Origin of the sequence: Lampropedia aestuarii, from assembly GCF_004803635.1 — a bacterium.
In the GTDB taxonomy this organism is placed as follows: Bacteria; Pseudomonadota; Gammaproteobacteria; order Burkholderiales; family Burkholderiaceae_C; genus Lampropedia; species Lampropedia aestuarii.
Genome location: NZ_SSWX01000009.1, coordinates 57,672 through 173,014, shown reverse-complemented (window position 1 = coordinate 173,014; position 115,343 = coordinate 57,672). Strand labels below are relative to the sequence as shown.

94 protein-coding genes and 1 tRNA gene (2 of these 95 cut by a window edge) are annotated in these 115,343 nt (G+C 57.5%); 39 read left to right on the top strand and 56 right to left on the bottom strand.

All coding sequences use genetic code 11. The annotated features are described in order from the left end of the window. From rpoC to E8K88_RS08850, 8 genes are all read right to left on the bottom strand, one after another. Positions 1–3,425: the 5' portion of a DNA-directed RNA polymerase subunit beta' gene (gene rpoC / locus E8K88_RS08885; RefSeq protein WP_136406297.1), read on the bottom strand. It extends 781 nt beyond the left edge of the window; 3,425 of the gene's 4,206 nt are visible here — the first part of the coding sequence; its start codon is at positions 3,423–3,425; the stop codon falls past the left edge of the window. Positions 3,426–3,446: 21 nt separating this feature from the next. Next, a complete protein-coding gene (gene rpoB, locus E8K88_RS08880; RefSeq protein ID WP_136406296.1) occupies positions 3,447–7,565 on the bottom strand; it encodes a DNA-directed RNA polymerase subunit beta in 4,119 nt (1,372 codons plus the stop codon). A gap of 306 nt (positions 7,566–7,871) precedes the next feature. Next, entirely contained in the window at positions 7,872–8,243 is a 372-nt protein-coding gene (rplL, locus tag E8K88_RS08875) for a 50S ribosomal protein L7/L12 (protein WP_136406295.1), read from the bottom strand. 84 nt (positions 8,244–8,327) lie between these two features. Beyond that, positions 8,328–8,852: a 50S ribosomal protein L10 gene (gene rplJ / locus E8K88_RS08870; RefSeq protein WP_136406294.1), complete on the bottom strand. Its 525-nt coding sequence runs from the start codon at positions 8,850–8,852 to the stop codon at positions 8,328–8,330. Positions 8,853–9,116: 264 nt separating this feature from the next. Then, complete coding sequence (gene rplA / locus E8K88_RS08865; protein WP_136406293.1) at positions 9,117–9,815, bottom strand: 50S ribosomal protein L1; 699 nt, start codon at positions 9,813–9,815, stop codon at positions 9,117–9,119. A gap of 1 nt (position 9,816) precedes the next feature. After that, on the bottom strand, positions 9,817–10,248 hold the full coding sequence (gene rplK / locus E8K88_RS08860; RefSeq protein WP_136406319.1) for a 50S ribosomal protein L11: 432 nt from the start codon (positions 10,246–10,248) through the stop codon (positions 9,817–9,819). A 407-nt stretch (positions 10,249–10,655) separates the two neighbouring features. Then, complete coding sequence (locus E8K88_RS08855) at positions 10,656–12,164, bottom strand: class I adenylate-forming enzyme family protein (protein ID WP_136406292.1); 1,509 nt, start codon at positions 12,162–12,164, stop codon at positions 10,656–10,658. Between the two features lie 125 nt (positions 12,165–12,289). Further along, the gene (locus E8K88_RS08850) at positions 12,290–13,933 is read right to left on the bottom strand and encodes an acyl-CoA dehydrogenase family protein (protein ID WP_136406291.1); all 1,644 of its coding nucleotides are present in this window, start codon (positions 13,931–13,933) and stop codon (positions 12,290–12,292) included. Positions 13,934–14,475: 542 nt separating this feature from the next. Between E8K88_RS08850 and E8K88_RS08845 the strand changes: the two genes are divergently transcribed. Next, complete coding sequence (locus tag E8K88_RS08845; RefSeq protein ID WP_136406290.1) at positions 14,476–15,741, top strand: ABC transporter substrate-binding protein; 1,266 nt, start codon at positions 14,476–14,478, stop codon at positions 15,739–15,741. Positions 15,742–15,891: 150 nt separating this feature from the next. Here E8K88_RS08845 and E8K88_RS08840 read toward each other — a convergent pair whose 3' ends face one another. The 4 genes from E8K88_RS08840 to yjgA are packed head-to-tail and all read right to left on the bottom strand — an operon-like array spanning position 15,892 to position 18,182. Beyond that, on the bottom strand, positions 15,892–16,350 hold the full coding sequence (locus E8K88_RS08840) for a hypothetical protein (protein ID WP_136406289.1): 459 nt from the start codon (positions 16,348–16,350) through the stop codon (positions 15,892–15,894). Between the two features lie 33 nt (positions 16,351–16,383). Further along, entirely contained in the window at positions 16,384–17,022 is a 639-nt protein-coding gene (locus tag E8K88_RS08835; RefSeq protein WP_136406288.1) for a TetR/AcrR family transcriptional regulator, read from the bottom strand. 15 nt (positions 17,023–17,037) lie between these two features. After that, positions 17,038–17,508, bottom strand: coding sequence for an HD domain-containing protein (locus tag E8K88_RS08830; RefSeq protein WP_240754423.1), 471 nt, complete (start codon positions 17,506–17,508; stop codon positions 17,038–17,040). Between the two features lie 5 nt (positions 17,509–17,513). Continuing rightward, a complete protein-coding gene (yjgA, locus tag E8K88_RS08825) occupies positions 17,514–18,182 on the bottom strand; it encodes a ribosome biogenesis factor YjgA (protein WP_136406287.1) in 669 nt (222 codons plus the stop codon). 80 nt (positions 18,183–18,262) lie between these two features. Between yjgA and pmbA the strand changes: the two genes are divergently transcribed. After that, complete coding sequence (pmbA, locus tag E8K88_RS08820; protein WP_136406286.1) at positions 18,263–19,693, top strand: metalloprotease PmbA; 1,431 nt, start codon at positions 18,263–18,265, stop codon at positions 19,691–19,693. Between the two features lie 157 nt (positions 19,694–19,850). Here the strand turns inward: pmbA and E8K88_RS08815 are convergent, their stop codons facing one another. From E8K88_RS08815 to E8K88_RS08790, 6 genes are all read right to left on the bottom strand, one after another. Beyond that, the gene (locus E8K88_RS08815; protein WP_240754422.1) at positions 19,851–20,207 is read right to left on the bottom strand and encodes a cupin domain-containing protein; all 357 of its coding nucleotides are present in this window, start codon (positions 20,205–20,207) and stop codon (positions 19,851–19,853) included. Between the two features lie 28 nt (positions 20,208–20,235). Then, positions 20,236–21,519, bottom strand: coding sequence for an NAD(P)/FAD-dependent oxidoreductase (locus E8K88_RS08810; RefSeq protein ID WP_240754421.1), 1,284 nt, complete (start codon positions 21,517–21,519; stop codon positions 20,236–20,238). Positions 21,520–21,610: 91 nt separating this feature from the next. Continuing rightward, positions 21,611–22,897 carry an NAD(P)/FAD-dependent oxidoreductase gene (locus tag E8K88_RS08805; RefSeq protein ID WP_136406283.1) on the bottom strand — a complete coding sequence of 429 codons (1,287 nt, stop codon included), beginning with the start codon at positions 22,895–22,897 and terminating at the stop codon, positions 21,611–21,613. 8 nt (positions 22,898–22,905) lie between these two features. Beyond that, positions 22,906–23,640: an amino acid ABC transporter ATP-binding protein gene (locus tag E8K88_RS08800; protein ID WP_136406282.1), complete on the bottom strand. Its 735-nt coding sequence runs from the start codon at positions 23,638–23,640 to the stop codon at positions 22,906–22,908. Further along, positions 23,637–24,296 carry an amino acid ABC transporter permease gene (locus tag E8K88_RS08795; protein ID WP_136406281.1) on the bottom strand — a complete coding sequence of 220 codons (660 nt, stop codon included), beginning with the start codon at positions 24,294–24,296 and terminating at the stop codon, positions 23,637–23,639. The genes E8K88_RS08800 and E8K88_RS08795 overlap by 4 nt, the downstream gene beginning before the upstream one ends. A gap of 170 nt (positions 24,297–24,466) precedes the next feature. Beyond that, the gene (locus E8K88_RS08790) at positions 24,467–25,228 is read right to left on the bottom strand and encodes a substrate-binding periplasmic protein (protein WP_136406280.1); all 762 of its coding nucleotides are present in this window, start codon (positions 25,226–25,228) and stop codon (positions 24,467–24,469) included. A 309-nt stretch (positions 25,229–25,537) separates the two neighbouring features. Between E8K88_RS08790 and E8K88_RS08785 the strand changes: the two genes are divergently transcribed. Beyond that, the gene (locus E8K88_RS08785) at positions 25,538–26,386 is read left to right on the top strand and encodes an IclR family transcriptional regulator (protein WP_136406279.1); all 849 of its coding nucleotides are present in this window, start codon (positions 25,538–25,540) and stop codon (positions 26,384–26,386) included. Between the two features lie 31 nt (positions 26,387–26,417). Here the strand turns inward: E8K88_RS08785 and E8K88_RS08780 are convergent, their stop codons facing one another. The 3 genes from E8K88_RS08780 to E8K88_RS08770 are packed head-to-tail and all read right to left on the bottom strand — an operon-like array spanning position 26,418 to position 31,269. Then, positions 26,418–27,983: an efflux transporter outer membrane subunit gene (locus tag E8K88_RS08780; protein ID WP_136406278.1), complete on the bottom strand. Its 1,566-nt coding sequence runs from the start codon at positions 27,981–27,983 to the stop codon at positions 26,418–26,420. 41 nt (positions 27,984–28,024) lie between these two features. After that, a complete protein-coding gene (locus E8K88_RS08775; RefSeq protein ID WP_205880052.1) occupies positions 28,025–30,052 on the bottom strand; it encodes a MacB family efflux pump subunit in 2,028 nt (675 codons plus the stop codon). 11 nt (positions 30,053–30,063) lie between these two features. Further along, positions 30,064–31,269, bottom strand: coding sequence for an efflux RND transporter periplasmic adaptor subunit (locus E8K88_RS08770; protein ID WP_136406277.1), 1,206 nt, complete (start codon positions 31,267–31,269; stop codon positions 30,064–30,066). 520 nt (positions 31,270–31,789) lie between these two features. On the opposite strand from E8K88_RS08770, the gene E8K88_RS08765 reads away from it, so the two are divergent. The 3 genes from E8K88_RS08765 (at position 31,790) to tam (ending at position 33,867) form a co-directional block, all read left to right on the top strand. After that, positions 31,790–32,296, top strand: coding sequence for a universal stress protein (locus tag E8K88_RS08765; RefSeq protein ID WP_136406276.1), 507 nt, complete (start codon positions 31,790–31,792; stop codon positions 32,294–32,296). 269 nt (positions 32,297–32,565) lie between these two features. Next, the gene (locus tag E8K88_RS08760) at positions 32,566–32,991 is read left to right on the top strand and encodes a hotdog fold thioesterase (RefSeq protein ID WP_136406275.1); all 426 of its coding nucleotides are present in this window, start codon (positions 32,566–32,568) and stop codon (positions 32,989–32,991) included. 114 nt (positions 32,992–33,105) lie between these two features. Continuing rightward, positions 33,106–33,867: a trans-aconitate 2-methyltransferase gene (tam, locus tag E8K88_RS08755; RefSeq protein WP_136406274.1), complete on the top strand. Its 762-nt coding sequence runs from the start codon at positions 33,106–33,108 to the stop codon at positions 33,865–33,867. Positions 33,868–33,885: 18 nt separating this feature from the next. Here tam and ybiB read toward each other — a convergent pair whose 3' ends face one another. From ybiB to E8K88_RS08740, 3 genes are all read right to left on the bottom strand, one after another. Beyond that, positions 33,886–34,821, bottom strand: a complete 936-nt coding sequence (gene ybiB / locus E8K88_RS08750; RefSeq protein WP_136406273.1) for a DNA-binding protein YbiB — start codon at positions 34,819–34,821, stop codon at positions 33,886–33,888. A gap of 116 nt (positions 34,822–34,937) precedes the next feature. Further along, positions 34,938–36,272: an MFS transporter gene (locus E8K88_RS08745; protein ID WP_136406272.1), complete on the bottom strand. Its 1,335-nt coding sequence runs from the start codon at positions 36,270–36,272 to the stop codon at positions 34,938–34,940. 268 nt (positions 36,273–36,540) lie between these two features. Continuing rightward, on the bottom strand, positions 36,541–38,022 hold the full coding sequence (locus tag E8K88_RS08740; RefSeq protein WP_136406271.1) for a DEAD/DEAH box helicase: 1,482 nt from the start codon (positions 38,020–38,022) through the stop codon (positions 36,541–36,543). 370 nt (positions 38,023–38,392) lie between these two features. Between E8K88_RS08740 and E8K88_RS08735 the strand changes: the two genes are divergently transcribed. The 3 genes from E8K88_RS08735 (at position 38,393) to E8K88_RS08725 (ending at position 41,881) form a co-directional block, all read left to right on the top strand. Continuing rightward, complete coding sequence (locus E8K88_RS08735) at positions 38,393–39,922, top strand: DHA2 family efflux MFS transporter permease subunit (RefSeq protein ID WP_136406270.1); 1,530 nt, start codon at positions 38,393–38,395, stop codon at positions 39,920–39,922. Positions 39,923–40,054: 132 nt separating this feature from the next. Then, on the top strand, positions 40,055–40,822 hold the full coding sequence (locus tag E8K88_RS08730) for a class II glutamine amidotransferase (protein ID WP_136406316.1): 768 nt from the start codon (positions 40,055–40,057) through the stop codon (positions 40,820–40,822). Positions 40,823–40,903: 81 nt separating this feature from the next. Next, positions 40,904–41,881 (top strand): LysR substrate-binding domain-containing protein, encoded by a 978-nt coding sequence (locus E8K88_RS08725; RefSeq protein WP_136406269.1) that lies wholly within the window; start codon positions 40,904–40,906, stop codon positions 41,879–41,881. 16 nt (positions 41,882–41,897) lie between these two features. Here the strand turns inward: E8K88_RS08725 and E8K88_RS08720 are convergent, their stop codons facing one another. The 7 genes from E8K88_RS08720 to E8K88_RS08690 form a co-directional block, all read right to left on the bottom strand. Continuing rightward, positions 41,898–42,476 carry a cob(I)yrinic acid a,c-diamide adenosyltransferase gene (locus tag E8K88_RS08720; protein ID WP_136406268.1) on the bottom strand — a complete coding sequence of 193 codons (579 nt, stop codon included), beginning with the start codon at positions 42,474–42,476 and terminating at the stop codon, positions 41,898–41,900. A gap of 75 nt (positions 42,477–42,551) precedes the next feature. Then, a complete protein-coding gene (locus E8K88_RS08715; protein ID WP_136406267.1) occupies positions 42,552–44,342 on the bottom strand; it encodes an acyl-CoA dehydrogenase C-terminal domain-containing protein in 1,791 nt (596 codons plus the stop codon). 134 nt (positions 44,343–44,476) lie between these two features. Next, entirely contained in the window at positions 44,477–45,409 is a 933-nt protein-coding gene (locus E8K88_RS08710; RefSeq protein WP_136406266.1) for an electron transfer flavoprotein subunit alpha/FixB family protein, read from the bottom strand. Positions 45,410–45,429: 20 nt separating this feature from the next. After that, positions 45,430–46,182, bottom strand: coding sequence for an electron transfer flavoprotein subunit beta/FixA family protein (locus E8K88_RS08705; protein ID WP_136406265.1), 753 nt, complete (start codon positions 46,180–46,182; stop codon positions 45,430–45,432). A gap of 220 nt (positions 46,183–46,402) precedes the next feature. After that, positions 46,403–47,821, bottom strand: coding sequence for a mechanosensitive ion channel family protein (locus tag E8K88_RS08700; protein WP_136406264.1), 1,419 nt, complete (start codon positions 47,819–47,821; stop codon positions 46,403–46,405). A 127-nt stretch (positions 47,822–47,948) separates the two neighbouring features. Next, positions 47,949–48,725 carry an enoyl-CoA hydratase gene (locus E8K88_RS08695; RefSeq protein ID WP_136406263.1) on the bottom strand — a complete coding sequence of 259 codons (777 nt, stop codon included), beginning with the start codon at positions 48,723–48,725 and terminating at the stop codon, positions 47,949–47,951. A gap of 49 nt (positions 48,726–48,774) precedes the next feature. Then, positions 48,775–49,728, bottom strand: a complete 954-nt coding sequence (locus E8K88_RS08690) for a histone deacetylase family protein (RefSeq protein WP_136406262.1) — start codon at positions 49,726–49,728, stop codon at positions 48,775–48,777. Between the two features lie 136 nt (positions 49,729–49,864). Here E8K88_RS08690 and E8K88_RS08685 point away from each other — a divergent pair, with 136 nt between their 5' ends. The 4 genes from E8K88_RS08685 to mltB are packed head-to-tail and all read left to right on the top strand — an operon-like array spanning position 49,865 to position 55,141. Then, the gene (locus E8K88_RS08685) at positions 49,865–50,785 is read left to right on the top strand and encodes an AAA family ATPase (RefSeq protein WP_136406261.1); all 921 of its coding nucleotides are present in this window, start codon (positions 49,865–49,867) and stop codon (positions 50,783–50,785) included. A gap of 14 nt (positions 50,786–50,799) precedes the next feature. Then, entirely contained in the window at positions 50,800–51,807 is a 1,008-nt protein-coding gene (locus tag E8K88_RS08680) for a DUF58 domain-containing protein (RefSeq protein ID WP_136406260.1), read from the top strand. An 8-nt stretch (positions 51,808–51,815) separates the two neighbouring features. Then, on the top strand, positions 51,816–53,888 hold the full coding sequence (locus tag E8K88_RS08675) for a transglutaminase TgpA family protein (RefSeq protein ID WP_168797286.1): 2,073 nt from the start codon (positions 51,816–51,818) through the stop codon (positions 53,886–53,888). Further along, a complete protein-coding gene (gene mltB / locus E8K88_RS08670) occupies positions 53,885–55,141 on the top strand; it encodes a lytic murein transglycosylase B (protein ID WP_136406258.1) in 1,257 nt (418 codons plus the stop codon). Before E8K88_RS08675 ends, mltB begins: the two co-directional genes overlap by 4 nt. 56 nt (positions 55,142–55,197) lie before the next feature. Here the strand turns inward: mltB and E8K88_RS08665 are convergent, their stop codons facing one another. Further along, positions 55,198–56,529 (bottom strand): branched-chain amino acid ABC transporter substrate-binding protein, encoded by a 1,332-nt coding sequence (locus E8K88_RS08665; RefSeq protein ID WP_136406257.1) that lies wholly within the window; start codon positions 56,527–56,529, stop codon positions 55,198–55,200. Positions 56,530–57,050: 521 nt separating this feature from the next. Between E8K88_RS08665 and E8K88_RS08660 the strand changes: the two genes are divergently transcribed. Beyond that, positions 57,051–57,809, top strand: coding sequence for a sulfite exporter TauE/SafE family protein (locus E8K88_RS08660; protein ID WP_136406256.1), 759 nt, complete (start codon positions 57,051–57,053; stop codon positions 57,807–57,809). Between the two features lie 199 nt (positions 57,810–58,008). On the opposite strand, the gene secA is transcribed toward E8K88_RS08660, so the two are convergent. From secA to E8K88_RS08625, 6 genes are all read right to left on the bottom strand, one after another. Continuing rightward, a complete protein-coding gene (gene secA, locus E8K88_RS08655) occupies positions 58,009–60,735 on the bottom strand; it encodes a preprotein translocase subunit SecA (protein WP_136406255.1) in 2,727 nt (908 codons plus the stop codon). Positions 60,736–61,304: 569 nt separating this feature from the next. Then, complete coding sequence (locus E8K88_RS08650) at positions 61,305–62,270, bottom strand: M23 family metallopeptidase (protein WP_136406254.1); 966 nt, start codon at positions 62,268–62,270, stop codon at positions 61,305–61,307. A 760-nt stretch (positions 62,271–63,030) separates the two neighbouring features. Next, positions 63,031–63,987, bottom strand: a complete 957-nt coding sequence (locus E8K88_RS08640; RefSeq protein WP_168797285.1) for a site-specific integrase — start codon at positions 63,985–63,987, stop codon at positions 63,031–63,033. Between the two features lie 144 nt (positions 63,988–64,131). Next, positions 64,132–64,207, bottom strand: a tRNA-Thr gene (locus E8K88_RS08635). A 45-nt stretch (positions 64,208–64,252) separates the two neighbouring features. Next, a complete protein-coding gene (gene ylqF, locus E8K88_RS08630) occupies positions 64,253–65,206 on the bottom strand; it encodes a ribosome biogenesis GTPase YlqF (protein WP_136406252.1) in 954 nt (317 codons plus the stop codon). 392 nt (positions 65,207–65,598) lie between these two features. Then, complete coding sequence (locus E8K88_RS08625; RefSeq protein ID WP_136406251.1) at positions 65,599–66,519, bottom strand: SDR family NAD(P)-dependent oxidoreductase; 921 nt, start codon at positions 66,517–66,519, stop codon at positions 65,599–65,601. Between the two features lie 130 nt (positions 66,520–66,649). On the opposite strand from E8K88_RS08625, the gene E8K88_RS08620 reads away from it, so the two are divergent. Further along, complete coding sequence (locus E8K88_RS08620) at positions 66,650–67,573, top strand: NUDIX hydrolase (protein WP_136406250.1); 924 nt, start codon at positions 66,650–66,652, stop codon at positions 67,571–67,573. Positions 67,574–67,662: 89 nt separating this feature from the next. Here E8K88_RS08620 and E8K88_RS08615 read toward each other — a convergent pair whose 3' ends face one another. Both E8K88_RS08615 and E8K88_RS08610 read right to left on the bottom strand, forming a co-directional pair. Further along, entirely contained in the window at positions 67,663–68,487 is an 825-nt protein-coding gene (locus E8K88_RS08615) for a crotonase/enoyl-CoA hydratase family protein (RefSeq protein WP_136406249.1), read from the bottom strand. 371 nt (positions 68,488–68,858) lie between these two features. Then, the gene (locus E8K88_RS08610) at positions 68,859–70,289 is read right to left on the bottom strand and encodes an aminotransferase-like domain-containing protein (protein ID WP_205880051.1); all 1,431 of its coding nucleotides are present in this window, start codon (positions 70,287–70,289) and stop codon (positions 68,859–68,861) included. 190 nt (positions 70,290–70,479) lie between these two features. Here E8K88_RS08610 and pdxS point away from each other — a divergent pair, with 190 nt between their 5' ends. The 4 genes from pdxS (at position 70,480) to E8K88_RS08590 (ending at position 74,558) form a co-directional block, all read left to right on the top strand. Next, positions 70,480–71,430, top strand: a complete 951-nt coding sequence (gene pdxS, locus E8K88_RS08605) for a pyridoxal 5'-phosphate synthase lyase subunit PdxS (RefSeq protein ID WP_136406248.1) — start codon at positions 70,480–70,482, stop codon at positions 71,428–71,430. A gap of 1 nt (position 71,431) precedes the next feature. Beyond that, positions 71,432–72,016 (top strand): pyridoxal 5'-phosphate synthase glutaminase subunit PdxT, encoded by a 585-nt coding sequence (gene pdxT, locus E8K88_RS08600; RefSeq protein WP_136406247.1) that lies wholly within the window; start codon positions 71,432–71,434, stop codon positions 72,014–72,016. Positions 72,017–72,547: 531 nt separating this feature from the next. Beyond that, the gene (locus E8K88_RS08595) at positions 72,548–74,065 is read left to right on the top strand and encodes an acetyl-CoA hydrolase/transferase family protein (protein WP_136406246.1); all 1,518 of its coding nucleotides are present in this window, start codon (positions 72,548–72,550) and stop codon (positions 74,063–74,065) included. 10 nt (positions 74,066–74,075) lie between these two features. Continuing rightward, entirely contained in the window at positions 74,076–74,558 is a 483-nt protein-coding gene (locus E8K88_RS08590) for a DUF6882 domain-containing protein (RefSeq protein WP_240754418.1), read from the top strand. A 47-nt stretch (positions 74,559–74,605) separates the two neighbouring features. Here E8K88_RS08590 and E8K88_RS08585 read toward each other — a convergent pair whose 3' ends face one another. Next, on the bottom strand, positions 74,606–75,793 hold the full coding sequence (locus tag E8K88_RS08585; protein ID WP_136406245.1) for a vWA domain-containing protein: 1,188 nt from the start codon (positions 75,791–75,793) through the stop codon (positions 74,606–74,608). Between the two features lie 89 nt (positions 75,794–75,882). Between E8K88_RS08585 and E8K88_RS08580 the strand changes: the two genes are divergently transcribed. Continuing rightward, positions 75,883–76,470, top strand: a complete 588-nt coding sequence (locus E8K88_RS08580) for a hypothetical protein (protein ID WP_136406244.1) — start codon at positions 75,883–75,885, stop codon at positions 76,468–76,470. A 39-nt stretch (positions 76,471–76,509) separates the two neighbouring features. Here the strand turns inward: E8K88_RS08580 and E8K88_RS08575 are convergent, their stop codons facing one another. The 7 genes from E8K88_RS08575 to E8K88_RS08545 form a co-directional block, all read right to left on the bottom strand. Further along, a complete protein-coding gene (locus E8K88_RS08575; RefSeq protein WP_136406243.1) occupies positions 76,510–77,112 on the bottom strand; it encodes a GNAT family N-acetyltransferase in 603 nt (200 codons plus the stop codon). Between the two features lie 3 nt (positions 77,113–77,115). Beyond that, on the bottom strand, positions 77,116–77,595 hold the full coding sequence (locus E8K88_RS08570; RefSeq protein ID WP_136406242.1) for a hypothetical protein: 480 nt from the start codon (positions 77,593–77,595) through the stop codon (positions 77,116–77,118). 71 nt (positions 77,596–77,666) lie between these two features. After that, positions 77,667–78,509, bottom strand: coding sequence for an AAA family ATPase (locus E8K88_RS08565; RefSeq protein ID WP_136406241.1), 843 nt, complete (start codon positions 78,507–78,509; stop codon positions 77,667–77,669). A 236-nt stretch (positions 78,510–78,745) separates the two neighbouring features. After that, a complete protein-coding gene (gene serS / locus E8K88_RS08560) occupies positions 78,746–80,053 on the bottom strand; it encodes a serine--tRNA ligase (protein WP_136406240.1) in 1,308 nt (435 codons plus the stop codon). A gap of 363 nt (positions 80,054–80,416) precedes the next feature. After that, on the bottom strand, positions 80,417–80,899 hold the full coding sequence (locus E8K88_RS08555) for a hypothetical protein (RefSeq protein ID WP_136406239.1): 483 nt from the start codon (positions 80,897–80,899) through the stop codon (positions 80,417–80,419). 435 nt (positions 80,900–81,334) lie between these two features. Further along, positions 81,335–82,642, bottom strand: a complete 1,308-nt coding sequence (locus E8K88_RS08550) for a replication-associated recombination protein A (protein ID WP_136406238.1) — start codon at positions 82,640–82,642, stop codon at positions 81,335–81,337. A 24-nt stretch (positions 82,643–82,666) separates the two neighbouring features. Then, positions 82,667–83,608 (bottom strand): 2-hydroxyacid dehydrogenase, encoded by a 942-nt coding sequence (locus tag E8K88_RS08545; RefSeq protein ID WP_136406312.1) that lies wholly within the window; start codon positions 83,606–83,608, stop codon positions 82,667–82,669. Between the two features lie 164 nt (positions 83,609–83,772). Here E8K88_RS08545 and E8K88_RS08540 point away from each other — a divergent pair, with 164 nt between their 5' ends. Then, positions 83,773–84,993 (top strand): MFS transporter, encoded by a 1,221-nt coding sequence (locus E8K88_RS08540; RefSeq protein WP_136406237.1) that lies wholly within the window; start codon positions 83,773–83,775, stop codon positions 84,991–84,993. A 204-nt stretch (positions 84,994–85,197) separates the two neighbouring features. Here the strand turns inward: E8K88_RS08540 and E8K88_RS08535 are convergent, their stop codons facing one another. Continuing rightward, positions 85,198–85,647 (bottom strand): OsmC family protein, encoded by a 450-nt coding sequence (locus E8K88_RS08535; protein ID WP_136406236.1) that lies wholly within the window; start codon positions 85,645–85,647, stop codon positions 85,198–85,200. Positions 85,648–86,091: 444 nt separating this feature from the next. Here E8K88_RS08535 and ilvA point away from each other — a divergent pair, with 444 nt between their 5' ends. Then, positions 86,092–87,660 carry a threonine ammonia-lyase, biosynthetic gene (gene ilvA, locus E8K88_RS08530; RefSeq protein ID WP_136406235.1) on the top strand — a complete coding sequence of 523 codons (1,569 nt, stop codon included), beginning with the start codon at positions 86,092–86,094 and terminating at the stop codon, positions 87,658–87,660. A 405-nt stretch (positions 87,661–88,065) separates the two neighbouring features. Continuing rightward, entirely contained in the window at positions 88,066–90,147 is a 2,082-nt protein-coding gene (locus tag E8K88_RS08525; protein ID WP_136406234.1) for an acetoacetate--CoA ligase, read from the top strand. Between the two features lie 39 nt (positions 90,148–90,186). Here the strand turns inward: E8K88_RS08525 and E8K88_RS18010 are convergent, their stop codons facing one another. Further along, positions 90,187–90,363: an MFS transporter gene (locus tag E8K88_RS18010; protein ID WP_168797284.1), complete on the bottom strand. Its 177-nt coding sequence runs from the start codon at positions 90,361–90,363 to the stop codon at positions 90,187–90,189. Between the two features lie 410 nt (positions 90,364–90,773). On the opposite strand from E8K88_RS18010, the gene E8K88_RS08520 reads away from it, so the two are divergent. The 3 genes from E8K88_RS08520 (at position 90,774) to E8K88_RS08510 (ending at position 93,699) form a co-directional block, all read left to right on the top strand. Then, positions 90,774–91,193: a DUF1622 domain-containing protein gene (locus E8K88_RS08520; RefSeq protein WP_136406233.1), complete on the top strand. Its 420-nt coding sequence runs from the start codon at positions 90,774–90,776 to the stop codon at positions 91,191–91,193. A gap of 135 nt (positions 91,194–91,328) precedes the next feature. Next, a complete protein-coding gene (locus tag E8K88_RS08515; RefSeq protein WP_136406232.1) occupies positions 91,329–93,215 on the top strand; it encodes an ATP-binding cassette domain-containing protein in 1,887 nt (628 codons plus the stop codon). After that, positions 93,187–93,699 carry a GNAT family N-acetyltransferase gene (locus E8K88_RS08510; RefSeq protein WP_205880050.1) on the top strand — a complete coding sequence of 171 codons (513 nt, stop codon included), beginning with the start codon at positions 93,187–93,189 and terminating at the stop codon, positions 93,697–93,699. The genes E8K88_RS08515 and E8K88_RS08510 overlap by 29 nt, the downstream gene beginning before the upstream one ends. A 26-nt stretch (positions 93,700–93,725) precedes the next feature. On the opposite strand, the gene hemN is transcribed toward E8K88_RS08510, so the two are convergent. Further along, complete coding sequence (hemN, locus tag E8K88_RS08505; RefSeq protein WP_136406310.1) at positions 93,726–95,198, bottom strand: oxygen-independent coproporphyrinogen III oxidase; 1,473 nt, start codon at positions 95,196–95,198, stop codon at positions 93,726–93,728. 457 nt (positions 95,199–95,655) lie between these two features. Between hemN and E8K88_RS08500 the strand changes: the two genes are divergently transcribed. From E8K88_RS08500 to E8K88_RS08490, 3 genes are all read left to right on the top strand, one after another. Then, entirely contained in the window at positions 95,656–96,309 is a 654-nt protein-coding gene (locus E8K88_RS08500) for a helix-turn-helix domain-containing protein (RefSeq protein WP_240754415.1), read from the top strand. 658 nt (positions 96,310–96,967) lie between these two features. After that, the gene (locus E8K88_RS08495; protein ID WP_420813566.1) at positions 96,968–97,582 is read left to right on the top strand and encodes a flavin reductase family protein; all 615 of its coding nucleotides are present in this window, start codon (positions 96,968–96,970) and stop codon (positions 97,580–97,582) included. Positions 97,583–97,614: 32 nt separating this feature from the next. Then, complete coding sequence (locus E8K88_RS08490; RefSeq protein ID WP_136406230.1) at positions 97,615–97,977, top strand: hypothetical protein; 363 nt, start codon at positions 97,615–97,617, stop codon at positions 97,975–97,977. A 1,134-nt stretch (positions 97,978–99,111) separates the two neighbouring features. Here E8K88_RS08490 and gstA read toward each other — a convergent pair. From gstA to E8K88_RS08475, 3 genes are all read right to left on the bottom strand, one after another. Then, positions 99,112–99,720, bottom strand: a complete 609-nt coding sequence (gstA, locus tag E8K88_RS08485; RefSeq protein ID WP_136406229.1) for a glutathione transferase GstA — start codon at positions 99,718–99,720, stop codon at positions 99,112–99,114. 202 nt (positions 99,721–99,922) lie between these two features. Further along, entirely contained in the window at positions 99,923–100,942 is a 1,020-nt protein-coding gene (locus E8K88_RS08480) for a Bug family tripartite tricarboxylate transporter substrate binding protein (RefSeq protein WP_136406228.1), read from the bottom strand. Positions 100,943–101,038: 96 nt separating this feature from the next. Next, positions 101,039–102,187: an FAD-dependent monooxygenase gene (locus tag E8K88_RS08475; protein WP_136406227.1), complete on the bottom strand. Its 1,149-nt coding sequence runs from the start codon at positions 102,185–102,187 to the stop codon at positions 101,039–101,041. Between the two features lie 312 nt (positions 102,188–102,499). On the opposite strand from E8K88_RS08475, the gene E8K88_RS08470 reads away from it, so the two are divergent. Continuing rightward, positions 102,500–103,477 (top strand): AraC family transcriptional regulator, encoded by a 978-nt coding sequence (locus E8K88_RS08470; RefSeq protein ID WP_136406226.1) that lies wholly within the window; start codon positions 102,500–102,502, stop codon positions 103,475–103,477. Between the two features lie 70 nt (positions 103,478–103,547). Here E8K88_RS08470 and E8K88_RS08465 read toward each other — a convergent pair whose 3' ends face one another. Both E8K88_RS08465 and E8K88_RS08460 read right to left on the bottom strand, forming a co-directional pair. After that, entirely contained in the window at positions 103,548–104,537 is a 990-nt protein-coding gene (locus E8K88_RS08465; RefSeq protein ID WP_240754414.1) for a Bug family tripartite tricarboxylate transporter substrate binding protein, read from the bottom strand. An 89-nt stretch (positions 104,538–104,626) separates the two neighbouring features. Then, positions 104,627–105,259 carry an RraA family protein gene (locus E8K88_RS08460; RefSeq protein WP_136406225.1) on the bottom strand — a complete coding sequence of 211 codons (633 nt, stop codon included), beginning with the start codon at positions 105,257–105,259 and terminating at the stop codon, positions 104,627–104,629. Between the two features lie 131 nt (positions 105,260–105,390). Between E8K88_RS08460 and E8K88_RS08455 the strand changes: the two genes are divergently transcribed. The 9 genes from E8K88_RS08455 to E8K88_RS08415 form a co-directional block, all read left to right on the top strand. Next, positions 105,391–106,332 (top strand): LysR family transcriptional regulator, encoded by a 942-nt coding sequence (locus E8K88_RS08455; protein WP_136406224.1) that lies wholly within the window; start codon positions 105,391–105,393, stop codon positions 106,330–106,332. Positions 106,333–106,737: 405 nt separating this feature from the next. Beyond that, positions 106,738–108,735, top strand: a complete 1,998-nt coding sequence (mnmG, locus tag E8K88_RS08450) for a tRNA uridine-5-carboxymethylaminomethyl(34) synthesis enzyme MnmG (protein ID WP_136406223.1) — start codon at positions 106,738–106,740, stop codon at positions 108,733–108,735. Beyond that, a complete protein-coding gene (gene rsmG, locus E8K88_RS08445) occupies positions 108,735–109,403 on the top strand; it encodes a 16S rRNA (guanine(527)-N(7))-methyltransferase RsmG (protein ID WP_136406222.1) in 669 nt (222 codons plus the stop codon). Before mnmG ends, rsmG begins: the two co-directional genes overlap by 1 nt. A gap of 80 nt (positions 109,404–109,483) precedes the next feature. Next, entirely contained in the window at positions 109,484–110,323 is an 840-nt protein-coding gene (locus tag E8K88_RS08440; protein WP_136406221.1) for a ParA family protein, read from the top strand. A gap of 16 nt (positions 110,324–110,339) precedes the next feature. After that, on the top strand, positions 110,340–110,906 hold the full coding sequence (locus tag E8K88_RS08435; RefSeq protein ID WP_136406220.1) for an RBBP9/YdeN family alpha/beta hydrolase: 567 nt from the start codon (positions 110,340–110,342) through the stop codon (positions 110,904–110,906). A 14-nt stretch (positions 110,907–110,920) separates the two neighbouring features. Continuing rightward, a complete protein-coding gene (locus E8K88_RS08430) occupies positions 110,921–111,868 on the top strand; it encodes a ParB/RepB/Spo0J family partition protein (protein WP_136406219.1) in 948 nt (315 codons plus the stop codon). A 664-nt stretch (positions 111,869–112,532) separates the two neighbouring features. After that, on the top strand, positions 112,533–113,573 hold the full coding sequence (locus tag E8K88_RS08425) for an AraC family transcriptional regulator (RefSeq protein ID WP_136406218.1): 1,041 nt from the start codon (positions 112,533–112,535) through the stop codon (positions 113,571–113,573). Between the two features lie 275 nt (positions 113,574–113,848). After that, positions 113,849–114,898: an MBL fold metallo-hydrolase gene (locus E8K88_RS08420; RefSeq protein WP_168797283.1), complete on the top strand. Its 1,050-nt coding sequence runs from the start codon at positions 113,849–113,851 to the stop codon at positions 114,896–114,898. 246 nt (positions 114,899–115,144) lie between these two features. Continuing rightward, positions 115,145–115,343, top strand: the 5' portion of a protein-coding gene (locus E8K88_RS08415; protein ID WP_136406217.1) for a hypothetical protein. It continues 56 nt past the right edge of the window; 199 of the gene's 255 nt are visible here — the first part of the coding sequence; it begins with the start codon at positions 115,145–115,147; its stop codon lies beyond the right edge, outside the window.

The following is a 115,343-nucleotide window of genomic DNA, read 5'->3' as shown; positions in this document are numbered from 1 at the left end:
TCGGCCACACGTGGCAGACCACCGGTAATGTCGCGGGTCTTCTGACCTTCGATTGGGATACGCGCCAGCACCTCGCCTGGGCCCACATCCTGACCGTCACGCACTTGCACCAAAGCGCCGATCTGGAAGCCGATCGCCACAGCGTGGTCGGTACCAGGAATCTTCACCTCTTGGCCATTGGCATCAATCAGCTTGACCAACGGACGCACGACTTTGTTGGAGCCACGGCGCTTAGGATCGATCACCACCAGCGTGGACAAACCGGTCACCTCGTCGACCTGTTTGGCCACAGTCAGGCCTTCTTCGACGCCCTCGAACTTCACCTGACCGGCGAATTCGGTAATGATTGGGCGGGTCAGCGGGTCCCAGTTGGCCAAAATCGTGCCGGCTTTGATCTGCTGGTCTGCCTTGACAGACAAGATCGCACCGTATGGCACTTTATGGCGCTCACGCTCACGTCCGTGCTCGTCCTGGATGATGATTTCACCCGAACGTGCAATCACCACCAGCTCGCCTTTGGAGTTGGTCACGTAACGCATCGTGGCATTGAAGCCAATGATACCGTTGGAGCGCGCTTCGACGCTGGAGGCAATCGCCGCACGGTTCACCGCACCACCGATGTGGAAGGTACGCATCGTCAGCTGGGTACCTGGCTCACCGATGGACTGGGCAGCGATCACACCAACGGCTTCGCCGAGGTTGATCACACCACCACGGCCCAAGTCGCGGCCATAGCATTTCGCGCACAGACCAAAACGGGTGTCGCAGGTCAGCGCAGTACGCACTTTGACCTCGTCCACGCCAGCCGCTTCGATTTCATCGAGCTGGTCTTCTTCCAGCAAGGTGCCCGCTGGCAGCAGCATGGCGCGGGTTTCCGGATGCAGAATTTCTTCGGCAGCCGTACGGCCCAAGATGCGGTCGCGCAGCGATTCAATCACTTCACCGCCTTCAACCACAGCGCGCATATAGGTGCCGTTGGCTGTGCCGCAATCTTCTTCGATGATCACCAGATCTTGGGTCACATCCACCAGACGACGTGTCAGGTAACCCGAGTTCGCAGTTTTCAACGCCGTATCCGCCAGACCTTTACGGGCACCGTGGGTGGAGATGAAGTACTGCAACACGTTCAGGCCTTCACGGAAGTTCGCCGTAATTGGCGTCTCAATGATGGAGCCATCAGGTTTAGCCATCAGACCACGCATACCTGCGAGCTGACGAATCTGCGCCGCAGAACCACGGGCGCCGGAGTCGGCCATCATGTAAATCGCGTTGAACGATTCCTGATCGACTTCTTGGCCATGGCGGTCAACGGTTTTTTCCTTGGCCAGCTGTTGCATCATGACCTTGGAGACTTCGTCACCGGCCTTGCCCCAGATGTCCACGACCTTGTTGTAGCGCTCACCGGCTGTGACCAGACCGGAGGTGTATTGCTGCTCGATCTCTTTGACTTCATTCTCAGCACGGGCCACGATTTCGTACTTTTGCGGAGGCACCAGCATGTCTTCGATAGCAATCGAAATACCGGAGTGCGTCGCCAAACGGAAACCGTTTTGCAGCAGTTTGTCTGCAAAAATCACCGTGTCTTTCAAGCCGCATTTGCGGAAAGACGTGTTGATCAGCTTGGAAATTTCTTTCTTCTTCAAGGCGCGGTTGATCACATCAAACGGCAGGCCTTTTGGCAGAATTTCCGACAGCAGCGCACGGCCCACGGTGGTCTCACGCAGCTTGGTGTTCGCTTCCATCTCGCCTGTGGCTTTGTTTTTGATCCACTCAGTCAAACGCACATTGACTTTGGCGTTGAGCTCAACAACACCGGCGTCCAACGCACGAATCACTTCGTTGACGTTGGCAAACACCATGCCTTCGCCCTTGCCGTTGATCTTCTCACGGGTGGCGTGGTAGAGACCCAGCACCACGTCTTGTGACGGCACAATCGATGGCTCACCAGAGGCAGGGAACAAGATGTTGTTCGAAGCCAGCATCAGAACGCGTGCTTCCATCTGCGCTTCCACAGACAGCGGCACGTGCACAGCCATTTGGTCACCGTCGAAGTCGGCGTTAAAGGCCGCGCAAACGAGTGGGTGCAACTGAATGGCTTTGCCTTCGATCAGAATTGGCTCAAACGCTTGAATACCCAAGCGGTGCAGCGTAGGCGCACGGTTGAGCATCACTGGATGTTCGCGGATCACTTCTTCCAAGATGTCCCACACCACCGGTGTGCCCATCTCGACTTCTTTCTTGGCCGCTTTGATGGTCGTGGCGATACCGCGCTGCTCGAGCTGCGCGAAGATGAAGGGCTTGAACAACTCCAAGGCCATCAGCTTAGGCAGACCGCACTGGTGCAGCTTGAGGTAAGGACCCACGGTAATCACGGAACGACCTGAGTAGTCAACGCGCTTACCCAGCAAGTTCTGACGGAAACGACCGCCCTTGCCTTTGATCATGTCAGCCAGCGATTTCAGTGCGCGCTTGTTGGCACCAGTCATCGCTTTGCCGCGGCGGCCGTTGTCCAGCAGCGAGTCGACCGACTCTTGCAACATGCGTTTTTCGTTGCGTGCAATGATTTCCGGGGCTTTGAGCTCCAGCAAGCGGCGCAGACGGTTGTTGCGGTTGATGACGCGGCGGTACAAGTCGTTCAGGTCAGAGGTCGCAAAACGGCCGCCGTCCAGTGGCACCAAAGGACGCAGGTCCGGTGGCAGCACAGGCAGCACTTCAAGCACCATCCAGCCTGGCTTGATACCAGACTTTTTGAACGACTCCAGCACTTTGAGGCGCTTGGAGTTTTTCTTGACCTTCAGCTCGGAGCCGGTCATGTCGCCACGCAGGCGCTCAATTTCGGCGTCGATGTCGATGCCATCGAGCAGCTCTTTGATGCCTTCGGCGCCCATGCGCGCATCGAACTCGTCGCCGTACTCTTCACGTTTGGCGTCGTATTCGTCTTCGCTCATGATGCTGAATTTCTTCAGCGGTGTCATGCCAGGCTCAGTCACCACGTAGGCTTCAAAGTACAGCACGCGCTCGATGTCACGCAGCGTCATATCGAGCACCATGCCCAAGCGCGACGGCAGCGATTTCAGGAACCAGATGTGGGCGCAAGGCGCAGCCAGATCAATGTGGCCCATGCGCTCGCGACGCACTTTGGTTTGGGTGACTTCAACGCCGCACTTCTCGCAGATCACACCGCGGTGTTTGAGGCGTTTGTACTTGCCGCACAAGCACTCGTAGTCTTTGATCGGGCCAAAAATCTTGGCACAAAACAGACCATCGCGCTCAGGCTTGAACGTGCGGTAGTTGATGGTCTCTGGCTTTTTGACTTCACCAAAAGACCATGAGCGAATTTTCTCTGGCGAAGCCAGCCCGATCTTGATCGCATCAAAGTGATCATCGGGGGTAAATTGCTTGAACAGGTCGAGTAAGGATTGCATTGCGTTAACTCCTTGTCCCTATTAGTTGCGCTCGAGCTCGATATCGAGGCCCAGAGAACGGATTTCCTTGACCAACACGTTGAACGACTCCGGCATACCGGCCTCGATCGCGTGCTCGCCCTTCACAATGGACTCGTACACTTTGGTACGGCCAACCACGTCATCGGACTTGACTGTCAGCATTTCCTGCAGCACGTAAGACGCGCCGTAAGCTTCCAGTGCCCACACCTCCATCTCACCGAAACGCTGACCACCAAACTGGGCTTTACCACCCAGCGGTTGCTGCGTGACCAGCGAGTAAGGACCGGTCGAGCGAGCGTGCATCTTGTCGTCCACCAAGTGGTGCAGTTTCAAGAAGTGCATGTAGCCAATCGTTGTTGGACGCTCAAAACGCTCACCAGTGCGGCCGTCGTACAAGTACGCTTGGGTGCGCGACTCGGTCAAGCCTTTGGCTTTGGCGATGTCATCCGGGAAGGCCAATTGCAGCATATTCTGGATGTCCGCTTCATCGGCACCGTCAAACACCGGCGTTGCGAACGGTACGCCACGCTTGAGGTTTTTCGCCATATCGATGATTTCATCATCGCTGAACGAGTCCAGATCTTCCTTATGTCCTGCCTGGTTGTACACCTTGGCCAAGAACTCACGGATTTCCTTGACTTGCTTGTCTTTCTCAATTTCAAGCAAAGCGGCAATGCGCTCGCCCAAACCTTTGGCAGCCCAGCCCAAATGCACTTCCAGCACCTGACCCACGTTCATACGCGATGGCACACCCAGCGGGTTCAAGACGATGTCGGCGGTTGTGCCGTCAGCCAGGTAAGGCATATCTTCGATCGGCGTGATCTTGGAGACCACACCCTTGTTACCGTGGCGACCAGCCATCTTGTCACCAGGCTGCAAGCGGCGCTTGACTGCCAGGTAAACCTTGACCATCTTCAACACGCCTGGTGGCAACTCGTCGCCTTGGGTCAGCTTACGGCGTTTTTCTTCAAACGACAAGTCAAAGCTGTGGCGGGTGGCTTCGATCGAGTTTTTGATCGACTCCAGCTGCGCAGCAACGGTCTCGTCAGCAGGACGAATGTCGAACCAGTGGTATTTCTCCACGGACTCCATGTACGCTGCTTCCAACTTGCTGCCACGGGCCAGTTTTTGCGGGCCACCATTGGCAACTTGGCCAATCAACAGCTTGCGCACACGGTCAAACGCATCGGCTTCCACAATGCGCAGCTGGTCATTCAGGTCCAGGCGGTAGCGCTTGAGCTCGTCTTCAATGATTTGCTGAGCACGCTTGTCACGGTCAATGCCTTCGCGGGTGAAAACTTGCACGTCAATCACGGTGCCAGTAGAGCCCTGGTCAACACGCAGCGAAGTGTCTTTCACGTCAGAGGCTTTTTCACCGAAGATGGCGCGCAGCAGTTTTTCTTCTGGCGTCAGCGTGGTTTCGCCTTTTGGCGTGACCTTGCCCACCAGCACGTCACCGGGTTGCACTTCTGCACCCACGTAGATGATGCCGGAGTCATCCAAACGGTTGAGCTGCTGCTCAGACAGGTTCGGAATATCGCGTGTGATCTCTTCAGAGCCCAGCTTGGTATCACGGGCCATCACCACCAGCTCTTCAATGTGGATGCTGGTGTAACGGTCTTCTGACACGACACGCTCAGAGAGCATCACCGAGTCTTCGAAGTTGTAGCCGTTCCATGGCATGAACGCGATCAGCATGTTCTGACCCAGCGCCAATTCACCCAGGTCGGTCGAGCCGCCGTCAGCGATCACATCGCCTTTGGCCAGCACATCGCCTTTGGAGACGATCGGACGCTGGTGGATATTGGTGTTCTGGTTGGAACGCTGGTACTTGATCAGGTTGTAGATGTCCACACCCACTTCACCGGCAATCGCTTCGGCGTCATTGGCGCGAATCACAACACGGGTCGCATCCACATAGTCCACCACACCGCCACGTTTGGCAGTGACCACGGTGCCGGAGTCAACCGCTGCCACACGCTCAATGCCAGTACCGACGAACGGTTTTTCTGGACGCAGCACTGGCACAGCTTGACGGGACATGTTGGCGCCCATCAACGCACGGTTCGCATCATCGTGCTCAAGGAATGGCACAAGCGACGCCGCTACAGAGACGATCTGCGCTGGCGACACGTCCATGTATTGCACACGGTTTGGGTTCACCAGAATCGAGTCGCCTTTTTCACGGGCAGACACCAGGTCCCCCACCAAACGGCCTTCGTTATCCAGCTCAGCGTTGGCCTGCGCGATCACGTAATCGCCTTCTTTGATCGCCGACAGGTAGTCGATGTCCAAAGTCACTTTGCCATCGACCACGCGGCGGTAAGGCGTCTCAATGAAGCCGTACTCGTTCAGGCGCGCATACAAAGCCAGGGAGTTGATCAAACCAATGTTTGGACCTTCAGGCGTTTCAATTGGGCAAACGCGACCGTAGTGGGTCACGTGCACGTCACGCACTTCAAAGCCAGCACGCTCACGTGTCAAACCACCTGGGCCAAGGGCCGATACACGGCGCTTGTGGGTGATCTCAGACAGCGGGTTGGTCTGGTCCATGAACTGCGACAACTGCGACGCGCCAAAGAACTCTTTCAGAGCAGCAGAAATCGGCTTGGAGTTGATCAAGTCGTGTGGCATCAAAGGCTCTTGCTCGGCAGTGCCCAGACGCTCTTTCACGGCTTTCTCAATACGAGCCAAACCAGTGCGGTATTGGTTTTCAGCCAATTCGCCCACGCCACGCACGCGGCGGTTACCCAAGTGGTCAATATCGTCCACATCGCCAATGCCGTTGCGCAGATCCACCAGGATCTTGACCACGGAGAGGATGTCTTCGTTGGAGAGCACCATCTCGCCTTTGGCGTCTGGGTTGCCCACTTTGGCGTTGAACTTCATGCGGCCCACGCGCGACAAATCGTAGGTGTCCGGGTTGAAGAACAAACGGAAGAACAAGGCCTGCACCGCTTCTTCAGTTGGTGGCTCACCAGGGCGCATCATGCGGTAGATGGCTACGCGAGCGGCAAACTCATCGGCAGTCTCGTCAGTACGCAGTGTCTGAGAGATGTACGCGCCTTTGTTCAACTCATTGGTGTAAATGCATGGCAGCGCTTTGACACCAGCGGTACGCAGCTTTTTGAGCAAGGCTTCGGTGACTTCTTCGTTGACCTTGGCAATGATCTCGCCAGTATCTGGATCAACGATGTTCTTGGCCACCACGCGGCCAATCAGGAAGTCTTCAGGCACCGAAATTTCTTTCAGACCAGCTTGCTCCAACTCGCGGATATGGCGGGCTGTAACGCGTTTTTCTTTGGCCACAATCACGTTGCCTTTGGCATCGGTGATGTCAAAACGCGAGATTTCGCCCTTCAGACGGTCCGCTACCAGCTCCATGCGAGCGCCGCTGTCCATCAAGGTGAAATTGTCGTTGTCAAAGAAGTTGGCCAGAATCGCTTCTGGTGTCAGGCCAATGGCTTTGAGCAAAATCGTCACTGGCATCTTGCGGCGACGGTCAACGCGGAAGTACAGCAGGTCTTTCGGGTCGAATTCAAAATCGAGCCATGAACCGCGGTAAGGAATCACACGTGCCGAGAACAGCAGCTTGCCCGAGCTGTGGGTCTTGCCCTTGTCGTGCTCAAAGAACACGCCAGGCGAGCGGTGCAGCTGAGACACGATCACGCGCTCAGTGCCGTTGATGATGAATGAGCCTTTGTCAGTCATCAAGGGCACTTCGCCCATGTAGACTTCTTGCTCTTTGACTTCCTTGACGACCTTGTTTTGGGCCGTGGAAGAGTCACGATCATAGATAATCAGCTGCAAGCGTGCACGCACGGCAGAAGCGAAAGTCAAACCACGTGTTTGGCACTCCCGCACATCGAATGCAGGTTTAGCCAAGTTGTATTCAACAAACTTCATTTCCACAAAGCCGTTGTGCGAGACAATCGGGAATGCGGAGTTAAACGCTGCCTGCAGGCCCTCATCAAGGCGCTTTTTAGGGGCAACTTCTGCTTGCAAGAATGCGGTGTATGCATCTTTTTGCATCTGCAGCAGATAGGGAATAGTCAAAACGCTATCGCGGCGGCTAAAGCTCTTGCGGATGCGTTTGCGTTCGGTAAAGGAATAAGCCATGAGATCTCCGGTCTGAAGGTTTCAGGGGGATTCTTCGACGGTACACTTTCAGACGCAGCCTGGCTGTCGATGTTCTCGATCAGTCAGAGCGTGGCGTCTCAAGTCTTGGCGGTTGGCCACTACCAACCATGGCTGACGGCGGTGCGTTGCACACCACCCGACCAAGGTGCTTTGCCGTGTCGTGAATTCAGAAAGCACACAAAAACACTACCGCAGCATTGTTTTTGTCTACGCTCTAAAGCCATCAAACCACAAAAGCCAGGTGCTTTTTTGAGCACCTGGCTTACTCGCTTATAGCAGAAGTGATTACTTCAATTCTGCTTTAGCGCCAGCTTCTTCCAGCTTCTTCAAAGCAGCTTCAGCGTCAGCCTTAGGCAGAGCTTCTTTCACTGTTTTTGGAGCGCCGTCAACCAGCTCTTTGGCTTCTTTCAAGCCCAGGCCAGTGATTTCGCGAACTGCTTTAATCACGGAGACTTTGTTAGCGCCGGCTTCTTTCAGAACCACGTCAAAGTCTGTTTTCTCTTCAGCAGCAGCAGCAGTAGCGCCGCCAGCAGCAGGAGCGGCCATAGCGGCAGCGCTCACGCCAAACTTCTCTTCGATTGCTTTAACCAAGTCGTTCAGTTCCAGAACAGTCATGCTATCCAGAGCTGTCAGGAATGCGTCTTTATCGAATGCCATTTTGAATATCCTCTAGCAAAAATTTCAGTTTTATCGTTTGTCAATGCGCCTGGTGGGCCACTCGGCCTTGGCGGCATCAACGAATTAAGCCGGCTGCGCTTCTTCGGCTGGGGCTTCTGCACCAGCGCCACGTTGCTCTGCCAATGCAGCCAATACACGCGCTGTGCGCGAGATAGGCGATTGCATCAGACCCAACAACTGAGCCAACAGCACTTCTTTAGATGGGATGCTTGCCAATTGTTTGACAGCGTCTACATCCAGAGCTTTGCCTTCGTAAGCGCCACCACGGATCACCAGCTTGTCATTGGTTTTAGCAAACTCAGCAACCACTTTGGCCGCTGCAATTGCGTCTTCCGAAAAGCTATAGATCAGTGGACCAGTCAACTGCTCAGACACCACTTCAAATGCGGTCCCAGCCACGGCACGACGTACCAGGGTGTTTTTCAACACGCTCAGGGTAACGTTTTGCTCGCGGGCCTTGACGCGCAGTCGTGTCAAATCAGCCACCGTGATACCACGGTATTCCGCCACCACCATTGTCTGGGATTTAGCGGCAAGGTCGGTCACTTCTGCAATGACCGCCTCTTTTTCACTGCGATTCAGACTCAAGGTCCTCTCCTTTCAATGCAACAAAGTTGTGTTGACACACCACTCGCTGCGCCCAGTTAAGCGACCAACTGCCAGAGAATATCGAAACCAATATTTTCCAATCAGTGGGCACCATCTACGCTGGCCCAAACAATATGACTTAAGCAGGAAACTCCTGCACCAGCGGTCTCGGATGACCTGCAGGCATCACCTCTACAGCAACACCTACAGCCCACCTGAACCAGGCGAAGACAAATGCCATCGCCTGGAATTTTTTACCAAACCTTAAGCAGCAGTAATGCTTTGTGCTTCAACACGGACACCAACGCCCATTGTGGAAGACACAGCCACTTTGCGCAGGTACACGCCTTTAGCGCCAGCTGGTTTGGCTTTGTTCAAAGCCTCGATCAAAGCTTGCAAGTTTTGTTGCAGCTTCTCGTTATCAAACGAGCGACGGCCAATCGTGCCATGGATGATACCGGCTTTGTCAACGCGGAACTGAACCTGACCAGCTTTGGCGTTTTTCACAGCCGTTGCCACATCAGGAGTCACCGTGCCGACTTTCGGGTTAGGCATCAGGCCACGTGGGCCCAGGATTTGACCCAAGGCACCCACAACGCGCATTGCATCAGGAGCAGCAATGACCACGTCGTATGGAATGTTGCCGGTTTTGAATTCAGCAGCCAGATCATCCATGCCCACTACGTCAGCACCAGCGGCTTTGGCTTCTTCAGCCTTAGCGCCTTGGGCAAACACAGCCACGCGTGCAGTTTTACCTGTACCGTTAGGCAAAACCACAGCACCACGCACCACTTGGTCAGATTTCTTGGCATCAACGCCCAACTGCACAGCCACGTCGATGGATTCATCAAACTTGGCAGTAGCAGCTTCTTTCACCAAAGCAATAGCATCAGTCCAAGCGTACAGCTTGTTGCTATCGATTTTGCCTACTTGGGCTTTTTGTTTTTTAGTCAACTTGGCCATCTCACACGCCCTCCACAGTCACGCCCATCGAACGGGCAGAGCCGGCGATGATACGAACAGCAGCATCCAGATCGGCTGCATTGAGATCTTCCATTTTGGTCTTGGCGATCTCTTCCAACTGAGCGCGGGTGATCTTGCCGACCTTTTGCTTGTTTGGATTGGCAGAGCCCTTGTCCAGCTTGATCGCTTTTTTGATCAAAACTGTTGCTGGAGGAGTTTTGATAACGAACGTGAAGCTCTTATCAGCGTAAGCCGTAATCACCACTGGCAACGGCAGACCTGGCTCCATGCCTTGTGTCTGCGCGTTAAACGCTTTGGTGAACTCCATGATGTTCAGGCCGCGCTGACCCAGCGCTGGACCGATTGGAGGCGAAGGATTAGCCTTGCCTGCCGGAACTTGCAGCTTGATAAAGCCGACAATTTTCTTTGCCATGTAAAACTCCAATTCGGGTGCAAACGCACTGCGCTCAAAGCAAACACTTGCCTTAAAACTGTGCTCCCCGCCTGATTGAAAAATCGCCAAAAAAGGGCGAACCGCCAATTTTACAGGCTGATTAGTTTTTGTGCAAGGACTTTCTAAGAACGTGTTTATGATCTTTTTGCAGTCGCGCAAAGCACAAAAAAGAGGCAACGCAGTAATGCGCTTTTTTGTGCCTTGCCCTTTGGGTTGGAGCCCAAAGGCACGCTGCTTTGCTAAAAATCCTCGCCGGCCAGCTAGCCCGACTGCGGTTTTTGCCGCGCATTGCATCCTTTTGGGCTTCAACGCGGTCTGCGAAGAGATCGTAAACACATTCTAAAAATTGGACCGATTGGCTCCGCCAGTGGCATCACAGGTGCAACTCAACCGGCCCGCAGCACATGTTTCAACAACTTGCCAGTGGCCGTGCGCGGCAATTGCTGGCTCCACTGCACCTCACGGGGAATTTTGTAGCGCGCCAATTGCGGCGCTAAAAATGCCTTGAGTGTCTCTTCATCCAAGGCGTGCTGTGGCTTGAGCACAATCACCGCCACGACCGTCTCGCCCCATTCGGGATGGGGCTTGCCGATCACCGCCACATCTTGCACCGATGGATGGCTGCCAATCACATCCTCTACTTCTTTGGAGTACACATTCTCACCACCGGTGACAATCATGTCCTTGGCGCGGTCGACAATGAATAAATAGCCCTGCTCATCGATGCGGGCCAAATCGCCGCTGGCGTACCAGCCGTTCGCATCCAAGGCTTTGGCCGTCGCCTCTGCATCGTTGAGGTAGCCCAGCATGATGCCTGGCGAGCGCAGATAGATCTCGCCCACCTGACCAGGCTGGCAGCGGCTGCCATCGCTGTGGCGCAACTCCATCACCACGCCCGGCGTGCCAATGCGGCCAATTGAGCCGGCTTTGGCTTCGGCATCTTCCGGGTACAGTACCGAGCCCAGCGGGCCAGTCTCGGTCATGCCATAAACCTGGATAAAGCGGTCATTGCGGTAGCTGTGCGCCAGTTTGCGCACCATCTCCGCGCCCAGCGGGCCACCGCCATACGCCCATAAGCGAATCGCGCTGAAGTCATAGCCGCTCAGATCCCCCACCACGGCCAGTGGTGCCAAATACGCAATCGGCGCACCAAAGGTGAAGGTGATGCGCTCATTCGAGAGCGTTTGCACGAAAGCCTGCGGCGTGTATTCGCGCAAGAACACCAAGCTGCCCCCCATCAGCAATGTGCCCAGCGCCCAATTGTTGAGCGGCGACGAATGCCAGATCGGCATCGCCACCAAGGTCTTGTCGGTGCGCGACAAACTGGTGCTGGCCGCTGCACTCATCGCCGTTTGCAGCACCGCACTGTGGCTGAGCAAACAGCCCTTGGGTTTACCGGTTGTGCCCGAGGTGTAGAGAATTTCTGCCACCGATTGGCCCGCTAACACCACCTCACCTGGCATGGCCTGTGAAGCTGCGCATTCGGCATCGAAATCGGCCATGCCTGCAGCAGTCGAATCGGTGCTCAGCCACTCACAGGGCGCGCTGCAATGGGCGGCAATGCCCGCTAAGGCGCCATCGACCACACACAGCTTGACGCCCGCATGCGCCAAGATGTATTGCACCTCAGGCCCTTGCAGCTTGTGGTTGATCGGCACCACAGTGGCCCCCAACCGCCACGCGCCAAACAAAGCCAGCATGAAGCCAGCCGTGTTCAAGCACAGCAAACCCACACGGTCGCCTGCGCCAATGCCATGGGCCTGCAAAACCGTGGCAGCACGCCGCCCGCCTTCGGACAGCTCGCAGTAACTCCAATCACGCGCTGCCGTGCGCAAGGCCAGTTTGTCAGGCTGGCAGCGTGCATGTTGCGCCAGCAAAGCCACAAAATCGGTCATGTCTTGTCTCCATCCTTATTGTCTTTAAACCTGTCTATTGCCCGGCAACGGGCAACGGCCCGCCTAGAACATATTCAAAGCAGGCCTGCCAAATCCGCATCACCGCACTGCGGGCTTTGCCGCTCTCAAGCGGCCCACACCTCTTGCAGCAACTGCGCGGCATCGGTGCAGCCCGACTGGGCCCCGACCACCACGCCCCAACCTGCAGCAAAGCGGCTGTGGATAAAGGCCTGAGCCGCCTGCGCACTGGCGTGCTGCAGCATCAGCACAGCTTGCACACACAAAGCCAGTTGCTGGGTGATGCGGCGTGCCTGCACTTCCAGCTCGGCGGGAGCACGGGCAAACGCCGCACGCAGTTGCTGCAGCTGCGCTTGCAGGACCGGCTCGCCCGCTGCGTGCTCGTCCAGATAATCGAGCAGCACAAACAAATCATCGGGGTTGCGCGAGACCGCACGCAGAACATCCAAGCACATCACATTGCCAGAGCCTTCCCAGATCGAGTTGACCGGTGCCTCACGGAACAAACGCCCCATAGGCCCAGTCTCGACATAGCCGTTGCCGCCAAACACCTCCATGGCTTCAGCGGTGATCGCCACAGCGCGCTTGCAGTTCCAAAACTTGGCCACCGGCGTCAGCATGCGCCGCCACGCCACATCCAGCGTGTTCTGGGAGTCAAAGCGGGCGGCCAAGTCCAGCGCCAGCAAAGTCGCCGCTTGCGATTCCAGCGCCATATCAGCCAGCAGTTCTGCCATCAGCGGCTGCTGCACCAGAGGCTTGCCAAAGGCCACGCGGTGGCGGGCGTAATGCAAGGCCTCGGCAAACGCACGGCGTATAAAGCCTGCACTGGACAGCGCATTGTCCAGGCGCGTGAAAGTCGCCATCTCAATGATGGTAGGGATACCTCGCCCTTCTTCTCCCAGCAACACGCCCCAGGCCTTGTCAAACTCCACCTCGCTGCTGGAATTGGAGCGATTGCCCACTTTGTCTTTCAAGCGCTGGATATGGATTGCGTTCTTGCTGCCATCCGGACGCCAGCGTGGCACATAAAAGCACGACGCGCCGCGCTCAGCCGTTTTGGCCAGCACCAAATGCGCATCGCACATCGGCGCCGAAAAAAACCACTTGTGACCGGTGATTTCAAATTCCTCGCCCCAAGGCCCATGCCCAACCGGCACCGCGGCCGTCGTATTGGTGCGCACATCGCTGCCGCCTTGCTTTTCAGTCATGCCCATGCCCAAGGTCATCGAGTGCTTGTGGGCGACAGGAATATCGCGCGGATCATGGCGGGTATCCAGCAGTTTCGGCCACAAAGCCTCCAACAAGGCCTGGTTGCGCTGCAGCACAGGGATCGAGGCTTTGGTCATCGTGCTGGGGCAGGTCGAACCCGCTTCAATCTGCGCATGCATGTACAAGGTCGCGCCATAAGCGGCCCACACGCCCGGCTTGCCCTCATGGACAAACGGCAAATTGGTCATGCCATTGTGTCTGGCGATGCGCATGGCCTCATGCCAGGCGGGATGAAACTTCACATAATCGATGCGTTCACCAGCCGGCGAGTGGGTGTGCAATTCAGGCTTGTACTGGTCGGCATCTTCGGCCATGCGCAAGCTGGCCTCTGAGCCATATTCAGCGCCTTGGCGCAGCAATTCGGCCTCCTGCCAGCCAGCGCCCGCTCGCAGCACGGCACCGCGCAGCACCGGATCGCTGCTAAAGAGGTTGTAGTCGACCAGTTCTGGTACTTGGTTATCGGCGGTGGTTTGGGCTGTCATTGTGTCTCGTTGGCCTTGGAAGAAAGATCAGAAACCTATGCAGGACCCAGGCATTGCTTGCTGCCCATGGCTATTGCCAGACAGAAAGTTGGGCCATGCACCACACAAAAATTCTAGGCGCAAGGCGGTGCAGGGGTGTTCAGCTTTGCAGGCCGCCTCCGCATGCACGCGCGGCTGCGGCGCACAGCGCTCAGCGCTGCCTCGCCAAAAAAACGTAAGGTACTGATTTAGCTAAATATTTAATGCCTTCCCAGACATCCTGCGTGGATCAAGTGACTGCCTAAAGTTGGTGAACCTACCTGCAACCACCACGCACAGCCTGGCAAACCCTGCCGTGCAGCGAGCACAAAGCGCTTTGGCGGGCTCAGTTTGTTCAGGTTTCAACCCCCAGCCAACCGCCACAAAGTGCGACCACACATAAGCAGGGTGTGCTACGCCCGGCCGAGTCAAGCCATGCGCCAGCCAAACCTGAACACCTGACCTGAACACGCTCTCTACACTGTGCTGCGCTTTTCACAACATTCAAACCACTGGAGACAACCATGCCCTTTGCCACCGGCTTTCGCCACAAAGCCATTCAAGCCGCTTGCGCCGCCTTGCTGTGTTGGACCTTGCCTCTTGCCCCCAGCTACGCCACGGAAACCGTGCGCATTGCCACGATGGACATGAGCTCTGGGGGCTTGGCCGGCTTTGGCATTAGCGCCTACAAACATCTGCAATTTCTCACCGAGAAAGCCAACCAAGAACAGTGGGCGGGCGATGTGCGCTTTGAGCTCGTGCCGTTTGATACCAAGATGTCACCGCAAGAGGCGCTGTCACTGCTGGGCCAGGTGCAGTCCAGCCAGATTCGCTACGTCATCCAAGGCGCCAGCTCCAGCTCGGTCGGGTTGGCCTTGCAAGAGGCGATTGAGCGCTACAACCGGCGCAATCCAGGCAAGGAAATCGTCTACCTGAACTACGCCGCTGCCGCACCTGCGATGACCAATGACAAATGCAGCTACTGGCACTTTCGCACCGACGCCCATGTCGATATGAAGATCAAGGCGATGATGCAGCACCTGGCCAATGACAGCAGCGTCAAGCGCGTCTACCTGTTCAACCCCAATTACGCCTATGGCCAGGAATCGGCCCGCGCGGCACGCCAGTTTCTCAGTGCGTTGCGCCCGGATATCGAGATTGTCGGTGATGACTACCATGCCACTGGCCAGGTCAAAGACTTTGCACCCTACATCAGCAAAATCATGCAGTCCAACGCCGATGCGCTGGTCACCGTGTCGTTTGGCAACGACCTGGCACTGATGGTCAAAGCCGCCAACGACTTGGGCATGAACAAAACCCGCATCATGAGCTTATCAGGCAACAGCCCAGGCATGGCCCGCTCGTTTGGCAGCCAGGCCGAAGGCAAGGTGCTGCTGGCAGGTGTCTCGAATATGAACAGCAACCAGTATGGCGCGACTGACCTGGCCAGCGCCTACCAAACCCGCATGCAAGAAGACTTCTTCTTTGGCGCAGCGGAAGCAGCGGTACGCCTGCTCAGCGCGGGTATGAAAAAGGCCAATAGCACCGACCCGGCCGCAGTCGCTGCCAGCATGTCTGGCCTGACCATCGACACGATTGCAGGCCCCGTGACCATGCGCGCGCAAGACCACCAGTTGCAAATGCCGATCTACATCGACAGCTGGAGCAAACAAGACGGCACCAACGTCGTGGTGGACCAAGAAGGCAGTGGCTATGGCTGGCAGAACCTGGCTGTGATTGCGCCAGAACAAGCCAGCTTGCCCAGTACTTGCCAGATGAAGCGACCATAAAATAAACGGGCGCAGTCCCGCATATCGCATCCAACAGGGATGGCACTTGGTAGTGTGTGCGGCGCTACCAAGTGCCAATCACGCAATACAGACCTCTCATCAACTCTGGCAGCACACCTGAACGAAAAGCATGGCCAAAAATCCATGCGATCACGGCTTCTTCACAAGCCTGACCTCCAAATAACTTGAGAATCGAAATCCTTTCCAAATCTCTGCCAGATCAGACACCAAGGGAAGCCGAAACTTCTTTTCACCCCACACCTTTAAAGCATACGTTCTTCCAAAGTATTTAAACAAAATACTCTCTTGGCTGCCAAAACCAGCAAACTCAAAGTCACTACCAGCGTCAATCCAAGTCAAATTGACAGAGTCCTTCAGTTTGAGTTGAGCATCAAATAGATCTATCCACAACGTACCTTCAAAACAATTGTCATCTACAGAAAACACCACATAGCATCCTCTGATTTCGACACACATTTCCAAAATAGCACCAGAGACGAATCCGTTTGCCTTCACACCATTCACATAGACTTCCGATTTAGCTGAACTGGCATCATCCAAACGATCCACAACGCGCAATACGCATTGGCCGTTATCGAGTTTTTTCATAGATTCGGCTGTGCTTAGAACGTGTTTACGATCTTAGCCTGCGGTGTTGGGAGGCGCAGCCATCGCACAGGCCACCGCACTGCCAACAGCCTGCTCCAACTGCTGCTGCCAGGGCGCCCGCTCTGGCAGCATATCGAGCACGAGCAAAGCGTCGCGCACGGCCGAGCACAGCAGTGAAAAAGCCAAAAAGGCCACGGGGAAAGGATCACGCCCTGGCGGCCAGTCACTGGCGGTCTGGAAATTGCCTGCGACCGCTTGCACAAACTGCGTGTACATCTGCCGGTACAGCTGCGGCTCGGTGATGCTGCGCTCTAAGCTCACCAAAGCCTGCCAGGCGCGGGCCTGAGGCAGGACTTCATCCAGATAGTGCTGCACCAAAGCTTGGCAGCGCAGCTGCACTGTGGCGTGTGGCTCTTTGCCACTGCGCTCAATGGCTCGCAACAAATGGCGCAACCAGCGGCGAATGGTGACCGCAGCAATCGACTCTTTATTGGGAAAGTACAGGTACAAGGTGCCCAGACCCACGCCGGCAATACTGGCAATGTCGCGGATCGAGACCTGGGCATAACCACGCTCTAGCAAGCCAATGACAAACGCATCCTGGATCGCAATCGAGGTCATCCAGGCTCTGGACTGCGAGGGCTTGCGGCGGGTTTTATGGACGCTGGTCATGCACGCGCCCTACTCTCAAATGCCAGTCACAGCGGCGTCTTCATTATCGAGATACGCCAAGGCCTGCTGGTATTCTTTCATGCGCAGTGCATCTTGCGCGCTGGGATGGGGGATGCGGCTCCAATCCATATTGTCCTCAATGTCGGCGCGCTTGACAGCACGTGCAATCGGGTTGGCCGCCGCGCGCTTCGTGGCCGACAGGCGTGACTCCTCTTCAGGACGCGTCAGCACTTGCACGGCTTCAACCACCACTGCTGGAATGCCCTGGGCGAGCAAATCCTCGGCCGTCAGGCGCGTGTGCTCCAAGGTATCGTGCAACACTGCGGCCATGCGCTGCTCAGCCGTAGCCGGCTTGGCCAGCTTGGCCATGACCCGCAACGGGTGCAGGATGTAGGGCGAGCCATCCTCATCGCATTGCCCCACATGGGCATGCAAGGCCAATGCAATCGCGTGCTCTAACACATCATGGGGTTCAGGCAGCATCATGCGTGTCAATCCAGTCCATCAAAGGCATCGCGGTGTTGTTGCTGGTCCTCGGTTTGCTGGGCTTTTTCGCGACGCGCACGCTGAATCCACTGGAACAGCTCGCGGTACACCTTGCCTTTGCGCTGCGCCAGACCTTGCGAGACCTCGGCATTGCTGGCCTCGGGCGTGTCTTTGCGGGCTTGGCGAATCAGGTTGCGCAACTGCTGGACATCGTCTGATGGGTGCTCTTGCAACCACTCTGTCAATGCATCGTCATCGGCCAACAGGCGGTCACGCCATTGCTCGGCCTGGTGCAGGGCGAGCTTTTCTTCGGCGCTGCCGTTGCGCTGGATATCGAGCGCGGCGCGAATCGCTGCCAGCTCTTGCTCATCGAGGCGCCGCATCAGTTTGCCAATGTATTGCATTTGCCGGCGGCGGCCTTCAAAGTTGGTGATGCGTTTGGCCTCGGCCAATGCTTCGACCAAGGTGGCGTTCAACTCCAGTTTGGCAAAGAGATCGCCGCGCAAGCCCAGCAAGGCCTCGCCCAGGTCTTGCCGCTCATCGCTGTCGCGCTTTTTGTCAGCCCGGCTGACCTGGCGCCCTTTGAGCTCGATTTTCAATTGCTGGTCTTCTTCGCTGCCGGCCGTGACAAAACGGCCGTTGACAAAGTACCCTTTGGTGGTTTTTCTAGGCATAGTGATCGTGTGACTGGTCGCAAAGTTAGCTGGCATAGGGCCGGTAGGGGTGCAACCATCCAAGTATCATACCGGTCATCATGAAACCAGTCGTTCAAAATCCCCCGCGTAGCAGCGCAAAAACTGCCAGCAAGGCCAAGAGCGCAGCTCCTGCGCCGTTCAATGCATTTTCATTCAGCCAAGAGCAGTTTCAGGCCTTGGCCCATCTGACGCTGGCGCATGCCAAGAAGCTGGGCGCCAGCAATGCGGCCGCTGAAGTCTCAGAAGGCAGCGGTCTGTCAGTCAGTGTGCGCAAGGCTGAGCTGGAGACGGTGGAGCGCAACCGCGATAAATCATTGGGCGTGACGGTCTTTGTGGGCCAGCGCCGCGGCAATGCCAGCACCTCGGACTTCTCCGAGCAAGCGATCGCCCAAACCGTACAAGCGGCCTATGATATTGCCCGCTACACGGCCGAAGACCCACACGCGGGCCTGGCTGACGAGCAGGACATTGCGCCAGTTGGCACACACCTGGATCTGGACCTTTACCACCCGTGGGCCATTAACAGCGAAGAGGCTGCCGCACTGGCCTTGCGCGCCGAAGCCGCCGCGCTGTCTACCAGCCGCAAAATCAGCAACAGCGAAGGCGCCAGCGTCTCGGCCCAGCATAGCCATTTTTACGCCGCCTACACGAATGGTTTTGAGGGCGGCTATGCCAGCTCACGCCACAGCCTGTCAGTCGCCCCGATTGCCGGCAAAGGCGCCCATATGCAGCGCGATTATTGGTATAGCTCGATGCGCGATGCGCAACGCCTGGCCTCGCCTGAAATCGTTGGCCGTTATGCGGCCGAGCGCGCACTCTCGCGCTTGGGCAGCCGCCGCATCAGCACGCGCCAATGCCCGGTCTTGTTCGAGTCGACGCTGGCCGCAGGTCTGATGGGCGCGTTCACGCATGCGATCAATGGCGGCGCGCTGTACCGCCAAAGCAGTTTTCTGATGGACTGCCTGGGCCAACAGGTCTTTCCAGAGCACATTGAAATCGAAGAAAACCCGTTTATTCTGGGCGGCAAAGGCAGCTCGCCCTTCGACTCCGAAGGCGTGCGCGTAGCACCGCGCAAACTGGTGCGCGATGGCCGAGTCCAAGGCTATTTGCTGTCGAGTTACACCGCCCGCAAACTGGGCATGCGCACCACCGGCAACGCTGGCGGCTCGCACAACCTGACGCTCAGCTCCAAACTCACACAAAGCGGTGATGACCTGCCAGCCATGCTGAAAAAGCTCGGCACCGGCTTGTTCGTCATTGAGCTGATGGGCCAGGGAGTCAATGGCGTAACCGGTGACTACTCGCGCGGTGCCAGCGGCTTTTGGGTCGAGAATGGCGAGATCGCCTATCCGGTCGAAGAGATCACGATTGCCGGTAACCTCAAAGACATGTTCATGGGCATCGAAGCCGCAGGTGCTGACACCTACAATTACGGTGCGAAAACGACAGGCTCTTTATTGATCAATCGAATGATGGTCGCTGGAGGCTAAGCGCCTGTTGATCATCTCCTCGCAGTCGCGCTGCCCGCGCTGAAGCTGTTGCTCCTGCGCGCTCAACGGTGTGTGGGCAATGCCTGGCGTGCGACTGCCTCAGTGGCCATCAATGGCCTGCCCTCAGGCACGCATTGCCGAGGCCGGTTGGCCAAGGTCACGGTGCCACTACGCTCACAAAATAGCATTTTTTGACAAAATCATCGACCTCCCAATGCCCTTTATAGCCTTCGGGCATGACAAAGCTGTCGCCTGCCTTGAGCACATGAACCGTGCCATCAGGATCAACCACTCGGCAGTGGCCTTCGATGATGTGGCAAAACTCAATATACCCCGTAGTATCTGAGCGAAATACACCCGCAGTAGCTTGCCAAACGCCTGCACTGGCACGCCCGGCCTCGGCCGTGAACCACTCGGTTGTTTGCGTCTCGGTATCGCCCGCGATCGGCCGTGCAGGCTTGCCTATCACTGCGGCTGGGCGCTCCATGGTCTGCCAATTGTGCAGCTTCTTCATTGCTTGATCCATCTCGTATTTCTCCTCGCTATTGTGGTGATTGCCCGCGCTGAAACCGCTGCAAACTGAATGCCTTGGGGTCGATATCGGGTCTGTGCCCCTGCACCATCTGCGCCAGCAACTCACCCGCAGCAGGCCCAATACCAAACCCATGGCCACTGAAACCGGTGCCAATGAAAAAACCTGGAATTGCAGCGACCTCCGAGATCACCGGTAACGCATCCGGGGTCACATCCATCATCCCCCCCCACGCTTGGGCGATCTCGGCCTTGGCAAATACAGGGAAAGCATGCTGGAGCTTGCGTAAAGCCTCTTGCACGGATGTGAGGTTCGGCCCTGGATCCAGGGTGCGCACGCGCTCGAACGGCGTGGCGGTGTCCAGCGCAAACCGGCTCGGAGTGAACAGCTCTGTGAAAAAGCGGCGTCCAAAACGAATTTTGAGGTATTGCTTTTGTGCCATCCACGCAGGGAAAAACCAGCGCAACAAACGGATGCTATCGGGGGTGACATCGGCAACAGAGGCCGCGAGTTTGGAGACCGTGTAGCCACCATCCGAGCGTGGCCTGCAGGTGAAGTCTTTGCCATTGATGGGCAGCTGCAATTGCGTCGTCAAAGGCGTGGTGCGCAAAGCCGAGCCGTGTACCTTGAGCTGCGGTAAAAAGACCCCGTGGTTGCGGCACATCATGCGGCTCCAAGCGCCGCCGGCCAGCACCACTTTAGAGCAAGCGACCTCGCCGTGCTCGGTCACCACTCCGGTCAATTGGCCTTGCTGCAGGCGCAAACCTCGCACTGCGCAGTGCTCAAAAATCTCGCCCCCCAACTCGCGCACTAATTGGGCAATACCAGCAGTTGCCATATGCGGCTCAGCAACCCCATCTTGGGCTGAGTAGGCAGCGCTGGTCCATGGGCGAGTAGATGGCTCTCGCAAGACCTGCTCAATGTCTGTGCCCTCCAACAAACGCGCTGGCGTGGCATAGGCCTGCACGGTGTCGAGCCATTGCTGCAAATCCTCTTTGTCTTGGGCGCTTTCCCCCAAATACGCCAAGCCCAACTGCCGGTAACCAACATCCACTTGCTGCTGGATATCCCGCCACAGTTGATTGGCTCTGAGCGATAAAGGAATCTCTGCAGGATCTCGCCCAATACAGCGAATCCAGCCCCAGTTACGCGATGATTGCTCACCGGCGAGCACGCCTTTCTCAAACACTGCAACATGTTTGCCCGCTTTGGCCAAAGCCCACGCAGTGCTGATGCCAATGATGCCACCACCAATAATGGCAACATCGACTTGTTTAGGTAGTTGGGAGTGCATACGGGTTGTCTCTTTGGACGACATGAAATAGCCATTCAGCGCCTGCGCTGACAGTGAGCGCAGGCGCTGATGCATCAAAAAAGAGGATGAATTAGCCTGGGTAGCCCATCGCGTCTCGCAAGCGATACCACTGCAATGCAGCGACCGCGCCTACTTGCCGTAATGGATACAGTGGAATGCGCCGCACAGGCGTTACTGGAAACTCCTGCACAGGCAAGCCACGCAGCGCCTGGCTCAACACCCGCCCCATCGCCGTGCCCAATGCCACACCTCGGCCGCAATAGCCGTACGCAGTCCACAAACCGTCAGCCAATTCGTGCAAATGCGGCAAGTCATCCACTGTCATCCCGACCCGACAAGCCCAGCCGTGAGGAAACGCGATGCCTTGTAGTGCAGGAAAGCGCTCGCAGGCAGCTTGGTACAGTTGCTGGCGCGTTGCTGGGTCAATTCCATCGCTGCTGCGACCACGCCCTCCGATCACAAAACGGCCTTCGGGATCGATGCGGCAGTAATAGGTGATCTTGCGCGTCTCAGAAACGCCTGCGCGCCGTGGCATCACACGATCCTGGATGCTGACTGGCAGCGGATCCGTGGCGATTTGTGCGCTTGCGACATTCACATACGACTGCGCCACTGCAGGCCACAATTGATCGGTGTAGGCATCGGTCGCAATCACGACTTTGCGCGCGTTAATCGTTTGACCGTTCACTGCAAGCTGATAGCCTGAGCCATGCGCGCGAATCGTTTCAACCGGGGAGTGCTCATACACCTGCACCCCCAAAGCCACAATACTGCGCGCTAAACCACGCACATAAGCCAGTGGCTGAACAGCGCCTGCACGTTTCTCGAGCAAGCCTGAGGGCCAGAAACTGGAGCCGGTGGCCGCCTGCACCGCAGCCTGCTCCAAAAACTCGACATCCCCACCATGGCTGTTAATCTGCTTGGCACGCTGCTGCAAATAAGCGGTCGACTGCGTCGAATAGGCACCTTGAATCCAACCATTGCGAGTGGGCTCGCAATCGATCGCATAACGCTCAATCAGCTCAAAGACCTCGTCAGCGCATCCATAGGTAAAACGCATCATGGCTTTGGCAGCCGTCTCGCCAAAACGTTGAATCAACACCCGGGGTGCAGGCTTGACGCCTGGCACCACTTGACCGCCATTGCGGCCACTGGCACGGTGACCGATCTCAAAGGCATCGAGCAAGCAGACGCTGGCTCCACTTTGGGCCAAATGCAAGGCGGTTGACAGGCCAGTCACACCACCACCGATCACCACCATATCGGCAGAAAAAGGCGCATGAACGGCACTCAGCGACAAGCCTGCAGGCGCAGTGGCGCCCCACAAGGTACTGGCTGCGGTAGACGAATGGGTCATAGCGGTATTTATTCCACGTGGTTGGTCACGCGACGCAAAAAATCACGTAAACGCTCGTTGCTGGGCTGGGCCAACACTTGGGAAGACACGCCTTGCTCAACAATGCGCCCTCCATCCAAGAACATCACGCGGTCCGAGACCTCTTGGGCAAACTTCATCTCATGCGTAACAACCACCATCGTCAAGCCTTTATCGGCCAGGCGGCGCATCACAGCCAGCACCTCTCCCACCAATTCAGGATCCAGCGCGGAGGTGGGCTCATCGAACAAAATCGCCTCTGGGCGCATGGCCAACGCGCGCGCAATCGCTACGCGCTGCTGTTGGCCACCAGACAGCTGGCTGGGCAGATGGTCCATCTTGTTGGCCAAGCCAACCGATGCCAGCAGCTCGCGCGCATATTCGGTCGCCTCTTTGACGCTTTCGCCCTTGACATAAATGGGGCCTTCGCACACGTTCTCCAACGCTGTTCGGTGCGGAAATAAATTAAAGCGCTGAAACACCATCGAGACGCGTTGGCGGATGTGCTGAATGCTTTTTTTACTGGCATCGACGCGCTCGCCATCGACCGTAATGGAGCCCGCTTGGTAGATCTCCAGGCCATTGATGCAACGCAGCATGGTGGACTTGCCAGAGCCCGACGGGCCAATCAGGCAAACCACTTCACCACGCTTGATTTCGGCATCAATGTCCTTGAGCACTTGGTGGCTGCCATACGACTTCGATAGTTGCTCAATTTTGATCATTTACGGACTCCCATCTTGCGCTCCAACTTGCCAACCCCCCACATCATGGGCAGACTCAAGGCCAAATACATCAAGGCCACTAAAGTGAAAATGGTCGCGCTCTTGAATGTCGCCGCAGAAATCAACTTGCTTTGCATCGACAACTCCACCACCGTGATCACAGCCGTTTGCGAGGAGTCCTTGAGCATCATCACAACGTTGTTGCCATAGGGCGGCAAAGAAATCTTGAAGGCCTGGGGCAGCACGACTCGGCGCATCAACATCGTGCGTGACATGCCCAACGACTGCGCGGCTTCATACTGGCCCACATCAACAGCATCGATACCTGCACGGAATACCTCTGCCATATACGATGAATAAGCAATGCCCAGCCCTAATGCACCAGCCTGAAAGGCGCTGAGGCTAATGCCAAAGTCTGGCAGCACGAAGTACATATAGAACAGCACCACCACAATCGGCACGCCTCGGATCACGTTGGTCAGCAGACGGCTCGAGTGCGCAAGCCAACCAATGCCGGAGACACGCAACAGCGCCCAAAACAAACCCATGGCCGTAGCAATCACCAAGGCTGCCAGCGTGATGGCAATGGTGGTCAACACACCTTGCATCAGGACTGGGAAGAACTCCACGGCATCACTGAAAAAAGAATCAAACATTCGGCAAACTCACGCAAAGGACTGGACAATCACATACGGGCATGCGATTGCGGGGCAAAAACAACCCAATACCTTTGGCAGGTGGACTGCCTGAAGATCACTACCTCCGCCCGCTAGCTGTGTGCAAAAGGGCTGTGGCGACAGTGGCTCTTGGGTCGAGCTAGAGCAAATTACTGGCTAACGTCCCACTTTTTCAAGATGGCCTCTAAAGAGCCGTTTTGCTTGATCTTCTCTAAGGCAGCATTCACCTTCTCAAGGGACTCTGTATCACCTTTGCGCACGGCAATTGAGATCTCGGTTGGCATCAGGCTTTCGTAGGTATCCACCAAACGCACTTTGTCAGCAGCTGAGGCCTTGACTTGATAGGCCACAACAGGGCCGTCGCCAAATCCAGCCTCCAGGCGGCCCAAAGCGATATCGCGCACCAAATCTGCCATGGTGTCGTACATCTTCAGCTCTTTGAAGCCTTTGACCTCTTTGAGTGGCTCGACGTAAGAGGTACCCATCATCACCCCTACGACCTTGCCATTGAGATCGTCGTAGTTGCGGTAGGGCGTCGTGTCTTTGATTGGCACCAGCAAGGCCTCTTTGTAGGTCAGCACAATGTCAGAAAAATCGACCACTTCAGCGCGCGCAGGGGTCTTCGCGAAGGCCGATGAGATCATGTCGATTTTCTTGGTTTGCAACGAAGGAATCAAAGTCGCAAACGGCATGCCTGTCACCTCGGCATTCACCCCCATCTCTTGGCTTAAGGCTTGCGCAACATCCACCATCACACCTTCCAGCGTATTGGTCTTGGGGTTCAAAAAATTGAATGGCACCGCAGTGGGCGTTGCCCCCACTTTAATGGTGCTCGTTTGGGCTTGCACACCACTGAGTGACAGTGCGATGGCTACAGAAACAAAGAGGGACTTGAGGGAAGGCTTCAACACAGTTTGCTTTCAAAAAGTGAGTGGAGACAATCGCTGACCGACCACCCGATAAAAAAATCAACGATATTAATCTATTGATTAGCGATATGACCAAATTGAATAGTGATTCAATACGTGAATGTTAAATAAAATTACGCTCCAGCGATATACTTTAAAAAGCCAAAATCACTAGGACTTACCCGCAAATACTGGCTGAAAGAACATGACAACCATGCCAAACCCACCATACAACGATATATTTCATATCGATACAGTAATTCTGAATAACGATAGGCATTCGCGCTGCTAAGCCCACTGCATTAGGAGACCATGGAACACCCCCTCATCCCCCCACCCTCCAATAGCAGCTCTTCGCTCTACGTTCAATCGCTGGCTACTGGCATGAAGGTCTTGCGTGCATTTGGCGCTGAGCACCCATCCATGAGCCTGCCCGAGATTGCTGCGGCCACTGGCATATCCAAAAGCGCTGCACAACGCTTTGCCTTCACGCTTGAGGCTTTGGGCTTGTTGAATAAAGACCCCCATACCAAGCGCTATTCGCTCTCATCCTTGAATCTCGAGCCTGGCTACCAGTACTTGCAGTGCCACCCTCTGCTCGAGCGGGCGAATCCCTATTTGCTGGATCTGAACCAGCGCTCGGGCGAGACTGTCAATTTCGCCGAGCCCTCTGGCGATTGCATGGTCTATATCGGCCGCTTCTCCAGCCTGGTGCGGCTGATCATGCATATGCCCGTGGGACAGCGCATTCCCATCTATTGCTCGTCGACCGGGCGCATGTACCTATCGCAATTCGGTGACGAAGAGGTGCATGCGTTTTTATCCAGTACAGCGCGTGTTCGATACACACCGCAAACTGAGACCGAGCTCGATAAGCTCTGCCAATTGGTGCAAAAAGCGCGCCACGATGGTTATAGCTGGTGTAGTGACCAGTACTACACAGGTGACCTGGCGCTGTCTGTGCCTGTGACAGATCCTTCTGGCGCCACTATTGCCTGCATCAACCTCTCGGTGTCATCGCTCAAGTGGACCAGCCAAAAAGCCATTGAGAAATTTGTGCCCATGATGCTGGAGACTGCACGCCTGATCTCCACCACCCCACCACACCCCTCCGCACAACGCATGTTCAAGGTGGCAGTACAGCCGCGCAGCGCGCCATAAGAACGTGTTCACAGGCTCTAGCTGCCGGCCATCAGGGCAGTACGGTGTTGTGTGCTGCTGCGTCAATCAGCTCCTGCACTGAAGGCACCTGCGGTGTTGGCAGCTGCGTATCACCGCCCAACGCCTTGTAGAGTGTGAGCTGGTTAGACAATTGGTTAAAGCGATTGGCTGACAACGCCAGCTGTGCGTTGCGGCGCGCCTCTTGTGCATCCAACCATACGCGCAGTGAAGTGGCACCAGTGCGGTAGCGCACTTCATTGATGTCCTGGACGCGGTCAGCCGCATCCAGCTGCTCTTGCAGCCATTGGCGCTGCTGGCTCAATTGCTCGCGCGCGCCCAGTGCGTCTTCCACCTCCTGCAACGCAGTCAGCAAAGTTCTCTCAAACCCATTCAATGCGGCCTCATAAGTCGCCCTCGATACTGCATTGTTCAAACGCATCTGGGTGTGCTGCAAAAATGGCAACGTCAGGCTAGCACCCAGGCTACCGATAGGATTGGAGAGCCATTGGCTCAGGCTGTTGCTGGCACTGCCAAGCCCTGCCGTCAGACTGAATGTTGGGTAGTAGCTTGCGCGTATGGCATCGCCATCGGCCAGTGTGGCGCGCAAACGGGACTCGGCTGCATGGACATCTGGACGCCTGGCCAAAACTTCAGCCGGAATGCCAGCAGGCAGCTCAGGCACATCGGCTGTGGGCAATGCGATACGTGTCAAAGGCAAGATCTGCTCCAACGACTGGTCGGACGGGGGCAGTTGCAGCAACACCGCCAAAGCATTCCGGGAGCTCTGCCGGGCTTGGCGCAACTGCGCCAGCTCGGCCTCTTGGCTGGCTATGCTGCGGCGAGCTTCCTGCAGCTCCAGGCCCGAGACGCCGCCTGCGTCGTATTGCACTTGCACAAGCTGCTGGGCTTCGCGCAGATAGCTGAGACTTTGCAGGCCATTGACGATTTGCTCATTCTGGTAGATCAACTGCCAGTACTGGGTCGCCACAGTGGCCACCAAAGCCACTGCGGTGCTTTGCAAATCCTGCTCACTGGCTACAACGCGCCACTGCGCGGCATCGGTCTGGCTGGACAAACGGCCCCACAAATCGAGCTCATAGCTGACACCCACATTGGCCGAATAACTGCGGCTGCTGGTGCCATTGTCGAGATTGCGGCTGATATTGGCACCGGCATTGGCGCCCACCGTTGGGGTTTGGCGGTCTTGCGTCAGTCCCAGCGTCAGCTCGGCTTGGCGCAAATTCCAGGCGGCACTGACCAAGTCGCTGTTACGCGCCAACGCCATATCGATCAATTGATTCAAGACCGGGTCGTCAAATTGCCGCCACCATGCGCCTTGCAAGGCCTCGACCAGCAAAGGCGACTGCGACTGCGCCGCTTGCGAACTGCTGGTAAGGGCACTCCACTGGCTGGGGATTGCAACCGCTTGCGGCGACTCATACGAGGATGTCAAGCTGCTGCAGCCCGCTAGAAACAGCATGGCCAGCACTGCGCAAAAGGGCGTTTTCCAGCGCGGCAGCGCAGCAGCGTCCGTTGCTGCGCTGGATCTGGCTACAGGTGCCTGGCCTAAGACTGGAGTCACAGAGGATAAAGACATGGATTCAACTCAGTTAAAACACGCACAGACCAACGGCTCAATCAATTGCGCGAGAGCGCATCAATCGGGTTGAGCTTGGCAGCACTGCGCGCTGGCAAGAAACCAAACACGATGCCAATCAGAGACGAGCAGGCAAAGGCCGTCACAATCGATTGCATCGAGAAGATCAGCTTGAAGTCCTGGCTGAAGCGGCCAAACACTTCGCCAAAGCCCAAAGCCGTGCCAATGCCGATCACACCACCCAGCACGCACACCAACACCGCTTCAATCAAAAACTGCTGCTGGATATCGCCCTGTCTGGCGCCGACGGCCATGCGCACGCCGATTTCACTGGTGCGCTCCGTGACCGACACCAGCATGATGTTCATCACCCCAATGCCTCCCACAACCAGAGAAATGACTGCAATCGATGCGATCAGCAATGTCATGGTGCCGGTCGTGCTCTCGATGGTCTGGCGGATCGTGTCCGAGTTCATCAAGAAAAAGTCGACACGGCCATGGCGCTGAGCCAGCAGCTGGGTAATACCCGCCTCTGCCGCCTGCGACGAGGCACTATCACTGATACGCACAGTGATCGTGCTCAAATAGTTCTGACCACTCATGCGGCTCATCACTGTGGTGTAGGGCACATAAATCATCACGTTGCCGCTGTTAGCCCCAAAAGACGAGGTTTGCGGCTGCAGCACACCAATCACCTGCACCGGCACATTGCCCAAGAACAGCACCTTGCCCACCGGATTGGGATTGTCTGGGAAGAAGGTTTTGCGGGCATTGTCATCAATCACCGCCACTTGCCTGCGATCGCGCACCGCGTCTTGCTCAAACAGGCTGCCTTGCGCCAACTTCATGCCACGCACCTGGAACGATTGCTCGCCCACACCCTGAATTTGCCCTGCCGACTCGACGTTGCCATAGCGAATGGTCGCCGTGCTGCTCACCGTCGGCGTGACACTGTCCACATAGGGTTGCTGGGCCAGCGCCTCTGCATCCGAGATCACCAAGGTGCGTATGCGCGAGGCCATGCGGTCTCCAAACCCCGTGCCTGGCCGGATATCAATCGTATTCGTGCCAATCGAGGAGATATTCTCCAGCACCGTTCGGCGCGAGCCCTCTCCCAAAGCCACCACCGACACCACAGAAGCAATGCCGATGATGATGCCCAGCATCGTCAGAAACGTCCGCAAACGGTGTGCATTCATCGACAGCAACGCCATATTGAACGCTTCCAAGAAGCGGTCAAACGCAGCTGCGAAGCCGTTGCGAGACGATAGCGGTGCGTTGATATCGGGCGCGTCTGCCGCATCGCTGGCATCAAGCGGGTTGTGCACAGCAGTCGCTGCGCTGGGCTGGCCTAGGGGCTCGGGATTGGCACGGTCGCTGATGATCTCGCCGTCGCGCAACTCGATGATGCGCTGCGCATGCTGGGCAATTGTCATGTCGTGCGTCACCAGGATGATGGTGTGGCCCTCGGCATGCAACTCGGCCAGAATTTTCATCACCTCGACGCCAGAGGCCGAATCCAAGGCGCCAGTCGGCTCATCGGCCAAGATCACTTGACCACCATTCATCAACGCACGCGCAATCGAGACGCGTTGCTGCTGCCCGCCCGACAGCTTGCCTGGCGTGTGTTGGGTGCGCTCGCCCAAGCCCAGGCGTGACAACAAGGCCAGCGAGCGACGCTCACGCTCTGTGGTCGTTGCGCCCGCATAGATCGCAGGTACCTCGACATTGCCTTGCGCAGTCAGATCCGAGAGCAGGTGGTAGCGCTGGAAAATGAAACCAAAGTACTCGCGGCGCAACTGTGCCAACTCGTCAGGCTCCAATTGCCCGGTTTCCCGGCCATTGACTTGGTAGCTGCCATGCGTGGGCTTGTCCAGACAACCCAGAATATTCATCAAGGTCGATTTGCCAGAGCCGGATTGGCCCACAATGGCCACCATCTCACCTGCATTAATCTGCAGATCAATGGATTTCAATACCGCAATCGTGCCCTCGCCAGCAGGAAACTCGCGGCGCAAGTTCTTGAGTTCAAGCAGCGCCTGGCCACTGTGATGGGATTGTTGTTGCACCACCTGGCTCCTTACAGGCGCATGCCAGAGCCGGGACGAGCGCCAGGCGTGCGGGCAGCAGAAGCCCCGGTAGAGTCAGACAGCACCACGCGGTCGCCCTCGGCCAAGCCACTGATCACCTCAGCCACAATATTGTTGTTCATGCCAATTTGCACCGTGGTCCGATTGGCATTGCCTTGTGCATCCAACACCTGCACGCTGTACTCGCCTGGCCCTGTGCGCCGCCCCAAAGCACTGGCCGGAATGGTCAGCACATCGGTGGCCGAGCCCTGCACAATATAAACCTGCGCAGTCATCGAGATTCGCAGGCTATGGTCAGGATTGGGTACATCAAACAGGCCGTTGTAGTACACCGCAGTCGACGTCGTGCCACTGGCGGTCGGAGCCGCAGAACCACTGGCGCTAATCGACTCGGGCGCCGGCTCTATGCTGCGCAAGGTCGCGTCGTAGCGCCGATTGGGCTCGCCCATAATCGTGAAATACACCGGCTGCCCAGGTTTGACGCGGGTCACATCGGCCTCCGAAATCTCTGCCTTGACGGTCATCGTATCGAGCTGCGCCAAAATGATGATGGTGGGTGCAGTTTGGTTGGCGTTCACCGTTTGCCCCTCTTTGGTCACAATGGCCACGACCTGGCCATCCATTGGCGCCACAATCCGGGTATAGCCCAGGTTCACCTGTGCCGTGTCTTTGGCAATCTCAGCCTGCGCAATACGTGCTTGCTGCGACTGGATGTTCGATTGCGCGACCTTATAGATCTGCTCAGCGGCTTCATACTCGGCGCGGGAAGAGGCGTCGGCTGCGCGCAACTGTTTTTGCCGCTCAAAACTGGCCTTGGCTTGTGCCAATGTCGCTTGCTGCGAGGCCAAATCCGCACGCGCGGTGGTCAAGGCCGCTTCGGCATTGCGCAAGGCATTTTGCTGTGGCAGCGAGTCGATCTCGGCAATCAAATCCCCCGCCTTGACGTTTTGGCCCAATTCGACAGCCAGATTCTCCAACTGGCCAGAGACCTGGGCACCCACACTGACTTGCTGGTAGCCTTCGAGCTTGCCCGCGGCCAGCACCGACATCTCCACATTGCCGCGCGTCACAGGTGCGCTGACATAGATCGGAGCAGTGCTTTTAGTAAACCACTGCTGTTTGGCATAGTAGGCGCCGGCGCCGACTACCAGCACGGCCACTGCAATCAACCACCAGCGTTTTGTTTTTCGCCTCATAGTAATCTCGTGAGTAGATACAAATAATGGGATGAGATGTCAAAACACATCTGCAAGTTCTAAGAGCCTGCTCATCATCTCCGCGCAGACGCGTTGATTTTGAGCAGGCTCTGATCTGGCCGCCATTGTGCCCAACCTCATGCGACGCTTGTATGTGGTCTAAAGTAAACGGCGTGTAAAGGCCATCACTAGGCCAACTGACATTGCTGCTTGGCTGCCTTGCTCTGGCCATATGATGGATATCGCCATGCACTGAACAGCAAAATCGCGCTACTATGGCACCATAGTCCTGAGAAGCCTGTTCATCATCTCGACGCAGACCAGGTTGGAGCCTACACACGATAAGGAGGTGCAAGTCCCAAAAAACGCATTGCGGCGTTGCCAGTTGTGCTCATACAGACGTATTAGCTGCAACAGGCGCCTTGCACAGCCTCTTTTGTGTGTCTTGCGCTACTGCGAAAAGATCGTAAACAGGTTCTAAGACCGCATTCTTCTCAATCCACTGGCAGGAGGTTCAGCAATGCCCAACTATGCCCACATCATGGTGCCCATTGATGGTACCGAAACATCTTTTTGCGCCGTACACCATGCAAAAGCCATCGCCAAGGCATTTGGCAGCTCGGTGCTGGTTTTGTACGTGGTCGACCCCTACCCATTCACGGGCATTGGCACGGATCTGGCTTATGGCCAAGCGCAGTATGTAGCCGAATCAAGTGAACAAGCCCAGCAGGCATTGCAACAGGCACGCACACTGCTAGAGGCCGACAATATCCCGGTGGAAACCTTGTCGCTGGAAGGCTCGATCGTGCAAAACACCATCTCGCAAGTGGTGCAAGAGCGCGATATTTCCCTGATCATCATGGCCTCGCATGGCCGCTCTGGTCTGGAGAAATTCTTGCTGGGCAGCACCACCGACCGCGTACTGGGCTCGGTGCACGTGCCGGTGCTGGTCGTGCGCCATGCGGACTCGGCCAATACTGCAGCAAAAAAACCAGAGCCACCAAGCATCCCTCCGACGCTGCTCTAGCCTCTACTTCGCCAGCTCAGCGCTTTCTTCGCCGTCGCACCAGGCTCTCAGAGCCTTGCTGCCACTCTAGCGTGCAGCTGCCACAGGCTGCACCAACGGGACATTCAAAACACGCACTGCGCCCTACAATGCCTGAGCTGCATTGCGCGCCTGTGCAATGCAGCTGGGTGGCGTAACCCATTGTCTTGCATCGGATGCGCCAACAGCCATTGCTATGCAGCCGTGGTTGCACCCTCCCATTTCTGTACACTCACTGACAATTGCCGGCCATGACCCTGTGGAAAAAACCCCTGAACAAAGACCTGATGCAGCAAAGCCACGCGAACACCGCTGTGTCGCATTTGGGCATTGAAGTGCTTGAGATTGGCGAAGACTTCCTACGCGCCAGAATGCCGGTCGATGCCCGCACCAAGCAGCCTTTTGGTTTGCTGCATGGCGGCTGCAGCGTTGTGCTGGCTGAAACCCTGGGCTCAATGGCTGCCTACTACGCCGCGCCAGAAGGCCACCATGCAGTCGGCCTGGATATCAATGCCAACCATTTGCGCCCAGTCACGTCGGGCTGGGTAACCGGCACGACCCGCGCCGTGCACATTGGCCGCACCACCCATGTATGGCAGATCGACATCACAGACGAGGCGGGCAAGCTGATCTGCGTCTCGCGCATCACGATGGCGATTTTGGGCGAGGGACGCTGAGCTTGGCCCTACTGCGCGCGCAGACTGGCAGTGCTGGGCAGTCGTAGGCCAACGGCACGGCGACGGCAGTGTGCCTACAATGTCAGGCCCCATCACTGACAACAAGGCTCTTTCATGACATGGTCAGCGCAGCTCTACAGCAGTTTCGAAACCGAGCGCACCCGCCCGGTTCGTGATTTGGTCAATGCCATCCCACTGCACCAGATAGGCATGGCGGTCGATCTGGGCTGCGGCCCCGGTAACTCGACCGAAGTGCTGGCCCAGCGCTTTGCGTCAGCCGCGATTGCGGGCCTGGACAGCTCGCCCGACATGGTTGAAGCTGCGCGTGCACGCTTACCCGGCCTGCAGTTTGAGCTGGCCGATATCGCCGAGTGGCAGCCGGCCCAGCCGGTCGATGTGATTCTCGCCAATGCCTCGCTGCAATGGCTCAATGACCACAACACGCTGTACCCCCGCCTGATTGCACAACTCAAAGTCGGTGGCTGCCTGGCAGTACAAACACCGGACAATATGATGGAGCCATCGCACCGCATCGCCCGCGAGATCGCCGCCAGCAGCAAATGGGCCGATCGCATTGGCGCAGCGCGCCATCCTGACCGGCACCCTGCGCAGTGGTATTACAGCCTGCTCAAACCGCTGTGCGCACAGGTCGATATCTGGCGCACCACCTACTTTCATCCACTGCACAATCACCAGGCCATTGTCCAATGGTTCAAGGGCTCAGCGCTGCGCCCCTATTTGGCGGCGCTGACAAGCGATGCGCAGCAAGCATTCCTGGCGGACTATTTGCAGGCGATTGCACAAGAATACCCGGCGTTGGCCGATGGCAGCGTGTTGCTGCCTTTTCCACGCCTGTTCATGGTCGCCACGCGCTGAACCAGTGGTAGACAGGTTTTAAACCGTGACGCGGCCCAAACCTGGGATACGGCTGAACCACTGCAACACATGGCCCACTTGCGCGGCAATCGGCGCTGGCACCGGCTGGGTTCCGCTCAAAACCTGCTGGATATAGGCCGCAGTTGCCGCAGCGCCCAGATCGGCAGGCCAGTCTGGCAGCGCAGATATAGGGCCCGTCTGCGCCAGCTGCAGATTGTGTTTTTCGCCTGCGTGGTAGGCATCGATATGCTGAAAACGCCGGCCATCGGCCACGGCTTCGCCATCGATGCCGCGCAGCAGCAGCGCATCAGCTCCAGCAGCCAAATACACCGCGTCCATGGACACCAGGTACTCGGCATGGGTGTAGCTGCCAATCACCAGCGCAGGGCCAGCGCAGGGGTTCATCAGCTTCACCAGGCTGTGGGCGCTATTGCGCAAGCCCACGACGCGGCGCACCGCCAATAATTGCGCAAGCGCGGGTGACAACACCTCAATGGGCAGGTAGTTCAGCACATCGTCCTTGACCTGTGTGACATCTGTCAACGCCCCAATACCCAGCGCAGCCAGTACTTGAGCGCTGGTGGTGCGCGCCGGGTCCTCGGACACGCCGTGCACCACCACACGGCAACCCGCTCGCACCAAGAGCAGCGCCAGCAAAGGCGTCAGCGCTGGGGCTTTGCGCGCGCCGTTGTAGCTGGGAATCACTACCGTGGCGCGGCCCCCGTCAGAAGCACCAATCAAATGCGTGCGTTGCCGCGTCGCATCGAGAAAACCCAGCATTTCCTCAGTGGTTTCAGCCTTGATGCGCATGGCCAGACAAAACGCGCCAATTTCCAGGTCAGTCACGCTGCGGTCCAATACCTGGCCAAACAGGTCTTGCGCCTGCTCACGGCTGAGCGCACGCGCGCCATGTTTGCCACGGCCGATTTCCTTGATGTAGTGGCTGATGCTCATATGCGGTAAGAAGCGAACGTGGGGAAATGGCCATTATTGTGCAGGCGATTGAAGAGAATGTTGACCATTGCCACCGCGTCGTGCAAGGCCAAATCCGCAAGGAGATTGAGCCGGTTTTAGGCCGCGTCTTCGAATTTTTTCACACGGCGCAAGGAGGGAAAGCGCCACATCCACAAGCCCACAACCGCGACCGTACCGACGCTGCCCAGCACCGCAGCTGGCACGGCACCGAACCAGGCGGCACTGGTGCCTGCGCGAAATTCACCCAGCTCGTTGGATGAGCCGACAAACAGCATATTGACCGCATTGACCCGGCCACGCATTGCATCAGGCGTAGAGAACTGCACTAGGGCCGAGCGAATATAGACACTGACCATATCAGCCGCACCTGCAACCAGCAAAGCCGCAAACGAGAGCCAAAACAGCGAAGAGAGTGAGAACACCAGATTGGCCAGGCCAAATACCGCCACCGCTGTGAACATGGTCATGCCGACGTGGTGGTTGAAGGGCTTACGCGCCAAATACAAGCCCATCGCAATTTCACCAACGCCCATTGCACTGCGCAGCAAACCAAGGCCTTCAGGGCCGACATGGAGCACATCTTTCGCATAAATAGGCAGCAAGGCCACGACCCCGCCGAGCAAGACCGCAAACAAATCCAGCGAGATCGTGCCCAGGATAATCGGGTGCTTGCGAATGAACTGCACGCCCGCACCAAAGCGCTGCCACATCTGCAGCAAGCCACCGGCGGTGCCAGCGGCCAACGGCTTGGTATTGGCATACAGCACCGCCACGCGGGTCAGCAGCAGCAAGGCCAGCACAAAGCAGGCAAAGCACACCGCATAGGTCATCGCGCCGCCATACTTGTAAAGAAAGCCACCCATCATTGGCCCACCAATGGTCGAGGCACGCATCAGCATGCCATTGGTGGCCAGCGCTTGCGCCAGCTGCGCGCGTGGCACCAGCTGTGGCAACAAGCTCTGCAAGGCTGGTCCGGTAAATGCCCTGCTGCAGCCAAACAGCATCAGCACCACATAAATCCAGCCGACGCCGTTCTGCGGATAGCTGGCCAAAAACCACAGCATGGCGCTGCAGAGCGCGCTGACACCCCAGCTGAGCGCCAAAATGGTTTTGCGACTGAAGCGGTCAATCAAATCACCGGCAGGCACCAACAGCAGCAACATCGGCAAAAACTGCGCCAGCCCGACATAAGCCAAGGACATCGCGTCCTGCGTGATGTCATACACCTGCCAGGCCACGACCACGGCCTGCATGTGCATTGCCAGCACCGAGGCCAGACGCGCGAGTAAAAATGCCAGAAAACCAGGCGCTTTCATCACCCCTATTTGTTGCGCTGGCTCGGCACTGGAAGCAGCTGCAGCAGCTGGGGAGGCGGGTGAATTGGCAGCAGAATTGGGCGCGGCGTCAGAAGAAGGCTGCTCAACAGACATGGTGGGTTCACAGTCGAAAAATCGCAGAGGCTTGCCGCAGGCAGCGCGCATAGACTGGCGCGCTGGGTCTAAGCAGCAGGCGGCAAAGTCTAACCGGAACGGCCACCGGCTGCACAGCAGTCAGCATGTGCCAGCGCAAGCCACCAGCAGCACTGAAGCCTGCTGAGAACCTGCAGTCACAGCGATGATGTCGAAAAGAAGAGCGCCCCTTTGCAGCCGGCCTTGGCCGCTACAACGATAGCGGCTGGCACGGTGCCCTGTGCGCTGCTTAGCGGTTGGCAGCCGGCCTGAGCAAGGCTGCAATTTTGGCTTTGGGCTTGATATTGCCTGAGCGGCGGTGCGAGCCATGCGCTGGCGGTGCTTTGGGGCTGACTTCCCAAGCAGCCTCGACCTCGCTGGTGCTGGCCACATACGGGGCATTGAACAACGGGTCTTTGGAGACGTTGCTGGCACGGCGGTAGGACAGCGAACGGTCTGTCGATTCGCGTCGATCGCGCCCGCCTTCGCGGCGCTCGCGCTCAGGGCTGTCTTGACGCGCTTCGCGGCGTTCAGCAGTTGGGCGGTCACTGCGTTCATGGCGATCACGCCGCTCTTCGCGGCCTGCAGCAGCGGCCAAAGTCAGATTCTCTGGCGTAATTTGCTTGCCAATCAGTTTGCCAATTTCAGCCAACTGGCGCTCTTCTGCGCCAGTGACCAGGGTGAAGGCCAGTCCAGATGCGCCAGCACGGCCAGTGCGGCCAATGCGGTGCACATAGTCTTCGGCATGGAATGGCACGTCGTAGTTGACGACTGCAGGCACGTCCTTGATGTCCAGGCCACGTGCGGCCACGTCGGTGCAAATCAGCAAATCGACCTCACCGGCTTTGAAGGCATCCAGCGCCTTCAAACGCTCGTCCTGGCTTTTATCGCCATGCAAAGCAGCCGAGCGTACCCCTTGGCGCTCCAGCGCGCGAGCCAGGCGGCCACAGCCCACGCGGCTGTTGACAAATACAAAGGCCTGCTGGCGATTGTGCGTATTGAAAAGCTGCAACAGCGCGCGGTACTTGTCGTCTTCGCGCACGCGGAAAAAGCTCTGCTCAATACTGGCATTTGTGGCATTGGCGCGCGCCACTTCAATCAGGATCGGATTTTGCAAATAGCTTTCGGCCAAACGTTTGATCTCTGGCGAGAAGGTGGCCGAAAACAGCAGCGTGGTGCGCTTGGAAGGCAGATGCGACAGGATGCGCTGCAAGTCTGGCAAAAAGCCAATATCGAGCATGCGGTCGGCCTCATCCAGCACCACATATTCGACCTGGGCCAAGCTCACCGACTTGGCCTCCAAATGGTCCAGCAAACGGCCTGGCGTAGCGACCAAGACTTCGATGCCGCTTTTCAACTCGGCAATTTGCGGCTTCATGTCCATGCCGCCAAACACCACGGCGCTGCGCAGTTTGGTGTGCTTGGCAAATTCTGCCACTTGCTTGGCCACCTGGTCGGCCAACTCGCGCGTAGGCAACAAAATCAGTGCGCGCACCGGGTGACGCGCAGGCGAGGCCGAGCTGTTCTCATGCTTGAGCAGGCGCTGCAGCAACGGCAGGGAGAATGCCGCGGTCTTGCCCGTACCCGTTTGCGCCGCACCCATCACGTCTTGTCCCGCCAGCACCACCGGAATGGCCTGCTCCTGAATAGGAGTCATTTCCTGATAGCCCATGTCCGCAATTGCGCGCTGGATAGGCTCAGCCAGCATCAGAGTAGAAAATTGTTTGCTCATGTAGATTTGCATTACGCGCTGAGGCATTACGCACTGAGTGTCACTCAACCCAGGCAGGCTGCCACCCGCATCGCACGCCGGTATTTTCGCGTCGCGATGATGGCTGCCTGATTGGATAAAAACGCCTGTCTTTCAGCAAGCCTTTTTGCTCAGCACAAAACCAGTATCACCAGTTCGTTTGAATTGCTGCGTCGCAGCAAGCCCCCATTATCAAACATTCAGGGCGCCCAGCGCAATGTTTCGTTGTTTATGGCCCCACAAGGCTCTTAGAGTTCAAAAATGCCTGCGCACGCATGCACACAAACAAAGCTGCACAGCCCAGCACAATTGCGTAAGAATGCTATCTCTCAGGATCAACAGCGGCCCCACTATGACAGACAACGTGACAGACAACGCCTCAGCCTCTCACGTGCCCGGCAGCCTGCAAGCGCTGACGGCGCAGTATGGCGAGTCCTTCCGCTGGTACTTCTTACTGAGCCTGATGGTGGGCACGATTGCCTCGCTGATGTCATCCACCGTCGTCAACGTCGCCATTCCTGACCTCAGCCACCATTTCGGTCTGGGCCAGGAGCGCGCGCAATGGGTCAGCTCGGCCTTCATGGCAGCCAGCACAGTGGCGATGCTGACCACGCCCTGGCTGCTGTCGCGCTATGGGTATCGGCGCACTTATATTGCGATGCTGCTGCTGCTGGGTGCAGGCGGCATTGTGGGGGGCATGGCCCACGACTTCCACTTGGTGCTGCTGGCCCGCATACTCGAGGGCATTGCCGCCGGCGTGCTACAGCCGATTCCAGCGATCATCATCTTGTACGCGTTTCCGCCACACCAGCAAGGCCGCGCTAGCGGTTTGTTTGGCATGGGCGTGGTGCTGGCCCCAGCCTTGGGCCCCACGGTGGGCGGCATTCTGATCGATTTGTGGGGCTGGCGTTCGATCTTTTACATGGTGCTGCCGTTTTGCCTGGGCGGCGCTTGGGTGGCGATGCGCTTTGTCCCCATCACCGCACCAGGCGGTGTGGCCGCACGCAAAGGCCAGGCACTGGAGTGGCGCAGCCTGGTAATTGTCACCGTCGGCACTGTCAGTCTGCTCAACGGTTTGGTCTGGCTGCATGACGGCTGGCTGTTGCCGGCGCTGGGCTTGCTCTGCGTCGCACTCATCTGCTGCCTGGTCTTTACCTGGTGGCAAAAGCGCCTGGTGCACCACCAGCATGCACCTTTGATGGACTTCAAGGTGTTTGAGTCCAAGACCTTTTGCATGGGCTGCATCGTCGCATTCATTTACGGCACGGCCTTGTTTGGCTCGACCTATTTGCTGCCAGTTTTCATGCAGGTGGGGCTGGAGTTTTCCGCCTCTGAAGTAGGTTTGATCATGCTGCCCTCGGGCTTGGTGCTGGCTTTCACGATTGCGATTGCCGGGCGCATGGCCGATAGCCTGTCACCGCGCTTATTGGTCGGTGTTGGCCTATGGGTGCTGGCAGCCTCATTCGGGCTGATGTATTTTGTACGTCTGGGCAGCGGCATGGGTTTGCTGATTGCGATCACCGCCTTTGGCCGCATCGGTCTGGGCTTTATCTTGCCGTCACTGAATTTGGTCGCAGTGCGGCCGCTGAAGAAGGAGCTGATCTCGCAGGGCTCGAGCGTGATCAACTTTATCCGCATGCTAGGCGGCGTGATTGGCGTGAGCTTGTGCGGCGTCATCCTGGAGTGGCGCATTGCTGCGCAAGGCGACTCACTGGCCCTGCCACACAGCAGCCCAGAGCGCATTACTGCCTTCGGCGAGACCTTTGTGGTGCTGGGCCTCTTGTGCGCGCTGGCCTTTTTGGCCGCCCGCCACCTCAATAGCCCCAGCGTGGTCCATAGCGCTAACAGCCCGGCCGCAGACAGCACCACCGACAAGGCTTAACGCATGCCGTTCCTGGCCGCCTGCTCCCCCACGGCACTGGCCTTGCAGGCGACAAAGCAGTATCATTGACAATAGCTATCAGCTTCTCATCTTTCATATTGCAACCCTTTGAATCGCCCCCATCTGACTGCCATGTGCCAATTGCTAGGAATGAACGCCAAGAATCCGACCGACCTGACTTTCAGCTTCACGGGGTTCGCGCAGCGTGCGGGTAAAACTGGGGACCATGTGGACGGCTGGGGCATGGCGTTTTTTGAAGACCATGGCGTGCGGCATTTTGTCGACCACCAAAGCGCCATCAACTCGCCCGTTGCAGACCTGATCCGCAACTATCCGATCAAGAGCACGAATGTGATTGCGCACATCCGCAAGGCCACACAAGGCCAGGTCAACCTGCCCAATTGCCACCCGTTTGTGCGTGAGCTCTGGGGCAATTACTGGGTGTTTGCACACAACGGTGATTTAAAGGAATTCCACCCGAATTTGCACACGCATTTTCACCCCGTCGGCACGACCGACAGTGAACGGGCGTTTTGCTGGATCATGCAAGAGCTGTCTAAGTCCCATGTGGGCGTACCCAGCATCCGTGAGATGACCTTGACCCTGCGCGAGCTCTCCAAGCGCATTGCCAAACATGGCACGTTCAATTTTCTGCTCTCCAATGGCGATGCACTGTGGGCCCATGCGACCACCTTCCTGTGCTATACCGAGCGGGCCTGGCCATTCCAAAAAGCCACCCTCAGTGACGAAGAACTGACGGTTGATTTTGCCGAAAGCAACGGCCCCGAAGACAAGACTGCGATTGTCGTGACCACGCCGCTGACCAGCAACGAGACCTGGACCTCATTTGAGAGCGGCGAGCTCAAGGTCTTTGTCGATGGCGTACACCAAAGCTATTAATTATCTCAATGCGTGCTGACTTTCCAAGTGCGCTGGCTTCATCAGCTGGCCAGCGCCCATCCCCTATCTACATACAACGCCATGACTCTGACTGAGTTGAAATACATCATTGCAGTGGCTCGGGAGCGGCATTTTGGCCGTGCCGCAGAAGCCTGTTTCGTCTCACAGCCGACACTATCGGTGGCTGTGAAAAAGCTGGAGGAGGAATTGGGCGTGAAGGTGTTTGAGCGCAGCTCAGGCGAAGTCACCGTCACGCCATTGGGCGAGCGCTTGGTTGAACAAGCGCAAAATGTGCTGGACCAGGCACATTTGCTCAAGGAAATTGCGCAAAGCAGCACCGATCCGCTCAAGGGCCCGCTGCGCTTGGGTGTGATCTACACGATTGGCCCGTATTTGTTGCCCGAGCTGGTGCGCCGTGTGATCGAGACCACGCCGCAAATGCCCTTGATGCTGCAAGAGAACTTCACCTCGCGGCTACTGGAAATGCTGCGCGTTGGAGAAATCGATTGTGCAGTGCTGGCCGAGCCGTTTCCCGACAGCAATCTGGCCATTGCACCACTGTACGATGAGCCATTTTTGGCCGCTGTCCCCACCAGCAGCGAGCTGGCCAATTGGGACTCGATCTCGACCAGCGAGCTGAAAAAACACAACATGCTGCTGCTGGGCACTGGCCATTGTTTCAGAGACCATGTGCTGCAGGTGTGCCCGGAATTTGCACGCTTCTCCGACAGCGAAGGCATTCAGAAATCCTTTGAAGGCTCTTCGCTGGAGACCATCAAACACATGGTGGCAGCCGGCATGGGCATTACCTTGGTGCCGCGCCTGGCCGTGCCACAAGGCATGGCACCAGAAACGCCAGACGAGCCTGCGGCCTTGCCAAGCGAGGCCCAGCACATTCGCTATCTGCCTGTCAAAGACGATGGCCGTTACGCTGCGCCCTCGCGCCGTGTGGTGCTGGCCTGGCGGCGCAGCTTTACACGCTATGAAGCGATTGCCGCGCTGCGCAATGCCATCCACGCCTGCGAGTTGCCGGGCGTGACGCGCTTGATGCAATCTTGAGGCTGCGCGTTGCGGCCTATTCGGAATTGTCCTGCTGGGTCTTGAGCCGCTCACTTTGCCAGTAAACCTCCCCACTGCCGTGGTTCAAATTCAGGTGGCGCGAGAGCACAAACAACAAGTCAGACAAACGGTTCAAGTACTGCTGCGGCCCTGGCAGCAGAGTTTCGCCCGCGCTTTGCACCACAGCCACCACCGCGCGTTCAGCGCGGCGCGCGACAGTGCGGCACACATGGGCTTGCGCAGCTGGGCGACTGCCAGCGGGCAAAATGAATTCCTTCAAACGCGGCAAATGCGCGTTGTAATGTGCCAGTGCCTGGTCCAGCGCCAGCAAACCATCGTCTTTGAGCAAGTGGTAGCCGGGCATTGCCAGTTCGCCGCCGAGATTGAACAGCTGGTGTTGCACGCTTTGCAGCAGTTGTGCGACATCGTCTGGCAAGGTCTCACACAGCAGCAAGCCGATGTGTGAGTTCAGCTCATCCACCTCGCCAATCGCCACAATGCGCGCACTGGTTTTAGAGACCCGGCTGTTGTCGCCCAAACCGGTGCTGCCATCGTCGCCCGTGCGGGTGGCAATGGCGCTTAATCGATTGCCCATTGTTCAAACCTTGTTTGCGATACGACTGCACCGGCGCTGACAGTGCCGGTGCAGCCCAAACCTGCTCGATGGCGTTTAGAAATCGTCCATGTCCAGGGCCATCACGCTCTCGCCACCGTTGAGGATAGCGCTGCGCAAAGCCGCTGTGCGTGGCAGGATGTGCTCGGCATAGAACTGGGCCGTAATGATTTTGGCTTGGTAAAACGCCTTGTCTTGGCCATTGGCCAATTGCTTGTCCGCGACCAGCAAAGCACGGCCCAGGTTCCAACCAGCCACCAGATTGCCAGCGAGCATCAGGTAAGGCACGCTGCCTGCAAAAGCGGCATTCGGACTCTCGCGGCCATTGGCGACCATGAACTCGACCACGTCCACAAAAGCCTGGCGCGCTGCAGCCAATTCACGTGCCACAGCCTGCGCTGCGGCTGTGCCCAAGGCCTGCAATTCACCCTCGGTTTTCTCAATCTGCGCAGCAATCGATTTGGCAGCCACACCGCCATCACGGCCGGTTTTGCGGCCGACCAAGTCGTTGGCCTGGATGGCAGTCGTGCCTTCGTAGATCGTCAAAATCTTGCAGTCGCGGTAGTGCTGGGCGGAGCCAGTCTCTTCAATAAAGCCCATGCCGCCATGCACTTGCACGCCCAGTGCAGTGACTTCCTGGCTGATCTCGGTGCTATAGCCTTTGACCAGCGGCACCATGAATTCGTAAAACGCCTGGTTGTCCTGACGCACTTGCGCATCCGGGTGCTTGTGCGCGGCATCGTAGGCCGCAGCAGCCGTCATCGCAGTGGCGCGGGTGCCTTCGATCAGGGCGCGCATCGTCATCAGCATGCGGCGCACGTCTGGGTGGTGGATGATGGTGGCACTGCCTTTGACCGAACCATCAACCGGGCGGCTTTGCACGCGCTCACGTGCGTAAGCCACGGCCTGCTGGTAGGAGCGCTCAGACACCGCAATGCCTTGCAAGCCCACTGCATAGCGAGCGGCGTTCATCATGATGAACATGTACTCCAGGCCACGGTTTTCTTCACCGACCAAATAACCAACCGCGCCGCCGTTGTCGCCAAACTGCAGCACAGCCGTTGGTGACGCCTTGATGCCCAGCTTGTGCTCAATGCTGACGCAATGCGCATCGTTGCGCTCGCCCAGCGAGCCATCGGCATTGACGAGGAATTTGGGCACCACAAACAGGCTGATGCCTTTGACGCCTTCTGGCGCCCCTTGCACACGCGCCAGCACCAAATGGATGATGTTCTCAGCCATATCGTGCTCACCATAGGTGATGAAGATTTTGGTGCCGAATACTTTGTAGCTGCCATCGGGCTGAGGCTCTGCACGGCTGCGCACCAGGGCCAAATCAGAGCCCGCTTGTGGCTCGGTAAGGTTCATGGTGCCGGTCCACTCACCGGAGATCAGCTTCTCCAGATACGTGGCTTTGAGCGTGTCGCTGCCTGCCGTGACCAAGGCCTCAATCGCGCCATCGGTGAGCAAAGGACACAGCGCAAAGCTCAGATTGGCGCTGTTGAGCATTTCCTGGCAAGCCGCGCCAATGGTTTTGGGCAAGCCTTGGCCACCGTAGTCAGCGTCATGCTGCAAGCCTTGCCAGCCACCAGCAGCGTATTGCTTGAACGCGTCCTTGAAGCCCGGCGTCGTCGTGACTTGGCCATCCTTGAAGCTGGAAGGGTGTGTGTCACCGGCCACATTCAGCGGTGCAACCACATCTTGGTTGAACTTAGCGCACTCCTGCAGCACGGCCTGAGCGGTTTCCAGCCCGGCGTCTTCAAAGCCAGGCAGTTGCGCCACGGCTTCAATGTTGGCCAGGTGCTCGATGTTGAACAGCAAATCTTTGACGGGGGCTTGGTAGCTCATGCTCGCCTCATATCGTTATCAGCGCATGTGAACCCTGGTTTGACCGCATGCCAAACAGTGCCACACGCATAAAAATGAAAAAAATGGCACCGCTGCGGATGCCATTTGCCTGCCTACTCAGAGCGTGTATACGCTTAGACCTTTTCGATCAACTCAGGCACAGCAGCGAACAAGTCCGCCACCAGACCGTAGTCGGCCACTGAGAAGATCGGTGCTTCTTCGTCTTTGTTCACTGCGACGATGACTTTGGAGTCTTTCATACCGGCCAAATGCTGGATCGCACCGCTGATGCCCAGAGCCAGGTACAGGTCGGGCGCGACGATCTTGCCGGTCTGACCGACTTGCAGATCGTTAGGCGCATAGCCTGCATCCACTGCAGCGCGGCTGGCACCGATGGCGGCGCCCAGCTTGTCAGCCAGCGGTGTGATGACTTCTTGGAACTTCTCTTCGCTGCCTAAAGCGCGACCACCGGAGACGATGATCTTGGCAGCAGTCAGCTCAGGACGGTCGCTTTTGGAGACTTCGCGGCTTACAAAACTGCTTTTGCCTGAGTCGGCCACTGCTGCAATGCTTTCGACCGCAGCTGAACCACCGGTAGCGGCCACAGCGTCAAAGCCAGTCGCACGCACGGTGATGACTTTTTTGGCATCAGTCGCTTGCACAGTGGCAATGGCGTTACCAGCGTAGATTGGGCGCTCGAAGGTGTCGGCCGAGACCACTTTGGTGATGTCGCTGACCTGGGCCACGTCCAGCTTGGCGGCGACGCGTGGCGCAACGTTTTTACCATTCGAGGTGGCAGGAAACAGCAGGTGGCTGTAGGCATCAGCCACAGCCAGCACTTGGGCTGTCAGGTTTTCTGCCAGGCCGTTTTCCAGCGATGCGCCATCGGCGTGCAGCACTTTGGAGACGCCGGCAATTTGCGCAGCAGCTTGGGCCGCGGCGGCGGCGTTCGCTCCGGCCACCAGCACGTGCACATCACCACCAATAGCGGCAGCAGCGGCCACAGTGTTCAGAGTTGCGCCTTTGATGCTGGCGTTGTCGTGTTCAGCAATAACGAGTGTAGTCATGGTGTCTCTTCTCCCTTGTCTCAGATGACTTTGGCTTCATTCTTGAGCTTGTCGACCAAGGTGGCGACGTCTGGCACTTTGATACCAGCGCTGCGTTTTGGTGGCTCAGAGACTTTGAGGGTTTTCAGGCGCGGCGCGGCGTCCACACCCAAATCGGCTGGCTTGATGTTTTCCAGCGGCTTTTTCTTGGCCTTCATGATGTTGGGCAGCGTCACATAACGCGGCTCGTTGAGGCGCAAGTCGGTGGTGATCACCGCAGGCAGGGACACGGTGATCGTCTCCAGGCCGGAATCGACTTCACGGGTCACGGTGGCTTTGCCATCGGCAACTTCGACCTTGGAGGCGAAGGTCGCTTGTGGCAGGTCAGTCAACGCAGCCAGCATCTGGCCGGTCTGGTTCGAGTCGTCGTCAATCGCTTGTTTACCCAGCAACACCAGGCCTGGCTGCTCTTTGTCCACCAGGGCCTTGAGGATTTTGGCCACAGCCAGTGGCTGCACTTCGTCTGCGGTTTCAACCAAAATAGCGCGGTCAGCGCCAATGGCCAAGGCCGTGCGCAGGGTTTCTTGCGCTTGGGCAACGCCTACGGAGACAACGATCACTTCAGAAGCAGCGCCTTTTTCTTTCAGGCGAACGGCTTCTTCAACGGCGATTTCATCGAAGGGGTTCATGCTGTGTTTGACATTGGCAATGTCAACACCTGTGTTGTCAGATTTCACGCGCACTTTGATGTCTTTGTCGACCACGCGTTTGACGGGTACTAGGACCTTGGTCATTGGGCTGTCTCTCCTAAATGGCCTCGTTGGGCAAGTTGATCAGGGCAGGGCACCACCAGCGCCACCGCCTTCAGTTTTAAAATCGCACGAACGTTCTATTTTAGACCCTGTTCGGGGCTATGCGCAAAAAATCTCATCGTCTCTTGGTTTACTTAAGCGTTACTTAATAGCAAACCTCTGCGCTAGCGCAGCAAAAACCATGCAGACAAGGGCGCTTTTGCTATTTGCCAGGCTCAGAAGCCGCCCCCTCTGGCGCACCTGGCACCATGGATTGCGGGCTTGGCCCTTGTTTGACCTGGCTTAACCAAGCATTGACATCTTGCCAATTCAAGTTGGTTTGCGGCGCAGCAATCCGAATGGTGTGCTGCTCAAAGGCCGTCAAAATGGCCATATTGATCGCCGAGCGCAAACCTTCGGTGCCACCAGCGGACAAGTCACCAATGTAGTAATTCAAGATGAAATCAAAGCCGGTCTGGCTGACATTGACCAGGTTTGCCACTGGCGCTGGCGTGCTCAATACGCGTGGCTGGGCCTGGGCCGATTCAGCCAGCAGGCGCCGCACCAGCGACGGGTCATTGCTGCTGTGCACGGTGATGGCAATGGTCTGCAATGCCCGGGGTGCGCTCTGAGACACTTTCTCGACCAAGGTGCCGGTCAGCATTTCATGTGGCACGATGGCTTGGCGGCCGTTGCTCGCTTGAATGGCTGTATAGCGGCCAGACATTTCCACCACCGTGCCTTCAAAACCACCCACTTTAATGCTATCGCCCACGCGAATGGCCCGCTCGGTAAACAGCACAAACCCGCTGACGTAGTTGGCCGCCAGGCGCTGCAAGCCCAAACCAATCCCGACGCCCAGCGCACCGCCAAACACCGACAAGGCCGTCAAATCAATGCCGGCCATGTTCATCGCCACCAGCAAGCCGATAAACATCAGCACGGCCCGCAAGGCGGTTGTAAAGCCTTTGCGACCCGGCAAGTGCGTGGTCGTCGCCGAAGCCATCAGCTTTTTCTCAAGCGCAGAGGACAGCCACAGACTGCCCAGCAAAAAGAGCCCCGCCGTCAAGACCGATTCCAGCAGCCGCAAGACCGAGACCTGCTTGCCACCAATGCCCCATTGAATGGCCTCCAAGCTGTTGAGCAAGGTTTGGCCCAGCCCAATGATCCACAGCACCACACACATCCAGATCAGCCACGAAAAGCTGCGCGCGACCGGCTCGACCCAGCGTTTGCCTGGGAAGGCGACTTTAAGCACTTTGACGCCAACGCGAATCAGCAGCAAGGAGGTGAAGATAGGGATGGCCAAACTCAGCAACAATCCGTTCTGGTAAGGCGCCAGCGCCGCCCTGCAAACGGACAGCGTCAGCAAGCTCAGCAGCGGAAACAAGGCGCCATCGACCAATTTGCTGCCAAAGAGCACCGAGTCTGGATTGTCGTAGCGCAAGGCGCTGCGCAGGCTGCGCAAGCCCCACCAGACAAGTGCAATCACCAGCACAATCACGCCCAGCTCCAGCAGGACCTGCGGGCCGCTAAATTGTGCAAACCAATCTTTCAATGAGGTTTCTGCCAAGCCCTCGCCTAGCAAGGGAATCGGGGCATCAACAGCAACTGCAGCGGGCACAGCGATGGGATCAGACATAGGCAAGCAAAGCTCCACACTTCTTGGGATGGGTGGCGCTGCGCAGCGCCACCAGTTGGGCTGTATATCCTATCCGTTGCGCCATAGCGCAATCTGCAAAAAATGTCACCGACGCTGGCAGCCAGCATCACTCCCAGCGCGGCGGGCGTTTTTGCGCAAAGGCCTGCGCGCCTTCTTGCGCGGCAGCGTCCATCATATTGATGGCCATGGTCTGGGCCGCCAATTGGTAGGCCGCCTCCAGCCCCATGTCTTTTTGGGCATACAGCAAGGCTTTGCCCCGCGCCAGCGAAATACGCGGTTTGGCCACAATCGCATCGAGCAGGCGCTCAACCTCGGCATCTACCGCGTCGCTGGCCACCACCCGATTCAGCAAACCCGCCTGCAAGGCATCCTGGGCAGAGACAAACTCACCTGTCACCAGCATTTCCATGGCTTTTTTCAGCGGCACATTGCGCACCAAAGGCACGCTGGGCGTTGAGCAAAACAGGCCGTACTGGATGCCGCTGACAGCAAAGCGCGCCTCTTCAGAGGCCACAGCCAAGTCGCACTGTGCGACCAGCTGGCAGCCCGCAGCCGTAGCAATGCCTTGCACTTTGGCCACCACCGGCACCGGTAGCTGGTGGATCGACAGCATAAAGCGCGTGCACTGCGCAAACAAGGCCTGGTACCACTGCAACTCGGGGTGGGCGGCCATGTCCTTGAGGTTATGGCCGGCACAGAAGGCCTTGCCATTGCCGGCAATGACCACTGCCCGCAAGGATTCATCCAGCGCTAAATCTTTGAAGGTGGCAATCAACTGCTCCAGCATCTCGCCGCCCAGCGCATTGAAACGTCCCGGATCGTTCAGGACCACTTCCACCACGCCAGCGCGTGGCCGCACCACATTCAATAAGGAGTCACTCATTGCATTGCTTTCTTTTAAAAACAGGGCTGCTGATCAGCCGCCTTCGCCATTAGTCCAAGCCGGACAACACGCGCACATGCGCCTCGACACTGCGCGCCAGCGCAGCGGGCACGTAGCCGCCCTCCAAACTGGAGACCACGCGGCCATTGGAGTGGCGCCTGGCGACTTCCATCACCATCCGCGTGATCCAGGTGTAATCGCTCTCATTGAGCATCAGCTGGCCCATATCGTCATCGCGGTGGGCATCAAAGCCAGCGCTGATGAAAATCATCTCGGGCTTGAAGGCTTCGAGCCTGGGCAGCCACAGCATGTCAATCAACTCGCGAATGTCCATGCCCTTGGTGTAGGCCGGCACCGGAATATTGACCATGTTCTCGCCCTTGGCCACCTCGCCGCTATTGGGGTAGAACGGCGACTGGAAGAAACTGACCATCAAGGCCCTTGGCTCGCTCGCCAAGATGTCTTCTGTGCCGTTGCCATGGTGGACATCAAAATCCACCACCGCCACGCGTTTGAGCTGGTAGCGGTTGAGTGCGTACTTGGCGCCAATGGCGACATTGTTGAAAAAGCAAAAGCCCATCGCCTTGTCTCGCTCGGCATGGTGGCCAGGCGGGCGTACCGCACAAAAGGCATTGTCAAGCGCCCCCGACATCACCTGGTCAGTCGCCAGCAGCACCGCACCAGCAGCGCGCAGGGCCGCATTCCAAGTATGCGGGCACAGCACGGTATCGGTGTCAATTTGTGAACAACCATCGCCGCCGGCCTGCAACTCGTCTTGCATCATATGGTCCAGACCACGCATGGCTGCCACATGCAGCCTAGAATGGGCCAGCTCCAGGTCGTAGACCGAGGCCTTGGGCGCATCCAGGCGGCGCAGTGTATCCATCACACCTGTCATCAACAGGCGGTCTTCAATCGCATCCAGGCGCGCCGCACACTCTGGGTGTGCGGCACCCATATCATGTAACCAGCAATCGCGATGGGTAATGTATCCAGTGGTCATGGGCTTGTCTCTTTAGAATCCAGTTTCTTATGGCAATTCACACAAACCCTTACATTAAGGGCGCGCAGTGCTGTGAAGTGCCTCACTTAGCCTGTCATCACTCTCGTTCACACGTGATGATTACTGTAACGTCAAAATGACTATCAACCCCCAAATCGACTCTGTACTCTCACAACTCAATGCCTTGATCGTTGGCAAAAATGCCCAGGTGCTGGACTGCGTGACCTGCTTGCTCGCCGGGGGGCATTTGCTGCTGGAAGACGTGCCCGGCGTGGGCAAAACCACGCTGGCCCATGGCCTGGCATACACCTTTGGCTTGCAATTTGCGCGCGTGCAATTCACCGCCGATTTAATGCCCAGTGATTTGACTGGGGTATCGGTGTATGAGCGCAGCCAGGAAAGCTTTGTGTTCCACCCAGGGCCGATTTTTTCGCAAATCCTGCTGGCCGATGAAATCAACCGCGCTAGCCCCAAATCACAAAGCGCCTTGCTCGAGGCGATGGAAGAGCAGCAAGTCTCGGCCGAAGGCGCAACGCGCCCACTGCCACAACCCTTCTTTGTGATTGCCACGCAAAACCCACGCGAACAATTGGGCACTTATCCACTGCCCGAGTCGCAGCTCGACCGTTTTTTGATGCGCGTCTCGCTGGGCTACCCCGACCGCGAAGCCGAGCGCCTGCTGCTGAGCGTCAATGGCCACCGCCAGCATCTGCAGCAACTGCAAGCGGTAATGAGCGCGCAACAGGTACAAGCGCTGCAGCAGGAGGTGTTGCAAGTGCACACCTCAACCGCCTTGCTCGACTATGTGCTGGATCTGGTCGATGCCAGCCGCTCAGGCCAGTGGTTTGTACAAGGCCTGAGCCCGCGCGCAGCGATTGCCGTCGTGCGCACGGCCAAGGCCCGCGCGTTCATTCTGGGGCGCAAGCACGTCTCGCCCGAAGACGTGCAAGACACGATTGAGCAAACCATTGCCCACCGCTTGGTGCCGTTGGCGCAGTCAGGCCTCAATGCCGCGGCGCAAGTGCGCGCTATGGTCCATGCCACGCCCCTGCGTTAAAACGGCTGCTGCCTATGTCCAGTCCACGCCGTTTATTACCGGCCTTTTCCCCTTTGACGCCGCTGCGCCGTCGCTTTGAGCGGTGGATGCAGCAGCGCCTGCCGCGCAGCAACCACTGGGTGCTGTCGCAGCGCAATCTTTATGTGCTGCCCAGCCGTGCCGGCTGGATGCTGGGCCTGACGGCCTTGCTGCTGCTGGTTGCCGCGATCAACTACCAAATCAACCTGGGTTTTTTGTTTTGCTTCATGCTCGCTGGCGTGACCTTTATCAGCATCCTGGTGGCGCACGGCAATTTGCGCGGCTTGGAATTGCGCACGCATGAGCCTGCCCCCGTATTTGCCGGCACCGCCGCCGCCTTGCCGGTACACCTTCAGCATCCGGGCAAGCGCTCGCGCTACGCGATTGGTCTGGCCGCGCAAGGCGCGGCCGCTGGCACGGCAGAAGTGGTGGTCAATGTGCCGCAGGCACAAGTGGCATCCACCGCATTGATGCTGTTTATGCCCACGCGCGGCTGGCACGATGGCCCAACCATTGCCATCGAGACGCGTTACCCGATTGGGGCTTTTCGCGTCTGGTCGCTGTGGCGACCGGCCATCAAGCTGCTGGTGTATCCAACGCCTGAGCCCAATGCCCCTGCGATTGCGCAAAGCGGGCTGGCAGGCGAGGCGGGCCTGGCTTCTTCGCGTTCACCCTCGTTTGAGATGGAAGGCTTTCGCAGCTACCAGAGGGGCGACCCGATCAAATCGATTCTGTGGAAGAAAACCGCCACAGCCATGGTGACCGGCTCAGGCGACTGGGTGCGCCGCGACCAAACCCAGCAAAACACCACCGAGCTGTGGTTGGACCATGCGGCCACCGGCTTGCAACAACCCGAGGCGGTGCTCTCGCGCCTATGCGCCTGGGTTCTGAGTGCCGAGGCCCAAGGCCTCAGCTATGGCCTGCGCCTGCCCCATCTGAGCATTGAGCCCGCGCAAGGGCCGGCCCATCAACACCAATGCCTCAAAGCATTGGCCCTGAGTTGAAAGAACGCATGTCCACAGCCACCTTGCCTTGGCACCAACGGCTCTCACGCCAAGCGCGCGACGATTTATTCCTGCTGGCGGTCTTGACCATTCTGGTCATGCAGATGAGCCGTGTCTTGCCCATTTGGACAGCCATTTTTGCCCTGCTGTTGCTGGGCTGGCGCATCAGCCTCACTGTGCGCAGCAAAGCCTTGCCCAAACGCTGGCAACTGGTGGTTTTGCTGCTGCTGTCTGCCGCTGGAGTCGCTTTCGAGCTGGTTGCGAATGCCTCCATTTCTGGCGCTGCGCTGACCATGCTGCTGCTGCTATTGGTACTCAAAACCCTGGAGATGCAGGCCAGGCGTGATTCATTCGTGCTGTTTTTCCTGGGTTTTTTCTGCATTGTCACCACCTTCTTATTCGCCCAAAGCATGCTTGTTGCGCTGCTGATGGTGGTGGTGTTCTGCGGTTTGCTGACCGCCTTGGTCAATGCCCATAAGCCGGTCGGTAGGCCGCCGCTTTGGGAGTCGGCAAAGTCCGCCCTGCTGCTACTGGGCATTGGCCTGCCCTTGATTGCCACCTTGTACCTGGTGTTTCCACGCTTTGCGCCGCTCTGGGGTGTGCCCAATGCGCCCACGCAAGGCCGTACAGGCTTGTCGGGCGCGATGGAGGTCGGCACGATAGCCGATCTGGCGCAAAGCCGCGCCATCGCACTGCGTGTGCGCTTTGACGAGGACTCGCCTGTGCCTGAGCAGTCCCAAATGTATTTTCGCGGGCCAGTGCTCTCGCGTATCCAGGGCCGCAGTTGGCAGGCGCTTAATACAGGCCCAGTGAATGCCAAGGCGCCCGCTGGCAGCTATAGCAACCCATTTGTGCCACAAGGCCAGCCCGTGCGCTATGAATCTGTCGTGGAGGCGCACGGCCAGCGTTGGCTGCTGCCGCTTGACTGGATGCCCACTGCCCCCGAACGGGCCGCCGACATGCCTGCCACCAGTATGCTCAACCAAGAGCTGGTATGGAATAGCTACCGCCCCCTCAACAGCGCCAAACGCTACCAGACAACGAGCTATCTACAGGGGCAATACGCACAAGCAGCACAAGCCCAAGAATTAGCGCCTTACCTGCAGCTGCCAGAAAGCGACAATCCGCGCACCCGCACATGGGCAGCACAATTGCGCGCCAACATCGAGGCAGATGCCCAAATCCCTGCATCGCAACGAGATCGGGCACTGGTCGAGCATGTGCTGCAATTGCTGCGCCAAGACAACTACAGCTATACCTTGCAGCCGCCGCTCTACAGCGAAGACACTGCCGATGATTTCTGGTTTGTGCACCGCAGCGGTTTTTGCGAGCATATCGCCTCGGCCTATGCGGTGCTGATGCGTGCCGCTGGTATTCCAGCGCGCATTGTCACTGGCTACCAAGGTGGAGAAATCAACCCAGTCGACGGGGTCTTGATTGTGCGCCAATCCGATGCCCATGCCTGGGTAGAAGTGTGGCTGCCGCGCGAAGGCTGGGTGCGCATTGATCCCACCGGGGCGATTGCGCCCCAGCGCATCAATCTGACACAAACCGCAGCCTTGCAGAGCAGCGGCAGCGACGCACGCGCCGCAGCCTGGGGCAATGACATGCCCTGGCTCACGCGTTTGCAAGCCATCCAAGACGCCATGGACTACCGCTGGACCCAATGGGTGCTGAACTACGACCAGCGCAGCCAGCAGTCGCTATTGGAGAGCCTGGGCTTGCAGCGCCTGAACTGGCTGCAATTGGCTACGCTGAGCGTGGTCCTGGTGCTCGCCACCGGCTTGCTGTATTTGGTGTGGCCGTACTGGCGGCGCCAGGCACGCGATCCATGGGCGCAGCTCTTGACTTTGACCCAGACGCGTTTGCAGCAACAAGGCTTGCAACTGCCGGCCCACACACCGCCAGCGCGCATGGCGCAAGCGGCAGAAGGGTTTTTTGGTCCGCATGCGGCTGCCGATGTATCACAATGGTTGCTCGCGATGGATGCACTCCGTTATGCACGCCACTCTCCTGAGACACTGCCCGAGCTCAAGCGCCGCTGGCGACGCCTGAGCTGGCCCTCTAAGCCCCAGACATGATCACTCGCTTACAGCTGACTAAACCTGTGCCGCACTCCTTGAATTCCACCCTGCTGATGTCTGCTGGACCCCAGCGCAGGGCGTTCGGGCGTGCCTTGGTCAGCTGCGCGATGATCGCCGCCAGTGCGCTGCTGCCAACGTATGCGCAAGCGCAAAGCAGCCCAGCCGCGGCCTCGACAGCAGCAACCACCGCGGCCAGTCTGGCCAATTGGTCCCAACAAGTGCGCGAGTTTGCAGGCACCTTTGCCGCCGACCCCGAAATTCCCACCGCTTGGGCCATGCAAGTGTTGGGGCAGGCGCAGTACAACAAGCGGGTCAAACGTTTGATGACGCCTGCGCCTGGGACAACCTCCACGGTGCGCGACTGGCAGGCCTACCAGGCCCGCCTCGTCAGTGCTGCAAGGATTGAGTCGGGCGTGCAATTCTGGCGCCGTAACCGGGCCACCCTGGCCGATGTAGAGGCCCAGTGGGGCGTGCCAGCCAGTGTGATTGTCGGCATCATCGGCATTGAGACCTCGTATGGCCAGAATATGGGCAATATCCGGGTCTTGGATGCGCTGGCCACACTGGCGTTTGATTACCCGACCGAGCACCCCAGAGCCACCGAACGGGCCGCGTACTTTCGCAAAGAACTCGAGGAGTTCTTGCGCCTGTGCCACACCAATGGCCTGGATCCGCTAGCAGTGACTGGCAGCTTCGCTGGCGCCATGGGCATTCCCCAGTTCATGCCATCGAACTGGACTTTGTATGGCGAGGACTACAACCGCAGCGGTGCGGTCAATTTGATCAGCAGCACGGACGATGCGATTGCCTCGGTGGCCAATTACCTGCGTGCGCATGGCTGGCGCCCCAATCAACCGGCCTACTTTGAGGTCGACTTGCAGCAAACCACGCCAGAGCAAATGCGCACGCTGCTGGCGCCCGATATTTTGCCCAGCTTTGACATGGTGGGCTTGACCGCGCTGGGCGTGTCGCTGCTGCCAGCCAAGCAGCAGTACGACGGTCAAATGGCGCTGGTTGAGCTGAAAAACGGTGAGAACCCGCCCGAATACGTGATCGGCACCGAGAATTTTTATGCCGTCACGCGCTACAACCAATCGAGCTACTATGCACTGGCCGTTTTAAAACTGGGTGAGGCAGTGGAGCAGCGCCTCAAAGCCTTGCAACTGCCGGTTACGCCTGCTGCCACTGCGCCCAGTGCAGCGGCAGCACCTACGCCAACACCGCAGGCGAGCACGCCCAACAACGAATAACGGCGCAGCCCCCCCGCCCGCGCGGCTGCACCGTCAGCCTACCAACAAGCCGTGGCTCAGGAGGCGGCAGCTGGGCGCTGCATCTCACAGCTTGATGGCATTGCCGCCTGCTCTGGCGTGAAATGGCGAATCACCTCAAAACCATAACCTGAGCCTTCAACATCGAATGGCACGCTTGCGCTGCCTGATTTTTGCATGCGTCCCACCAACAAAGACTGCTGGAACTGGTGGTCGGCTGCGCGCATTGCGCCTTGTTGCCCGTACAAGGAGACTGCAACATCCTCCAGTGCAAAGGCCACCGCCTGTGGATCGGTGCTGCCAGCTTGCTCGATCGCCGCAGCCAAGGACTCAATCAGCAGCTGCATGCGCATATGCACATAATCATCGGCTGGGCGCGGGAAACGCTCACGGAACGCCTTGTAAAAAGCCGCACTGCCTTCGGTCGGGTTATTGGGCAGCCAGTCGGCCACCGCAATCACTTTGCCCACACCGGCATCGCCAATCGCGGCAGGCGCGCCCAATGCATTGCCATAGAACGTGTAGAAGTTGCCAGCAAAACCAACCTCGTTGGCGGCTTTGACAAACAGCGTCAGGTCGTTGCCCCAGTTGCCGGTGATCACTGCTTGCGCGCCGCTGGCCTTGATTTTCGCACCGTACGGGGCAAAGTCCTTGATGCGGCCAATCGGATGGTATTCTTCAGCAACAATTTCAATATCGGGGCGGCGCAGCTCCAGCTGGCGTCGCGCCTCACGCAGCACCGCATGGCCAAAACTGTAGTCCTGGCCAAACAAGTAGACTTTCTTCAGCTCGGTATCGGCCTGCAGAACCTCCATCAAGGCATTCATGCGCATATCGGCATGGGCATCAAAACGGAAATGCCAGAAGCTGCATTTTTCGTTTGTCAGTGCCGGGTCGACTGCCGAGTAATTCAAAAACACCATCGGCTTGTCAGGCGTGCGCCGGTTGTTTTTGTCCACAGCGTTCAAGATCGCCTCGGCAGTGGCAGAAGAATTGCCTTGCAACACAAATTGTGCACCAGCATCTTTGGCCGCTTGCAAGGCTGCCAAGGCTTCTTCGGTCTGGCCCTTGCTGTCAAAACGCACGATCTGCAGCGGCCTTGCGCCGCCGTGCTCTGGCGGCAACTGCACACCGCCGCGTGCATTGACGCGTTCGGTAGCCCACAGCAGATTGCGAAAAACGGCCTCGCCCGTGTTGGCAAAAGGACCTGACAGGCTTTCGACCAAGGCCAATTGAATCGGCGCACCACTGGGCGCGGTGGCTGCAGGCTGCGCCGCTTGCACGTTGTGTGCCTGCGCTGCCAGCATTGGCACAGCCATCCATACCGCAGCAGCCAGCGCGCGCGCGCCAGTCAGGCGGGGTAAATTCATAGACATCGCACACCTCGCAGTCAATCCAGCATTAAAAGTTGCAGCCAGCCAGCAAGCACGACCCAGAGCCCACTGTCACAGCGCATTGGCGGCATTATCTTTGGGTAAATTTGCTTATATAAGATTTATAGGTCTGCAAATACGCAGAAAACCAATAAGAAAATTAACAGCAATAAATAGATTTTATGGCCACTTGCTTCAAAAACTGCTTTTACAACGCCAAGCTCGCCGATCAGCATCGGTTGCTCGTTTTTGTAAAAATGCACATTTAATATGCAAATACGCATAATTGAAGGCTTTTGCACGCACACGGCCACATCAGCCTTGCCTGGCTTGCGATGGTGCAGGCGTTCGCAGCCATTTGGCGATGATCAGCTGGCTAAAGCGTGCAACACGCATCAACATCCAAACTGTGCGCCGCTTGGGTGCTGATTCTCAGCGCTTACTATGAGCCATTGGCAGCGTGATGCATCTATTGCGCCAGACCCAGCAAGCGCAAAACCACAGGATAATCGCTCGCCATGGAATGGATCATTGTCTCTCTCGCTTCACTGTTTGCCGGTTTTGTCGACGCCATTGTCGGCGGGGGCGGCCTCGTACTGGTGCCTGTGCTGTTTGCCGCCTATCCCAATGCGCTGCCAGCGACACTGCTGGGCACGAACAAATCCGGCGCCATTTGGGGCACGACGTTTTCGGCATGGAAGTACGCACGGCGTGTGACTTTTCGCTGGCACACCTTGCTGCCAGCCATTGGCGCAGCGTTTGTCGGCTCGATGCTGGGTGCCTGGGCCATCACTCTGGTATCGGCCGATTTCTTGCGCAAAGCCCTGCCGTTTGTGCTTTTGGCCGTCTTGCTCTATACATTGGCACGCAAGGATTTGGGCCAGGAAAGCCGCCCGATTGCCAATCCTGCCAAAGAGATCAGCTTGGGCGTTCTGATTGGCTTAATCGTGGGCTTTTACGATGGCTTTTTTGGCCCAGGTGCGGGCAGCTTCCTGGTGTTTGCGTTTGTGCGCATCCTGGGTTTTGATTTTCTCAATGCGGCAGCCAATGCCAAGCTGCTCAATATCGCCACCAATTTGGCCGCTATCTTGCTGCTGGGCTGGAAGGGCCATATTTGGTGGCACCTGGTGATCCCATTGGCGCTGAGCAATATTGTGGGCAGCTTTTTGGGCACAGCAATGGCACTGCGCTATGGCTCTGGCTTTGTACGCTGGATGTTTATTGGTGTAGTGGGCTTGCTGATTGTGCGTTCGGCCTGGGATGGCCTGCTGTCATAGAGCCTGTTCATTAAGACGTTGCAGCCGCTGCACACAGCGCTGCATTGGAGCTTGGCTCGCGACATCGCATGCGTGGTCTGCGCCAGCAGTCCATCCACAAATAAAAAAAGATGCCTCACAATCAAGGCATCTTTTTTTTCGCTCTCAGCGCAGCTGATTGAGCCGAGATGCAGGTGCCCGCTAGCACCTGCCATCTGATTTAGCTCAGCTGGCCATGGCACTGCTTGTACTTTTTGCCACTGCCACATGGGCAAGGGTCGTTGCGCCCCACGCGTGGCAGCTCTTCGGCGCTGGCATCAGCGAATGCAGCTTCTGCATTGGTGTGGTCGATCGCGCGTTGGGCCAAGGCTTCAGCCGCATCTTCCATTTGCGCCGCGGCTTGCTCCACTTGCTGCGGATCTTGAATTTTCACGCGCATGATGATGCGCGAAATTTCTGCACTGGCCGTATTAACCATCAAACGGAACAGCTCAAAGGCTTCGCGCTTGTATTCCTGCTTGGGCTGCTTTTGTGCAAAGCCACGCAAGTGGATACCTTGGCGCAAATAGTCCAGCGCGCTGAGGTGGTCACGCCAGGCATTGTCAAAGGTTTGCAGCAGCACAACGCGTTCAAAGTTGTTGAACTGCTCAGCACCGGCACGGGCCACTTTTTCTGCATAGGCTGCATGGGCTGCTTTCAACACCTCTTCATGAATGTCTTCGGCCGAGATCGAATCAGACGCCTGCACTTTGGCAACCAGATTCAAATGCAGATCCCATTCACTGGCCAATTCGGCATCCAGTGCGGCCAGATCCCACTGCTCTTCCATTGACTCTGGGGGCACATAACGGTTGAGCAAATCGGTGAAGGTCGCCTCACGCATACCGGCAATCGTGTCGCTGACGCTGGCCGAGTCGAGGATTTCGTTGCGCTGCGCGTAAACGACTTTGCGCTGCTCGTTGGAGACGTCGTCGTAGTCCAGCAATTGTTTGCGCACATCGAAGTTGCGCGCCTCCACTTTGCGCTGCGCCGACTCGATGCTGCGTGTGACCATGCCCGCTTCGATCGCCTCGCCTTCAGGCATTTTCAGGCGCTCCATGATCGCGCGCACGCGGTCACCAGCGAAAATACGCATCAGCGGATCATCCAGGCCCAAGTAAAAGCGTGAAGAGCCTGGATCGCCCTGGCGGCCCGAACGACCACGCAGCTGGTTGTCAATGCGGCGCGACTCATGGCGCTCGGTTGCGATGATGCGCAAACCGCCCAGCTCCTTGACCTTGGCATTGTCTTGCTTCCATTGCGCGCGCAAGGCGTCAATTTGCGCGGCCTTGTCTTCTTCAGACAGGTGTTCGCTGGCCTCAATCGCCGCAATGTCTTTTTCAATATTGCCACCCAGCACGATGTCGGTACCGCGACCGGCCATGTTGGTGGCAATTGTGATCATGCCTGCACGACCGGCCTGGGCAATGATCTCGGCTTCGCGCTCGTGCTGCTTGGCGTTGAGCACCTGGTGTGGCAAATTGGCCTGGGTCAGCAATTTGTCGATGATCTCGGAGTTCTCAATCGAGCTGGTGCCCACCAGCACTGGCTGGCCGCGCTCATGGCATTCGCGGATGTCTTCAATCGCCGCCGCGTATTTTTCCTTGGTGGTTTTGTAGACCCGGTCGAGCTGGTCATCGCGCTGGCTTTTGCGGTTCGGCGGGATGATCACCGTCTCGAGTGCGTAAATTTCCTGGAATTCGTATGCCTCGGTATCGGCCGTGCCGGTCATGCCCGAGAGCTTGTTGTACATACGGAAGTAGTTCTGGAACGTGATCGAGGCCATCGTCGTGTTCTCAGCCTGGATACGCACGCCTTCCTTGGCTTCCACCGCTTGGTGCAAGCCGTCGCTCCAGCGGCGCCCGGACATCAAACGACCGGTGAACTCGTCAACAATCACGACTTCATCGTTCTGCACCACGTAGTGCTCGTCGCGATTGAACAGCGTGTAGGCGCGCAACGCAGCGTACAAGTGGTGCACCAGCATGATGTTGCCAGGATCATAGAGCGAGGTGCCTTCAGCCAGCAGGCCTTGCTCAGACAGAATGCGCTCGGCAGTCTCGTAGCCTTGGTCAGTCAAATGCACCTGACGCGCTTTTTCATCGACTGTGTAGTCACCCGGTGTGAGCACGCCCTCACCGGTGCGTGGATCGGCCTCGCCCTCTTGCCGCGTCAGGCGCGGTGCGATGGCATTCATCGTCAGGTAGGTTTTGGTGTTGTCTTCGGCCGGGCCGCTAATGATCAAGGGCGTGCGCGCCTCGTCAATCAGAATCGAATCCACCTCATCGACAATCGCGTAATTCAGACCGCGCTGCACCCGGTCACGGGCTTCGTAGACCATGTTGTCGCGCAGGTAGTCAAAACCGTATTCGTTGTTGGTGCCGTAGGTGATGTCGGCGTTATAGGCCGCTTGCTTGACCTCTTTGGGCATGCTGGCCAGGTTGATACCCACGGTCAGACCCAGGAAATTGTAGAGACGGCCCATATTCTCGGCATCACGGCGGGCCAAGTAGTCGTTGACGGTCACCACATGCACGCCCTCTCCAGTCAAGGAGTTCAGATAGACGGGCAACGTGGAGGTCAAGGTCTTGCCTTCACCGGTGCGCATCTCGGCCACCTTGCCATAGTGCAAGGCCATGCCGCCGATCATCTGCACATCAAAGTGGCGCATCTTCATGACGCGCTTGGAAGCTTCGCGCACGACGGCAAAAGCCTCTGGCAGCAAGTCGTCAAGCGACTCGCCTTTGCCCAAACGGGCTTTAAATTCGGCCGTTTTGTCCGTCAGTGCTTGATCGCTGAGGGCTTCGTATTCAGACTCCATTGCATTGATACGTGCAACGGTTTTACGGTACTGTTTGAGCAACCTGTCGTTGCGGCTGCCGAAAAGCTTGGTGAGAAAGTTCGCCATGAAATTTACCGTCCCGCACGCCATATTTGCTGGGGGCAGCCGGTTCCTCAAAAGTCTAGTCTAAATAAAAAATCGAAAGCCAATAGTGACCGCCAACGCCTGCCATTCACAGAGACCAGGGTGCCCACTACAGCTAAGAAGCATCGCGCATTCTAACGGCAGCTTTTTCTTAACCAGGATTCATCCTAACCTAGCTGCCTCGCAACAGCTGCCATTGGCACCAGCCTCGTGCACTATAGCGGCTATTGCCATGGTGCCGAAATCCACAGCTTGGGGGCATAACCCCATGTTTCAAGATGCAAGCGCAAGAAAATAGGCCGCTGGAATGGCAAGCCCTATGGATCACAGAGTCGGCAATCGCGTGAAAAATCCAAACAACAGCAAATCATAGGCTTAAAACTGCGCACGCTTGGTGACAAGACCGTGCCATTGCGCCTTGCGCTCAGAGCCTGTTGGTGGTCTTTTCACAGTCGCGCAAGGCACACAAAAGAGGCAACGCAGTAATGTGCTTTGTTGTGCCTTGTCTTTTGGAGTTCAAAGCAGTCTGCGAAAAAAACATCAACAGGTTCTCAGCGGTTCTGTGCCAATAAATCCGACCAGGACGCTTGTTTGCCCGCTGTTAAAAAACGTTGCGGGTTCTGCTGCTGGCCATTGACCAAAACCTCAAAATGCAGATGCGGCCCGGTCGAGCGACCGGTACTGCCTACTTCAGCGATTTTTTCACCACGGCGCACCACATCGCCGCGCTTGGCCAACAGCTTCGAGGCATGGGCATAGCGGCTAATGACGCCATTGCCATGGTCAATTTCCAACATATTGCCGTAAGCGGCGTGGTATTGCTGCGTGATCACAATGCCCCCAGCTGCCGCCAAAATCGGCGTGCCCGTAGGCGCTTGGAAATCCAGCCCGGTATGCGTGGCTTTGCGCCCGGTCAACGGGTCAATGCGTGTGCCAAACGAAGAACCAACCTGGCGACCTGGCACTGGCTCTTGCGTCGGAATCATCCGCCACTCCAGCACATCGGAGAGAAAGCGGGTTTCTGCAACCATTAAAAAATCGGACTGGGCAGTCACATCGCTTTGGATGCGATCGAGCAAATTCATCAGCTCTGCAGACTCCATGGGCACATCATTGAACAGCGGCCCGCCCGCATCCAAAGACATCGACACCACATCCAGCTCGCCCGCCTCAGGCGCTGGCACACCGGCCAAATCCGAGACCCGTTCGGACATGGCTTGCAACTGCACCAGTTTGGCCTGCATCTCACCGACTCTGCGGGCCATTTCGTCGGTGTTCCTGCGCATCGCTGCACGCTCAGCAACCAAGGATTCATTGGCCTGGTTGGCCAGCCCCAGCACCCGGCTCATGGTCGAGGTTTGCGCGCTCCACTCGGTGCTGCGCAGCTGCGACTGCAGCACCAGCAAGGCCGCAGCACCAGCGAGCAAGGTCAGCAACAAGGCCAGCACCACGCTCACCAGCGGAAAGTTCAATGTATAGCTGCGCGATAAGCGCGCATCCGTCATAATCAATTGCATTACAGTGTCTTTGAATAGAGCCACAAGAAAAAGACGGTATTGCAGCAATACCGTCTCTCACCGTGGTGGCCCGTTGCCGCCACTCAGAAATTCAGTTCACAGTTCCACCACGCGGGACATCTCCACACGTGCCACGCAAACGTTCGCCATCGCATGCCAGGGCTGCTTATGCAGCAAGCCCGATCGGGCCTGCACGCCAAGTCCCTCAAACGCATATTGGTACATTGATTGGCCAATCGCCGCTATTGACGCAACTGACCCAGCAGGCCAGTCTGTCGGAACAATTGCTGCAATGCATACAGCCAGCATTGCCAATGGCCTTGCGCACATTTGTGCAAGCTGGCCCTATCGAGGGCCATCAATGGTGCCTTATTGTGCCAAACTCCGCGGCAGCGGCGAAACTTCGGCATTTGAGTCCCCATTTACTGCAAGTGCTGCAAGAGCAGCACCAGGCCAACAGGCCCGTGATTACACAGATACGGCTGCGTATCAGCGCCACGGTGGGATAAAAGCAGCTCCCTCCCTGCGAGCCGAGGGTTTGTGGTTGTGACTAGGCGCAAAGCGGCAGGCCGTACAACAGGCACAACCGGCTTTTACAACGGCATATCAAGGGTGGTGTTCGCGGCTCTGAATGTGGCAGCTCCAGCACAGCAATCGCTGTGCCCAGCCTGGCCCATCGGACTGCGCCACTGCGTGTGATGTGTGATGGTGGGAGTGCTCTGTGCTGCGACAAGCTGTTGACTGCACGCTCCTGGCCTGTCTAAATGGAGGCCATGGGGGCGGCCACCATGGCATCCAACTCAGCCGCCCACCATTGCAGCAATTCGAGGCGCTGGCTCAGCGTTTGCTGTTGATTGCCTGTGCCCGCCGCCTTCTTGCGCTTGTGCACATAGGCACTGTCGACGATGCGATGGTCCTTGCCTGCCGCCTGCGCTGCCGCGCTCAAGAGCGTGCGCAGGCCATTGGGTGTTTGCCTGCCTTTGTAACCCAGGCGGTCTAGCGCGTGGTTGAACGCCATATTGCCAACGGGCTTGGGCAGGCTCTTGCTGCGGCCAGGAAACAGAAATGGCCCAGTGGTTCGGTGGGCATGGAGCTCATGCAGCAATTGAATGGCCTGGGTTGGCAACGGCAGCAGAAAATCCTCGCGCTGTTTGTGACGGCCAGCTGCGACATTCCACAATCCCGCAGCAAGGTCAAACTCGGCCCATTCGGCTGCGCGCAATTCGGCCGGACGCACACCCAGCAGCAGCAGCAATTGCAAGCCTATCGCCATGGGCCGCACGGAATAAGCGCGCAGCGCGCGCAGCAGCGCCGGCAACTCGGCTGCAGAGACATGCGGGAAAGGGGCGCTCTTGCCTGGCACCAGAACGCTGTCCAGCTGGGCAAACGCCGGCTGCGCCATGATCGCAGGCGCTGGCGCATTGGCTGGTAGCAACGGCACGCCACGGCTCTTGGCCTCCTCAATCAGCTCAATGGCCATCTGGCGGGCAAACTGGCCGGTGAGCTGGTCTTGCGCTTTGCCAAAGTTACCCAGCTCGAGCCAAGACCATGTGCCGTCTTCTCGTTGATAGTGCAGCTGCCAGTCCTTCATGCCATTGGGCATGACACGCAGGTAAACACCATCTGCGTGGTGCTCACGGTACATCTGCGCTTCAGGCTCTAGGCTCTCGATCACCGCATCAGGCATGGGCCTGCGCTCGATATCTTGTCGTTTCATCTGTTGCATCCCTCGATCTGAAAATTGTATAGGGATGCACAAGGCCAGCAGGCAATCGCTTGATGTAACAGCGCACGCGACTTGGATCACTGCCTAGTGAAAAAGAAAAAGCCCACTTGTTTGCACAAGTGGGCTTTTTTGTTTTGGTGCCGGTTGTCGGATTCGAACTGACGACCTACCGCTTACAAGGCGGGTGCTCTACCAACTGAGCTAAACCGGCGAAGCACAGATTGTATAACAAAAAAAGCGCCTGTTTAGAAAAATTTCATTTTTTCTTTCGGCGCTTCTTATTTTGCTGCCGATCGAGCTCGTACTGCTCCTTGCGCAGGGTGCGCTCGGCATCCAGACGTTCACCGGTTTTCAGCCATTCCTCAAACTCCGCTGGAGTCTCCAGCGTGATGCGGCCCAGCATGCCAGAGCGAAAATCTTGCAAAATAATTTCAGCGGCTTTTTGCGCGTTGATGCGGCCACCGGGCATCAGCGCGCCGCGCTTGCGGCCAATCAACTCGAACAGCTCATGGTCAGGCATCGCCTGCACCTCAGCGACGTTGTCCACCACCTGGTAGCGCTCCAGCAAGACGCTGGCGTAATACTGTTGCAAATAGGCGATCAGCTCCAGCGCCACCAGCTCGTCATCAAACGCATTGCGGCCAATTGAGCCAGCAGCAGCCAGGTTGTAGCCACTTTGCGCAACGATGATGCGGGGCCACAAAACCCCTGGCGTGTCGAATAAATAAAAACCGTCCTGCAACGAAAAGCGTTGCTCTTGGCGGGTCACGCCAGGTTCATTGGCCGCCTTGGCCACGCGCCGCCCGACCATCGTATTGATCAAAGTCGATTTGCCTACGTTCGGAATACCGCAAATCAACACACGCATCGGCTTGACCATCGTGCCGCGCGTAGGCGCCAAATCGAGACAGGCTTCAATCATGGCCTTGGCCGGCGCCGTGTGGTGGCCATCCATCGCCACCGCCCTGGTGTTGTCTTGCTGGTTGTACCATTCAAGCCAGGCTTGCGTGCGGCTGGCATCGGCCAAGTCGGCCTTGTTGAGAATTTTCAGATTGGGCTTTTGCGCCAGCAGGTCACGCAGCATCGGATTGGCGCTGGACGCAGGCAGGCGTGCATCGACCATCTCAATGACCACATCAATGGTTTTAACCCGCTCGCCGATGGCTTTGCGGGTGAGGTGCATGTGGCCGGGAAACCATTGAATACTCATACAAACAGAACTTTATTCACAACGATGGAAAGCGCAAGTATCGCCCAGCCCTTGCGCCATTGCACCACCAGGCAGCGAAAAACCGCCAATTGGTCAGCATAAATCCATCAATCCGCCTGCGTATGCCACCAAAGCGTGTTCACCTTCCGCATGCAGACCGCGTTGGAGTCTAAAAGGATACGGTGCGCGTTGCAATCAACGGTCAGGCGCTCTGCCTGGCGAAAATTGCCAACATAGCAACATGGCATGGTGACAAAAGCTGGCAAAAGAGTTGTCAGGTGTGCGTTCTATAGGACGACCACAAACTCATAGCAATGGCTGCTACCTATATACCAGTTGAATTGGTGATCGAACCCTGTTTGAGCCAGGCAGGCTTGGCCTGCCAAGGCCGCTTAGCTTGCGCGCGACTGGTGCGCCGCCAGCGCTTTTTTGATCTCCAATTCGCCTTGCGCATGGCCACCAGCGGGCACGGTTTCACCAGCACGATCGAGCACCTCGGCCAAGCGGGTTGACAGCTCAGAATCGACATCCGGGCCCACGCCCAAATGGATGCCTTGCGTCAAGCTGATGTGGGCGGCCTCAAAGCTGCCTGCGCCAGCGCACAAAATCGCCCGTGTCGGCGCACTCTCATGCGCCAAAGCCAGCATCGCTGGCACCACGGCCGCAGGTTGCAACTGGGCCAGCACCTCTTCAGGCATCAGACCTTCAGTCATGCGAGTGGCTGCCGTTGGTGCCAAGGCATTGACATGGATGTGGTGTTTCGCGCCTTCCAGCGCCAGCGTTTGCATAAAACCCACTTGCGCCAGTTTGGCCGCGCCGTAATTGGTTTGGCCAAAATTGCCATACAAACCCGTTGACGAGGTAGTCATCACAATACGTCCGTATTGCTGCGCGACCATATGCTCCCAGACAGCCTTGGCGCAATACACCGCGCCCATCAAATGCACATCGACGACCAGGCGGAAATCGGCCATGTCCATTTTGGCAAAACTTTTGTCGCGCAAGATACCTGCGTTATTGACCAAGATATCCACACGGCCCCAGGCCTCAACCACCTGGGCCACCATCGCTTGCACGGCTTCAAAATCGGTAACCGAGGCGCCATTGGCCATGGCTTCACCGCCAAAGGCCTTGATTTCGTCAACCACTTGTTGCGCCGCCGACAGCGAGCCGCCTTCGCCTTTGACGCTTGCGCCCAAATCATTGACCAACACCTTGGCACCACGCCTGGCCAGCGCCAGCGCGTGCTCGCGCCCCAGGCCACCACCGGCTCCTGTCACAATGGCTACGCGGCCGTGAAAATCCAATGCCATTTCTTTGCTCCTTGATGTATCGTGTGTTGTGTGCCGCAGCAGGCCCAGCCACAACGGGCCATTGCCTGCGCCGGTTCGCCCTATGGGCTAACCGCAGCTGCGCGCCATCATAATGAATGGAGATAAAACAATGCGTCAAACAGGCGACCTGCCACTTGCCACCGCCCCAGAGCCCACCAACGAGCCTGCACCCGCTGAGACCAGTACGCCGATTTTGGCGGCTAGCGTGATCGTTGTGCGCCCGCACGCCCAGCACGGCTTTGAAGTGCTGCTGATGGAGCGCTCAGCCAGTTCGCGCAATTTCGCCGGTGCGCTGGTATTTCCAGGCGGCAAAGTCGATGCAGGTGACGCCGCCATTGCCCAGGCCGCGGGCTTTGAGCAGCTCTGGCCCACGCAATCGGGCTTGTGGGCACCGCAGCACATGCAAGCGGACACCGTGGCCAGCCTGTACGGTGCAGTGCTGCGCGAAACCTTGGAAGAAGTAGGCCTGGTCTGGACCGCTGCAGCCCAGTTGCCAGAAGCAGCTGCACTGCAATCACTGCGCCAAGCCTTGCTGGCCGGCCTGCCCTGGCCCGCCAGCAGCCCAATTGCCACTAGCGTGTTGGGCATGCAGCCGTTCTCGCGCTGGATTACGCCGCAGGTGCCCAACTTCAGCACCAAACGCTTTGATACCTGGTTTTTACTGGCCCAAGCCCCCGAAGGCCAATTGGCCAGCGCCGACGCCTGTGAGGCCACGCGGCTGGTCTGGGACACACCGCAGGGGTTCTTACACAGCCACCAGCAACGCGAGATTTTGCTGGCCCCACCGCAGTTGATGACCTTGGCGCATTTGAGCCGTTTTGCCAGCATCGCGGCACTGCAAAGCTATGCCGCAGGCCAGGCGCCATATTGCATTGCGCCTGTCAGCATCGACCATGAAGGCCAGCGCATCGTGTGTTTTCCGGGCGATCCGCTGCACAGCGACGCCACGGTGTGGATGCCAGGGCCCCGGCGGCTGGTCATGCGCAACCGCTGGTTTGAGCCCGTAGGCGGGTTCGAGGATTTGTGGCGCTGAACACCCAGGCAGGCTCTGCAAACCCCTCATTGCTGCCCTCATTGCTGGTATGAGAGCGGTATCAGGATGAGCCGCAAGGCCAGCGGCGATTACACGTCTTTGAAAACTGGCACGCGCTTTTCAAGACCTGCCGCGACAGCCTCGCGCTGGTTCTCGCTACCCAGCAATTGCTGCTGCTCAAGCGACTCGGCCAGCAACAGGTCGCCAGCTGACGCATCCCAGCTGCTATTGAGCAAACGTTTGGCCGCACGCATCGCCTGTGGATGAAAACCGGCCATTTGGCGCGCCAAGGCCTGCGCCGCTTGCAACGGATCGTCCTCAATCCGCGTCGCCAGACCAATTCGGCTGGCTTCTTCAGCCTCCACCAAACGGCCTGTAAACACCAATTCTCTGGCGATATCGGCGCGCACCAGCTCACGCAACAGCGGCATGCCGGCCATATCGGGCACCAGGCCCCAGTGCATTTCACGCACCGACAGGCGCGTGCCCGGCGCAACCAGGCGAATATCGGCGCCCAGCGCCAGCTGCAATCCGCCTCCCAACGCCACACCATGCAGCGCTGCAACCACCGGCACGGCCAGTGTGCGCCACTGCCAGCACACCGCCTGCGGCAAATTGGCCAGCCCGTGCCTGCGCTCGGCCAACTGGCTCAGCGCGGGGTCCACGCTGCCGCTTTGCAAAATACCCTCGAAATTGGCCATGTCCAAACCGGCACAGAACGCTTTGCCTGCGCCATGCAAAACCACTGCGCGCAGGCCTTTGGCTTGTTGCAACCAGGCACCGGCCTCCACCAAACCATGGAACATCGCCGCATCGAGCGCGTTCATTTTTTCTGCTCGCTGCAAAGTGACGGTGGCCACACCATCATCTGCTAACTGCACCTGCACGCGCTGGCGAAATTCATGGTTTGTCATCAGGATATCCTCTTGCTGATGCAGCACAGCTGCAGTGGGGTGGTCGGCGATTGCGCCGCATTAGCTAAAGCGGCAAGCCCCACGATATAAGCAGCACGCAGGAATGGCTGTCACCAACGCGAAGACCTGCGCCGTGCGCGCTGTGGATAAGTCGTCTGACAGCGACTGCTGGGACTGAAGTTGGCTGCCGGCCAGGGGCCAAGCAAGCAAGTTATCCCCAACAAAGGCGATCGACAATATGTGTGGCGTGCAGTTGGCTTAAGAATTTATAAGCTATTGTTTTGCAATAACAAAATACACTTATCCACACAAGCGCAGCGCCATTGTCATGGCCATTACTGCTGGTTATTCAATAAGATACTCACAAGCGCTCACAGCGCCTGCATGCTTTGGTCCAAGGCCTCAAAAACGGCCGGTGACAGGCTTTGCGCGACATTGAAACGTAAAAAGCCGGTGGCTTGCTGCGATGGACTGAACGAGTTGCCAGGCGCCAGCAACATCTGGTGCTGCGCCAGCGCATATTCAGACAAGGCGGTAGCATCCAAACCGCCGGGCAGCTGGCACCAGACGAACATGCCTGCATCAGGCCTGTGCCAGGCCTCAATGCCCAAACGCTGCAAACGCTCCAGACACAGGCCCATGGCGTCAGCGAGCCGGGCGCGCAAGCTGTTCATATGGCGCTGGTAGGTGCCGCTGCCGAGCATGGTGTGCAACAAATCGGCCGAAAAGTGGCCGGATTCAAATGCAATGGCCAACTTCAAATCCACCAGCTGCTCAATCCAGTCTGCGCGCGTTGCAATATGGCCCACACGCACCGAAGCGGACAGGGTTTTAGAGAAACTGCCCACATAGACCACGCGCTGCAAGCCATCGAGCGCGGCATAACGCGGTGTGCGGTAGTGTTCAAAATCAGCAAACACATCGTCTTCAATGATGGTCAAGTCGTGCTGGCTGGCCAGCATCAGGACTTTGTGCGCGACATCCAAACTCAGACTAGCGCCAGTCGGGTTGTGCAATGCCGCATTGGTGATGTAGAGCCGTGGGCGGTGCGTGGCCAGGCATTCGGCCATGGCTTTGACATCGGGCCCCTGCGGCGTATAGGGCACGCTGACCACATGGGCCCGGTGGGCGCGCAGCATCGCCTGGAAGCTGAAATAACAAGGGTCATCGACCAGCACGGTATCACCTGGCTGCAGCAATAAGCGGCACAGCAAATCCACCGCCTGGGTGCTGGACTCGGTCAGCATCAATTGCTCGGCTGACACATGCAAGTTGCGCTCACCCAAGCGATGCGCAAGCAATTGGCGCAGTGGCGGCGAGCCTTGCGGCGTGCCGTACGCTGTCAGAGGAGCCAGCGCTTTGCGTGAGAGCGTGCGCAAGGCACGCCGAATCTCTTGCTCAGGCATCCAGCTGTCGGGCAGCCAGCCACAGCCCGGCTTGAGGCTGTCTGCATCAGCCAGCAAGGCCTGGCGTGTGACCCAGACCGGATCGGTGGCTGGGCGATAACCGCTCGGGGCTTCGGCCATCTGAAAAGGGCTGAGCTGGCGGCCCACATAAAAGCCCGAACCGGGGCGTGACTCAATGATGCCAAGCGCTGCCAAACGTGCATAGGCCTCGACCACAGTGGAGCGTGACATGCCCAGGCCCTCGGCCTGCACACGGATCGATGGCAGGCGTTTGCCAACGCACAGGTTGCGTGTGGCAATGCGCTGGCGTATGTCGTGCATCACCGCCTCCACTCTAGAGGTCGCGCCGGCTGCGCCGGGCGTAGCCAATGCCACGGGGTCAAAAGAATCGCTCATGCCAAAACTCGCAAAAAATCGTCCTGTACCAGCAGCGCTGCTGCCGCTCTCTCACCACCACTGTACTGCTGAAGAAACAATACAGTTTGGCGAAACTGTACTGCAACCTTGTCTTTTCTGCTCGGCCTCATTTTTCTACGATAGCGCTACTTTTGCACAACCGTCTCTTGAGACAGATGAAAGACCATCCATGAACACGATTGCCCACCCTGACAACTCCGCCACGCCCTTGGCCACACTGCCTGCACAACAACGCCTCAAAGTCGGCTTGGCAGAAATGCTCAAAGGCGGCGTCATCATGGATGTCTGCACGGTCGAGCAAGCACACATTGCCCAAGCCGCCGGAGCCTGCGCGGTGATGGCGCTCGAGCGTGTGCCCGCACAAATCCGCGCGCAAGGCGGCGTCGCCCGCATGGCCAACCCACGCCTGATTCAGGCCATCATGGCCGAGGTGTCAATTCCGGTCATGGCCAAGGCCCGCATTGGCCATTTTGCCGAAGCCCAGGTGTTGGCACATTTGGGCGTGGACTTCATTGACGAGAGTGAAGTACTGACCCCGGCTGACGAGGTTCACCACATCGACAAACAAGCGTTTGATACGCCGTTTGTCTGTGGTGCGCGCGATTTGGGCGAAGCCCTGCGCCGCATCAATGAAGGCGCAGCGATGATCCGAACCAAGGGCGAGCCAGGCACGGGCGATGTCGTGCATGCGGTCAAGCACATGCGCCAAATCATGGCCGATATCCGTGCCTTGTCTGCGTTGCGCAGCGACGAGCTGTATGTGGCCGCGCGCGATTTGCGTGTGCCGTTTGCCTTGGTGCAGCAAGTCGCCCAAACCGGCGAGTTGCCAGTGCCTAATTTCTCTGCTGGTGGCATTGCCACGCCTGCCGACGCAGCCTTGATGCGCCAATTGGGCGCACAAGCCATTTTTGTCGGCTCAGGCATTTTCATGAACAACGGTCAAACCTACGCCAGCCAAGAAGAAGCCACACAGCGTGCCAAAGCGATTGTGCGTGCCTGCACCCATTTTGACGACGCCGCCATCGTGGCCGAATGCAGCGCAGAGTGCGATAGCGCCATGCAGGGCTTGGCGGTGTCTTCGCTAGAACCGACTGGCTTATTGCAAAACCGAGGCGACTGAGATGCGAGTGCCCACTGGCAAGAAAGCCCCCACCATTGGCATCTTGGCGTTGCAAGGCGCCTACGAAGCGCATGCCCGCATGCTCAGCCAGCTGGGCGCTGACTGCCTGTGGGTGCGCACAGCGGCCGATCTGCAAGGCATCGATGGCCTGGTTTTACCTGGCGGCGAATCCAGCACCATGCTGCACCACCTGCAGCAAACGCCCCAGCTGTATGCGGCGCTGCAGGAATTTGTCACAACCAAGCCCTGTTTAGGCACTTGCGCAGGATTGATTTTGCTAGCGCAAGCGGTATTACCCCAGCAACCCAGCTTGGGCGCACTGGCTGTGACGGTGCAACGCAACGCCTATGGGCGCCAACGCGACTCGCATATCACCAGTGCCCAAACCAATTTGGCGGGCGGGCCATTAGAAGCGGTGTTTATTCGCGCGCCACGCATTACCGCGCTCAGCCCCGAAGTACAGGTGTTGGCCGATTGCGATGGCACGCCCGTCTTGGTACAACAAGGCCAAGTGATGGGCTGCAGTTTTCACCCCGAATTGGGCGCCGACTCGCGGGTGCATGCGTATTGGCTAAATGGCTTTTAAGGGCTTTTGTTAGCAGCTGCCGTGGGCATGCCGTGCCTGGTGGCCTTGCCCTGCGGCGCCCGCGCATACCCTGCATGTGCCATCTGAGTAGGTTGTAGTGGCTGGCCCGCAGCCACCAGGACGGCATAGTCAAAACGCAGGCCATTTCAACCCAATACCCCACCAACCAATTTCAGCCGCCTCTGTGCGGATTGCGCGAAAAATCGACTCAGCATGCCGTTGCATTCATGCATTTTGGGCAAGCAAAAATACATGCGCACGGCCATGCATAAGCCTGCGTCATCCTACTGCTGGGCGCATATGTTGACAGAATTTCGCGCGTCAAAGAGATCATCAATACTGAGCGTACCAGCCAGTACAAACCTGCATTTGGCAGGCTGTGAAAAGCTGCCAATGGCTCGCTGCATTTACCTTGTTTGACCGGAAATCTAGGGATAACACCTACTTAAAAACCCTTGAATCATTGGTGTGATTAATTGATCGGGCGTACGATGCAAGTCTCTTTTTGACCCATCAAGCCAAAGCACAGCTATGCCAGAATTTGATCGTATCCAATGCACTGCGCTGCACAGCAAAATCATGACCGCCGAGCAGGCGGCCGAGTTGATTCCAGAAGGGGCCAATGTCGGCATGAGCGGTTTTACCGGCTCAGGCTCGCCCAACGCGGTACCGCAAGCCCTGGCCAACCGCATTGAAAAACTCTACGAGCAAGGTAAATCGTTCAAGATTGATCTGTGGACTGGTGCCTCGACTGCGCCTGAAATTGATGGGGCACTGGCCAAAGTCAACGGCATTCATACGCGCCTGCCTTACCAGTCCGATCCGATTGGCCGCAAACGCATCAACGAAGGCAGCATGCAGTACATCGACATGCACCTCTCGCATGTTGCGCAGTATGTGTGGTTTGGCTTTTTTGGCAAGCTCGATGTCGCCGTGATTGAAGTCGCAGGCATCCTACCAGATGGTAGCTTAATTCCATCAACTTCAGTAGGCAACAACAAGACCTGGCTGGATCAGGCCGACCTGGTGATTTTGGAAGTCAACGAATACGCGCCGCTGGCTCTGGCCGGCATGCACGATATTTACTACGGCACGCAATTGCCACCACACCGCGTGCCAATTCCGCTGACCAAGACCAGCGACCGCATTGGCGAGCAGTACTTGCGCTGTGATCCAAACAAAGTCATTGCGATTGTGCCGACCAATAAGTCGGACCGCAATTCGGCTTTCAAAGCCCCCGATGATTCCTCCAAACGCATTGCCGGGCATTTGATCGAGTTCTTCAAACACGAGGTGAAACTGGGTCGCTTGCCCAAAGATTTGTTGCCGCTGCAATCCGGCGTGGGCAATATTGCCAATGCGGTGCTGGCCGGTTTGAATGATGGGCCGTTTGAGAACCTGACGTCCTTCACCGAGGTACTGCAGGACGGCATGCTGGCGATGCTGCGCTCGGGCAAACTGGCGAACGCGTCGTGCACGGCCTTGTCATTGAGCCCAGAAGGCGAGCACGAGTTCATGAAGAACATCGATTTCTACCGCGACAAAGTGGTGCTGCGCCCACAAGAGATCAGCAACCACCCAGAGCTGATTCGCCGCCTGGGCGTGATTGCGATGAACGCGATGATCGAGGCCGATATTTACGGCAACGTCAACTCCACCCACGTCAACGGCAGCGCGATCATGAACGGCATTGGCGGCTCGGGCGACTTCGCCCGCAATGCCTATTTGTCGATTTTCATGGCCAATTCGATTGCCAAAAATGGCGATGTGTCCTGCATTGTGCCCAGCGTCTCGCATGTCGATCACACCGAGCACGATGTGCAAATCATTGTCACCGACCAGGGCTTGGCCGATTTGCGCGGCCTATCCCCCAAAGAGCGGGCCCGCAGCATCATTGCCAATTGCGTCCACCCCGACTACAAGCCGCTGCTGCAAGACTATTACGAGCGCGCCCTGTTCCAGTCGGTTGGCAAGCACACACCAACGATTCTCAGCGAAGCCCTGAGCTGGCATGACCGGGCCCAGCGCACCGGCAGCATGAAACCCTGAGGCCTGCAGCATGAGCAGCACGATGCACAACGACACCGATTGGACGCAATGGAGTAAAGATACGGTCAAACAGATGTTTGAGCGCAACGAGGTGTGGCAGCAGCGTTTTGCGCTGCAAGGCGCGCCCTACCGCTGGGATCTGGACACTGCGACCCTGACTTTTGACAGCCCCTTGGGCGATGTCGTGGCCACCGTGTGTTTGGTGGGCACCAGCTCCAAAAGCGGCGGCACCTTTTTGTGGGCCTGGGCCAATGACGCCTTGCCAGCCCAACATGGCGAGGCTTTGGCTGTGGTGCGCGAATTTGGCATGAACAATGGTTTGGCCTTGCTCACAACCCCAGAAATCGCCGGCGGCCAAGCCGAAGCACTGGAGTGCCTGTGCATTGCCGCCCGCCTGCAGCATGCGCTGGGCACCTTTGTCGACCAGGCTGGTGATGTGACGCTGTACTTCAGCTTGCTGCATTTTCAGATGCAGCAGCCACCACTGCACTGACAGCAGGGCGCAGGCCGCTGTGTCGCCTGCGCGCGGCCTACTGCGTCTTATTTGGAGAGCAAGCGCATCGCATCTTCCAGGCCTTTGAGGGTCAGCGGAAACATGCGGTTGCCAACCAATTGCTGGATCAAGGCAATGCTTTGGCGGTAGCCCCATACGCCTTGCGGCTCAGGATTGATCCAGGCGTGGTGAGGAAAGGCATTGGTGAGGCGCTGCAACCATTCAGCACCGGCTTCCGGGTTGTTGTACTCCACACTGCCACCGGGTTGCAAAATTTCGTACGGGCTCATGGTCGCATCGCCAACAAAGATCAGCTTGTAGTCCTTGTTGTACTTGCGCATCACATCCCAGGTGTCGAACTTCTCGGCAAAGCGGCGCTTGTTGTTCTTCCACACGAAGTCGTAGACGCAATTGTGGAAGTAGTAAAACTCCAGGTGCTTGAACTCGGTTTTCACCGCGGAAAACAGCTCCTCGACCCGCTTGATGTGCTCGTCCATCGTGCCGCCCACATCCATCAAGAGCAGCACCTTCACGTTGTTGTGCCGCTCCGGCACCATCTTGATGTCCAGGTAGCCGGCATTGGCCGCCGTGGACTGGATGGTGTTTTGCAAATCCAGCTCCAGCTCGTTGCTGGTGCGGGCAAATTTGCGCAAGCGACGCAGCGCGACCTTGATGTTGCGCGTGCCCAGCTCTTGGGTGTCGTCATAGTCGCGGTACATGCGCGCATCCCAGACTTTGACGGCCGTTTTATTGCCGCCTTTGCCCCCCACACGAATGCCACGCGGATTCACGCCGCCATTGCCAAACGGCGAAGTGCCGCCCGTGCCTATCCATTTGCTGCCGCCCTCATGGCGCTCTTGCTGCTCTTGCAAGCGCTTTTTAAAGGTTTCCATCAGCTCATCCCAGCCCATGGCCTCGAGCGCGGCTTTTTCTTCGGCGCTGAGTTCTTTGTCAAGCAGCTTGCGCAGCCAGTCGTCAGGGATTTCCTTGCTGTAGTCGGTCAGCATCTCGACGCCTTTGAAATAGGCTGCAAAAGCGCGGTCGAACTTGTCAAAGTGCTTTTCGTCCTTGACCAAAATAGTGCGCGAGAGGTGGTAGAAATCGTCCAGACTGGTCGGGTTCTCGGCCTTGGGGCCAATCACGCCCTTGTCCAAGGCTTCGAGCAAAGCCAGGAACTCTTTGACCGATACAGGCAGTTTCCCGGCGCGCAAGGTATAGAAAAAATCAATCAGCATCGCTTTTGATCCATTTTAAAAATTATGTAATCAATCTTTCATATTCCCAGCCTACAGTCCTTGCATCTCGCATTTTGAGAGAAAGGCCCATGACCATCGAGAAAACCGCCAGCGGCGTTTTTGCATTAGAAGCACGCAGCCAATTGGCGCCCAAAGAGCGCCAAATTCTGATCCTGTCAAACGGCGCGCGCTCATTAGCCGACATGGTCGACATTTTTGGCAAGGACTGTGTGCCGCTGTTGAAAAAACTAGAGCAGGCCGGTTTACTGCGCGGCGTATCGCAGACGCCCCCACCAGCCCCAGTGGTCGCCGTGCCCTCCAACGCCGCAGAAGGGCCCAAACGCGCCAAAAATCGCAGTTTGGCGGCCTGCAAAATATATTTGATCGACTTGTTGCAGCTGCAACAAAACGAGGAGGCGATCCAGGTTGTGCACTCGCTGCGACAAAGCGATGAGCCGCACAGCATCCTCGAGCTGATTTTGGTCGCGCTCAATTTAATCCTGGAGCGTTCGGGCGAGCGGTACGTAGAGCGGGTAGCCAACCGGGTGTTTGAAATCGTGCCAGATGAACAACTCAATATGTTCATTCGGCTCACGCAGCAATTGCATATCCCGATTCTGGATTTGGTTGCCAGGCCATACGTGGGCCTGCTGGCAGAGGCGCCAGCACCAGCCTGAAGCAGCGCTTGAGCACATCGGGGCAGCATGTGCGGCTCCTCAGCCATGGGCCCGGTATTTGGCTTGTTGGTCGAGCAGTTGCGCACGCGCTTCGGGCCATTCAAACGCGCTCATGCTGTACATCACCGTGTCACGGATCGTGCCATCTCGGCGCAGCGCGTGGCCGCGAATCACACCATCTTTTTTCGCCCCCAACCGCTCAATCGCCTTTTGGCTGGCGTAGTTGAAGTTGTCAGTGCGCCAACCCACGATCTGGCATTGCAAGGTCTCAAACGCATGCGTGAGCAGCAGCAGCTTACAAGTGGAGTTGACATGCGTGCGCTGCACGCGTTTGGCATACCAGGTGTAGCCAATCTCGACGCGCCGCACGGCAGGCACAATATCATGGTAGCTGCTGGTGCCCAGCACGTCGCCAGAGGCTTCATCGAGCACGGCAAACGCAAAGCGCTGGCCTTGTTCGCGAGCGGCCAGTGCCGCCTCAATATAGCTGCGCACCTGGTCAGGTTCAGGTGCCGAGGTCACGCGCAACGTCCATAACTGGCCATCTTGTGTCGCAGCGCGCAAGCCCGCTTCGTGCTGCAAGCCCAAAGGCTCAAGCACCACTCCTTGTGCGGCCAAACGGACCGCCTCTACAAATGCCATTGTTCATTGCTCCTTGGCCAGTTGCTGTGCAAAACGGGCTAAATCTACAGCGGAAATATAGTCTTTGATATGGACTGCTGGAGCTGCGCTACAAGACCAATTGTTCGAGCGGTAGCGCTCAGCGCGCTGTGGCCATTGCAGCTCCAATTCGTACACAACAGCCCCCAGCTCACAGCGGGCCTCATCGGTGGTCTGCAAACGCGACAGCTCGCTTTGCAAGGCCGCGCTGCTGTGCTGCAGTTTGGTCTGATACCTGTTCAGCGGCCGCACCTCTTGTGCGGCACTGAGCTGGGATTTGGTGATGATAATGACCAACCCAGAGTCGTCGTCTTCTGCAGGAGGTTTGTTGCCCCAGATGAAGTAGCCACGGTAACCATCTCCACAGGCCATCAGCAGCGCCGCCATGCCAAGACTGGCCGCGCACTGCGCCAGCACATGCCCAATGCGTGTTTGACGCGCAGATGAATGAGCGGTTGTTAGCATCACAAATTCCTTCGTTGCGAAGTGCAGTGCAACAGCGCAGCGGGCTTGCAGAAGCAAAAGCCGCAACCTGTTTAGCGGTTGCGCTGGTTCATAAATACCAGTTTCTCGAACAAGGACACATCTTGCTCGTTTTTAAGCAAAGCGCCCAAAAGAGGTGGCATGGCAATTTTGTCGTCCTGGCTGCGCAAGGCTGAAACTGGAATATCTTCTGCGACGAGCAGCTTGAGCCAATCAATCAGCTCACTGGTCGAGGGCTTTTTCTTCAGGCCCGGAATGCTGCGCACCTCATAGAAACTCTTGAGCGCAGCGGCCAGCAACTCGCCCTTCAAATGCGGGAAGTGCACTTTGACGATCTCTTGCATCGTCTCGGCCTCTGGGAACTTGATGTAGTGGAAAAAGCAGCGGCGTAAGAACGCGTCGGGCAGTTCTTTTTCGTTGTTCGAGGTAATGAACACAATCGGGCGCTGACGGGCTTTGACCCATTCGCGCGTCTCGTAAACATAAAACTCCATGCGGTCGAGTTCACGCAGCAAATCGTTGGGAAACTCGATATCGGCCTTGTCAATTTCATCGATCAGCAAGGCGGTCGGCTGCTCAGCCGTGAAAGCCTGCCACAACACGCCTTTGACAATGTAGTTGTGGATGTCTTTGACGCGGTCGTCACCCAGCTGCGAATCACGCAAGCGGCTCACTGCATCGTATTCATACAGACCTTGCTGGGCCTTGGTGGTGGATTTGATGTGCCACTGCAGCAGATTCAAGCCCAGCGATTGAGCCACTTCTTCAGCCAGCATGGTTTTGCCTGTCCCTGGCTCGCCCTTGACCAGCAAAGGGCGCTCCAGCGCAATAGCGGCGTTGACCGCCAGGGTCAAATCTTGCGTAGCAACGTAGTTGTCGGTACCTTGGAATTTCATGTAAATCGCAATCCTATGATGGGCAATGTTGGCAGCGATGCCTGCTCGATTGTGCCAGCCTTGGCTGAAAACGTGCGGATAGCCACTGCGCCTGGCGCAAAGACTATGCCTCATTGGCTATTGTTAAACCAATTGCGCGTTTGCAACAAGCACCTGCATGACAGTTCCAGAGGCGATGCCACGAAAAAAATGGCACCTTGCTGTGCCATTGTGTATGCGGAGGCGACGGCAGTCGATCAGCCAATACGCTCGAGCCCACCCATATAAGGGCGCAGAGCTGCCGGAATGCTGATGCTGCCATCGGCATTCTGGTGGTTCTCCAGCAGGGCCACCAACGCACGGCCAACAGCCAGGCCAGAACCGTTGAGCGTGTGCACCAGCTCATTTTTACCCGCTGCATTTTTAAAACGTGCTTGCATGCGGCGCGCTTGGAAAGCTTCGCAATTGCTCACTGAGCTGATTTCACGGTACGTGTTTTGCGCCGGCACCCAGACTTCCAAGTCATAGGTTTTGGCTGCGCCAAAGCCCATGTCGCCGGTACACAGGCTCACAACGCGGTAGGGCAGCTCCAGCGCTTGCAAAACAGCTTCGGCATGGCCGACCATTTCTTCCAGTGCTTCATAGCTTTTCTCAGGATGGGTGATTTGCACCATCTCTACCTTGTCGAACTGGTGCTGGCGAATCAGGCCACGGGTGTCACGGCCATAGCTGCCCGCTTCCGAGCGAAAGCAGGCGGTATGGGCCGTGAGTTTGATCGGCAATTGCGCTTCGGCAGTGATGGTGTCACGCACAAAATTGGTCAGCGGCACCTCGCTGGTCGGGATCAGGTACAGCGCCGTCTGGTCTGGCTCAGGCTCAGCGCCCTGGCCGCCTTTTTGCGCAGCAAACAAGTCATCGGCAAACTTGGGTAACTGGCCTGTGCCGCGCAGTGAATCGGCGTTGACGATGTAGGGCACATAGGTTTCTTGGTAGCCGTGCTGCTCGGTCTGCAAATCCAGCATGAATTGCGCCAGCGCGCGGTGCAAACGCGCCACTTGGCCTTTCATCACAGTAAAACGCGCACCGGTGATTTTGGCGCCCATTTCAAAATCCAAGCCCAAGGGCTCGCCCAGATCCACGTGGTCTTTGATTGGGAAGTCAAAACTGCGTGCCTGGCCCCAGCTGCGCACTGGCACATTGCCGCTCTCGTCTTTGCCAACGGGCACCGAATCATGCGGCAAATTGGGTACAGCCTGCAGCAGCTGCAGCAATTGGGCTTGAATCTGCTCCAAACGCTCGGCCGAGGTTTCCAGCTCGTTCTTGAGTTGTGCCACTTCGGCCATCACGGCATCGGCATTCTCGCCTTTGGCTTTGAGCTGGCCAATTTGTTTGGACAGACTATTGCGGCTGGCCTGCAACTCTTCAGTGCGTGACTGAATGGTCTTGCGTTCATTCTCCAAGGCGGTAAAGGCCTCGACATTCAAGAACGCCTGGGGCTGTTTACGGGTTTCTAATTTGGCAATGACTGTATCGAGTTCTTTGCGAAGCAGCGTAATGTCTAACATGGCAGTGTAGGGGTCGATTGATAAACGTGCAGGCAACCATCATGGCATCGAATGCAAGACTGCACCTGCTCACAACGGATGCGCCGTCGCGCGCCAGTCAGCATACAACGGTGCAAAACGGTCGATGCTGCGATGCTGCGTCAATGGCCTGCGGCACTGTGTTTCCATGCTGTGGCCAAGAACGCGGTCTGCAAAGCAGGCCCAAGCTTGTAAGATCGTAAACACGTTCTAAGGCCAAGATCGATCCTGCATCGCCTTATTGTCGCTCATGCAGAAGCAAAACTGGGCCTTGCGACTCCGTTTAGGTTTGCGCGCTGGTCTTTTAAGAGCCTGTTCACAACGCATTGCAGGGCGAGGCAAACCTCAATACAGTTGGCCGGCTTCGTATTCCATGCCTTTGGATATTCTGAAATCTGCTTGCGCCAGCAAGGCACCAGTATGGTCAAAGCCAAAAATGACTTCGTTTTGCTGGTTGATGGTCACGGCCACACCAACGCCTCGGCTCAAGTCCGCACGCCACTCGACGTTCGAGCCACCTTCACGACAGTTGCTGTCAGAAGGGTCTTTTCTGCACACCAGCACAATCGCATTGGGCAACAGTTTGATGCCTGCTACCGGCGCAGAAGGCGTGGGTGCATCGCCATTCGTGGGGTCAGCATAACGCAGTGCCAAGGCGCGCGCATGCTGGCTGGCCTGAATCAGCGCGCCTTTGCTGCGCTCGACATGCATGCTATTGAGCCAGCTGATCACAAACGGGGTCGCGCACACCATCACCAGCAACAGCTGCATCAGCACAATATCCATCAACGATAAACCACGTTGGCCAGGTCTGCGGCGAAAGCTCATGCGACAAGTGTGCTCCGCAGAAAGAAACTGTTCGAAAATGAACACAAACGGAAAGCACTTGAAAACAAATGTATTTTGTTGTTGAGGCCTCCAGCCAACTTACTTGCCAGGCCATGGCCAAACACTGTTGCGCACGAAACCATTGTGCAATCGCTCAAATGAGAGCCTTGCAGCGGCTGTGCGACAGGGTGGCGCGGCAGATCAAAAAGACCAATAAAAACCAAAGACACGAGACATCCTGATGGATTACTTAAAAATGTTTACATATTTTAGCAACCCACCTCTGGCTAGTGTGACAGCTTGTGTGCAAGTTCACGATTGTTTTCGTATTTCATCGCACTGCAGGCAGCAAATACCCTTCTTGTCTGCTTAGCGAAAACACGCCGACAGCAAGCTTGGCTTGGCTTGGCTTGGCTTGGCTTGGTTCGTGCAGCATCACGCGTTACCGGCCTCTTTGTCCCACTGTTTCAGTCTGTTTAATTTCTCTGCAATCTTGACTTCCAGGCCTCTTGGCACCGGCTGGTACCAACCGGGCTCTTCAATGCCGTCAGGCAAATAGGTCTCGCCGGCAGCATAGGCATTGGGCTCGTCATGGGCGTAGCGGTACTCATGGCCGTAACCGAGCTCCTTCATCAGCTTGGTGGGCGCATTGCGCAAATGCACTGGCACTTCGCGGCTTTTGTCTTGCTTCACAAAAGCCTTGGCCCGGTTGTAGGCGTTGTAGCCGGCATTGCTTTTGGGCGCTATGGACAAATAAATCACCGCTTGACCCAGCGCCAGCTCGCCTTCAGGGCTTCCCAAGCGTTCATAGGTCAGGGCTGCATCATTGGCAATTTGCATCGCGCGGGGATCGGCCAGGCCAATGTCCTCCCAGGCCATGCGCACGATGCGACGCGATAAATAACGGGCATCTGCGCCGCCGTCCAACATGCGGGTGAGCCAATACAGCGCTGCATCGGGATGCGAGCCGCGCACCGATTTGTGCAGCGCCGAGATCTGGTCGTAGAAGTTGTCACCGCCTTTGTCAAAACGCCGGCTGTTCAAGGTCAGGGCGTTGTGCAAAAAATCGGCCGTGATCTCCGTAATGCCTGAGGCATTGGCCGCTGTACTGGTTTGCTCCAGCAGGTTTAAGAACCGCCTGGCATCGCCGTCTGCATAACCAATGGTGGTTTCAATGGCCTGCTCCTGCCATTGCAAGCCAGGCAGCGCACCCGCATCCTGTACCCGTTGCAACAACTGTCGCAACTCCTCGTCCGTCAGGGACTTGAGCACATAAACCTGCGCGCGCGAGAGCAAGGCCGAGTTCACCTCAAACGACGGGTTTTCAGTGGTCGCACCGATGAAAGTCACCAGCCCGCTTTCTGCATAGGGCAACAAGGCATCTTGTTGGGACTTGTTGAAGCGGTGAATCTCATCGACAAACAAGATCGTGTGCTTGCCCATGGCGAGGTTTTGCTGGGCCTGCTCCATCGCCGCTCGGATGTCTTTGACACCAGAAAATACTGCCGACAAGGCAATGAACTCGCACTTGAACGCCGTGGCCGTGAGCCGCGCCAGAGTGGTTTTACCCACACCGGGCGGCCCCCAGAAAATCATCGAGTGAGGCCGACCCGACTGGAATGCCAAACGCAGGGGCTTGCCCTCGCCCAGCAGATGGGACTGGCCAACCACCTCCTCCAGCGTTTTAGGTCGCAGCACTTCGGCCAGGGGAGCGGCGGGCTCTTGTGCAAACAGATCAGACATACAACCCCTTCCTTTTAGCGCAGCTCAATAACCACCGCTGCGATTGACCAGCCCATGCGGCGCTTGGCCAGAGGCAATGCGCCGTGCATTGGCAGTGATTTGCTGCGCGGCTTCTTGTTGACCAGTCTGGGCAGAAATATGCGGCGTCAATGCGATGCGTGGATGCCGCCAGAACGGATGCTCTGGAGGCAAAGGCTCGGGTTGGCAAACATCGAGCATCGCACCGGCCAGATGGCCCTCTTCCAACAAGGCCAGCAAATCGGCTTCGACCAAATGGCCGCCACGAGCAACATTGATCAGGTAGGCCCCCGCTTGCAGTTGCTGCAAGTGGGCACGGTTCAGAATGCCTTCGGTGGCGGGTGTGAGCGGCAGCAAACACACGAGAATGCGGCTGCTTTGCAAAAAAGCGGACAATTCGCCCTCTCCTGCATATGTATGCACGCCTTCAATCTGTTTAGGACTCTGGCTCCAGCCATTGACCTCAAACCCTAGCCCAGCCAAAACTTTGGCAACGTGTGCCCCCAGCACGCCCAGGCCCATCACGCCAATCGGAAAGTCGGCGCGTTGCTGCATCGCACGCGGTTGCCACTGCGCCTTCGCTTGGCTGTGGGCGTAATGGTCAAACTCACGCACATGGCGCAGCACCGCATACGTGACGTATTCAGCCATTTGGACGGCCATGCCGCCATCTTCAATGCGCACCACCTGCAACTGCTCGGGCAGCTGCAGCTGCAGCAATGCATCAACGCCAGCACCCATATTAAACAGGTACTGCAAGTGGGGATGCTGGTCGATAAAGGCCTGCGTAGGTGCCCAGACCACGGCTTTGGTAGCCTGCGGGGCCACTTCAGGCCAGACTGCCCATTGCGCCTCGGGCCAGGCCCCTTGCAGGGCCTGCAGCAAAGGCGCAAGACTGGGGCTTTGGTAGAACACGGCAATGGTCTCTGACTGCGCAGCAGCGGGCATTGGAATGGGGGTCAATTCTGGTGAAGTCATGCTGCGCAGTATCGCCCAAAAAAGCGCACCGCTCACAGCGCCAGCGCCCTCAGATAGGCGTGATTAAGGTGTTTAAACTCATAGAATGCTGCTGGTGGGTGCGGGCCTTACGCACGAAACAATGGAGACGGTGCATGTCACGAAACGAATTATTGCGGCTGGTTTTTGCACAAATTTTCCTGCACACCACAATGACCGGTTTGCGCTTGGCAGCGCCGCTCTTGGCCTTGTCGCTGGGCTATAGCGCAGGGGCCGTAGGAGCCTTGATTGCGCTGTTTGCGCTCAGCCAAATCTTTTTGGCGATTCCGGCCGGGAAATATGCCGACCACCACGGTGTGCGCAGACCCATGGGTTTTGCCGTTCTTGCCGCTGGCCTGGCAATGGTGTTGGCCACGGCGCTGCCATCGATTCCTGTGCTGTGCATTGCCGCCATGCTGACTGGCGCATCTGCTGGCATTACGGTGATTGTGCTGCAGCGCCACATTGGCCGAGCGGCCACCTCGAATGCAGAACGCAAACAGTTCTTCAGCTGGCTGGCCATTGCCCCTGCAGTCTCGAATTTTTTGGGGCCATTTGGGGTGGGCCTGTTGATCGACCATGCCGGCCTCGTGTCTGGTGATTTGCAGGCTTTTCGCATCAGCTTCGCAGTGCTCGCGGTGCTGCCACTGATTACCTGGCTGCTGGTGATGCATGTGCGTGAATTGCCTTACGAGCCTTATGACCCCAAAGCCGCACCGACCCATGCATGGGATTTGCTGCGCTCGGCCAATTTCCGCTACATCTTGTTTGTCAACTGGCTGCAATCGGCCAGTTGGGACATCCACACCTTTCTGGTGCCTATCCTGGGCTACGAGCGCGGCCTCAGTGCCTCGACCATTGGCACGATTTTGGGCGCCTTTGCGATTGCAGCCGCGCTGATTCGCATGGCCTTGCCGATGATCAGCTCACGCTACTCGGAAAAACGTGTGATTGCCACCTCGTGCATCATCACGGTACTGGTATTTGCCATCTACCCGATGGTGACACACGCGGCCGAGATGATTGTTTGCGCGATTGTGCTGGGTGCTTCACTGGGTTGCGTGCAACCGATGATCATGAGCTTGCTCACCCAGGTCACACCTGCCAACCGCCAAGGCGAAGCCTTGGGCATTCGCCTGATGTTCATCAACGCATCAAGCTTTTTCATGCCCATGGTCGCCGGTTCATTTGGCGCTTTGATTGGTGTCGGTGCCGTCTTTTGGGTGGTCGCGGGCATTGTGGCAGCAGGCACACCAGTGGTGCGCAAAATCCAGGCGGTGGATCACCCGCTGGAGGACTCCACCGCCACTGCGCCAGAACAGCCACCCAAGTCATAACCCCTGCGTCTTGTACCGGGCGCAAGGCATGTGTGCAGGTCACCATGCAAGCATGTTGGCAGGCCTGCACATGCCTTTACCATGGACTAGGTGTTTAGGCCCACATGATGAAAGGCCGATAGCGACAGCGCCCCAAACGCTGGAGTTTTGGCCACAAACCAAGCCATGTCGACGGGCGACTGCAAAAAGATCGCAAACACGTTCTCAGGCAACCAGGATTTCAAAACTGGTGGTGATCTCGGCTGTTTTTCCCAACATGATGCTGGCCGAGCAGTACTTCTCATGGCTGAGCTCAATGGCGCGTGCCACCGCAGCTTCTGGCAAGCCCTCACCCTGCAGCGTGAAATGCATATGGATTTTGGTAAATACCTTGGGATCCGTCTCGGCACGCTCTGAGGTGATTTTGACGCTGCAGCCTTTGACATCGTGCCTGCCACGCTTGAGGATCAGCACCACGTCATAAGCGGTACAGCCGCCTGTGCCGGCCAATAAAGTCTCCATCGGGCGCGGCGCCAGATTCTGGCCGCCGTTTTCCGGCTTGACCGCATCAGAAGCCCCATCCATCACCAATACATGGCCACTGCCTGTTTCTGCCAAAAAGCCCATGCCAGAGCGCGCACCTGTTGCGCCAGTCCAACTAACCGTGCATTCCATATTTCAATCCTTTGTTAATTTATCAACTGTTTTTTGCGACGCAGCACAAAAATGCAAAAACGATCTACAATAGCAGCATTGTTAATGGTGTTAACCCTATTGATCCTGATGTAGGTTTGGATTAACACCATTTAACTACCATTTGTCTCCTCCACCTCTCAAATGGTGGATTCGCCCCGCAGTCAGCAATGACTACGGGGCTTTTTTCTTGCCCATGGACTTCTCGCATGCGACTGCAGCCTACTTTTTAAAGCATTTCTGGCTATTTCGCTGGTTCTGACCAAACCCAAAGAGCAGGAATCGTCCTATGATGGGTCTTTTCATCTGACGGGAATGCGCTGCCGGCCTTGCTTGCGCGAATCCCAATGCCGTATAGCCGATGCTGAGCAAGGCGTTGTTTGTGCTGACGCTGCGCTACTGCATCTGCTGAGCCGATTGCTCCACATGACCAACACCTCCTGCCTCAGTCCTTCGGACTATTTGAAGAAAATCCTCACCGCCCGCGTCTACGACGTGGCAGTTGAAACACCCTTAGAGCCCGCGCGTCAACTCTCCGCCCGTATTGGCAACCAGGTACTGCTCAAACGCGAAGACCAACAACCGGTGTTCAGCTTCAAGCTGCGCGGCGCCTACAACAAAATGGCCAATCTCACCCCGGCTGAGCTCGAGCGCGGTGTGATTTGTGCCTCGGCTGGCAACCACGCACAAGGCGTGGCCTTGTCCGCACGCAAGCTGGGCGCGCGCGCCGTAGTGGTCATGCCAGTCTCGACCCCCCAGGTCAAGATTGATGCGGTGCGCGGTTTCGGCGGTGAAGTCGTGCTCTCTGGTGATAGTTTCAGCGATGCCTACCAATTCGCGCTCAAACTGCAAGCCGAACAAGGCCTGACCTTTGTGCACCCGTTTGATGATCCGGACGTGATTGCCGGCCAGGGCACGATTGCCATGGAAATGCTGCGCCAGCTGCAAAGCCTGGGCAACAACCGCCTGGATGCGGTGTTTGTAGCCATTGGGGGCGGTGGCTTGGTCGCAGGCGTGGCCAATTACATCAAAGCCGTGCGCCCCGATGTCAAGGTCATCGGCGTGCAAATGAACGACTCGGATGCCATGATCCAGTCGGCCCAGGCAGGCCGGCGCGTCGAACTCGCCGACGTCGGCTTGTTCTCGGACGGCACGGCCGTCAAGCTGGTCGGTGAAGAAACCTTTCGCATCAGCCGCGAGCTGGTCGATGGCTATGTCACCGTGACCACGGATGAAGTGTGTGCGGCCATCAAAGACATTTTTATCGACACCCGCAGCATTGTGGAGCCAGCCGGTGCATTGGCCGTGGCTGCAGCCAAACAATACGCAGCCTTGCAAAACAAGCAGGGCGAGACATACGCGGCGATCTTGTGCGGCGCGAATATGAACTTTGATCGCCTGCGCTTTGTCGCAGAGCGCGCCTTGGTTGGTGAGCAACGCGAAGCATTGTTTGCCGTGACGATGAAAGAAGAACGCGGCAGCTTCCGCAATTTCTGCCAAACCATTGCGCAATTGCCAGGCGCGGCGCGCAACGTCACCGAGTTCAACTACCGCCTCAACGGCAAAAAAGCCGCCCATGTATTTGTCGGCCTGTCCACCAATGGACCAGGCGAGTCACAGCAAATCACCAACCACCTGGACACGCACGGCTTCAAAACCCTGGATTTGACTGAAGACGAGCTGGCCAAAGAACATTTGCGCCACCTGATTGGCGGCCCTGCGCCACTGGCCAATAACGAGCGTTTGCTGCGCTTCATATTCCCTGAGCGACCAGGTGCCTTGTTCAAGTTCCTCAGCCTGATGCAGCCGAGCTGGAACATCAGCCTGTTCCACTACCGCAACCAGGGCGCGGACTACGGCAAGATCCTGGTCGGCATACAGGTGCCGCAAGAAGACGATGCGGCATTCCAGGCCTTTCTCAACGAGTTGGGCTACCCGTATGTGGAAGAAAGCAATAACCCGGCTTACCAGCTGTTTTTGCGCGCCAGCGAGTAAGCCAGGCGCGTCTCATGCACCATACCAAAGGGCCTTAGCGCCCTTTTTTCATGGCTTGTAAGAACCTGATGTGAAAGCCTTGAACTGTTGTATGCCGTGTATTGGCGCGTGATCAGCGTCCCCACAACCGGGCGAGCATGCAATGGCCGTCGGCGTGCCCAAATGGCAAGGCACATTGGGTGCTGAATGGGATGCAGCGGCCCTACTACTACGGCATTGGCCTGTAAGCACCGCGCGCCTTCAATCTGTCAGCGAGAAGGGCCTTTTAAGGCATGAAGAGGCACTAGTGGATGCGGCAGCCCGATGGCGATCCTGGGCCACCGCTGCTGTGCATATCTCTTGCGCGACAGAGCCTCGGTACAAACACTGAGGCACAAGCGGGCCTGACTGCTTACCCTCAAGGCCATGACATCACCTGCTTATATTCCCCAAATTCAGCTCTACCAAGAGTGGTTGCAACGCACACGTGGCCTGACTTTCGACAGCTATGACGCACTGTGGCAGTGGTCTACCAGCGAGATTGAAGACTTTTGGCAGAGCATTTGGGACTACTGCGACCTGCAGTCGCCAACGCCCTATAAGCAGGTGCTCAAAGAGAACGTGATGCCAGGTGCGCAATGGTTTGAAGGCGCGCAAGTCAACATGGCCCAACAAATCCTGCGCCATGTCGAGGCTGCCGATGCGGCAGGCCTGCCAGCGGTCATTGCTGACAACGAAGATGGCCAGGTGACAACGCTGAGCTGGCCGCAACTGCGCCAGCAGGTTGCGGCCTTGGCCGTGGAGTTGCAGGCCATGGGCGTGCAACCCGGTGACCGGGTTGCGGCCTACCTGCCCAATATTGCACAAACGATCGTGGCTTTTATGGCCACCATCAGTGTCGGTGGTGTGTGGAGCATCTGCGCGCCTGATATGGGCATCAATGCGGTGCTGGACCGATTCAAACAGATTGAGCCTGTGGTCTTATTCACTGTCGATGGCGTGGTCTACGGCGGCAAAAGTTTCGACAGGCAAGCTGTCAGTGAGCAAATTCGCCAGGCCTTGCCCTCACTGCGGCACGCCATCGTCGTGGGCAACCGCAAAGACAATGTGCAATGGTCGGGCTACGCCAATTTTGCCGAACTGGCAGCGCGTGACGATGCTGCCACACAAGTGTTCGAGCCACTGTGGTTGCCATTTGACCACCCGCTGTGGATTGTCTACTCCAGTGGCACGACCGGCCTGCCCAAACCGATTGTGCATGGCCACGGCGGCATGATGATGGTGCAAATGCAGCTGGGCACTTTGCACAATGACCTGGGCTGCAGCTACGAGGCCAACAGCTTTGGCGAGCGCTACCACTGGTACAGCTCAACCGGCTGGGTGATGTGGAATGCGCAAGTGGCTGGCTTGCAGCGCGGCTGCACGGTGGTGATTTTTGACGGCAACCCGGCCGGTCCAAAAGACCGCCCAGACATGACGACCCTTTGGCGCTTTGCAGCCCGCCACGGCGTGACGTTTTTTGGCGTCGGCGCAGCCTTTTACGCACTGTGCGCCAAGGCCGATATTGATCCAGCCGACTGTGGCGATCTGCGCCGCATTCGCGCGCTGGGCAGTACCGGCTCGCCACTGAGCGAAGACGTACAACAATGGGGCACGGAATTCATGCGCAAAGCCGGCGTTTCGGGCGATGGCGGCCAGGGCGTGTGGTGGTGCAATATCTCTGGTGGCACGGATTTCGCAGGTGCCTTTTTGGGCGGCAACCGCCAACTGCCGCAAACGCCTGGGCGCATGCAGTGCCGCATGCTGGGCGCAGCTGTGCAGGCTTGGAATGAGGCCGGCCAGCCAGTGTTCGACCAGGTGGGCGAGTTGGTGTGCAGCCAGCCCATTCCATCCATGCCGTTGTATTTATGGGGCGATAAAGAAGGCCAGCGCTACCACAGCAGCTACTTCGACAGCTACCCTGCCGGCCATGGTCGCAACCCCCATGGCGGCGATTTGCCAGCCAGTGCCGGGGCTGCTTGGCGCCATGGCGACTGGATCTCGATTGGCTCAGACGGTAGCTGCGTGATCTATGGCCGCTCAGACGCAACCATTAACCGCCATGGCCTGCGCATGGGCACCAGCGAACTCTACAGCGCCGTTGAAGCCCTGCCCGAAGTGCTGGACTCGATGGTTGTCGATTTGGAGTATTTGGGCCGCGACAGCTATATGCCGCTGTTCGTGGTGCTGCGCGACGGCATCCTCCTTGATGAGGACTTGCGGCAGCGTTTGGCCAACAGCATCCGCCTGGCCTTGTCGCCACGCTTTGTGCCCGATGCCATCGTACAAGTGGAGCAAATACCGCGCACCTTGAGCGGTAAGAAGCAGGAGCTGCCCATCAAAAAGCTGATGCTGGGACAAGCCGTGGAGAAAGTCATTAACCGCGAAACCATGGCCAATCCCGATTGCCTGGATTGGTATGTCGATTTTGCGAACAAGCATCTGGCTCGCCAAAACGTCGTGGCATAACAAGCGGCTCGCAACTACCATCGAATAACTGTTAAAGCCTCAGTGGTAGCGCCGCACGGCTTCATGTACCTGCGCACGGGCTTTGCAGACGCGCTTGTGTTGCTGCAAATGCTCGGCCCAATTGTCAATCTGTTCAGCTTCACCAGTAAGCCGTTGGATACGGTACGCGCCTGCGCCAACCAGCAATGCAGTTACCACCGGTGTCGATTGCGCCATTGAAAACGCTTGTATAAGCGGCCAGCAGATTGCCCCATGCCACGCCTATTGTGACCATGAATTTCAATGAAAATTAACTAACTACCAATTGTTAGTAATTGATTTAAAAATGCAGGCTCACACTGGTAGCAGCAATTGCTAGAAGGAAGGCAGCAGTGTGACCGCGGCTGGAAGTGGTGGCCGTCTGCATCGTACAGCACTGCTGTCATTCATACAAAAACTACCAGTAGGATGCATAGATCGAGGCCAACGTGCCCAACAAATGCCGTGTCGCATACACCCATGATTGAACAATGTGGGCTGTCTCATGCGGTCTGTCTCAGACGCACCTGGCCAGCGGCAAACAGCAGCAGCAAATGCCAAGATAATGGCCGCATCCATATTGCCCGCGCAGGGAGAGGAGGAATCTGATGCTGAGTTTTGCTGGAGAACACTGGGAGCTCAATCGGCTCTATGAGCTGGCCGTCACCTTGCTGGAGGTCAGTGGTACCTTGGCGATTGTGATTGGCGCTGCAGCAGCCACTTGTTTGTTTGTCAAAAATGCCTGGCAATCGAGTTTTTCGCAGGCCTACCCGTCGTTTCGCTCAACGCTGGGGCGCAGCATTTTGCTGGGACTGGAATTTCTGGTGGCCGCCGACATCCTGCAATCGCTGGTGATTGCCCCCACGCTGGACGATTTGCTGATCCTGGCCGGTCTGGTGCTGGTGCGGACCTTTTTGAGCATCTCTTTGGGCGTTGAAATCAACGGCCATTGGCCTTGGCAAGACACGCGCCTGGAGCGCGAGGCCAAAGCGGCCGAACAACAACGCCAAGACCAGCCCAGCGCATAAGCGCAGCAAGCTCAGCCAGCGGCGCAAAATACAGCTGCTCGCCGCTAGCGCATCTGTGTCAACAGTAGCCAACAAACTGCTTTAAAAAGTAGTGTGAAAGCCCCGTTCGCACGATAAGCAGGATAATCGCGCCCTATGGCACTGATTACCCTTTTGAACATGCAGTTGGCTTTCGGCGATGTGGCCCTGCTCGACAAGGCGGATTTTTCCGTCGAAAACAACGAACGCATCGCTTTTATTGGCCGCAATGGCGCAGGCAAGTCCTCGTTGTTGAAAATCATCGCGGGCATTGCGCACGCCGATGATGGCGCAATCCATTTGCAAAACGGCCTACGCATTGCTTATGTGCCGCAAGAGCCGGATCTCGATCCGGCCCAAACCATTTTTGATGCAGTCTCAGCGGGCCTGGCCCAGGTGATTGCGCTGCGCGAAGCTTACTTCCGGCATGAAGACGGGGTTGATCTGGATGCACTACAAACCCAAATCGAAGCGGCCGATGGCTGGAACTGGGAGCAGCGCGTAGAAGAGACTCTGCAGCGCTTGCACCTGAACAAGGACGCCCTGGTCAGCACGCTGTCTGGCGGCAATAAAAAACGCGTCGCGCTGGCCCAGGCTTTTGTGACCAAGCCCGACTTGCTGCTGCTCGATGAGCCAACCAACCATTTGGACTTGGACTCGATTGCCTGGCTCGAGGGCCTGCTCAAAGAGTTCAAAGGCAGCATCGTCGTGATCACCCACGACCGGGCCTTTCTGGACCAGGTTGCAACCCGTGTGGTCGAGCTCGACCGCGGCCAATTGCGCTCCTACCCCGGCAACTACACCCAGTACCGCGCGCAAAAAGAAGAACAACTGGCGCAGGAAGCGGTCGAGAACGCCAAGGCCGACAAACTGCTGGCCCAGGAAGAGATCTGGATTCGCAAAGGCGTGGAAGCGCGCCGCACCCGCAGTGTCAGCCGCATCGCCCGCCTCGAAGTATTGCGCCAGCAGCGCGCTGAGCGCCGCACGGCGCTGGGCAATGTGCGCATGGGTCTCAACAGCGGCGACTCCAGCGGCAAGATCGTGGCCGAGCTGACCAATGTCAGCAAAGGCTTTGGCGACAAGCAACTGATTCGAGACCTCAGCACAACGGTCATGCGTGGCGACAAAATCGCCCTGCTAGGCCCCAACGGCGCAGGCAAATCCACGTTGCTCAAATTGATTCTGGGGGAGTTGCAGCCCGATTCGGGCACAGTGCGCCAAGGCACGAATTTGCGCATTGCGTATTTTGACCAGATGCGCGAGGCCATCAACCCCGAGGCCACGCTAGAAGACTTCATCAGCCCTGGCAGCGAATGGATTGAAATCGGCAACCAGCGCAAGCACGTCAAAAGCTATTTGGGTGACTTCCTGTTCTCGCCACAGCGTGCGCGCTCGCCAGTCAAGTCGCTCTCTGGCGGTGAGCGCAACCGTTTGTTGCTCGCGCGTTTGTTTGCCCAGCCAGCCAACGTGCTGGTACTGGACGAGCCAACCAACGACCTCGATATGGAAACGCTGGAGCTGCTCGAAGAGCTGCTGCAAACCTACGATGGAACGGTGTTTCTGGTCAGCCATGACCGCACATTTGTCGACAACGTTGTCACCAGCATTCTGGCGGCTGAAGGCAATGGCATATGGCGTGAATACGATGGCAGTGTGCAAGACTGGCTGATCCAGTCGCAGCGCATGCGCGAGCAGCAAGCACTGGCTGCACAACGCCTCAATACGCCCAGCAAAAATGCAGCCAGCGCGCCCGCAACTGCGCCCGCCCCGGCACCAGCGGCGGCCAAGCGCAAGCTCAGCTACAAAGAGCAGCGCGAGCTCGACGCCTTGCCAGCACTGATTGAAGCCTTGGAGGCCGAGCAAACCGATATCACCAAGGCCTTGGCCGATGGCAGCCTCTACAGCAGTGACCTGCCTCGCGCCACGGCTTTGACCGAACGCGCCAGTGTGATCGAAGACGAGTTGATGGCAGCTCTTGAGCGCTGGGAACAGTTGGGTGCTTGAGCGGCAGCGCCCACAGGCACTGCAAATTCGGCTGGCGATACCAGCCGATGTGGCGCGTATTTTTGCAATCCGTACAGCGGTCTGCGAAAACCACTTGTCGATGCAGCAGTTGGCCAAGCTGGGCATCACCGAGCAAGCGGTGCTGGAGCTGATCCACGCCCAGGACTGCACGTGGGTGGCAGAGGCTGCTGGCTGCGTGCTGGGTTTTGCGATTGCCGACCACGCTGAGGCCTGCGTATTTGCATTGTTTGTTGAACCCCAGCACGAAGGGCTGGGCGCTGGCAGCGCATTGCTGCACCAGGCCGAGCAAAGCCTGTTTCAAACGCAAGCACGCATTTGGCTGGAGACCAGCATCGACAGCCGTGCCGCGCAGCTCTACCAGCGCCGCGGCTGGCAGATCGAGACCCTGCTGCCAATCAGCACCGAAGGCCGCAGTGCAGGGCCGCAAGACGCGGTGTTTGTCAAACACCGGCCAGCGGCCTGAGAGCCATGGCCCGCAGCGCAGCTGCTTTAAAGAATTTTCGAGAACTGCGCACGGCGCTGCGCTTCTTGCAGATAACGGTCAAACACCATCGCAATCGCGCGCACAAAGGTCCAACCTTTGGGCGTGACAGCGATGCGCTGTTCACTCAGCTCGACCAAACCCTGCGCTGCATAGTCTTGCAGCTGCACCAGCTCGGGCGCAAAGTAGCTGGAGAAATCCAGCAACCATTGCTGTGCAAACGCGGGCACCTCTAACACCCCCTGGCACATCAAAGCCATGATGGCTTCGCGCCGAATCAGGTCATCGCGGCTCAAGGCCAGGCCGCGCACCACCGGCAATTGTCCTTGGTCTAATGCGGCGCGGTAGCTCTCCAAGTCTTTGGCGTTTTGGCTGTATGTCGCGCCAATCTTGCTGATCGAGGACACGCCCAGGCCAATCAGATCGGTCTCGGGCTGGGTGCTATAGCCTTGAAAGTTACGGTGCAACAAGCCTTTGCGCTTGGCAACGGCCAGACTGTCTGTGGGCAGCGCAAAATGGTCCATGCCAATGTCCACGTAGCCGGCCTCATGCATGCTGCGCAGCGCCAGTGCCTGCAAGGCCACTTTCTCAGCGCCTGAGGGCAGTTGCTGGCTGTCAATGCGCCGCTGGGGTTTGAAGCGCGTAGGCAGGTGCGCATACGCATACAGGGCCACACGATCGGGCTGCAAGGCCACCAACGTTTGCAGCGTTTGCGCAAACGAGGCCTGACTCTGACCTGGCAAGCCATAGATCAAATCCACATTGATTGACTCAAACTGCAACTGCCTGGCCGCTTGCACCAGTGCAAACACCTGTCCGGTGGACTGCTCGCGGTGCACCGCTTGCTGCACAGCCGCATCAAAGTCCTGAACACCAAAACTCAGTCGATTAAAGCCCAGGCTGCGCAGATGCTGCAAACGCGCAGGCGTGACGGTGCGCGGATCGACTTCAATCGATAACTCGGCTGGCTCAGCAAAGACAAAACTGCGGCGCAACAAGGCCATCAGATCGGCCAATTCAGCATCGCTTAAAAAGGTTGGGGAGCCACCGCCTAAGTGCAGCTGAGACACGCTAGCCACCGCGGTGCTAGCCGCTCCCTCGGTCGGAGCCAATTGCTGCATGACCACATCAATCTCACGCGCGACATCGGCCAAATAGGGCGCAGCGCGCTCCTTGTGCTTGGTGATGATCTTATTGCAGGCGCAGTAATAACACAGCGCTTCACAAAAAGGCACATGCAGGTAAATCGAGACCGGCCGATTGGCCAAGCCCGGTATTGCACGCCGTTGGGCGTAAGCCGCTTGCAGATCCTGCGGGCCAAATGCCTCGACAAAACGGTCTGCGGTAGGGTAGGACGTATAACGCGGCCCAGCGATATTAAAGCGCTCAAGCAGCGCTGCGTCTGCAATCGACGCGCCAGGGGCTTTAAATGCCCGTACAGAGGCTGTATGGGCGTTTTGAGGGGTCAGGGCAAGGGTCATAGTCATCCAGGCCGCATACGGCGCTTAGAGCCGGTTCACACATCTCCCCGCAGCCGCATTGAAGCCCCAATGGCAGCAATGCACGGCCTAAACCGCAGTCGGGCTATCTGCCCGGCAAGGATTTTTAGCAAAGCAGTGCGGCTTTTGGCTTCAATCCGAAGGGCAAGGCACAACCAACACATTGCGGAGATGATGATCAGGCTCCTAAAACGGCGTATCGGCCTGGTTAGTGGTTGTATTGCAGCCAGTGTGCACCTGGCTGGCCATGCGCGCCTTGATCTAGATCAAGTTGACTGGCATTGATGGCCCAATGGGCAGGCACAAGTGCTTGTTTACAGTCGCTTGGTCTCGGCCAGATAATGGCCCTCATGTTCCACGCCCTGCAAAGTCTCCGATGAGCGTCCGCGATACCCAGCATCCGATTGCCTGCTCTGCATGCAATTTGCGCCAGCTATGTATGCCTGCAGAGCTTGATAACGAGCAAATGGCCTTGGTCGACCACTTGGTGCAAGGCAAACGCCGGGTTGCGCGTGGTCAAAGCCTGTTTCATAGCGGCATGCCGTTTGAGGCCTTGTTTGCAATTCGCACTGGCGCTTTCAAAACCTGCATGCGCAGCGCCCAAGGCCATGAGCAAGTGTTTGGTTTTCAGATAGCAGGTGATCTACTGGGTTTGGATGGTTTTGTCAGCGGCCAGTACTGCAGCGATGCCATTGCACTAGAAGATGCCCAGGTGTGCGTGATGCCAGTGCAGCAACTGCAGGACCTGTCAGAGCAGATCCCTGCGCTTGCACGGCATTTGCAACGCATCATGAGTGCTGAAATCGTCCAGGAACGCAGCTTATTGCTGTTGTTAGGCGGTATGCGTGCAGAAGAGCGTTTGGCGGCCTTTTTACTCCACCTGACCGAGCGCATGGCCGTCAGAGGCTTCTCTTCGCAAGAGCTGGTGTTGTGCATGTCACGTCAGGACATTGGCAGTTGTTTGGGTTTGCAACTGGAAACTGTCAGCCGTGCCTTTGGCAAATTGGTAGACCAAGGTTTGATTGCGGTCGACAAGCGCCATGTCCGTATTTGCAATGCCGTCGCTTTGAAAGCAAAGGCGCAATTGGCATAACGCCTTTGCCTGAGCGCTGGCCAATCAAGCCGCTGCCCACCGCAGCCAACCACCTATCCGTCACTCATCAAAATTTTTTATGAGTGGCGGATGCGTGCTGGAAGAAAAAACAACTTATCCACTGCGGATGCAGCCAGCGCTTGCCTTTGTCATGCCGTCGCCTTGCAGTTGCGACAAGCAGTTGTCTGATAACTAACGGTCGGTTGTCGTTGATTCGCTAGAGTATGTATCGAATCGAATTGCGGCTTGCGCTTTGCCCAATCGTGCTTGGCTCAGCAATTGCATGGTTTGCGAACTGCACAACCTGGCATTTGAATCTTGCGCAAAACATGCTTGTTTCGATTGCCCGAGGACTCACTATGCTTACTTTTTTTGAATAAAAAAGAAATAATGGTAGTAGTAAAGGCTGCCTCATTCTGTGGATAACTTGTTTTTCCTGATTTAAATCAAAACCTTAGTCTAATTACAAGCCTGTGCGAGCAGGGCCCTGGTTCCGAGTACCAATTTGGGGATAACTTAGTGCATGCTGACGGAGCAGCGACTCATCCCCAAACCATGCCAGTCCCGTCCCAAGACTTATCCACAGTTTGTTGCGAATTCTCGCTTTTGGGGTGCTGTTTCTGCTTTGGATGGGCTCATTTTGAAGTTTTCAAATCCTATGTATTCTGAAATCAACCCACATCTGGCTGCTGTGCCGCTTGATAAAGCCTACCGATTGCTCAATCATGGTCCAACGGTATTGGTTTCTGCGCGTCACCTGGGTGTGGATAACGTTATGTCTGCATCTTGGGCTTGTGTATTGGACTTTTTGCCGCCAAAACTGACGGTAGTTTTGGACAAAATGACTTTCACACGCCAATTGGTCGAGCACAGTGGCTGGTTTGTGATTCAAGTTCCGACTGTGGCGCAATTGGAGATGACCCACCAGTTGGGCCACCATAGTTTGTCCACAGAACCAGACAAATTAATTCGCAGTGGCGTCCAATTATTTGAAATGCCCGATCTGGATTTGCCTTTTGTGACTGGTTGTTCAGCTTGGCTCGCCTGCCGGGTACTTGAAGAGCCAGGTAATCAGGAAAAATTCGACCTTTTTATTGGTGAAGTGGTCGCCGCGTGGGCCGATACACGGATTTTTTCTGATGGACATTGGCATTTTGAGAGCGCTGATCCGCAATGGCGCAGCTTGCACTACATCGCAGGCGGGCATTTTTACGCGATTGGCGACGCCAAAGATGCTGATCAGCGCAGTTCTAGGGCGCATCCATCGCAATAAATGGACTTGGCAATCGGCATGGCGCAGAAAAAATGCACAAAAAACAGGCAAAAACGGCGTTTTATGCAGCTGATACCGCGTCATTGGTACTTTTTCTCAGCCATTGCAAGCCAATTCTGGCGTTGATTATGGTGTTTAAGCCTTTGAAAAATAGCCATTTTTTTGTGTTTTTCAACTGTGGTGTTTGGGGTCCCATCGGCGGTGCTCGTATGGTGAGCTTTTTGTTGTTGTGGATAAGTAAGTACAAGCGGATGCTGTATGCGGCCACAGATGTTGCTGACGGATTGTGTAGATGCCGATTTTTAAAAATATCCGCAACAGCAACTACGACTGCTATGCTTTTGTATAAAAAAGAAGTAATCGTAGTAGTAAAGGGCCCTGGACTCTGTGGATAACTTGTTTTTAGTGAATAAAAACATGCATTTAAGAAAATTCAAACCATGTGCAGCAATAGGGGGTCTTCGATACCCTGAATTGGGGATAACTTGGACTGAGGCCCTAATTGGACCGATCATCCCCAAACCGTGCAGCCCCGATCCCAAGACTTATCCACAGCTTGTTCTGGCGTTGTTTGGCTACGGAAGTTGCCGTTGATTCAAGTTTTTCCACAGAAAGAGCAAGCACAAGCAAGCTGGACGCTTGCTTGCTCACACAGTGCTCAACCAGGTTTTGGGTCGAGCTAAAAAGTGGCCATAAACGATGGCATTGGTTTGGGTTGCGGCCACGCTGAGACTTCAGCCCAAGTACCGCCAATAGCCGCCATTTCGACATCGATGTGGCTTGCTTGCCGGCCTGTTGATAACTTGTTGACGCAGCTTGGTCATTGCCTGGCCGATCCGTGCTGTGGACGGCACCGTCTGTTGCGCTTTTTCTCATGCGCCAAGAGCTTTGTGGATAAGCTGCGGGCTGCATGAGAACGCCATCAAATAATGCCCATCTCGCCTGCACCGATGGCTAGGCTTGAGCTGCGGTCACTTCTCACGGTAGACAGGCGAGGCTTTCAATGCCGCCACCTCAGGCGTCATTGCTCTGGTGAGTGCCTGTTTTCAAAAACTGGTTGGGAATGGCCATTGGCTGTAGGGATTTCAGTCCCATCAAAACCGGCACCAGGGCATGTGGCCTTGGGCTAGCCTGTGCGCGGCAGCAGTGCCATCATGGTGTGGTGGGCGACATGCAGAACAGGCGCAGCCCAGTGGTATGCATAGTGGGCTCAATAGGGCTGTTTTTGCGCTGCCCAAAGCTGTGGATAACAATGGGGATAACAATGGGGGCAAGTCCATTGGGATCATGTCTGGCGCGGTATTTGGAGTGGACGCACTCGCCGCTTGTGCCGTTGTTTGGGGAGGCGGGGAAAATGCCTTGTTGCGGTTTGAATACGGTATCAGGCGATCAGTTGCGCAAGCCCTTTTTTGTCCATAGCCTTGGCTATGGACAAAAAAGATGCCTTGCGACGCATTCACATACCGCACCCATTCAAGCAACGAGGGGTGTGCAGCATTTTTCGAGGCTGCTGGTATGCGCTTGCCAATTTATTTCAGCAGACCTTCTGCTTTCAAAGCGGCCTGCACGGCAGGGCGAGCGCCAATGCGTGCAGAAAAGGCTTGCAATTGCGTAAACGCGCTCAGGCCAACACCAACGTATTTCGCCCAGGATGCCGCAACAAACAAATAGGCATCGGCAACGCTGAACTGGTTGTTGGCGATGTATTCATCTTTGGCCAGCAAGCCTTCGATGAACTGGAAGCGGTTCATGAGTTTGTCTTTGGCTGCGGTTTTGACTTCTTCACTGCTTGAAGGGGTGAACAGCGGTCCAAAATTTTTGTGCAGTTCTGTGCCGATAAAGTTCAAACGGCTTTGCACGAGTGCGCGCTCATAGCTGCCAGCGGCTGGAACCAATTGTTTGTCAGGCACTAGGTCGGCAATGTATTGAACAATCGCGGGGCCTTCGGTCAAACGGCGGCCATCGTCGAGCTCCAGCACGGGCACATAACCCAGTGGGTTGATGGTGTAGAAATCGGTGCCGTCTTGGAGTTTGTGTGTTTTGGTGCTGGCAAAAACCAGCTCATGTGCGAGGCCTGCCTCTTGCAACACAATATGGGGAGACAAAGAGCAAGCACCGGGACTGTAGTAGAGCTTCATACAACCTCAATTGGGATGGTTTAAAAAACCTCCCCACTATAGTCAGAAACGCCAATGCCGTGTTTTTACCGGGGAACCAGAAATCGCCTATAAGCAGCATTGCTCAGGGCACTGCAGCGCGGCCAAAAACGCTATAAAAAACGCCGCAGGTCAGGGCGGCAATTAGGCTATTCCAAGGGGCCTGATGTGGCCGCCTGGGCCTTTATTCGACCTTCAAATCCAGTGTCTTGATCAGCTCGCCAAAATACTGGTTTTCAGCCCGGATGGTCTGGGCCAGTTGCGTGCCGTCTTGCAGCTCGGGCGTGATCGCCATGGTCTGCAATTGCTCCAGCACATCGGGCTGATTCAGGATTTCCGTGAAGGCGGTTTGCAGGATGTTTACGATCGACGGATCCAGGCCTTTGGGGCCCAATACGGCCCACCAGGCGGTGATGTCGATCTCTGGATAACCTTGCTCGGCCAGGGTTGGCACATGGGGCAATAAAGGCGAGCGCGTTTTGCTGGTGCTGGCCAGCGCAATCAGCGAGTTGTCGCTCATATAGGGCAGCACTGAGCCGTGGGTTGAAAAGACGATCGGAATATGGCCACCAATCGTATCGGTCAGCGATGGCGCAATGCCACGGTAAGGAATATGCAGCATCTTGATGCCGGCCTGGCGGTTAAAGACTTCGCCGGTCATGTGCATCGGTGAGCCTGCACCGGGGCTGGCGTAGTTGAATTGCTTGCCGTTTTTGGCTTGCTCAACCAGGTTGGCCACACTGCTGATACCCGATTGCGCGCCCGTGAGCATCAGCAGCGGCGTGCTGCCCACTTTGGCAATGGGTGTGAAGTCGGCGTTGACATCAGGGGAGCTGGCGCCGCCCACCAACAAGGGCGCAATCGCAAAGGTACTTGGGGCGAACAGAATGGTGTAGCCATCGGGATTGGCGCGGGCGACAAACTGCGCACCAATCGTGCCGCTGGCGCCTGCACGGTTGTTCACCACCACGGGTTGTTTGAGCAGAGCAGCGAGTTTGTCGGCGTACAAACGCCCCAGGATGTCGACGGTGCCACCAGCCGGATAGCCCACCACCAGATTGATTGGGCGTTGTGGCCAGTTGTTATTGGCTTGAGCCTGAGCGGCGGAGGCAGCCAGGCAGCTTGCGAGCAGCAGGCCAGCGCCGCGAGCCAGCCAACTACGGGCAAAACCTGTCTTGAATGAAGCAGAGAAAAGGCCAGTCATGGTGTGTCTCCTTTGTTGTGGGAATGCGTGCTGCCCTGGCTGCAGCGCATGGCAGTGCTAGGCAGCAGGGCCGGGAGATAAGAGCCTGCGCGGGTTTTAGGCAGGCAGCGGCACCTTCCAGGCGTCATAGCCATAAACCCAATCGGCGTTGCCGCCGTCTTTGAGCCAGGCATTGCCGCGCGAGCCCAGCTGGATCGTGCTGGTGCGTTCCTGGCGCATGCTTTGGTAGCGCATCAGGGCTTGAGGCACTTGCTCGCGGCTAATGCCATGGAGGTTGCGCGCCAGCACGACCGCATCTTCAATTGCCTGGCCTGCCCCTTGCGCCATGAATGGCAGCATCGGGTGGCAGGCATCGCCCAACAAGGTTACGCGGCCCTTGGACCATTGCGGCATCGGGTCGCGTTCATACAGCGCGGTTTTGAGCACGCTGTCGCAGGCGTCCAGCAGGTTGCGGGCATCTTCGTGGAAGTCGGTGTAGAAGCCGCGCAGCTCGTCAACGCTGCCTGCGCTGGTCCAGGATTCTTCGTGCCAAGACTCTTGCGCGGTGGTGGCAAAAATAAAGGTATCGCGGCCCTGGTTCAGCGGAAAGGTGACGATCTGGCTTTGCGGGTTCGGGCCCCACCATTTGGTGAAGGCGGCAATATTGGGAATGTCTTTGACGCGCTCGGTGGGCACGACGGTGCGAAACGCCACAACACCGGTAAAGCGCGGCGACTCCTGGCCAAACAAGGCGCTGCGCACGACCGAGTGGATGCCATCGGCACCGACCAGCACATCGAGGCCTTTGAACACTTCGCCATCAGTGAATGTAATGTGCACGCCTTGCGCATCTTCGCTGATGCTGTGCGCGCGTTTGGAAAAATAGACCTGGTCCTGTGGAAAGGCATCGGCGAAGGCGGCCAGCAAGTCGGCACGGTGAATCGTCAACTGTGGCGCGCCGTAGAGGCGCTCGGCTTCATCACCCATGGCCAGGCGAGAGGTCTCTTCGCCACTGTCCCAGATGCGGCTGATGCGGTGGGTGGGCCGCGCGGCCGAGGCGCGGGTTTGCTCGGCCACCGCGCTGCCCAGGCCATCGAGCGCGCGCACGGCATTGGGCGTGAGGTTGATGTCTGCGCCTACGCGCATGAATTGTTGGCTTTGTTCAAAAACGCTGACGTGGTGGCCGGCTTGGTGCAGGGCATTGGCCGCCGCCAGGCCGCCCACGCCGCCGCCAACGATGCCGATCTTCAATGGTGTTGCTTGCATAAATGAAAACTGCTGTTGATTGGTGTTGGAGATGAAATAAACGTGAATCAATGGGCCTGCCCGAGCGCTGCTTGCAATCGGCTTGTAGTTGGCCGTTATTGGTGAAAGAGCGGCCAGTTTCGTGTGGGAATGCTGGTCTGAAAAGCGCCCATCGTCTCTAAAATGGCACCCATCGTCCCGGGGTCCCTAGGGGAAATCTCCATAGTTTTATGAGTGAAACAAACACCCTTGAATGCTCATCACAATGTTTCAAAAGGCGTGGTGAGGGCAGCATCCCCGGCATCAATTCATGGCTCAACAGCAGGCATTGGTATGGACTCTTTAAGCGAGGTACTGGCGTCTTGCCGCATCCAAGATGCGGTCACGGCCAAGTTTTTGCTGCGCGGCCCCTGGGCCTTGTCGTCCAGTGGCGTGCCGGGCGCGATGATTCGCATTGCCCAAGGCAAGCCCTACTGGCTGGAAGTGCAGGGCGCTACGCCCTGCTGGGTGGAGCCCGGCGATTGGGTGCTGTTGCCCACTGGTGCCGCGCACACCATGGCCTCGGCACCGGGGCTGCCTGCGACTTCTTTTACCGAGATGATTGCGCGGCATGCCAAGGGTCTTCTCGATGCATTTCCGCTGTACTTTCAGCACGGCGGCGCGGGCGCTTTGACACATATGCATTCGAGCCTGCTGTGGGTCAATGCCCAGGCACGGCACAACGTGTTGGCGCTGTTGCCGCCGCTCTTGCATGTGCCGGCCAAGCAGTCGCGGCTGCTGGCGAGCTGGCAGCCGGGCTTTGCGGCCCTGGTGGAGCACAGCATGCTGCTGCCGCCTGGCTGGCGCTTGGAGGCCGCACGCATGGGCGAGTTGATTCTGGCCCATCTGCTGAGCCAGTTTTTCTCGGCGGAGACGGCCGGGGCACAAGGCTGGTGGCGCGGCATGGCTGATCTGCAAGTCGCCAAAGCGCTGGCCTTGATGCACCGCGCGCCCAGGCAGGCCTGGACGGTGCAATCGCTGGCTTCGGCCGCGGGCATGTCGCGCTCACGCTTTGCCGAGCGTTTCAAGGAGCTGGTGGGGATTGCGCCGATTGCGTATTTGGCACACTACCGGATGGCCCAAGCTGCCGAGCAGTTGGAGACCGAATTGCATTTGCCACTGGCCGTGATTGCCGAGCAGGCTGGCTATGAATCGGAGCGCGTATTTGCCAGGGCTTTCAAGCGCTGGACCGGTTGTGCGCCACGCGCCTACCAGCAGCAAGTCCTGGAGAAAAAACGGGTGTTTGCGCGCCAGTCGCAAACACCCGTTTAAGCCTGTTGTTCCACGTGAAACAATAGTTCACAAGGATGTGGATGCCCGTGGGAAAGAGTGGGTTACGGTCCTATTCAACGCGAGCGCCTGAGTTTTTCACCAAAATCGCAAAGCGATCGATCTCGCTGACAAAGAAAGCCTGGAACGCTGTGATGCTGCCGCCCGAGACCACCGCGCCAAAATCCTCCAATCGGCTTTTGATCTGCGCATCTTGCAAGGAATGGTTGATGGCAGCGTTCAGCTTCTCTTGCACTTCGGGCGGTGTGCCTGCCGGGGCGACGATGCCGTACCAGGCGGCCGTTTCAAAGTCAGGATAGCCCAGCTCTTCAAACGTCGGCACATCGGGCAGGCTGGGCAGGCGCTCAGCAGCGGCCACGGCCAGGGCTTTTAAAGAGCCGCTTTTGACATGCGGCATGGAGCCGGTGTCCAGCATCAGATCCAGATGGCCCGCAATCAAATCTGCCGCTGCCGGGCCTGAGCCGCGGTAGGGCACATGGGTGATCTCGACTTCGGTGGCTTTGAGAAACATCGAGCCCGCCAAATGCTGGGATGAGCCATTGCCCGCCGAGCCGTAGGACAGGTTACCGGGTTGCGCTTTGGCGGCTGCGACAATGTCGGCGACCGAGTTGAAAGGCGAGTCCTTGGCCACCACCAGAATATTGGGCACGCTGGCCACTTGCGTGATCGGCGCAAAGTCCTGCACGGGTTTGAAGGGCAGGGTTTTGTACAGATTGGGATTGATCGCGTTGGTGCTGCTGGTGGCCATCAGCAGGCTGTAGCCATCGGCTTTTTCGCGGGTGAACGAGCCCGTGCCGATATTGCCGCCAGCGCCGGGCTTGTTGTCGACCACCACCGGCTGGCCCAGTTCCTCAGACATGCGCTGGCCAATCAAACGCGCGATGACATCAGTGGCACCGCCCGGCGCCCAGGGCACGGTGATTTTGATGGGTTTGTTCGGGAAGTTGCCCGCATCGGCATGGGCGCTGCCAATTGTTGCGCAGCTCAGGGCCATCGCGGCGCAGAGGCCGAGCAATGGGCGCAGGGTGAATGAGAAAGCCATGGTGTGTCTCCAGTCTGGTGTTATTGAGTGATTGCGTAGGGCACACAGTGGCCACGTTGATGCGGCCTGCTGTGTGTGCTTCAAGGCCTTTAAATGCCGGCGCTTTGCAAGACGGCCGTCAGCCAGGCCTGCTGGCGCTGGCCGGTGGCAATCTCGTCCTTGATGCCTTGTTCCTTGTGTTGGGTTTTCTCAATCGCGGCCAGCAAACTGGCGGCCTCGGCAGGCGAGAAACTCACCACGCCGTCTTCATCGCCAACGACGAAATCGCCCGACTGAATGACCTGACCACCGACGGTGACTGGCGCATGCAAGACGCCGGGGCCGAGCTTGTATGGGCCCCGGTGGATCACCGAGCGGGCGTAGCAGGGGAAGTCGGCGTCATAAAAGGCCTGGCTATCGCGGATCGCGCCGTCGATGACAAAACCCGCGCAGCCATGCGCTTGGGCATACAGCATGATCAGCTCACCGACCAGCGCATTGGCGGTGTCACCCGCGCCATCAATCACCAGCACCTGGCCTGGCTGCAGCTCGGTCAGGGCCTTGTAGATAAACAGGTTGTCACCGGGGCGGCATTTGACCGTGAGGGCCGTGCCCAGCAGCTTTTTGCTGCGGTGAAAGCGTTGCAAGCCCACAATGCCGGACATGCGTTGCAGATTGTCGCTGATGTGTGGCGTCACAATGGGCGCAAATTGTGCAAGCAGGGCGTGTGGTGCATCGTGCATGGTGAATCGGGGCTGAGTTGAAAAGGGCGATTCTGCGCAAAAGCACCAATTAAAAAAAACGATTAATATCGATCAGCATGCTTCGTAAAATCGCATGTTTCTAGGGCTTTCCCGAATCGAGATGCACCAAAATGTGGACTTATAAACAACTGGAAGCGGTGTACTGGATTGCCCAACTGGGCGGTTTTGGCGCGGCCGCCGAGCATTTGCACACGACCCAATCGGCGATTTCCAGGCGCGTGCGTGAACTCGAAGAGCAGCTCAACACCAGCCTGTTTGACCGCACCGCCCGCAGCGCCGTGTTGACCGACAAAGGCCAGGAACTGGTGGCTTTGGCTGGTCAGTTATTGGCCCAGCGCGATGCAGCGATGGAGCAGTTTGCGCACTCGGACGTGGTGCAGCGGCGCGTGCGCATTGGTGTGACGGAGCTGACGGCTATGACCTGGTTGTCGCAGTGGGTGACCTTGATTGAGCGCCATTACCCGAAGCTGGAATTGATTCCCTGCGTGGATGCCAGCGTGAACCTGCACCGTGAGCTGCTGCAGGATCGGCTGGATTTGATCGTTGTGCCCGATGCGTTTTCAGACGCAGGCGTGCTCAGTACCCCGCTGGGTGCAGTCGACAATGTCTGGGCCGCCAAGCCTGGTCTGGTGAGTGTGGCCAAGCCGCTGCACCCACTGGAGCTGGCGCAATACCGCCGCATCACGCAAGGCGAGCGCTCGGGCTCAGGCTCGTACTACGCACGCTGGATGCAGCTCTATGGCCTGCAAGGCAAGGCCGAGTTGGAAACCAGCAATCTGCTGGCTTTGATTGGCCTGCTCAATGTCGGCGCAGGCGTCGGCTATGTGCCGCGCAAATGTCTGGAGCAGTTCTTTCGCTCAGGCTATTTGCAGGAAATTCCGCTCACCGATCCCTTGCCCGCGATGCGCTACGCCGTCTTGCAATCGAGCCATAAGTACAGCGCCCTGATTGCGGCGTTGGCGATGCTGGGGCAGTCCTGTTGTGATTTCTCCAGCCTGTTTCAGCGCGGTGGCGATGATGGCTTATCCACAGGCAACCATTTGCTGGTTTGACGGCATGGAATGGCCACATGGTTTGTGGATAAGTCGCGCTTGTGGATAAGCCGCCGGTGTGGATAAACAGCGCGTGTGGACAAGTTATAAGAGCCTGTTCAAAGTCTCCACGCTGACCGCGTTGGAGCCCAAAAGGCACGCTGCCTTGTTCAAAATCCTCGCCGGGCAGATAGCCCGACTGCGGTTTTTGCCGCGCATCGTCTCCTTTTGGGCTCCAACGCGGTCAGCGTGGAGACTTTGAACAGGCTCTAAGATCCAGCGCATTAAAAAGCCGCTCATGTTTCACGTGAAACAACAAGTCGAGCCACAGCATTCTTGAGGGGGTGTACTGGTTACATGGCTCTCCGGTAAAATCGGGGTTTTGCAAAAAACGGGCTAAACGCATAACCAGCTGGGCCGTTCACTATGTCTGAATCTGCATCCCCTTATACCTACCCCCAAGAGTTTGATGTCATTGTTGTTGGCGGTGGCCACGCAGGCACTGAAGCGGCCTTGGCTGCTGCTCGCATGGGCAGCAAAACACTGTTACTCACCCACAACATTGAAACGCTGGGGCAGATGAGCTGCAACCCATCGATTGGTGGGATTGGCAAAGGCCATCTGGTCAAGGAGGTCGATGCACTGGGTGGCGCGATGGGCTTGGCTGCCGATGAGAGTGGCATTCAGTTCCGCACGCTCAATAGCAGCAAAGGTCCTGCGGTGCGTGCCACGCGCGCGCAGGCAGATCGTGTCTTGTACAAGGCGGCCGTGCGCCGCATGCTGGAGAACCAGCCTAACCTGTGGCTGTTCCAGCAAGCGGTCGATGACTTGATGCTCGAAGGCGACAAGGTTGTGGGCGCCGTGACACAGGTCGGTATTCGTTTCAGATCACGCACCGTGGTGCTAACAGCCGGTACGTTTTTGGATGGACGCATCCATGTTGGCTTGAATAATTACCAAGCGGGCAGGGCGGGGGACCCACCAGCCGTGTCTTTGTCGGCACGTCTGAAAGAATTGCAACTGCCGCAAGGCCGTTTGAAAACCGGCACACCGCCGCGCCTCGATGGCCGCAGCATCGACTTCAGCAAATGCACCGAGCAGCCTGGTGATGGCACGCCCGGTGGTGACAATCCGGACAATCTGCCAGTGTTCAGCTTCATGGGCAACCGCGCAATGCACCCGCGGCAAATCTCTTGCTGGATCACGCACACCAATACCACAACCCACGACATCATTCGCAGTGGCTTTGACCGCAGCCCGATGTTCACCGGCAAGATCGAAGGCGTTGGCCCGCGTTATTGTCCTAGCGTCGAAGACAAGATCAACCGCTTTGCCGACAAAGACAGCCACCAAATTTTTCTGGAGCCAGAAGGCCTGACCACGCACGAGGTCTACCCAAATGGCATCTCGACCAGCCTGCCGTTTGATGTTCAGTATGCATTGGTGCGGTCCATGCCTGGCCTGGAAAATGCCCATATCATTCGGCCCGGTTACGCGATCGAGTACGACTACTATGATCCTCGTGCGCTGAAAAACAGTTTCGAAACACGCCAGATTCAAGGCCTGTTTTTTGCTGGCCAAATCAATGGCACGACCGGCTACGAAGAAGCGGCAGCCCAAGGTCTGTTTGCCGGTTTGAATGCGGCCTTGCATGCACAAGACAAGGAAGCCTGGCTGCCACGCCGCGACGAAGCTTATCTGGGCGTGCTGGTCGACGACTTGATTACCAAAGGCGTGACCGAGCCGTACCGCATGTTCACCAGCCGCGCCGAATTCCGTTTGCAGTTGCGTGAGGACAATGCCGACTTGCGCTTGACCGAATCTGGTCGCCGCCTGGGTTTGGTGGACGATGCCCGCTGGGATGCGTTCTGCCGCAAGCGTGATGCAATTGATGCAGAAGCTGCGCGCCTCAAAGCCACCTGGGTCACGCCACGCACTGTGTCCAAACAAGAGAGCGAGCGAGTGCTGGGCAAAGCCATGGAGCACGAATACAACCTGTTTGACTTGCTGCGCCGTCCAGCGGTGACTTACAAAGCCTTGATGGGCATGCAAGCCGAAGCTGACGCCAAGGTGCAAATTGCCAGCCCTGCTGTTTCATGTGAAACATTGGCTGATTTGTACGAGCCGGTGGTTGAGCAGATCGAGATCGTGGCCAAGTACAGCGGCTATATCGACCGTCAAAAAGAAGAGGTCGAAAAATCGCTGCATTTTGAAAACCTGTTGCTGCCTGAAGACCTGGACTACAACCAGGTGGCTGCCCTGTCATTTGAAGTGCGTCAAAAACTGACTAAGCACCGCCCGCAAACTTTGGGCCAGGCTTCGCGCATATCTGGAATCACGCCTGCGGCGGTGTCGCTGCTGCTGATCCATTTGAAGAAAATGGGCAAACGCTGGGCCGCTCCAGCTGATGAGGTGAACAGCTAATGGAGAGCACAGAAACTATTGCGCAGGCTTTGGAGCAGGGTGCGCAGCAACTGGGCTTGAACTTGGAGGCTCGCCAGCAAGAGCAACTGCTGCATTATTTGGAATTGATGCAGAAGTGGAACAAGGTCTACAACCTGACTGCGGTGCGCAACCCTGAAGAAATGCTGCGCCTGCATTTGCTCGACTGCCTGGCGGTCGTGCAGCCGTTTCAGACTGCGATGCATCAACTGCAAGAGCAGGGCTTGCCCGCTACGGTGCTTGATGTGGGCGCGGGCGGCGGCTTGCCTGGTATTGTGTTGGCCGTGTGTTGTCCACAAGTGCATATCCAGTGTGTCGATGCGGTGGCCAAGAAAATGGCTTTTGTGCGTCAGGCAGGTGTGGAGCTGAAACTGGGCAATTTGTTGGCTACGCACGCACGGGTTGAATCCCTGCAGCAGCCCTACAGCCTGATCACATCGCGTGCTTTCGCCAGTCTGCTGGACTTTGTGCAACTCACGCACAAGCTGCTACAGCCCCAAGGCGTGTGGATGGCGATGAAAGGCAAACATCCTCTGGATGAGATGCAGGTTTTGCCCAGTGGCGCGCAGGTGTTTCACGTGGAACAGTTGCAGGTGCCGGGCGTCGATGCAGAACGTTGCATTGTTTGGATGCGTAAGTCTGACAATTGAGCAGGCTGCTACCATGATTGCGGCTATCATCAGCCGTTCATCACGCAAGTGTTGAAAACCGATACAGGATGAAAAAATAAATGGCGCAAATCTACTGTGTAGCAAACCAAAAAGGTGGAGTGGGGAAAACAACCACAACTGTGAATCTGGCTGCCGCTTTGGCGGCGATTGGCCAGCGGGTTTTGTTGATTGATCTGGACCCCCAAGGCAATGCCACGATGGGCTGCGGAGTCGACAAGCGCGCACTGCCGCATTCGGTCTACGACGTGTTGCTGGGCAACTGTACGGCCCAGCAGGCGATGCAAACCTCCCCAGCTGCCAACTTCCAGGTGATTGGCTCGAACCGCGATCTGGCCGGCGCCGAAATTGAGCTGGTTTCAATGGAGCGCCGCGAAAACCGCCTGCGCGATGCGTTTGAAGCCGTGCAAGACCAGTTTGACTTTGTCTTGATCGACTGCCCGCCGTCTTTAGGCCTGTTGACACTCAATGGCCTGTGCATGGCCAAGGGTGTGATCGTGCCGATGCTGTGCGAATACTACGCACTTGAAGGATTGACGGATCTGGTCAACAGCATCAAACAAGTGCATGCCAACCTGAACCGTGACTTGAAGATCATTGGTATCTTGCGCGTGATGTTTGATGCCCGTGTGACCTTGCAGCAGCAAGTGAGTGAAGAGCTCAGACAGCACTTTGGCGACAAGGTGTTTGACAGCATCATTCCGCGCAATGTCCGCTTGGCCGAAGCGCCTAGCCACGGCTTGCCCGGTGTGGTCTATGACCCGAATGCCAAAGGCAGCAAGGCCTTTATCGAGTTTGCCGAAGAGCTGGTCGTGCGCAATGGCGGCAAGCTGCCAAACAAGACCAAAAAGCCCAAAGCGGCAGGCGCAGCGCCAGCCTTGGTCAAACCCGCATCCAACTGATTGAAGGAGGGCTGCAATGCACACAGCCTCTGCTTTGCAGGTCCTGGTTTTGCCGGGTTGGCAAAACTCCGGCCCTGACCACTGGCAAAGCCGCTGGGAGGCTTTGTACGGCTACCAGCGCGTTGAACAGCACGACTGGCAACGTCCCAAAAGCGGCGATTGGAATATCCAGCTTGAAGAGGCCATTCTGGCCACGCCAGAGACACAAGCCATTGTGTTGGTTGCCCACAGCCTGGGCTGTCAGCTGGTGGCCCGTTGGGCCAGCCACAGCCAACATGGCCACCGCGTGCAAGCGGCCTTGCTGGTCGCGCCGCCCGATGTAGAGACTGAACACAACCGCCATTTGCTGCCCAGCTGGCAGCCCATTGCTTTGCAGCGCCTGCCCTTTGCCAGTGTCGTGCTGGCTAGCACCAACGACCCGTTTTGTAGCCTGGCGCGTGCGCACAGCATGGCCATGCACTGGGGCGCGCAGTTCGAAGACTTGGGCGCTTTGGGCCATATCAACAGTGACAGCGGCCTGGGCGACTGGGCTGCCGGACACCAGGTGCTGCAGCGGCTTATCGCGCAGACATCGACCGATTAAGGGAGTAATTGTTTATGGCAACAGCAGCCAAAAAAACCAAAGGCCTGGGACGCGGTCTGGAGGCCTTGTTAGGCCCTAAAGCCAGTGAGGTGGCCAGCGACGACTCGGCCTTTGCCAAAACCCATGGCATACCGCTTGAGCTGGCTTTAGACGCGCTGGTGCCAGGCCAATACCAGCCCCGCACCCACATGGACGAGGGCGCGCTGTACGAGCTGGCTGAAAGCATCAAAAACCAGGGGGTGATGCAGCCTCTGCTGGTGCGTAAAGTCAACAGCGGCGAGCAGGCTGGGCGCTATGAAATCATTGCGGGTGAGCGGCGTTTTCGGGCCAGCAAACTGGCTGGTTTAGCGCAGGTACCAGTGCTTGTGCGCGAGGTGGACAACCACACTGCCGCTGCAATGGCGCTGATTGAGAACATGCAGCGCGAAGACCTCAACCCACTGGAAGAGGCGCGCGGCCTGCACCGCCTGGTGCAGGAATTCAAGCTCACGCACGAGCAAGCAGCGCAAGCCGTGGGCCGCTCACGCAGCGCAGCCAGCAATTTGCTGCGCTTGCTGAATCTGGCCGAGCCGATGCAAACCATGCTGATGGCTGGTGACATTGAAATGGGCCATGCGCGTGCGCTGCTGGCTCTGGGCAAGGCCGAGCAAATCGCCGCGGGCAATGAAATTGCCGCCAAGAAAATGACCGTGCGCGAAGCCGAGAGCCTGGTCAAGCGCGTTGCGCAAGGCAAGGGCGCAGAGCCCAGCAAAAAGGCCAGCACCCGCAAAAGCGGCGACCTCAAGCGCGTTGAAGAAATTCTCTCGGACCTGCTGATGGCCGAGGTGGATATTCAAATCAAAAAACGCGTGAAAAAGAAAAACGGCCAGGTGCAGGAGTCGGGCGAGATCCGTATTCCCTTTGCCTCGCTGGAAGTGCTCAATGGCGTGATCGAGCGCATGAAGGGCGCGCAGGAGTTTTGACCTGCTGGGGGGCGGGCTTGTGCACAACCGCCTGACGTGATGCGGGCGCGACCTTCGATGCCAGCGATCGCTGGCATCGCCTGTTTGGGCAGCATAGCGAGCAGGCACTGCTGCTGTTTTTGCAATGGTCTTTTTGTGCTTCGCCAGGGGTGCGGCTGCAAAACTCCCTGTTGGGTTCTGAGCGCGCGGACTGTTGCCAGCGAAGCCGTGGAGCCCATCCATTTCATCCGCCTCCAACCCCAATGAGATTGCCAGACCGCTCTGGAAGGCAGCAAGTTGCAGGCGCTGGTGCAAAAACTGCTTTCTCCAATCACACAGCACATAGCTCCGTCCGGATCGACCACTCGGTTGGTCAGAGCCATGTCGTCTGCGCAGATGCCCTCGTCGGCGGAGACAAGCGGGCTATCCGGGGGGCCTGGTATTTCATGCAGCCGCCCAGCAGGTCTTGGACACGGCCAGCCTGTGGCGCCTTGAGGTCGCAGCGCGATGCGCTGACTGTGACCCTGCGCCACATGCTCTCTATAGCACTACGGCCGGCGTGTTTTAGGGATGCGATAATCGCAGAATCCAGTGCCTGCGAAGGCGATGGCAGATCGTCTCAATCCACTGACAAATAACTTCTTTCGGCCCATGCGGCCGGCGTTGGCCCTTTCGATAACACGCCATGCGGCAACCCGTTTTCACTGCTCCCATCTTTGCCGTGCACGGCCTGTTGGACGGTGCTCGCGGCAAGGGGTTGGCCACGCCAGAATGGCTGGCAGACGTGCTGGGGCGCGCAGGCATCAGCGCATCGCTGCTGGAGTTGGAGGAGTCGCGTGTGACCGTGGAGCAGTTCAACACGCTGCTCATTGCCGTCAAGGACAGCCTCAACGACGAGTGCCTGGGCTATCTGCATGGACGTCCGTTGCGCCCGGGCAGCTTCGCACTGATGGTGCGCAGTGCGTTCAGCGCCAACTCATTGGAGTTGGCCCTGCGCCGTTTGGCTGAGTCCTTTGCCCTGCTGCAGGACGACGTGGCTTTGCTGCGTGTGACTGAGGGCGCGCTGTCAGGTATCGCGCTCGATATGCGTGGCGGTTCGGACGCGTATGCCGATTTCCTGCATGCACACCTGCTGCGCGTGTTCTGGCGACTGTTGGTATGGCTGCACGGCGGCCGACTGGTGCCGCAGCGCTTCGACTTCAGCTTTGCGCCGCCACCTCACGCACAGAACTACCAAGGCATCTTTTCCGGCACGCTGTGCTTCGGTCAGCCCCGCACGGCGGTTTGGTTCGACTCCGATGCCTTCAAGCAGCCGGTGCGGCGTGATCGGGACGTGCTGCAGTCCTTCCTGCGAGCCACGCCGGGCAATGTGGTGGGGCCGTATCTGAACGAGCGCAGCGCCAGCGCGCGGGTCCGCATGGTGCTGCAGCGGGCCAGTCCCGAATGGCCTGACCTGGCCAGCACCGCGCAACACCTGCATATGTCGGTGAGCGCGTTGCAGAGGCACTTGGCCTCTGAGGGCACTTCTTTCCAGGCGCTCAAGGACCAACTGCGGCGCGATGTGGCGATCGTACGCCTGACCAGCAGCGACGCATCGCTCGTCGCCATTGCCGCTGACCTGGGCTTCTCTGACAGCACCGCCTTCCAACGCGCCTTCAAGGTCTGGACCGGCAGTGCGCCGGGGGCCTACCGTGCTCGCTCGCGCACCAAGCAGGCTCTTGCATAGCGGCATTGGAGTAATTGCAGCTTGACCTAGGAGATCGGCGCCTGCATGGCAGCCGGGGCCATGGCCTGTTTCGCGCGAGGTTCTCAGGCAGTTGCACCCGCGGCAGCGCAGTGGCAGGCGGCATTAAAAAAGTAGGCGTTTTTTGTCAGCCTATTGAGGCCATTTGCCATTGCCACTTGTCGTTGCTGACCCTAAGCTCAAATAGATATCGCACAGCATAAGAGTGATGGCCGTGCACCATTGAAGCGGCATTGCCAGAATGTAAACCCAGCACCATGACCGACGCAGCCCCGGCACTTTCGTATCCGTTCGCCCATCTCCCGCTCCCTGAACAAGCCATTGAAATCAAGCCAGGTGTGCTGTGGTTGCGCATGCCGCTGCCGTTTTCCCTGGACCACATCAACCTTTGGGTATTGAGCGACGGTGCTGGTTGGGCGGTCGTGGACACCGGCATTCGCAGCGTGGACGTGATGAATGCGTGGCTCGCCTTATTGGCGCCTCAGGGGCCGCTGGCTGGGCGTCCTGTTTCCCGCGTCATGGCGACGCACATGCACCCGGATCATGTGGGCATGGCGGGCTGGCTGACACGCCGCTTCGATTGTGCGCTGTGGATGACACGAGACGAGTATTTAAGCGGTAGGGTCATGCTGAGCGAAGCAGGGCAGCAAGCGCCAGCTGATGGGGTTCGCTTCTACCAGAGAGCCGGTTGGCGCGACACCGAAGTCGATGAGTACCGCGCTCGGTTTGGTGACTTTGGCAAAATGGTTCATCCTTTGCCTGACAGCTTTGTGCGGCTCACGGATGGTCAGATGTTGCGGATCGGGAATCAGGAATGGGAGGTCATTGTTGGCACAGGGCATTCTCCCGAGCACGCGTGTTTTTACACGCGCGAGCTGGATTTGTTGATATCGGGAGATCAGGTTCTTCCCAGGATCAGCTCCAATACCTCCGTGGATGCCACCGAGCCGCATGCCAATCCTTTACAGGGCTGGCTCGACTCTATCGATCGATTGCAGCAACGCGTACCTGAGAGCGCCCTGGTTTTGCCCGCCCACAACGAGCCTTTTTACGGCCTGCACTTGCGGTTGGAGCAACTGCGTGAGAGCGCTATGAAAGGCACCGAGCGTGTGAGGCAACAACTTGTGCAGCCTGTGAGGACCATCGATCTAGTTCGCTCCTTGTACCGCACGTCTGTGGTTGCGGAGCACATGCACCTCTTCCTCGCGACCGGAGAGACGCTCGCCCACCTGAACTATCTCGACCAGCGTGGGGAAATCGTATTGACAGAGGACGAAGACGGTGCCGTGCGCTATCGGCTCGCCTGATGGGCTAATGTGTCCTCAAGGATAGAGAGACGGCTCCATCAAGCTCTAAGATCGTAAACACGTTCTAAGAGTCCTATGGTATTTGAGCAAATGGTCGGTATGCGCCCCGTGGTGTACTCACTGCGCTGCGTGTTGGGCAGGTTTGCACTATGCTTACAAACTTCTTCAATGGCCGCTTGTACACGCTGAGTGGATGCCCTTGGCGCCCGAATCGTGCTGCAAGCGTTGGCCCTTTTAAGGTTTGTGATGTCTTTCCCTATCGCCCACATCGGCAATCAACAAGGCCGCGGTTTATGCATGGCGCACAGCGGTAACCTGGTCGCCGAGATGATGCACAGCCGTGTCAACGACAAGCAGGCCATCGTGGGCCACACCCGAGTGGATGACAGATTGACTGGCCTGGGCGTGGTCCGAGCGAGCGGCATCGAGGTGCTGGCAACTTGCC

Bases quoted from the DNA above. Each gene is read 5' to 3' on its own strand.
- rpoB (WP_136406296.1), bottom strand. From the start codon at position 7,565: ATGGCTTATTCCTTTACCGAACGCAAACGCATCCGCAAGAGCTTTAGC.
- rplL (WP_136406295.1), bottom strand. From the start codon at position 8,243: ATGGCATTCGATAAAGACGCATTCCTGACAGCTCTGGATAGCATGACT.
- rplA (WP_136406293.1), bottom strand. From the start codon at position 9,815: ATGGCCAAGTTGACTAAAAAACAAAAAGCCCAAGTAGGCAAAATCGAT.
- rplK (WP_136406319.1), bottom strand. From the start codon at position 10,248: ATGGCAAAGAAAATTGTCGGCTTTATCAAGCTGCAAGTTCCGGCAGGC.
- E8K88_RS08855 (WP_136406292.1), bottom strand. From the start codon at position 12,164: ATGACCGATTTTGTGGCTTTGCTGGCGCAACATGCACGCTGCCAGCCT.
- E8K88_RS08850 (WP_136406291.1), bottom strand. From the start codon at position 13,933: ATGACAGCCCAAACCACCGCCGATAACCAAGTACCAGAACTGGTCGAC.
- E8K88_RS08845 (WP_136406290.1), top strand. From the start codon at position 14,476: ATGCCCTTTGCCACCGGCTTTCGCCACAAAGCCATTCAAGCCGCTTGC.
- E8K88_RS08840 (WP_136406289.1), bottom strand. From the start codon at position 16,350: ATGAAAAAACTCGATAACGGCCAATGCGTATTGCGCGTTGTGGATCGT.
- E8K88_RS08835 (WP_136406288.1), bottom strand. From the start codon at position 17,022: ATGACCAGCGTCCATAAAACCCGCCGCAAGCCCTCGCAGTCCAGAGCC.
- E8K88_RS08830 (WP_240754423.1), bottom strand. From the start codon at position 17,508: ATGATGCTGCCTGAACCCCATGATGTGTTAGAGCACGCGATTGCATTG.
- yjgA (WP_136406287.1), bottom strand. From the start codon at position 18,182: ATGCCTAGAAAAACCACCAAAGGGTACTTTGTCAACGGCCGTTTTGTC.
- pmbA (WP_136406286.1), top strand. From the start codon at position 18,263: ATGAAACCAGTCGTTCAAAATCCCCCGCGTAGCAGCGCAAAAACTGCC.
- E8K88_RS08815 (WP_240754422.1), bottom strand. From the start codon at position 20,207: ATGAAGAAGCTGCACAATTGGCAGACCATGGAGCGCCCAGCCGCAGTG.
- E8K88_RS08810 (WP_240754421.1), bottom strand. From the start codon at position 21,519: ATGCACTCCCAACTACCTAAACAAGTCGATGTTGCCATTATTGGTGGT.
- E8K88_RS08805 (WP_136406283.1), bottom strand. From the start codon at position 22,897: ATGACCCATTCGTCTACCGCAGCCAGTACCTTGTGGGGCGCCACTGCG.
- E8K88_RS08800 (WP_136406282.1), bottom strand. From the start codon at position 23,640: ATGATCAAAATTGAGCAACTATCGAAGTCGTATGGCAGCCACCAAGTG.
- E8K88_RS08795 (WP_136406281.1), bottom strand. From the start codon at position 24,296: ATGTTTGATTCTTTTTTCAGTGATGCCGTGGAGTTCTTCCCAGTCCTG.
- E8K88_RS08785 (WP_136406279.1), top strand. From the start codon at position 25,538: ATGGAACACCCCCTCATCCCCCCACCCTCCAATAGCAGCTCTTCGCTC.
- E8K88_RS08780 (WP_136406278.1), bottom strand. From the start codon at position 27,983: ATGTCTTTATCCTCTGTGACTCCAGTCTTAGGCCAGGCACCTGTAGCC.
- E8K88_RS08770 (WP_136406277.1), bottom strand. From the start codon at position 31,269: ATGAGGCGAAAAACAAAACGCTGGTGGTTGATTGCAGTGGCCGTGCTG.
- E8K88_RS08765 (WP_136406276.1), top strand. From the start codon at position 31,790: ATGCCCAACTATGCCCACATCATGGTGCCCATTGATGGTACCGAAACA.
- E8K88_RS08760 (WP_136406275.1), top strand. From the start codon at position 32,566: ATGACCCTGTGGAAAAAACCCCTGAACAAAGACCTGATGCAGCAAAGC.
- tam (WP_136406274.1), top strand. From the start codon at position 33,106: ATGACATGGTCAGCGCAGCTCTACAGCAGTTTCGAAACCGAGCGCACC.
- ybiB (WP_136406273.1), bottom strand. From the start codon at position 34,821: ATGAGCATCAGCCACTACATCAAGGAAATCGGCCGTGGCAAACATGGC.
- E8K88_RS08745 (WP_136406272.1), bottom strand. From the start codon at position 36,272: ATGTCTGTTGAGCAGCCTTCTTCTGACGCCGCGCCCAATTCTGCTGCC.
- E8K88_RS08740 (WP_136406271.1), bottom strand. From the start codon at position 38,022: ATGAGCAAACAATTTTCTACTCTGATGCTGGCTGAGCCTATCCAGCGC.
- E8K88_RS08735 (WP_136406270.1), top strand. From the start codon at position 38,393: ATGACAGACAACGTGACAGACAACGCCTCAGCCTCTCACGTGCCCGGC.
- E8K88_RS08730 (WP_136406316.1), top strand. From the start codon at position 40,055: ATGTGCCAATTGCTAGGAATGAACGCCAAGAATCCGACCGACCTGACT.
- E8K88_RS08725 (WP_136406269.1), top strand. From the start codon at position 40,904: ATGACTCTGACTGAGTTGAAATACATCATTGCAGTGGCTCGGGAGCGG.
- E8K88_RS08720 (WP_136406268.1), bottom strand. From the start codon at position 42,476: ATGGGCAATCGATTAAGCGCCATTGCCACCCGCACGGGCGACGATGGC.
- E8K88_RS08715 (WP_136406267.1), bottom strand. From the start codon at position 44,342: ATGAGCTACCAAGCCCCCGTCAAAGATTTGCTGTTCAACATCGAGCAC.
- E8K88_RS08710 (WP_136406266.1), bottom strand. From the start codon at position 45,409: ATGACTACACTCGTTATTGCTGAACACGACAACGCCAGCATCAAAGGC.
- E8K88_RS08705 (WP_136406265.1), bottom strand. From the start codon at position 46,182: ATGACCAAGGTCCTAGTACCCGTCAAACGCGTGGTCGACAAAGACATC.
- E8K88_RS08700 (WP_136406264.1), bottom strand. From the start codon at position 47,821: ATGTCTGATCCCATCGCTGTGCCCGCTGCAGTTGCTGTTGATGCCCCG.
- E8K88_RS08695 (WP_136406263.1), bottom strand. From the start codon at position 48,725: ATGAGTGACTCCTTATTGAATGTGGTGCGGCCACGCGCTGGCGTGGTG.
- E8K88_RS08690 (WP_136406262.1), bottom strand. From the start codon at position 49,728: ATGACCACTGGATACATTACCCATCGCGATTGCTGGTTACATGATATG.
- E8K88_RS08685 (WP_136406261.1), top strand. From the start codon at position 49,865: ATGACTATCAACCCCCAAATCGACTCTGTACTCTCACAACTCAATGCC.
- E8K88_RS08680 (WP_136406260.1), top strand. From the start codon at position 50,800: ATGTCCAGTCCACGCCGTTTATTACCGGCCTTTTCCCCTTTGACGCCG.
- E8K88_RS08675 (WP_168797286.1), top strand. From the start codon at position 51,816: ATGTCCACAGCCACCTTGCCTTGGCACCAACGGCTCTCACGCCAAGCG.
- mltB (WP_136406258.1), top strand. From the start codon at position 53,885: ATGATCACTCGCTTACAGCTGACTAAACCTGTGCCGCACTCCTTGAAT.
- E8K88_RS08665 (WP_136406257.1), bottom strand. From the start codon at position 56,529: ATGAATTTACCCCGCCTGACTGGCGCGCGCGCGCTGGCTGCTGCGGTA.
- E8K88_RS08660 (WP_136406256.1), top strand. From the start codon at position 57,051: ATGGAATGGATCATTGTCTCTCTCGCTTCACTGTTTGCCGGTTTTGTC.
- secA (WP_136406255.1), bottom strand. From the start codon at position 60,735: ATGGCGAACTTTCTCACCAAGCTTTTCGGCAGCCGCAACGACAGGTTG.
- E8K88_RS08650 (WP_136406254.1), bottom strand. From the start codon at position 62,270: ATGCAATTGATTATGACGGATGCGCGCTTATCGCGCAGCTATACATTG.
- E8K88_RS08640 (WP_168797285.1), bottom strand. From the start codon at position 63,987: ATGAAACGACAAGATATCGAGCGCAGGCCCATGCCTGATGCGGTGATC.
- ylqF (WP_136406252.1), bottom strand. From the start codon at position 65,206: ATGAGTATTCAATGGTTTCCCGGCCACATGCACCTCACCCGCAAAGCC.
- E8K88_RS08625 (WP_136406251.1), bottom strand. From the start codon at position 66,519: ATGGCATTGGATTTTCACGGCCGCGTAGCCATTGTGACAGGAGCCGGT.
- E8K88_RS08620 (WP_136406250.1), top strand. From the start codon at position 66,650: ATGCGTCAAACAGGCGACCTGCCACTTGCCACCGCCCCAGAGCCCACC.
- E8K88_RS08615 (WP_136406249.1), bottom strand. From the start codon at position 68,487: ATGACAAACCATGAATTTCGCCAGCGCGTGCAGGTGCAGTTAGCAGAT.
- E8K88_RS08610 (WP_205880051.1), bottom strand. From the start codon at position 70,289: ATGAGCGATTCTTTTGACCCCGTGGCATTGGCTACGCCCGGCGCAGCC.
- pdxS (WP_136406248.1), top strand. From the start codon at position 70,480: ATGAACACGATTGCCCACCCTGACAACTCCGCCACGCCCTTGGCCACA.
- pdxT (WP_136406247.1), top strand. From the start codon at position 71,432: ATGCGAGTGCCCACTGGCAAGAAAGCCCCCACCATTGGCATCTTGGCG.
- E8K88_RS08595 (WP_136406246.1), top strand. From the start codon at position 72,548: ATGCCAGAATTTGATCGTATCCAATGCACTGCGCTGCACAGCAAAATC.
- E8K88_RS08590 (WP_240754418.1), top strand. From the start codon at position 74,076: ATGAGCAGCACGATGCACAACGACACCGATTGGACGCAATGGAGTAAA.
- E8K88_RS08585 (WP_136406245.1), bottom strand. From the start codon at position 75,793: ATGCTGATTGATTTTTTCTATACCTTGCGCGCCGGGAAACTGCCTGTA.
- E8K88_RS08580 (WP_136406244.1), top strand. From the start codon at position 75,883: ATGACCATCGAGAAAACCGCCAGCGGCGTTTTTGCATTAGAAGCACGC.
- E8K88_RS08575 (WP_136406243.1), bottom strand. From the start codon at position 77,112: ATGGCATTTGTAGAGGCGGTCCGTTTGGCCGCACAAGGAGTGGTGCTT.
- E8K88_RS08570 (WP_136406242.1), bottom strand. From the start codon at position 77,595: ATGCTAACAACCGCTCATTCATCTGCGCGTCAAACACGCATTGGGCAT.
- E8K88_RS08565 (WP_136406241.1), bottom strand. From the start codon at position 78,509: ATGAAATTCCAAGGTACCGACAACTACGTTGCTACGCAAGATTTGACC.
- serS (WP_136406240.1), bottom strand. From the start codon at position 80,053: ATGTTAGACATTACGCTGCTTCGCAAAGAACTCGATACAGTCATTGCC.
- E8K88_RS08555 (WP_136406239.1), bottom strand. From the start codon at position 80,899: ATGAGCTTTCGCCGCAGACCTGGCCAACGTGGTTTATCGTTGATGGAT.
- E8K88_RS08550 (WP_136406238.1), bottom strand. From the start codon at position 82,642: ATGTCTGATCTGTTTGCACAAGAGCCCGCCGCTCCCCTGGCCGAAGTG.
- E8K88_RS08545 (WP_136406312.1), bottom strand. From the start codon at position 83,608: ATGCCCGCTGCTGCGCAGTCAGAGACCATTGCCGTGTTCTACCAAAGC.
- E8K88_RS08540 (WP_136406237.1), top strand. From the start codon at position 83,773: ATGTCACGAAACGAATTATTGCGGCTGGTTTTTGCACAAATTTTCCTG.
- E8K88_RS08535 (WP_136406236.1), bottom strand. From the start codon at position 85,647: ATGGAATGCACGGTTAGTTGGACTGGCGCAACAGGTGCGCGCTCTGGC.
- ilvA (WP_136406235.1), top strand. From the start codon at position 86,092: ATGACCAACACCTCCTGCCTCAGTCCTTCGGACTATTTGAAGAAAATC.
- E8K88_RS08525 (WP_136406234.1), top strand. From the start codon at position 88,066: ATGACATCACCTGCTTATATTCCCCAAATTCAGCTCTACCAAGAGTGG.
- E8K88_RS18010 (WP_168797284.1), bottom strand. From the start codon at position 90,363: ATGGCGCAATCGACACCGGTGGTAACTGCATTGCTGGTTGGCGCAGGC.
- E8K88_RS08520 (WP_136406233.1), top strand. From the start codon at position 90,774: ATGCTGAGTTTTGCTGGAGAACACTGGGAGCTCAATCGGCTCTATGAG.
- E8K88_RS08515 (WP_136406232.1), top strand. From the start codon at position 91,329: ATGGCACTGATTACCCTTTTGAACATGCAGTTGGCTTTCGGCGATGTG.
- hemN (WP_136406310.1), bottom strand. From the start codon at position 95,198: ATGACCCTTGCCCTGACCCCTCAAAACGCCCATACAGCCTCTGTACGG.
- E8K88_RS08500 (WP_240754415.1), top strand. From the start codon at position 95,656: ATGCCTGCAGAGCTTGATAACGAGCAAATGGCCTTGGTCGACCACTTG.
- E8K88_RS08495 (WP_420813566.1), top strand. From the start codon at position 96,968: ATGTATTCTGAAATCAACCCACATCTGGCTGCTGTGCCGCTTGATAAA.
- E8K88_RS08490 (WP_136406230.1), top strand. From the start codon at position 97,615: ATGCACAAAAAACAGGCAAAAACGGCGTTTTATGCAGCTGATACCGCG.
- gstA (WP_136406229.1), bottom strand. From the start codon at position 99,720: ATGAAGCTCTACTACAGTCCCGGTGCTTGCTCTTTGTCTCCCCATATT.
- E8K88_RS08480 (WP_136406228.1), bottom strand. From the start codon at position 100,942: ATGACTGGCCTTTTCTCTGCTTCATTCAAGACAGGTTTTGCCCGTAGT.
- E8K88_RS08475 (WP_136406227.1), bottom strand. From the start codon at position 102,187: ATGCAAGCAACACCATTGAAGATCGGCATCGTTGGCGGCGGCGTGGGC.
- E8K88_RS08470 (WP_136406226.1), top strand. From the start codon at position 102,500: ATGGACTCTTTAAGCGAGGTACTGGCGTCTTGCCGCATCCAAGATGCG.
- E8K88_RS08465 (WP_240754414.1), bottom strand. From the start codon at position 104,537: ATGGCTTTCTCATTCACCCTGCGCCCATTGCTCGGCCTCTGCGCCGCG.
- E8K88_RS08460 (WP_136406225.1), bottom strand. From the start codon at position 105,259: ATGCACGATGCACCACACGCCCTGCTTGCACAATTTGCGCCCATTGTG.
- E8K88_RS08455 (WP_136406224.1), top strand. From the start codon at position 105,391: ATGTGGACTTATAAACAACTGGAAGCGGTGTACTGGATTGCCCAACTG.
- mnmG (WP_136406223.1), top strand. From the start codon at position 106,738: ATGTCTGAATCTGCATCCCCTTATACCTACCCCCAAGAGTTTGATGTC.
- rsmG (WP_136406222.1), top strand. From the start codon at position 108,735: ATGGAGAGCACAGAAACTATTGCGCAGGCTTTGGAGCAGGGTGCGCAG.
- E8K88_RS08440 (WP_136406221.1), top strand. From the start codon at position 109,484: ATGGCGCAAATCTACTGTGTAGCAAACCAAAAAGGTGGAGTGGGGAAA.
- E8K88_RS08435 (WP_136406220.1), top strand. From the start codon at position 110,340: ATGCACACAGCCTCTGCTTTGCAGGTCCTGGTTTTGCCGGGTTGGCAA.
- E8K88_RS08430 (WP_136406219.1), top strand. From the start codon at position 110,921: ATGGCAACAGCAGCCAAAAAAACCAAAGGCCTGGGACGCGGTCTGGAG.
- E8K88_RS08425 (WP_136406218.1), top strand. From the start codon at position 112,533: ATGCGGCAACCCGTTTTCACTGCTCCCATCTTTGCCGTGCACGGCCTG.
- E8K88_RS08420 (WP_168797283.1), top strand. From the start codon at position 113,849: ATGACCGACGCAGCCCCGGCACTTTCGTATCCGTTCGCCCATCTCCCG.